Source organism: Thiocapsa imhoffii, from assembly GCF_016583985.1.
Lineage (GTDB): Bacteria > Pseudomonadota > Gammaproteobacteria > Chromatiales > Chromatiaceae > Thiocapsa > Thiocapsa imhoffii.
Genome location: NZ_NRSD01000001.1, coordinates 57,131 through 172,473 on the forward strand (window position 1 = coordinate 57,131; position 115,343 = coordinate 172,473).

Sequence of the window (115,343 nt, forward strand, 5' to 3'; positions counted from 1 at the left end):
GGGCCGCGGACTACTACTGTCAGCCGCTCGGCGAGGCCCTTTTCACCGCGCTGCCGGTGCGTCTGCGCCGGCCCCGTGCCCTCGACCTGGAGCAGGAGCGCGGCGTCGCGGCGACCGCGGCTGGACGGGTGCTCGATCTCGCCGAGCTCCGTCGGGCGCCCAAGCAGCGTGCACTCTTGACGGTGATTCGCGCCGCGGGATCGGGCATCGGCCGTGCCGAATTGACCCGCCAGTTGGGCTCCTGCCAGCCGGCCCTGCGCCACCTGCGTGCCCGCGGGCTCATCGAGGATTGCTCGATCGTGCCCGGGGTGCCGGCCGCGGCCACGGGTGTGCGGGCCGCGCCCGCGGACGCTGGACCTGACTTGAACCCGCATCAGGTCGAGGTCGTCAACCAGGTGACGCAGGCATTCGGTCAGTTTCGTTCCTTCTTGCTCGAAGGGGTCACCGGGAGTGGCAAGACCGAGGTCTATATCCGGCTCATTCAGGCCGCCGCGGCTCGCGGTGAACAGACCCTCTTGATCGTGCCCGAGATCGGTCTAACCCCGCAGTTGCGTCAGCAACTGGCAGCGCGTCTCCCGTTCGCCCCCGCCGTCCTGCATTCGGGCATCAGCGATGGGGAGCGCGAGCGTACCTGGCACCAGGTCGCGGCGGGCCGTTCCGAGATCCTGCTGGGGACCCGCTCGGCGATCTTTACGCCGCTGCCCCGACTCGGCTTGATCCTCGTCGATGAGGAGCATGACACCTCACTCAAACAACAAGATGGATTCCGTTACTCGGCGCGCGACGTGGCGGTGCGGCGTGCGCAGTTGGTGGGGTGCCCGGTCGTCCTCGGCTCCGCGACGCCGGCATTGGAAACCTTGCACAACGCACAGCTCGGGCGCTACGGCTGGTTGCGGCTGCCGGTGCGCGCCGGCGCGGCCGCGCCCCCTCGGATCGCCCTGCTGGACATTCGCAATCAACCCCTGCAAGCGGGACTGTCCGGGGTGCTGCGCGAGAGCATGCGCGGCGAAATCGCGTCCGGCAATCAGGTTCTGCTCTTCCTGAACCGGCGCGGCTATGCCCCGGTGCTGACCTGTCATGCCTGCGGCTGGGTGGGGGAATGCCTGCACTGCGATGCGCGTCTGACCCTCCATCTCGCGCGTCGGCGTCTCTGGTGTCATCACTGCGGGTGGTTCCAGCCACTGCCGCGCGCGTGCCCGAGCTGTGGGGATGCCGACCTGCGCATGTTGGGGCAGGGAACCGAACGACTGGATGATGAATTGCGCGCATTGTTTCCAGCGACCGCGATCGCGCGGCTCGATCGCGACACCACCCGCCGACAGGGTGAACTCGCGCGCCTGCTCGAAGCGGTGCGTCGGGGCGAGGTGCAGATCCTGCTCGGAACCCAGATGCTGGCGAAGGGACATGACTTTCCGCGGGTCACCCTCGTGGGTATTCTCGATCTCGATCAATCACTCTACGCGAGCGACTTTCGTGCCCCGGAACGCACCGCGCAACTGATCGTGCAGGTCACGGGTCGGGCCGGACGTGCCGAGCGACCCGGGCGGGTCGTCCTGCAGACGCGTCATCCCGAACACCCGTTGCTGCAGAGTCTGTTACGCGATGGCTATGCCGGATTCGCCGCCGCCGCGCTGGCCGAACGCCAAGAGGCCGAATTACCTCCCTTCAGCCATCTGGCTCTGCTGCGCGCGGAGGCGCCCATGCCGGAGGTGCCCATGGCCTTTCTGATGAGCGCTCGCACCCATGCCGAGGTGCTGCGGGAGCCCGACGTCCACCTCTGGGGTCCCATCCCCGCCCCGATGGAGCGGCGCGCTGCACGCTATCGCGCTCAACTCCTTGTGCAGTCCCCGCGACGCGGTCCATTGCGTCGGCTGCTGGCTGGTTGGACGCGTGCCTTGCATGCCCTGCCGCGCCCCCGAGGCTTGCGCTGGTCGCTCGATATCGATCCCCAGGATATGAGCTGAACGATCCGGGTTTTGGGGTCTGTTCAAGGGGCCCGCGTGCGCGCGGGCCATGATCAGGCCTCACGGATTGAGTTATCCTTGCCTGCGCGCTGTCATGCGATCGAGTGCGTCGCGCACCGCGCTCACGATCAGCGGGATCACCGTCACAGTGCCGTTCATGCCCCTCACTGGGCGGCCCGAACCCTGAAGCCAACGTCATGAAGCAAGCTATCATCGATCTGATCCGTGTCGCCCTGACCCGTCTCGACGAGGCCTCCGCCACGTCCTCGGCGGGCCACCCCGAGCCTCAGGTGGAGCGCACCCGGGATGCGACCCACGGCGATTTCGCGACCAATTTGGCGATGATCCTCGCCAAGACCCACAGGTCCAAGCCGCGTGAGGTTGCCGAACGCTTGGTTGCGGCCTTGCCCGCATCGCCGCTGATCGCGCGCGTCGAGATCGCCGGACCCGGCTTCATCAATTTTTTTCTCGCCGAGGATGCCTATCGCCAGGTGATCCCGGAGATTCTGCGCGCGGGGCCGGATTATGGTCGCAGTGATCAGGGGCAGGGGCGGCGCGTGCAGGTCGAGTTCGTCTCGGCGAATCCGACCGGACCACTACACGTTGGGCACGGTCGCGGCGCCGCCTATGGCGCGGTGGTGGCCGATCTGCTCGAGGCGGTGGGCTTCGATGTTCACCGCGAATACTATGTCAATGATGCCGGTCGGCAGATGGACATCCTGGCCGCTTCGATCTGGCTGCGCTATTTGGAGCTCTGTGGCGAGGAAGTGGCATTCCCAAGCAATGGCTATCGCGGTGATTATGTCTGGGACATCGCCGCGACCTTACACCGTGAGCACGGTGAGGCCTATCGCGCTGACGCCGCCGAGGTGTTCGCTGGACTTCCTCCCGATGCGGGTCCCGATGGCCAAGACGGCGGCGACAAGGAAGCCCATATCGATGGCTTGATCACCGCGGCGAAGCGTCTGTTGGGTGACAACCGCTATCGTTATGTCTTCGAACTCGGATTGAACACCATCCTGGACGACATCCGTGAGGATCTCGCGCAGTTCGGGGTGACCTATCAGGAATGGTATTCCGAGCGGACCTTGGCCGAGAGCGGCGCGGTGAACCGGGCGGTCGAACGCTTGCGCGAGGCCGGTCACCTCTACGAGCAGAGTGGGGCGCTCTGGTTCCGGTCCAGTGCCTTCGGTGATGCGAAGGACCGTGTCGTGGTCCGTGAGAATGGTCAAAGTACCTATTTCGCCTCGGACATCGCCTATCATCTGGACAAACTCGAGCGCGGTTTCGAGCGCGTCATCGACATCTGGGGCGCCGACCATCACGGCTATGTGCCACGCGTGAAGGCGGCCCTGAGCGCCATGGGCGAGGACGCCGGGCGGCTCGATGTCCTGCTGGTCCAGTTCGCGATCCTCTACCGAGGCGGTGAAAAGGCGCAGATGTCGACCCGCTCGGGCGAGTTCGTCACCTTGCGCCAATTGCGCAAGGAGGTCGGCCGGGACGCGGCACGCTTCTTCTATGTCATGCGTCGGTGCGAACAACATTTGGATTTTGATCTGGATCTGGCGAAATCCGAGTCCTCCGACAATCCGGTCTATTATGTCCAGTATGCCCATGCGCGTGTTTGCAGCGTGTTGCGCCAGGCCGCGGAGCGCGGAATCGCGGTCGATCCCTCGCCGGGCACGCGTCATCTCGAACGGCTGACGGAGACCCATGAGATGGCCTTGCAGCGGACCCTGGCGCGGTATCCGGAGGTGGTGGAGGCCGCGGCGCTCAAGGCCGAGCCACACCAGCTCACACAATACCTGCGTGAGCTGGCGAACGATCTGCACACCTATTACAACGCTCACCCATTCTTGGTCGAGGACATTGACCTGCGCGATGCGCGCATCAAGTTGATCCTGGCCGTGCGCGAGGTGCTGCGCAATGGGCTCGGGCTTTTGGGTGTTTCGGCACCGGAGTCGATGTGAGATGACTCGAGACTATCGGCGCGGCAGCGTGGGGCGCCCATCCGTGCCGCGACGCAAACAGGGCCAATCCTGTATCTGGTCCTTTCTCCTTGGCGGCATGCTGGGTGCCTTCATCGTGGGCTTCTTCTGGGTCCAGAACCCGGATGCGGTCAAACAGCCCGAACAATCCGCCGCGGAGCCGTCCGAACGTCCCACCCTGCCCCCGTCACCGAGCTTCGAGTTTCCGCACTTGTTTCGTGATACAGAGGTCGACATCGGCACGGGCGCGGTGCGACCGCCACCGCCACCCGCCCCACGTCCTGAACCGCAGGCCGTTGAGCCCGTCGCACCCGTGGCGCCGGCCGCGCCGGTGGCCGCGGCTGGCCGCGGTGTCCTGATTCAAGTGGCCTCCTTTGGGCGCGGTGCCGATGCCGAGCGACTCAAGGCCGAGCTCGCCTTGCTGGGCATTCCCAGTCGCGTGGAGGTCGCCACCGTGGCCAGTGGTCAGACCTACCACCGGGTTCGCACCGGCCCCTATGCCAGTCCGTCCGAGGTCGATCGGGTGCGTGCGTTGTTGCAACGCCACGGTCATGAGGCGATGACGATTCGCGTCCCTTGAAGCGGGGCCGTCTATAGATGAGTGATTGTTCCGTCCGAGCTCAATCGGCTTGATCAACCTAACTCGAGCATTTCACCCGAGGCCACATAGACGGTGCGCTCGGCGACATTGGTAGCCCGGTCCGCCACGCGCTCGTAGTTGTGCACGATCCAGAGCAGGTAGGTTCCCAGCGTGGCGAAGTCCGGGTCCGCGCGCATCATGGCAAGGACCTGTTCGATCACGGCGCGTTCGTTGTCGTCGACCTGCTCCTCACGCGCGATGCTGTCGCGCGCGTGCTGCTCGTCCTCGCTCGCGGTAAAGGCTGCGAGACTCTCCGTTAACATGGCGATGGCATCCGTGGCGACCGCAATGATTGCCTCGACGGGCTCGCGAGGAAACCGCGCCTCGCCAGCGCGCAGGATGATGCGTGCGATGTCGGCGGCATAATCACCGATGCGCTCGAGCTCCGAGGCCAGCTCCATGCAGGCGCCGATCGCTCGCAAATCCGCCCCCGCGGGCTTGTAGGCCGCCAGTGCAACCAGGCATTCCTGCTCGAGGACCCGCCGCTGCGCGTTGATCCGCAGGTCGTCGGAGATGATTCGGGCAGCGTTGCCAGTGTCCTGCTCGGCGAGGCATTGCACCGATGCGTGCAGGGCGTCGATGACCAACTGCCCCAAGTCTCCAACCGCCTCTTGCAACTGGGCACGGCGTCGCTGGACCAGATTGATGTGCTCGCTCATCTCCACTTTATCCTCATGATTGGCGGTCAGGGCCGCGCCGGTCGATCTCCGTGCGCTCCCGGTTGGATCAGGGGTTGTCGTGCTGTCGTGAAGGCGTCCTCGACCAGTGCTTGGATCGACTCAGCCTTCGCCTCGATATCCCGCACCAGGGCAAATTGCACGGCGGCCTTGCGCAGATTCTGATGCGGCTCCGTGATCTTGAAGTAGCGGTTGCCGTCGAGATGATCGGTCAGAAAGCGCAGTCCCAACTCGAACGGCATGAGCGCGAGCGCGTTTGGGATCAGGTTCCGCTCGGCATCAAGCAACCAATGGCGGGTTTGCTGAGCATAGGCCCGCAGGAGCGGCGCTGCCAAATCGAGATCGAAACAGACCCCCCCGCCAGCGGCCGTTTCGCCGCGGCGGTTGCAGCAGGAACGCAGACAGTCCCCGATATCGTGAAGAATCAAGCCCGGCTGAACCGTATCCAGGTCGATCAAGGCGCGGGCCCGACCATCGCTGGAGTCGAACAACATGTTATCGAGTTTCGGGTCACCGTGAATGATGCGCACCGGAATCCGCCCCGCGGCCTGCGCATCGGCGAGGCAACGGCTGAGTTCGCGATGCGTCTCCACGAACCCGAGACAGGCCGCGAGATCGTCGTCCTGTTCTCCCGGGTCGACGGTGGCGTGGCAGGCGTCGAGGCGGGCCAGATATCCGGGTGTCTCGTGGAAGCCCGGCAGCGTGATCCCCATGGCGTCGCTTGGCAGGGTTTGCAGCAGGCTGTGGAAGCGCCCCAGTAGGAGGCCGACTTCCCGGGCCTGTGCGGGTGAAGCGAGCGACGGGAGGCTGATCGTGTTCGTGATGAACTCCATCAGCCGCCAGATCCCACCGGTCGCATCCTGGAGCGCCGTGGCCCCGGCGTGTGTGGGAACGAGGCGCGGCAAGTGCAGATCGTCGGGTGGATGCCGGGTGGCATGGGCAGCGAGACGTTGCAGGTTGCGCATGATCTGGAGCGGGTCGGGAAAGACCCGCGGGTTGAGGCGCTGGAGCACATAGTCACACGGCCCGGCCTGCACCCGGAAGGTTTCGTTGATCAGGCCGCGTCCAAGGGGGGCGATCCGCTCGACGGGTCGCGGGATCGCAAAGCCACTCGCGATTTGCTCGATGAGCCCCAAGGACCCTTCGCCGGGGTCGGCCCCCCGGGTCTCAATCGGAGCGGCGCACATCGAGGACATCTGGAATCTGATCGAGTTTCGCCATGATCCGCGCGAGATGGTCCATATTGCGGACCTCCAGGGTGAAGCGCATCGCGGCCGTGTCGGTGGAACGCTCGGAGTGGGTGTTGACGCCCAGGACGTTGATGTCGTCATCGGACAGCACCGAGGAGACATCGCGCAGCAGACCCTTGCGATCGAGCGCGATCACGAGGACATCGACCGGGTAGCCCCCGTGCGCGGGTTGCGTGGCCCAGTGCACCTCGATCAGACGTTCGCTCTCCGCGGGCGGCAGATGACGGAGATTCCCGCAATCCTGGCGGTGGATCGTGACCCCGCGTCCGCGCGTCACGAAGCCGACGATGGGATCATTGGGCACGGGCTTACAGCATTGCGCCAGGTTGGTCATGAGATCATCGACGCCCTCCACCACGACATCAGTGGCCAAGGCGGTGCGGGTTTTGTGCGGCGCGCGCGTCTTGATCTCGACCTGCTTCACCTCCTCGGTCTTGCGTGGACCGACTTGGCGTGCCACCTGACCCACCGAGAGGTCGCCACGTCCGATCGCGGCGAGCACATCCTCGCCGCGTTTGAAGTTGAAGCGGCTCGCCAGGTCGTCCAGGTTCGGTTTTTCGTTGATCCCAAGCCGGCTCAGCTCTCGATCAAGGGCGCTGCGGCCACCTTGCAGGTGTTGGTCGTGATCCTGTTGCTTGAACCACTGGCGCACCCGATTGCGCGCGCGCGCCGTGGTCAGGTAGCCGTGGTGCGGGCTCAGCCAGTCGCGGCTGGGCATGGCATTCTTCTGGGTCAGGATCTCGACGGTCTCACCGCTGTGCAGTTCGTAATTGAGCGGGACGATGCGCCCATTAATGCGTGCGCCGCGGCAGCGATTGCCGACTTCCGAATGGATGGCATAGGCGAAATCAAGCGGCGTCGAGCCGCTGGGGAGTTCCACGACCTTCGATTGTGGAGTCAGGACATAGATGTGAACGGGTTCGAATTCAGCCTTGAAGCGTTCGAGGAAACTCCCGCCTTCGTCGGCTTCATTCTTGAGCTCGAGCCAATGACGCATCCAGGTCACCCGCCGTTGGAATTCAGCGTCGTGTCCTTTCGATTCCTTGTAGGCCCAATGCGCGGCGACCCCGAACTCGGCGTTACGGTGCATCTCGAAGGTCCGGATCTGCACCTCGAGCGGCTTTTCCTCGGGACCGATCACCGCCGTGTGCAAGGATTGATACATGTTGCCCTTCGGGGTGGCGATGTAGTCATCGAACTCGTTCGGGATGTGCTTCCAGAGCCCATGGACCAAGCCGAGCGCCGCGTAGCAGTCGCGGATCGTCTTCACTAGGATGCGCGCGGCACGCAGGTCGAAGATCTCAGCGATTTCAAGATCCTTACGCCGCATCTTGCGCCAGATACTATAGAGATGCTTGGGGCGCCCCGTGATCTCGGCGTCGATGCCAGCCTCATCGAATTTGTCGCGCAGCATTTGGATGACGGCCGCGATGTAATGCTCGCGCTCCTCGCGGCGTTCGGCGAGGAGCGCCGCGATCCGTTTGTACTCATCGGGCTGGAGATAGCGAAGACTCAAGTCCTCCAGTTCCCATTTGATCTGCCAAATCCCCAGCCGGTTGGCCAAGGGGGCATAGATACGCTGGGTATCCCGAGCGATCTTGGCCCGCCGTTCGGGCTCCAGATCCTTGATGACGCGCATCAGGTGGACCCGTTCGGCCAGAACGACCAGGACCACGCGCACGTCCTCGGCAATCCCGAGCAGCAACCGGCGGAGGTTCTCCTCGTGTTCGTCCTGGTCCTTCGCCGCGATGATGGCATCGACGTGAGCGATCTGGCCGATCCGTGAGAGGTCGCCCACCATGCGGGCGATGCCAGGGCCGAAACGGGCATCGAGTTCGGATTCCGTGAGATCGCTCTGATCGAGGCAGCCATTGAGGAGGGCGGCAATCAGGGTCTCGGAGTCCATGCGCAACTGCACCAGGATATCCGCCGTGGACAGGACGTGCCGAACATGGGTCTCGCCGGTCTCGATGCGCCGATCCCCCCGACAGTTGGTCAGGATCGCGCAGGCGCTCGCGATGCGAGTGCGCTCGTCATGCCCATAGTGGCTTTCCAACTCCGTAAGCCAGAGTTGAATGGTCGACTCGTCGTTATCCTGTGACGCTGGCAGGTTGGAGGTCGGCTTGACCATCAATCATCCTGGAACGAACGCTTGATCAGGTCGTGCCACTTTCGACCGCTCGCGTGAGGTCTGGTTCGCCATCTCACGACGGCACCAGCCGCAAGCGAGGCGAGCACCAGGTGCCGCGTGGAGGTCAATGGCGACCATCCACCGGGCAGCGCGGCTCCGCAGGGTTGCTCAAGGGTCTTGGCGTGGTGCATCGAAGAGGTGACTCACGAGCCCATCGGCCAACTTGGGCTCGAACCAGGTCGATTTCGGTGGCATCAGTTCGCCAGCATCGGCTACCGCCATGAGGGCGTCCATGGCGGTGGGAAAGAGTGAAAAGGCCACCGCCATCTCGCCCGTCTCGACCCGTTGGGCCAGCGCCTCGAGTCCGCGGACCCCTCCGACGAAATCGATCCGCTCATCCGATCGCGGATCCTGGATCCCCAGGATTGGACCGATGAGGTGGTCTTGCAGCAGGCTGACATCGAGGCGGCCCACCGGATCGTCGAACGGAATCCGCTCGGGCGGTAAGGTCAGGCGATACCAATGGCCCGCGAGATACATGCCGAACTCGCCAGCGCGAGTGGGCCGCACCGGGCCGGGCGCACCGACGATGTCGAAGATGACCGAGATCCGCCGGATGAAGGTTGCGACATCCAATCCATGCAGGTCACGCACGACCCGGTTGTAGTCGAGAATCCGCATCTGCTCATGCGAGAAGAGCACCGACAGGACGAAGTGATAGGGTTCCGCGCCGGTATCGGAGGGATTCGCCTGGCGTCGCTGCTGCGCGACGCGTGCCGCCGCGGCACAACGGTGGTGGCCGTCGGCGATGTAGAGTGCTGGAAGGGCCTCGAGTGCGTGTGTGAGTGTTGCCATCTGGTCGTGATCGAACACAGGCCAGAGCGCATGCGAGACGCCGTCCGCGGTGGTGACCTCGCTCTCAGGCACCGTGTCGGCGGCGAGGCGGGCGATCAGGTCGTCGAGCTCCGGCCGTGCGCGATAAGCGAGCAGGACCGGCCCGGTCTGCGCGGCGAGTGCCTCGATCTGGCGGACCCGGTCGTCTTCCTTGCGGGGACGCGTGAGTTCATGGCGCTTGATGCGGTGCGAGGCATAGGCCGCGAGCGAGGCCACGCCGACGAGGCCGGTTTGGCTGTGGTGACCGCTCGACATGCGATAGAGGTAGTAGCCAGCGACGGGGTCGGCTCGGAGGATGCCGGCGCGGCGCATCCGCTCCAGATTCTCACGCGACTTGGCATAGACGGCCGGTGCGTAGGGATCGCTGTCCGCGGGGAGATCGACCTCGGCGCGCGAGACATGCAGAAAGCTCCAGGGTCGGTCCACCACCATGCGACGCGCCTCCGCGGCACTGATCACATCGTAGGGTGGGGCGGCGACGTCACCGGCGTGCCCGGCTGTGGGTCGCAGCGCCGCGAAAGGTTTGATCAGGGGCATGGCAACACACCATCGATAACGACGCGAGACGCTTGCGTCAGTTCACTATGGTATCAGTTGATCCAGGGTCGCGGCCAAATCGAACGCGAGCCAGGTGTGGCGCGCGGCCGTGCCCGCCAGCCGAGCGGCAGCGACCCGCGCCAGGCGCCAAGGCAGCCGCTCGGGTCGGTCGAGATGGGATCAGTCGATGTTTTGCTTGTGACAAGCCGGCGTGGAATGACTATACTCAGCGGCTCACAAGGCTGAGTGGCAGAGTGGTTATGCAGCGGCCTGCAAAGCCGTGTACCTCGGTTCGATTCCGGGCTCAGCCTCCATCTCGACGCTCCTCGCGTCTCACGTGCGGATCATCCGACCACGTTCACCGCGGCGTCTCATCGCTTGGCGAAATGACTCATGCGCCTGGGTGGCGAAATTGGTAGACGCAAGGGACTTAAAATCCCTCGGCTTCGGCCATGCGGGTTCGAGTCCCGCCCCAGGCACCAATTGATGTCCAGCCCGAACCAACGCTCGGAACGTGGGTGCAAGCCTGATTCAGAACTCGCTGGACAGGTCGTGTTCGCGGTGCGTGGCGTGACCAAATCCTACGGGGTCGGCGAGGTTCTAATCCAGGCGCTGCGCGGCGTCGATCTGGATCTCCAAGCGGGTGAACTTCTTGTCCTGCTGGGCGCCTCGGGATCAGGCAAATCGACCTTGCTCAACATCTTGGGTGGTCTCGATCGCGCCACATCAGGCTCGGTGCGGTATCTCGGCCAGGATTTGAGCCGGGCGAACGATCAGGTTCTCACGGCCTTTCGGCGCCGTCATGTCGGTTTCGTCTTTCAGTTCTACAACCTCATTTCCAGTCTGACGGCGCGTGAGAATGTCGCCATCGTCACCGAGATCAGCGCGCATCCGATCGCACCGGAGGAGGCTCTCGATCTCGTGGGTCTTGGGGAGCGGCTCGACCATTTCCCCTCGCAACTCTCCGGTGGTGAGCAACAGCGTGTCGCCATTGCCCGCGCGGTTGCGAAACGACCGTCCCTGCTGCTATGTGATGAACCGACTGGTGCACTGGACTCCAAGACGGGGATCCGCGTGTTGCAGATGATTCGCCGCATCAACCGAGACTTGGGCACGACGACGGTGATCATCACCCACAATGCCGTCATCGCGGAGATGGCCGATCGCATCATCCGGCTCGCCGATGGTCGTGTTCAGCAGATTCAGCGCAACCACCACCCTCGTGATCCAGCCGAACTGGAATGGTGACCCCCGCGGGGGTCGCGTGCGCTACCAGGCGAGCAGGACCATCATGGCGAGCAGCAGCAGGGTTTCGGAGATCTCGACCAGGGCGCCGGCGGTGTCGCCGGTGAAGCCCCCGATGCGGCGGAGCATGAGACGGCGCAGGCTCAAAAAAAGCAAGCCGCTCAGGCCGACCAGTCCCAGCCCGATCCAGCCGCCGATCAGGACGCAGGCGATCCCGCTCAGGACCACCGCAATCCAGACGGGTCGTCGTGGCAGGTGGGCGAGCGCCGCGCTGGCCATGCCTTGGTCACGGGCATAGGGGGTGGTGAGCAGCAAGAGCGCAAGAAGGGCGCGCGCCAGCATCGGGATGAGGATCAGGAGGACGCTCGGGCCGCTGGCGATCAGGGCCTGGAGTCCAGACCATTTCCCGATCAGGACCAGCCCAATCGCGGTGATGGCGGCGGGGCCACTGCGCGGATCCTTCATGATCTCGAGGGTGCGTTCGCGGCTCATGAGGCCGCCAATCCAGGCGTCGGCGCTGTCGGCGAGGCCGTCCAGATGCAGGATGCCCGTCGACCAGACCCACAGAAGCAGGATCACGGCTGCCGCAACGCCGGCATCGACCGGTTCCAAGACGAAGAGGCCGAGGACGAGCGTCAGCCCCAAGAGAAGTCCAATCGCCGGATACCATGGCACGGCTTGTCCCGCGTGTTGTGCGGCGATCTCGGCGGGCTCGGGAAATGGCCAGCGGGTCAGAAAACGACCGGCGAGCCAGAAGGGTCGGACATCCATGCGCGGTCCCTCGCCTCAAGCGCAACCGTGGCGGATGAGGCTGGGACGTCCCGGTGAGGGTGGCACGCGCACACGGCTCAGACAGGCTGGTGGAACCTCGAGCAGGATCGTCGCCGCGGCGGGCATGCTCAAGACCTCGGCGAGGATCACGCGGATCACGCCGCCATGCGTGACGACCAAGGGATAGGCCGCCCCAGCGGTCCGCACCGCGTCCCAGGCGCCCAGGACCCGTTGGCGGAAGGACGCGAAGGGTTCCGCGCCCGGTGGGGTATAGTCGATCGGGTCCTCCCAGAAACGGATCAAGTCAGCGGCTGGGATCTGGTTCGCGGTCAGTCCTTCCCAGGCCCCGAAGTGCCGCTCGCTCAATTGGGGTAGGGTCATGATGGGCAGGTCATGTGCGGCTGCCAGCTGCTGAGCAAACGCATGGCAACGTCGGGCAGGGGAGGAGAAAACGGCGTTCCAGCCCGGGTTTTGGGCGGTTGCGCGTGTCATCTGCTCCATGCCCGCGGGACTCAAGGGGTCATCCTGTCCACCGCGAAAGCAGGCGCCGCCGGCGGCCTCGCCGTGACGTAAGAGTTCGACGAACTGATCCTGCATCAGTCGAGGGCGCCGTCCGCTTCACTCACTCCGGCCTCGGCAAAGGTCGCCATCTGCTGATGGAGCGCACAGGCCAACCGCAGGAGGGGAACGGCTACGGCGGCGCCACTGCCCTCGCCGAGACGCATCCCCAGATCGAGCAGGGGATCGCCCTCGAGTGCGGCGATGATCTGCTGATGGCCGGGCTCCGCGGACTGGTGGGAAAACAGGAGCCAGTGACGCAACTCGGGTTGGAGACGCGCCGCGACCAGGGCCGCCGCACTGACGATGAAGCCGTCGACCAGAATGGGCAGACCGCGCTGGGCGGCGGTGATCAAGGCCCCGACCATCGCCGCGATCTCAAAGCCGCCGAGTCGGGCGAGGAGTTCGGTCGGCGTGCTACCCTCCGAGGCATGCAGTGCCAGCGCGCGCGTGATGATGTCCGCTTTGTGCGCAACGCCCTCTGGGCTGAGTCCCGTGCCAGGGCCGACGATCACCTCGGCGGGCTGATCCAAGAGGGCGCAGGTCAGCGCGGTCGCTGGCGTGGTGTTGCCGATGCCCATCTCACCGCAGATCAGGAGCCGGGCTCCCCCGTCGAGTGCGCGTTCCGCCGCCGCGCGTCCCGTATTCATCGCCGCCGCGAGTTGAGCATCGGTCATCGCGGGGGCGCGGGCGAGATTGGCGGTGCCAGGACCAATCCGCTCGGGGCGCACGCCGGGAATGGGCCCCGGGTCGGTGGCCATGCCGACATCCAGGATCTCGAGCCGTGCGTCGAGGGCTTGCGCGAGGACCGCGATCGCCGCGCCTCCAGCCGCAATGTTGCGCACCATTTGCACGGTCACGGCTTGGGGGAATGCCGAGACCCCTTCCGCCGCGACCCCATGGTCGGCGGCGAAGAGCAGGATCTGAACGGGATCGGACGTGGGATTGGGGGTCCCCTGCAACCCCGCCAGGCGGATGGCGAGCTCCTCGAGACGTCCCAAGGATCCACGTGGTTTGGTCAGGTGGTCCTGGCGCCGGCGTGCCGCGTCCGCGGCCATGGCATCGATCGGCAGGCAGGGCTGTGTCAGCCAGCTGAGGCTTTCACTCATGCTTCGCACTCCTTGATCGTCAATGGGATCCCGGCGACCGTAAGGATGACCTGATCGCAACGCGCGGCCAGGTCTTGATGTAGGGTACCGGCGACGTCAACAAAGCGGCGCGACAATTCGCCGAGCGGGATGACGCCCAGATTGGTTTCGTTGCTGACCAGGATGAGGGTTCCAGCGGTCGTGGTCACGACCTCGAGGAGGGCGCGGATCTGCGCCGCGAGGGCATCGTCGTCCCCGCGCATCAGCCAGTTCGTCAGCCACAGGGTCACACAGTCGACCAGCACGCAGCGCTGCGCTCCCGCCTCGCGCGCAATCACCTCGGCCAAGGCGTATGGCTCTTCAATGAGGCGCCAGGTTGGGCTGCGGCGGGCGCGATGCGCGGCGATCCGCTGCGCCATCTCGGCATCCTTGGCCTGGGCGGTTGCCACATAGACGACTGGCTGGCCGCTGGCGTGAGCCAGCTGCTCGGCGAGCCGACTCTTGCCCGAACGGACGCCTCCGAGGATCAGGGTTCGCATCCGCTTACCGTTCCCGATCCTTGAGGAAACGGTCGGAGCTTGGCCGGCTCAGAGTTCGACCCCCTTCTGTGCCATGATCCCCGCGTCGAAGGCATGCTTGATCGGACGCATCTCGGTCACGGTATCCGCAATCTCGATCAGTTCCGCTGGCGCGGCGCGTCCGGTCACGATCGCATGCTGATGCGTCGGGCGGTTCTGCAAGGCGTCCAGCACCTGGTCGAGCGGAACGAGGCCGAGCTTCAGGGCGATGTTCAGTTCGTCCATGACGACCATGTCGATCGCGGGATCGGCTAAGAATCCCGCGGCCTTCTCCCAAGCGGCCAGCGCGGACTCCCGATCGCGCTCCGCATCCTGGGTCTCCCAGGTAAAGCCTTCACCCATGACATGGTATTCGAGTTCCGGGAAGCGACGGAAAAAGGCCTCTTCTCCAGTCGCGAAGCTGCCCTTGATGAATTGGACCACGGCAACTCGCAGGTCGTGGCCAAGGGCACGCGCCACCATGCCAAAGGCCGAGGAACTCTTGCCTTTGCCGTTCCCCGTGTTCACGACCAGGACGCCGCAGTTTTGATCGGCGCGCGCGATGCGCGCGTCGACGAGCTCCTTCTGACGCTGCATGCGTCGGCGATGGCGCTCCCGTGCTGCCTCGTCGGTCATTCTCCCGACGCCCCGGTCGCGCGTGTTGCCGGCCGGGCCCGCGTCAACCCGAAGTGGGCGACCATGGCGAGTCCGACATAGAGCGCCAGGTGCAAGAGCGTCGCCGGCAGATAGGTCACGAAGCGTCCGAGCAGCTCGGTGGCGGTCGGTTCACTGAAGTATCCGGAGAAGAGATAGAAGCCGCCGCTGGCGAAGACCTCGGCCCCAACGCCTGCGACCAGCAGGACCCCAAGGAGTGCCGGCGCCTGCGCACGCGTGAGTTCAAAGCGGCCAGCCGACCAACGGCCAAGACCCCAGACGACCCCATAGGCGGGGACCAGCATCCAGTACGCCGGGGTCATGCAATAGCTGCTGACTCCGCCCCAGCCGGTCGCGGTCAGGTCGATCAGGGTCGCCAAGCCGAAGAGGGCCGGGAACACCCAGAGCGAGCGCAGATAGAAGCCCGCGAGGAAGAAGACGGCCAGTGATGCATCCGGCAGATGATGGGCCAGTGGGGCGAATTGTTGGCCGCGCGTGGCCGCCATGAGTGCGGCCAAGCCAATGCCGATCAGGATACGGACTCTTGAGTCAGCGATAGGGGTCATAGCGTTGAGGTCTCCAAATGAGGTCGCCACGGCGACGAGTCGGTCGAGCATTGTATACCCAAGTGCGCGTGACCGGGCGGCCTGCGCGCGCCCGCACTCGGCGTGCGGGCGCGTGGCCTCTAAGGCTCGTAGCGTAGAGTCAGGTAGAAGGCGCGCCCGGGTTGGTTGTAAAGAAAGGCGGTTTGGTAGTCTGCATCGAGCGCGTTCTCCAAGCGGCCCTGGATGCGCACGGAGGGACTGATGGCATACTCGGCGCGCAGATCCAAGAGACTGTAGCCGCCGAGGCGGTTGCGATTGGCCAGGTCATCGAAGCTGCGACCGGCGATGTACAAGGTCGCCCCCGTGGTCCAGCGATCGAAGGCGCGATCGAGATCAATCTGGAACATCTGCTCAGGACGGCGCGGGAGCAGATTGCCGCGATTCGGCCCGTCGGAGCGATTTTCCGGTTGCAGCAGCGTGAGGTTCGCCGACAGGCTCCAGTCCATGAGGGCAAACAGTGCGGAGGCCTCGAATCCGCGAATGCGCGCCGAGGCAATATTGGCCGGCGCCATGGTGGTCGCGTCGAAGCTGATCAGATCGTCGATGTCGGTCTGATAGAGGCTCAGTTCCCAGCGCCCGATGGGCAGTTGGCCGAGGACCCCCAATTCGACGCTGGTGGACTCTTCGGGGGAGAGGTTCGGATTGCCGAAACCCGGATAGTAGAGGTCATTGAAGGTCGGCGCCTTGAAGGCCGTGCCATAGGAGAGCGAGACCCGCACCCCCTGCTCGAAGAGATAGCCCCAGGCCAGATTGCCGGTGGTTTGGCCGCTAAAGTCCGGGTAATCATCATAGCGGAGGCTGGCAGCGATCTCATTGGCGCCTAGGGTGCCCAGATACTGACCATAGACGCCCGTGTTGCGTCTGGAGTCTTGGGCATAGTCGATGGTTCCCGAGACTCGGTCGACCTGATAATCCACGCCCAGCGTGAAAATCTGCCCCGGGATCCAGGTGAAATCGTTCTGTAGACCGAGGGTGTCACGTTCGGTCTCAAAGAGACCAATGAACTGCTCAGGAACGAAGGTCTCGGCATAGAAGGCACGATAGCGATCGAGACTGCGTCCGGCCGAGAGGATCAGGGTCCAGGTGTCCACCGGGCGTAGGGTTCCCTCGACACCATAGACCTGTTGTTCGGAGTGCGAGCGATTGCCCGAAAAGATCGAGCCATCGAAATCGGTCCGGTTATCCGAGGACAGGAGCGTGAAACCGAGTTGTGCGCGATCACTGAAGGCGTAGCCAGCACGCGCACTGACACCGAGATTGCGATAGCCGTCCTTGTCGGGTTCATCCACCCCACAGCCCGCGAAGGGGAAGGGGCGGCCAGCACAGGCATCAATGCCTTGGGTTTGCTCGAAGTTCCCGCCGATGTCAAACCAGCCACGCTCGCCGCCGCCGGCGAGTCCGCCAGCGATGCTGGCCGTCTCGAAGGACCCAGCGCTGACACTGAGGCGAGGACGCAGTGGCCCACCGCCACGGCGCGTGAAGATCTGGATCACACCCCCGATCGCCTCGGAGCCATAGAGACTCGAGCGTGGTCCGCGCACCACCTCGATGCGTTCGATCTGATCGATGGGCAGATCTTGCAGAGGGACGTTACCCAGCGTTGCCGAGCCGACCTTGACACCGTCAACCAACACCAACACATGTCCCGAATTGGTGCCGCGCAAGAAGATCGAACTCGGCTGTCCGGCACCGCCGCTGCCCGAGACCGAGACGCCCGGCAGACCGCGTAAGGCATCCGGTACTGAGCGGAATTGACGGCGTTCGATCTCGTCGCGCTCAATCACGCTGACCGATGCCAGCGTCTGGTCCGCGCGCTCCGGTGTTCGTGTTGCCGTGACCAAGACTGGGTCGAGGGTCACCGCGGGGGGGCTCGTTTGCGCGACCAGCGCACACGGCATGAGCGGCAGCGCCAAGGCTGTCGCCATCAGGGGGATTCTCATCAACAGACTCCAAGGAAGGCCCGAGCGCACCCGCGAGGGCCAGCGGACGATTGCGGTCGGTGGAGCGTGTTGGCGAGAGCGGTGCCATGAAGGGTGACAGGGCAGGCGTCCCGGCCAGCCGCCCCACGCGACCCCGGTGTGAGGCTCGTCACGGCCAACTCAGCGCGCCTCGGGGCCATGCCCGGGAAGTGTCGCCGTCTTGCGTTGGATCGGGATCGACCTCGATCATCCGGCCGGTCTCCGGGCTCACGAGCGGAGTCGGGGACTCCGACACGGCGCCTTCCCATGATTGCTCACAGTGGCACTGAACCGTGTCTTGACTCGTCTACCGTTGCGGGGGCAGCGTCGGGTTGGTGGATCCGCACGAGATCCGCGCACCGAACTTCCCGTTTAACCCGCGGGGATGTGTCCCGAGGGCACCGAAAGATCAGCCGCGAAGCCTAGGGTTTTCCCGCGCGGAAAGTCAACGATGAAACGGTCAGCGCGAACCGAATCCCTGATACAGATCAGGTGGGAACGGATTCGGCGCGCACTGACCGAATGGCATCGACTGCAACCGACGGGCCGGGTGGAGCGTCGCTCAGACGGCGAAGGTCGTCCAGATCAGATAGCTGGTGTAGAGGACGAAACAGCCCAGGAGCAATGACCCTTCGAGACGATTGATCCGCCCTGGACCGCGCACGCCGTAACCGAGCACGAACAATGAGAGGGTCAAAAGGCCCATCACGGACATGTCGCGCGACAGCACCTCAGGCGGCACGGCAAAGGGGGCGATGATGCCAGCGATTCCCACAACGGCGAGCGTATTGAACAGATTCGACCCGATGATGTTGCCGATGGCGAGATCGTGCTCGCCCTTGCGCGCGGCAATCACCGAGGCGGCCAGTTCGGGCAGGGAGGTGCCGATCGCAACGATCGTCAGGCCGATGATGAGGTCGCTCACCCCGAGCGCCACCGCGATCTCCACCGCCCCCCAGACCAAGATGCGGGAGCTGATGATCAGCACCACAAGCCCCACGCCCAGCCAGCCCAGGGCGCGCGGAAGCGGCATGGCTTGTGCGTCCAGTTCTTGCGTGATTTCGCCGGCCAGGCTATCGCTGCGTTGCCGCAGCCCCTCGTAGATGGTCCAGGCCATAAGCAGCGCGAAGACACCGAGAAAGATCCAAGCGTCGCTGTCACTGACCTGACCGTCCCAAAGTAGGACAAAGGCGAGGCCGGTCACCCCGGCGAGGATCGGCAATTCTTTACGCAGGACCCCGGATTGGACCGCGATGGGGCTGATGATCGCCGTGACCCCCAAGATGAGCGCGATATTGGTGATGTTCGACCCATAGGCGTTGCCGAGGGCGAGCCCCGGGTTACCCTGCCAGGCCGCCAACGCCGAGACCACCATTTCCGGTGCTGAGGTTCCGAAACCGACGACGACCATGCCGATCAGTAAGGGCGGCATGCCGAGATGTCGTGCTGTCGCGGCCGCGCCCTCGACGAATCGATCCGCGCTCCACAGCAGCAAGACCAGGCCGAAGAAGATCGAAAAGGATGCAAGAACCATAACAGATCAATGCCTCGATGAAAGGGCGGGGAAACGGTGGACGGTTGCGGAGTCTATACCTGGCGGGGCAGGGGGTCAGCCACCGGTTGCGTCAGCGGCTCGCGACCTGCACCCGATGGGTTGCTGGTTGAAGGGCCTGCCGGCCCTGGCCGTCTCGCTGGCGCGAGCAGCGGAAGGTCGGTCCGAACCCGCGCTTGCGATGGTTCACTCCAACTCCAGCTCGATCGATGGTAAATGGAAGAGCCCACGTTTCACCTCATCGAAATAATCCGGGAGATAGCGGTTCCAGAGCCGAATCGGGAGTTGCTCAAGGTGGGCACGTGGAATGACTGGTAAGGTGAAGAGCAGTTCGAGCAGAAATTCAACATTCAGGGCCAATTGTCCGCTGTGATGTGGATGGTGGCGCTGGCGAATGATGCGGTCCTCGTGCATGCAGCGCCCAATCTCACCTTCGAGTGCTTGGGCATAGTCTGAACAGATGATTTCGACCTGCACCACGTCCTCGCCGCTGTGCACGAATGACTCGAACGCGCGGCGGACCGCTTCGGGTGGAATCCCCTGCTCACGAAAGAGCATGAGAACCTTCGAAGGCAGTGGCTGGGCGAGGATACGCCCCTTATCCGGGCGATGCTCAACAACCAGATTCAACGCGTTGTAGGCGCCGCTGTGGGGTTCACGCTCGCGCAGTACGCAACCCAATGCAGCCAGGACCTCAAGCAAACGGGTTTCCTCGTCTGGCTCGATGATGACCTTGAGTCCCGCCAGATCGTTGATCTCGATATCATCAGGCCACTGATCCTGTGGGGTGGTGCGCAGCCAGCATAGGAGCTCGGCCTCGATGTGCTCCAAGCACGCCGATGGCGGGTGCGCCGCGTTGGCGTCGCCCCTGGCGAGCGACTCTTCTTGCAAGGCGCGAGGCAGCGGGCTGGTGTCGTGGAGCCAAGCGACGACCTTGCGCGCGGATTTCTCAGCGAGGCGCCGGATCCGTTTGATCCGACTGGAGCCGACATAGGTGTCCTGGCCCTGCAGCATCGCGTAATAGAGGGTGCCGCGAAACGGGGTCTCGCGGAAGAAGCGGCCCGGCTGTGCACGATAGGCGTCGATCAAGGCCCGCGCCCGCACTGCCGCTGGCGTCGTGCCCCGCAGTTTGGCGGGGCGGTACGCGATCAGTCGATCCTTCAGATCACCCTTATCGAACGAGTAACCGCGGCTGGGGCAACAGGCATGCAGTTGACCAAGAAGTTCCTGGCCGAGCGTCGGAAGATAGCGGGCGACGTAGACGGAGTTGAAAAGCACCAGACGCATTAAGCTCAAGGTGTCCGTCGGCTCCAACCGATCGAGCATCCAACGCACGATCAGATCCCGCAGGATGCGACGATGCAGAAACGCATTGATCCGGATCATCGTGGATCACGCCACATCAGCGAGTCGCACGGGTTGGCACCGGCCCCCCCAGGTTCCTGGCCGCGCCTCGAAGAGTCCGGCGCAGGGGGTGGCGCAGTGGCTGCAGCAGCCCTCGGGGGTCAAGTTCCAGGTCGTGATCCGATACCCGTCACGACCGATGAGCGGGAGACCGCAGCCATGACAATGGGTGCGGCCTCCAGTGGTGTCTCGGACATTGCCGGTGTAGGCATAGCGAACGCCATTGTTGAGCGCGATGGCGCGCGCGCGCTGTAAAGTGGTCGAGGGTGTTCTGGGCCGGTCACGCATCTTGTGAAGCGGGTGGAAGGCGGTGAAGTGCATCGGAACCATGGGGCCAAGGTGCTCGACCACCCACTGGGTCATGCGCTCCAACTCCTCATCCGAGTCGTTCTCGCCCGGGATCAGCAAGGTCGTCAGCTCGAGCCAGACCTTCGTCTCCCGTGCCAGATACTCCAGGGTGTCGAGCACCGGCTGCAGGTGTCCGCCGCAGAGTCGATGATAGAAGCCCTCGGTGAAGCCCTTTAGGTCCACATTCGCCGCATCCATCGCGGCGAAGAACTCGGCACGGGGCTCGGGGCAGACGTAGCCCGCGGTGACCGCGATCGCGCGGATGCCAAGGGCACGGCACGCCGCGGCCACGGCAATGGCATACTCGTGCACGATCACGGGATCATTGTAGGTGAAAGCGACGCTGCGACAGCCGAGGACGGCGGCCGTGCGCGCGATGGTGGCGGGGTCGGCACGGTCGGTGAGGCGGTCCATCGCGCGTGCCGTGCTGATGCTCCAGTTCTGACAAAAGCGGCAGGTGAGGTTGCAACCCGCGGTGCCGAAAGAGAGCACTGGGGTCCCTGGCAGAACATGATGGAGCGGCTTCTTCTCGATCGGATCGATGCAAAAGCCCGATGAGCGGCCGTAGGTGGTCAGGACGACGCCCTCCTCATGCCCGGCACGCACGAAGCACAGACCGCGTTGACCGGGCTTGAGCTGGCAGTGCCGTGGGCAGAGATCACATTGGACGCGTCCATCCTTCAGCCGGTGCCAGTAGCGCGTCGGGACCACGCCAAGCCTCGCTTCGGCGTTCATCGCCACCTCCAGATCGTCGTCATGGCTTGCGTGGCCCGCTGCGTTCGGGTGCCGCCGCTGATTCGGTGCGGGGTGATCCGCCCCGACCAGTTGAATCCGACACTCGTCGTTGGGGTGCTTCTGGCATGAGTGTGGAAGAGTCTGTAGGGATTGCAACCCGCCGCCCGCCGAGTGCTCCCCGGTGATTCGCTGTCGATCGCCGCGCGCGCTTGCGCGCGCGCTTGGCGAGCACCAGACTCGCCGCACCGCCTGCGAGCGGTGCGGAGGGTCTATAATCGAACAGGACCTGATGCTTGAAGGACATGACTCATGCGTCTCGCTCGACATCCCGCGGTCGCTGGAACCTTCTATCCAGCCGACCCCCAGGCGCTCAAACAAGCGGTGGCGGCCTACCTGGCGGAGGTGACCGCCGCGGCGCCACCACCCAAGGCCCTGATCGTCCCCCATGCGGGATATCGCTACTCTGGACCCATCGCCGCGCGGGCCTACGCGACCTTGATTCCGGTCTGTAAACGGATCACCCGCGTCGTCCTGCTGGGCCCGGCACATCGGGTCGCCATCCAGGGCCTCGCGGCCAGCCGCGCCGGACAATTCGACACGCCACTCGGTCCGGTGTCGCTCGACCGCGCCGCCATCGACCTGGCGTTGACCCTCCCCCAGGTCGTGCTGAGCGATGAGGCCCATGCCCTCGAGCATAGCATCGAAGTCCAGTTGCCCTTTCTCCAAGCGACCCTCGATGGCTTCCATCTGGTGCCCCTCGTCGTCGGCGATGCCGCTCCTGGCGAGGTTGCGCGGGTCCTTGATGTGCTATGGGGTGGGCCGGAGACGCTGATCCTGATCAGCTCTGATCTCAGCCACTATCTCGATGACGCCACGGCGCGCCGCCGGGATGCGGCCACGACCTTGGCCATTGAGCAGTTGCGACCGCAGGACATCGGGCCGGATCAAGCGTGCGGGTGCATTCCGGTCAGGGCCCTGTTGGAGGTCGCGCAGCGTCGCGGTTTAGAGGTGCGAACGCTCGATCTGAGACACTCCGGCGACACCACGGGTCCGCGCGAGCGGGTGGTGGGGTATGGTGCCTATGCCTTCTACTGACCCGGTGCCCGGGGTCGGCGACCGCGAGTCGCAGCGCACCCGGCTCCTGGCGGTTGCCGCGCAGTCCATCATGCAGGGCCTGAGTTGGGCGCGGCCGCTCGTGCCCGACCTGGCCGATTATCCGCTGACCCTACAAGCGCAGCGCGCGACCTTTGTCACCCTGAAGCGGGCCGACATGCTGCGTGGCTGCATCGGCGTGCTCGAGCCCAAGCGATCCCTGGTCGATGACATCGCCCAGAATGCCTACCGCGCGGCCTTCGAGGATCCTCGCTTCGCACCGCTAGAGCGCCATGAACTGTGTGAGCTGACCATCGAGATCTCAGTCTTGAGTCTCCCCGAGCGCCTCCAGGCTGCCTCGGAGGCCGATCTGATCGCCCAGCTCCGCCCCGGTGTCGACGGCCTGATCCTTGAGGATCAGGGACAGCGCGCCACCTTCCTGCCCGCGGTTTGGTCGCAATTACCTGATCCGAAAATCTTTCTGTCGCAGTTACGGCGCAAGGCTCGACTGCCAGAAAACGCGTGGTCGCCGAGTCTGCGGGTGTCGCGCTACACCACCGAGACCTTCGGCGCCGCGTTCGCGGCGATCCCCGAACAGGCTGTCACCCGCGCCCTTGCGCAGCCGCTCGCTGCCGTTGATGTCCCCCGCCCCTGAGCGCTTGTCGCGAGCCCATCATGCCTGTTGCCCCGCTCAACCCCGCCGCACTCTACCGCCCCTGCGACCCGCGCGATCTGGAGTTTGAAACCACCGAGGATCTAGACATCGTTGACGGCATCATCCGTCAGGACCGGGTGATCGAAGCCGTCCACTTTGGCATCGGCATCCATCAAGAGGGCTATAACCTCTTTGCTCTCGGCCCCTCCGGGACGGGCAAGTTCGCCCTGATTCGTGGTGTGCTCGAGCAGCGTGCGCGTGCCGAGGCCGTACCGTCTGACTGGTGCTATGTGTTTAATTTCGAGGATGTCCATCGCCCGCGTGCCTTGTGTTTGCCGCCCGGGCAGGGCTTGGAGTTCATGCGTGACATGGAGCAGCTCGTCGCCGCGCTCCATCGCTCGCTGCCGAGCCTGTTCGAGAGCGATGAATACCGGATTCACGCGCAGGCGCTCGCGGAAGACCTCGAGCAGCTGCAGGAGCGCGCGATGACCGAGATCCGTGAGCAGGCCAAAGCGAAGGACGTCATCTTGCTGCAGACCCCGACGGGCTTCACCCTGGCTCCGGTCCGCGATGGCAAGCCTCTAGGTCCGAATGAGTTCCAGACCTTGCCAGAGCAGGATCGTCACCGCATCGAACAGGATATCCATACGCTTCAGGGCGAGCTGCGCAAGGTGATGCATCAGCTGCCTGTGTGGAAGAAGCGTGCGGACGAATTGCTCGAAACACTCCATCGGGAGATGGTCAGTGCCGCCATCGAGAGCCCATTCGATCACCTCAGCGCGAAGTACGCCAATCAAGCGGCGGTCGTCGACTATCTGTGCCAAGCCCAGCAGGACGTCGTCGAGCACTTTCGCCAGCTCCTGCCTGAGCGGGAGTCGCCGCCCTCGGATCCTTGGGTGCAGGCGTCTGACGACGGTCCGCCTTGGCATCACCGGTATTGCGTCAATGTCATCCTGAGCCATCCGGAGAATGGCGGAGCTCCGGTCGTCGTCGTGGATCTCCCGACACATCATCAATTGGTCGGACGCATCGAGCACCGCTCGCACCTGGGAGCGCTGGAAACGGACTTCACCATGATCCGTGCCGGCGCCTTGCACCAGGCCAATGGCGGCTACCTCATCGTCGATGCCGCCCAGCTGCTCATGCAGCCCTTTGCCTGGGATACGCTGAAACGGTTGCTGCGGGCCGGCGAGATCCGCATTGAATCACTGGCGCACATGACGAGCCTGATCAGCACCCTGTCGCTGGAGCCGGAACCGATTCCACTCGATGTCAAGGTCGTGCTGATTGGTGAGCGTCATGTGTATTATTGGATGTACGACTCGGATCCCGAATTCTGCGAACTCTTCAAGGTGGCGGTCGATTTCGACGATCGACTCGAATGGACACTCGACACGGTCCGGGGTTATGCCGAGTTCATCGCCTTGGAGGTTCAGCGCGCGGGGCTGCGTCATCTCGATCGCGCCGCGGTGGCACGCCTGGTCGAGCATGGCGCACGACTTGCCGAGGATAACGAACGCCTTTCAACGCATCTGCGCTCCATCGGAGACCTGGTGCGCGAGAGCGACTACTGGGCGCGCATCGCGGGTCGCGCAATCGTGGGATGCGGGGAGGTCCAGCGCGCGATCGATGCCCAGGTTGCCCGCGCGGATCGGATCAGCCGCCGTTTGATCGAGGAGATCACTCGAGGGAGCATCCTGCTTGAGACCAGGGGTGAGCGGGTCGGCCAGGTCAATGGCCTCGCGGTGATGCGTCTCGGCGGCTGTGCCTTTGGTCATCCGAGTCGCATCACCGCGCGGGTGCGTCTCGGCCAGGGTGAGGTCATCGACATTGAGCGGGTGGTCAAACTCGGTGGTCCGATCCATTCGAAGGGTGTGCTGATTCTGCAAGGCTTCATTGCCGGTCGTTACGCCTTGGACGACCCGCTCTCATTCTCGGCCAGCCTCGTCTTCGAGCAGTCCTATGGTGGGATCGATGGCGATAGCGCCTCGTCGGCCGAACTCTATGCCCTGCTCTCGGCGCTCGCCGCCGTGCCCATTCGCCAAGCGCTGGCCGTTACCGGCTCGGTCAATCAACTCGGCGAGGTGCAAGCCGTCGGCGGGGTGAACGACAAGATTGAAGGATTCTATGATGTCTGCGCCGCGCGTGGTCTGGTGCCCGGGCAGGGGGTGCTGATCCCCGCGGCCAATGTGACGCATTTGATGCTGCGTGCCGATGTGCGCGAGGCGGTCGCGCAGGGCCGCTTTGCCGTTTATCCGATCGCGACCATCGACGAGGGAATCGAAGTGCTCACGGGTCAGGTCGCGGGCGAGCGTGGACGCGACGGGGCCTTTCCTGTCGCGAGTCTCAACGCGCGCGTGGAGGCCCGCTTGATCGGCTTTTCGAAGCGACTGCAGCGTGCTGCCTCGTCGGGAGCGCTGTGATCGATCCCCTCGTGTGCGGAGCTCGTGATCCCTGGGGCTCGCGCCATCCCACTCTAGAGCCAACTCGCATCCCCTGGCGGTCTGACACTCTGATCGGGCGCTGAGGCCGTGCCGCCATCACGCACCACCCCCTGCGCTCAGGGGTTCAGGACGTCGGCATCGCGCTCGTGTGTGCTGCCTCGAGGACCTCGGCGATGCATGCGCGGGCGCGATCTCGCAGCGCTACCGCCGCGGCCCAATCCGATCCAGTGGGTTCCAATGGCGGGAGGATGATGACCTCGGCCGTGCCGGGTCGCGGCGCGAAACTGTCGCCTGGCATCAGGGCCCGAGTCCCGCGGATCACGATGGGGATCACCGGCACGCCGATCTGAGCGGCCGCGGCAAAGGCGCCCATCCGGAAGGGCAGGAGTCCCGGCTGCGCACGGAAGGTGCCTTCGGGAAACATCGCGAGGGTGGTCCCGTCGCCGACCTGTTGCGCGAGACGCGTGGATTCGAGACGGCCCGAATGTGGATCGAAGCGATCGACGAAGTGCGCGCCCATGCGTCGCAAGAAGGCACCGACGATCAGCCGGCTGGCCAATTCCTGCTTCACGACGAAACCGAGCGGACGGGCAACCGCCTCGCTCAAGATCAGACCGTCGAGATAGCTTTCATGGTTGGCGACCAGAATGACGGGGCTGCTGTCGGCGGGTAAGTGCGCGCGCCCGCTCACCGTCAGTCGCAGCCCCGTGAGACGCCGTAGCAGTCGAATACCGAAGCGGGCCAGCGCCCACCGCCGTGACCGGTTCGGGAGCAATCGGATGGCGATCCAAAACCAGGGGGCGAGCACCAGGAAGACGGACCAGGCATATCCGGCGTAAAGCTGGTGCGGGAAACGGCGCACCCGGGAGTGGAGGCCGGATAGCCCAACCCGCAGCAGTTGCCAGGCGGGGCGTCGCGCGGGTTCCTCGAGTCGCCCGGCGAGATAGCGTTCGCGCGTGGCCGCACGCCGCAACTTGCCACTCGAGGTCTTGAGCACCGCGCGCGGTGGAACGAGGAGCAGGATATCGGGGGGGATCCCCAGGACCTCCGTGGCACGCTCGCGCAAGCGCCGGGTCAAGTCGGCGCGGTGCTCGGGATCTCGTACCTTGGTCTCGGCCAGGATGACCAGCCGTTCGCTCCCCAGTTCGGGATCCTCCGCCGCGAAGGCCACCACGCATCCCTTGCGCACCCCGGCGATCTCGCCGAGCGCCTGCTCGACCTCGTAGGGGTAGAGGTTGCGGCCACCGCGGATGATCAGATCCTTGACGCGGCCGCTCAGATACACCTCGCCATCGGCCAGATAGGCCCGGTCACCGGTCGCATGCCAACCGTCGCGGATCAGCGCTCGGGTGGCCTCGGGATTGCGATAATAGCCCTGGGTTGCGGAGGGGCCACGAAACTCAAGCAGCCCCTCGTGCCGGTCTGGCCGTTCGTGACCGCCTGCGTCGACCACCCGCAGTTGGTAGCCGGGCAGGGCGCGTCCACAGGCGACGATCTGCAGTGCCTCCGGATCTGTGCAGGCGACCGGTAACGCATGGCTGGATTGCGCGAACCGATCGCGATCGATGCAGTCAACGCGCGGTCCACGACCAAGCGGTGGAAAGGCGAGCCCCACGGCCGCCTCGGCGAGCCCGTAGACCGGTGCTAAGGCGGTGGGGCGCAAGCCGCAGGGAGCGAAACGGGCGGCGAACCGTGCCAGGGTCGTCGGGCTCACCGGCTCGGCTCCGTTCAGTGCCCACCGCCAACGGCTGAGATCCAGTTCGCTGAGCTGGGCGTCCGTGATCCGGGTCAAGCAGAGTTCGTAGGCAAAGTTCGGTGCCGCCGAGAGGGTTCCCCCGTGCCGATGAATGGCCTCCAGCCACCGCACCGGTCGGGCGAGGAAGGACAGTGGCGACATGGCGATCAAGGGGACGGCGTAATAGAGGCTCCCCAGCCAGGCTCCGATCAGGCCCATGTCGTGATAGAGCGGGAGCCAACTGACGAAGACATCGTCGGGTGCGATCTCGACCACGGTCCCCATCGCGCGGATATTCGCGAGCAGATCGGCATGAGTGAGCACAACGCCCTTGGGATCACCGGTGCTGCCGGACGTGTATTGCAGGAAGGCGATGTCCCGTGCCGCCGCGCGCGGGCCGGCCTGGGTGATGTCGGCCGGAGCTGAAGGCGTGGTTGCGAGTTCTTCCAGGGTCAGGATCGCACGCAAGGATGGAACCTGAACCCGGAGCACGCGCGCGATGGTGCGCGCCTCCGGGACCGTGATCAGGAAGACCACACCGGCGTTATCGAGGATCCGACCGTGCCGGCGCAGATGCTCCTCGATGAGCTGCGGGCGCGCGGGCGGGTAGATGGGCACCGGGATGCCTCCCGCCATCAGAACGCCGAAGAAGGCATCGAAATAGCCCGGCCCGGTCGGCAGCATCAAGGCCACCGTGGCCCCTGGGCGCAGCCCTGCTTGTCGGAGGTGACCAGCGACCCGCGCAGCCCCTTCGGCCAAGGCCCGATAGCTGATCGAGACTGGCGGTGCGTCGGGTGCCTCGAAGCGGATATGGAGACGCTCAGGGTGGCGTTGCAGATGCCAGTCCAGGGCCTCAAGGAGCGTCTGCGCCGCATCAGGGTGGTCGGCGTCGGCGGCCTCGGGAACGGGGGAGGGCGCCACCCTGGTCATCGTCTCCGTCGCTCCAGGGGTGACACGAGAGCGATCTTGAACCAACGCGAGCAGGTCGCGCGCGGTGCCCGCGAGCATGGCTTGATCGGGTAAGGACACCGTCAGTTCGGTTTCGATGCGCGCGATCAGTTCGGAGCGACTGAGGCTGTCGAGTCCGAGATCGGTTTCCAGACGGGTATCGAGGTCGATCCCACCAGTGGGTTCGGGGAGGCGTGACTCGTGGGCGAAGCGTTCCAAGATCGCGAGGAGGCGGGTGGCATCTGAGTGGTCAGCGGATGGCGATGTCATCCTTGCGAATCCTCATTGAGGAATGGCGTCATTCGTGGTGAATGAAGACATGGACTGGCGAGCCCGCGAGTGGATCCGCTTGATGAATCCAGTTGTGAGCTCGAAACAGGCCGTCGGTCGCGACGGTGCGTTCGGTCAGGGTATCCGGTGCCGAGGGGGCGTCGCTCGCACACCATAGACCGTCCAGGAATACATGGTGCTGCTGAGATCACACGCTACCGCCTCTGTGTAGCGAAGGCAAATGCGCCGGGTTGAAATCGAACGCGCCTTGCCGGTGCCGCGGGACCCAGGATCGAGAATGGTGAATCAAAACAAAAAGCAGCTGGATGCCGCAGGGGAGCTGCTTGCGCTCTGGATCGACGCGCCGCCAATGGAGGTCTGTCACGAGCACGTTGCGACGCCCCCTGGCCTGTGTGACGCAGCGACCATTCAGGGTCTCGAGCAGCGGCTCTGGCAATTCAATGCCATCTTTGACGCGGCGACCGATGGCATGATGATTACGGATCCGCGGGGGCATATCCAGGACGTCAATCCTGCTTTTACGCGCATCACGGGATACACCGCGGCTGAGGTGCTCGGGCGTCAGCCGAATCTGCTCAATGCCGAGTGGCATACACGTGCCTTCTTCGCGCGGATGTGGCGTCAACTCCTTCGGGAGGGGGCCTGGGACGGACAGATCTGGATTCGCAATAAGGACGGCGTGGTCCATCTGCAAACCCTGCGGATCCGCCGTATCTGTGATGCTGATGGTGTTGCCGTGAATTATGTCGGCCTGTTTGCCGAGCGCTCCACCGGGCGCTTGGGCACGAGGCCAACCGAGTCACATGCTCACTATGATCCACTCACCAAGCTCCCCAACCGCCTCCTCTTCGAGGGCCGCTTGCGCCAAGTGCTCGACCCGAACCGCCCCCCTGCACGCGCGCAAGCGCTCTTCCTGTTGGGACTCGATCGGCTCACGTATTTCAATGCCAGTCTTGGGCATGCGTTGGGCGATGAATTGCTGCGTGCGCTCGCACTTCGCCTGCGCGAAGGCCTTCGCCCGAGTGATCCCGTTGCGCGGCTTGATGGCGATCAATTCGGCCTGTTACTGGAGGGGGTCAAGACGGCAGAGGAGGCCGCCGAGATTGCGAAACGGCTGTGCGTATCATTGCGTGAGCCATTCATGATTCGTGCTCATCAGGGCTTCGTCACGGCGAGTGTGGGGATTTGTCTAGACACGACGGCGGGGTATGACGCTGAGATTATGATGGCCCATGCCGAGGCGGCCTTACGTCAGGCAAAGCAAGGGGGGCGCAACGACTTTCGGATCTTTGCGCGAGCACTCACCAGTGCGCCGAGCGAGTACGAGCAGATGCGCAACGCGTTGCGCCTGGCTCTCGAGCGAGGTGAGTTTCGACTGTACCTCCAGCCACGCATCGATCTTGCCAGCGGTCGGTGGATGAGTGCCGAGGCGAGCATTCGTTGGCATCATCCCGAGTGGGGGATCCTGCCATCGGAGCGTGTTGAATCGCTCGCCGAATCATGCGGGATGCTGCTGGACATTGGGCACTGGTTGTTCGCCGAAGTCGGTGCCTGTCGGCGGCTCTGGAGCCGTCTCAATGTGCCAAACCAGGTGCTTGCGATCGCGCTGACGGAGGCGCAGTTGACACGTTTCGACCTCTTGCAGTCCGTCGAAGCACTCCTCGGTGACCAGGATCGGGAGCGTTTTCGCCTGTCGATCGAACTGCCTGCAACCTTGCTGTTCAAACACTCCGAACGGGCGCGCGACGTCCTGATCGCTCTCCACGAGAGGCATGTTGCGCTCACCCTGAGCGATGTCGGTCCGGGTTGGATCGCGCCCTTGCTGATGCGACGACTGCCGCTCCAGTGTCTCAAACTGGAGCGCGCCATGCTCAGCAGCATTCCCGACTCCGCGGACCACATGGCGGTGGTGCAGGCGCTGATCGCGATGGCGCAGGCGCTGGATCTCGAGATCATCGCCGATGGCGTGCATGATGAGCGTCAACGGATGTTCTTGCTCAACAGCGGCTGTCTCCTCGCCCAAGGCGAACTGTTCGCGCGCCCCATGCCGGCTACTCAGTTCGCGCGGCACCTGACCCAGTTTGCACCGGCGGCGTCAGCGGCCGGGACCACTCCGCCCGATCCACTCTAGCGTGCGTTGCGCATGACCGTGGACGGCTGAGGCCGGCAGGAGAGGATGGCCCGGAGGTCGGGGCGCCGTGCGGACTCGAGCCCGTGGAGAACCGAGGGGGATCCGCTGCGGGTCTTTTGAGGTGCACGCTGATGCCCACGCGGCGCCGATCGCACATACGCGACCTTGCGACGTTCGGGCATGACGTGTCTAATCATCCGTCAATGTTCGCACGATGAGAGTGGCCCATGTCTGTCCCCGATCTGGCAGCCATCCCGGGACAACCGGGTTTGGATGACGCCTACAGCCCGTTGCCCGGCTGCTATGACGAGATGCGGACGGCCGATGGCGAGGTCCGGCCGCATTGGCAATATGTTCTGGACGCTCTGCGTACGCTCGGCCCTGCTGGGATCGACGCGCGCTGGCGCGAAGCGGCGCGGATGGTTCGCGACAATGGCGTGACCTATAATCTCAACGCCGATGCCCAGGGGATGTCGCGTCCCTGGGAACTTGATCTGTTGCCGCTGCTGATTCGTAGCGAGGAGTGGGCGGAACTCGAACGCGGTCTGACTCAACGGGCAGACTTGCTCAATCACATCCTGCTCGATCTCTATGGGCCACGTCAGCTCATCCGCGATGGGTTCTTGCCGGCAGAGCTCATCGACGCCAGCAGCCACTATCTGCTGGCCTGTCACGGCATTGAACTGGCCGGAAATCGCCCCTTAATCCACTATGCCGCCGATCTGACACGGACCCTTGATGGCAGTTGGCGCATCATCGGCGACCGCACCCAGAGTCCGCTCGGCTTCGGCTATGCGTTGGAGAATCGCGTGGTGCTCTCGCGGGTGCTGCCAAGCATGTTCCGCGACTCGCATGTTCACCGACTGGCCGGTTTCTTTCGTTCGCTCCGCCGCACCTTGGCCCGGCTCGCGCCGCGCCGCTACGAACACGCCCGTATCGTGGTCCTGACCCCGGGGCCGGCCAATGAGGCCTATTTCGAGCATGCCTATCTGGCGAACTATTTGGGGTTTACGCTGGTGCGCGGCGGCGACCTGTCGGTGCGTGATGGTGCGCTCTGGTTGCGGACCCTGGGCCGGCTCGAGCGCATCGACGCGGTGTTGCGGCGGGTCGACGATAGTCGCTGCGATCCACTGGAGCTGCGCGAGGACTCGTTGCTCGGGGTGCCGGGTTTGGTCCAAGCGGTCCGGGCCGGCAATCTCGTGGTGGCCAACGCGCTCGGCAGTAGCATTCTCGAACACCCCGCGCTCCCGGCCTTCCTGCCGAAGGTGTGCCAGGAGCTGTTGGGCGAGGAGCTGCTGATCCCGGACATTCCAACCTGGTGGTGTGGTGACACCGCCTCGCTCGGACAGGTCCTCGAACGGTTCGATCAGGTGGTCATCAAGCCGCTGCACCGCGGTTCCGGTCCACGTTGCCTCGTTCCCGCGACCTTGGAGGCGCCCGAGCGGGCCGCATTGATCACGGCCATCAAGGCCAATCCAGCAGGCTATATCGCTCAGGAACACATTTGTCCCTCGACCGCCCCGGCCCTGATCGGTCGATGTTTGGAGCCCCGTTCCAGCGTCCTGCGGACTTTCCTCAGCGCCGAAGAGGACGGCTACACCGTGATGCCGGGTGGTCTCGGGCGGGTCACGCCAACCGCCAACGCGGCCTTGGACTCCAACCAACTCGGTGGCTTGGCCAAGGATGTTTGGATCGTCGCTTCCGAGCCGGAGCGCCAGGAGAGCCTCATGGTCTCGGCCGAGACCATGAGCCCCGCGGTGACTCAGGAGAGCGAGGTCTCCAGTCGGGTTGCCGACAACCTATTCTGGATCGGTCGCTATGCCGAGCGCGCGGAGGGATTGGTCAGGCTGCTGCGCATCGCCATCTTCAAGCTCTCCGAGCGCGGTGATTATCCGGAACCCATCGGTGATTCCTGTTGTTTGCGCTCGCTCTTGGAGGCCTTGACGAATCAGACGCAATCCTTCCCTGGTTTCGTCGGCGCCGGTGCCGATGAGCGACTGAACAATCCCGTGCCAGAGATGCTGTCGTTGATCGCGGATTCGAAGCGACTCGGTGGCTTGCCGCAGACGCTCGAGGCCCTGGGGCAGGCGGCCTATTCGGTGCGTGACCGATTGTCGGCCGATACCTGGCGCATCGTCAGTGATATTGAGGGCCATCTCGGTCGCCTGACGAAGGATCCCCCCAATCAGTTGTCGCTCGCGCTCGATGAACTCGACCCCTTGATCACCTCGTTGGTTGCTTTCTCGGCCTTGACGCAGGAGAACATGACGCATAACGAAGGTTGGCATTTTCTTGAGATCGGGCGGCGACTGGAGCGCGCATCGGCGACCGCCAGTCTCTTGCGCTCGACGCTTGTGCCCATCGCGGGCGAACCGGATGAGCACATGGTCATCGACGCGGTGCTCGGCGTCACCGACAGCCTGATCACCTATCGGCGACGCTATCGGGCGGGAACCCGGGTTGGTGCGCTCCTCGATCTGGTGTATCAAGACGAGGGTAATCCACGTGCGCTTGCCTATCAGTTGGTGCAGCTCGAGCGTCTGGTTTCGGAACTGCCCCGTGGTGATCTCTCCATGGGACGGACCACGGTCGAGAAACTGGTGCTCAAAGCACTCACGGGGATTCGCCTTGCCGAGATCGACACCCTGGTCCAGCCCGACAAGACCGGGAAGCGCCGCGCCGAGTTGGCCGCGATCCTAGCGGGCTTGGATCAACAGAGCGCGGCGATCTCGGATGCCATCACGGCTCAGTATTTCCGCCACGAAGAGCAGCCGCACAGCCTCTTGCGGCGATCAGCGGCAAGGTCGGACTCATGAGGTTCAAGATCAACCATGTCACGCGTTACGACTATTCCGAGCCGGTGTCGCTCTGTCACAGTATTGCCCACCTGAAGCCATCGGAGACCCCGCGCCAGCGTTGTCTCTTCAGTCAGATCCGGGTCGATCCCTGGCCCGCGGTGCATCGTGAGTACGAGGATTTCTTCGGCAATCGCGTCAGTTATTTCTCGATCCAGCAGGCCCATGACGCGCTCGAGGTGCGGGCCCAGAGCGAGGTTGAAGTGATGGCGCCCAACCTTCCGCAACCGGCTTCGACCCAACCCTGGGAGCGGATCGTCGATCGGTTGCTTGACCGCGATGATGCGCCCATGACCGATCTGCGGATCTTTACACTGCCCTCGCCGCTGGTGCCCGCCGACCCGGATGCCGTGGCCTTTGCGGCGGAGTCCTTTACCGCCGGGCGCCCGATCCTGGAGGCGACCATCGAACTCATGAGTCGCATCCACCGGGATTTTCGCTACGACCCAACCTCGACGACGATTGCGACTCCGCTCGCCGAGGTCATGGCGCAGCGCAACGGTGTGTGCCAGGATTTCGCGCACGTTGCCATCGCTGGTCTGCGTGGTCTGGGACTCGCCGTGCGCTATGTCAGTGGCTATCTGGAGACCTTGCCACCGCCGGGACAGGTCAAGCTCCAGGGTGCCGACGCCTCGCATGCCTGGTTCGCGGTGTTGATCCCGAACATCGGCTGGGTGGATTTCGATCCGACGAATGATCAGATTCCCGGTGAGCAGCACATCACGACCGCGGTCGGGCGCGATTTCCAGGACGTCACCCCGCTGCGCGGCATCTTCTATGGCGGCGGACATCACGATCTGACGGTTGCCGTGGACGTGAATCGGATCCCGCCCGTGCCTGCTGTTGATCCACCAGCGGTTGCTGATCCACCAGAGGAGCCGGCGGTGTCGCCGCCAGCCTCCTCCTGAACCGGATCATCCGCTGACGTCCTGCTCGGGAATGCGCGAGTGAGTTGCGCTGGCGCGGCAGGACGGCGCCCGCGGCCTGGTCCTGACCACCGGTCTGAACGGCACGACGGATCCCGCCCCGCCGACCGTCATGGGTGATCCCAAGTGGCGACTCACCCGATCGTTGGATCCGCCGCGCGATGTCGCGCCGCCAAGCGGACATAGTGCTCCGCGACATACTCCAGATACTCGAGTTCAGCGTTCTGCAGGGTGCGCACACGTCGCGCGGGCGCGCCGAGCCACAGCGACTCGCCGTCTAAAACCTGACCTGGGGTGACGAGAGACCCGGCGCCGAGCAGGGTGCGCGGCTTGAGGACAGCGCGGTCAAGCACGCGCGCGCCGATCCCAATCAGACAGTGCGAGCCGATCTCGCAGCCGTGCAGCACCGCTTGATGCCCAACGGTCACGCCTTCGTGAATCACCAGGGGTGCGCCACCTGGAAGAAAGCGACTGTCATGGGAAACGTGCAGAATGCTGCCGTCCTGCAGATTGGTCCGGGCGCCGATCTCGATGTGATGGAGATCACCCCGCACCACGCAGCCCGGCCAGACCGAGGCGTCCGGCCCGATCACGACATCGCCGATGACCACGGCGGTGTCATCGATCCAGGCGGATGGGTCGATGCGGGGTGCCAAACCCTCGAACGAACGGATGCGGGGTGTGGTCATCAGGGTCTCGATCGGATCGCAGGTCCCAAGGCGCTTATGCGCCCGCTCGTGATTGATGATAGCAGGCCTGGGCAGCCACCTCGTAGGTGGCCAATCCGGTTCGAACAATGCGCTCCCAAGCCTGGGTCCAGGTCGGTGATGGGAAGGCTCTCGCGGGCCGAGGTGGGCACGTGGCCGCCTGCTGGTGAGCCGGGACTGCCGGCGTCGTGGTTACCTCCCGCAAGGGGCACTCGTAGGAGAGCGTCCCATCATCGAGCCACCGGGCGCGGCCGCCAAGACGCTTGGCCAATGCCCGCATGGCATCATTCTCGGCGAGAACCTCACAGTGAAACCGATCGATCCCTTGTGCTTGAGCCGCCCTGCGCAAGTGCTCGAGCAGGATGCCACCGAGTCCTTGACCTTGCGCTCGATCGATGACGGCCATCGCCAACTCCGCGGTTTGCGCTCCCGGGGCGACGCGCACGCATCGTGCGATGCCAAGCACCTCGCTGACCTGGCCCTGTGCGTCGTGACGGACCGCTGCGAAGGCGAGATGATCACGCCCGTCGGTGTTGGTGAGTGTGGCGAGATCCGCGTCGGTCAGGGCCTGCTTCGCGCCAAAGAACCGCAACCGGCGTGACGCCGCGGACAGTCCAGCGAAGCAGGTTCGCAAGACGGACTCGTCACCTGGGCCGATGGCGTGGATCCAGCAGGTCGCGCCGGTTCTCAGCACCACCGGTTGTGCTTCTGAAGAGACGGTCAGCACGAACGGCTGAGGGTCACGGTCACTGTGGTTCAGGTCATGCTCGATCATGGTGGCATTCTCCAGCGGTTCACGACGGGTCTTGATCCGAGGGTTCCGAAACGAATGGTCGAGATCCAGTGGCGTATCATCGGATGTGGTCTGCAACGTATTTTGTGCACTGCAGCATAAGATGATGGCGGACGGAAAAGGTTCAAAGGCGATCGCAACGGCACTCCGTGCCCGGCATGCGATCACGTGCCTGTGGCGCTGGCCTCGCGATGCGGCCATCCGCGTGCAGGCGTGCCCGAAAGCGATGATCTAGGCCCTGAATTCCCGCACAATAGGGCTCAGCGCAACGCAGTCATGAGAGTTATCGTGGAGAAAACCTTTCCCCTGACGTGGGTCGCAGCGGGTCTCGGCCTGATCCTTGCGTTTATTTTGATCGTTGGCGGAGCGACTGGGCCCTCTGACGGCCCTCGGTTGCCCCTGCTCACACTCTTGTTCATCAGTGAGTTTGGTTTCCTGGTCACGGCTGGCGGGGTCTTTTGGGCCTTCCGGACGCGGAACCGAGCGGATCGTGAGAAGGGCCGTCTGATCGCTGCTGTCGCTTGCGTGGCGCTGGCGCTCGGCTTCCTGCTGGTTGGGATCAGCCTCTGGACCGGGATGGTGGGTGGGTTGCCAAACGTCGCCGGGCACTCGGGCAGCATGGCGCTGGGTTGAGCGACCCGCGGGTGTTGAGCCGTCGCCTCGGCGCGGATCAGCACTCCCTGGTCCTGCTGCCTGGTGCGATTTCGGACCGAGTGGTGTTGGGTTCACCCGAGGATGCGGTCACAATGAAACCGCCGCGCGTGGGTCCGGGCTCGCCCGGTGCCAGTCTCCCTTCAGACGAGGTTCGCGTTCGTGATAACGTTCAGCTTGATCCTGCATACCCTGATCCTGACCCTGTTCGTGGTTCGTGTCCTGTTGCGACGCAATCGCCAACCGGCATCGCGCATCGCCTGGATCCTGGTCATCATCGCGTTTCCCATCATCGGGGTGCTCGCCTACATCCTGTTCGGCGAGGTCAATCTTGGCCGTCGTCGCGCCGAGCGCATGCGCCGCATCGTCGCGCAGATCCCGGAACTCGCCTATGACTCCGACCGCTTGCTGATTCCTCCCGAGATCCCCGAAATCCATCGTCATCTCTTCCGGATCGGGAAATCAATCAACGGTTTCGACCCGGTCGCGGGGAATCGCGCAACCCTGATGGCTGACTCCAACGCGGCGATCGATGCCATGGTCGCCGACATCGATGCCGCGCGGCATTCAGTGCATCTGGTCTTCTACATCTGGCTTCCCGACAACAACGGCTTGCAGATGGCCGCGGCCCTGGAGCGGGCCGCGGCGCGTGGTGTGATCTGTCGGGCCATGGCGGATGATCTGGGCTCCCGCCGCATGATTCACTCGAGTCATTGGCGCCGCATGCAAGCCGCGGGCGTCCGCTTGGTGCGGGCCCTGCCGATTGGGAATCCGCTGTTGCGTCCCCTGCGAGGCCGCATCGATCTGCGCAACCACCGCAAGATCCTCGTCATCGATGATCGCATCACCTACAGCGGCAGTCAGAACTGCGCTGATCCGGAGTTTCGGATCAAGGCCAAGTATGCCCCCTGGGTCGACATCATGATGCGGTTCGAGGGTCCGATCGTGCGACAGAACCAGCTCCTGTTCGCCTCCGACTGGCTCGCTCACGTGGACGATGGGCTCGATGCCGAGTTACGACGCCCCGTGCTTGCGACCGAGTCGGCGGATGGCTTCCCCGCCCAGGTGATCGGGACCGGTCCCATGGTCCGTGCTTCGGCCATGCCAGAGGTGTTCGAGTCGCTGATCCACAGCGCCCGCGATGAACTGACCATCACGACCCCTTACTATGTTCCGGATGAGGCGATGCAGAGTGCCCTGTGCGCGGCGGGATATCGTGGGGTGCGCACCACGATCGTCTTTCCGGCACGCAATGATTCATTCGTCGTCGGGGCGGCGAGCCGCAGCTATTATGCGGATCTCATCGCCGCGGGAGTGCGGATCTTCGAATTCGAAGGTGGCTTGTTGCACGCGAAGTCGCTCACCCTTGATGGAGCCATCACCCTGATCGGGTCGGCGAACATGGATCGACGGAGCTTCGAGATCAACTTCGAGAACAATATTCTGCTGTACGATCCCGAACTGACCAAGACCATGCGCCAGCGTCAAGAGCACTACATCGCCCACTCCAGACCGGTCACCGCGGATATGGTGGATGCCTGGGGGCCAGGTCGGCGCCTTCTGAACAACAGCATTGCCATGATTGGGCCGATCCTGTGATGGGACCGAAGGCCTGCCCCGAGTCGCTGGATGTTGGATGAGGCCATTGCTTCGCCTCGGGTGGTCGCATCCAGCGACCCGGCTGGGACCAGCCTCAGCTTGGGCCGAAGAGGAACCACAGAATCAGACCGAGGACCGGCAACAGTAGGACGATCACAATCCAGATCACCTTCGATCCGGTGCCGGACGGGCTTCCGATGATTTTCACAATGGCATAAACGATCAAGATCAAATGAATCAGGCCGAGTAAACCTGTGACTTCAAGCGACATCACGTCCCTCCAAAAAGACCGCGAGATGGATTTCAACCACTCGATGCAAGACAGTTCCGATCGGATCAATCACGATGCAAGCGGTGCATGATGGCACACCTTGTTCGTGGTTCGCATGCCGCACGGAGTGTGGGGAAGGGATCTTGAAAAGCGCTTGCGTGATCTCGGAACAATCTGATCGCGGGGGTGGTGGCGTGATCGAGATGCCCTACCGACAGGGCGACTGGGTCGAGGTGAAGGGCAACTATGGTGAGGTGGTGAAGGTCAGCATGCGCACCCTGGAACTGGTCACGCCTGACGATACCCGTGTCTCCATTCCACATCTGCAGTTGTGGAACGAAGCGATTTTCAATGCCAACAATGGCGGGCCGGAACTGCAATGTGTCGCCGATTTCTACCTCCACCCACAGCATCGTGCGGACCAGGTGCGGCAGGCCCTGCACGATGTCGCCATCACCAGCCCCTATCTGCAGCTCAATCAACCGCTCGCCGTGGTCGTGCGTGAGCAACCCTGGGGAACCCATTATCGATTACGGGCCTACCCCGTCGATCCGCGCCAGCAGTTTCGTTTCGTGTCCGATCTGACCGCGCGGGGTAGAGTCGCCCTTCAGGCTCTTGGTGCCCAACCGGCCGCGGTCCCTGCGACTGTCACTCCTGCTGCGTGAGCCGCGAGCGCGTATGAACCAACACAGCGGACACCAAGCGCAGGCCTGGTCGCAGGCTGCCGCCATCTTGATGATCCTGGCCTTGATCGCGCTGATCGTGGCGATTGGTCTGGTGTGGCCCAGGCTGGAGCCGCGTTTGAGCGAGTTGAGCGTGCTGCAACTCGGTTTTCTCGCGAGTCTCGTGGCGGGTCTCTTGACCGGGGTGGGGGCATTGCCGATCTTCTTCGTGCGCCAACTCTCGAGTCAGGTTGAGGACTCGCTGATGGGCTTCGGTGCCGGTGTCATGCTCGCCGCGACGGCATTTGAGTTGGTGCTCCCGGCCGTTGCGGGCGCCGAGGCTCTGTTCGGGGATGACTGGATCACCATCGGGATCCTGGCCGTGGGGATCGGCGCGGGAGGTGCGGTGTTGCTCGCATTGCATCATCTGGTGCCGCATGAGCATTTCATCACGGGCCCGGAAAGTGGCGCTGATCCCGCGAAGATCCGGCGTGTTTGGCTCTTTATCCTCGCCATTGCCTTGCATAACTTGCCAGAGGGCTTGGCGGTTGGGGTCGGCTTCGGTGGCGAGCATCTCTCCGATGGTGTGGCTCTCGCCATCGGGATCGGGCTGCAGAATATTCCGGAAGGGTTGGTGGTCGCGATCGCGCTCTTGTCCCTGGGGTATGGCCGCTGGACCGCCTTCGGCGTGACCCTCTTGACCGGTTTGGTCCAACCATTAGGCGGCCTGATTGGGGCCACCGCAGTGAGCCTCTTCAGTCTCTTCCTGCCGCTGGCGCTCGCGTTCGCGGCCGGGGCGATGCTGTTCGTCATCAGTCACGAGATCATTCCCGAATCCCATCGTCAGGGGCACAAGGGTAAGGCCACGTTCGGCGTGCTCCTGGGCTTTGTTGTCATGGTGGCGATCGATATCGCGCTCGACTGAATCATGAGAGCACCATGCCATCCCTTGACCTTCTGACCGCAATCGTCTCGACCTTCGGTCTCATTTTCCTGGCCGAGATCGGTGATAAGAGCCAACTCGTGTGCATTGCCCTGGCCGCGCGGCACCGTCATGTCCCGGTGATGTTGGGTGCGGCCGTGGCCTTCGCCATCCTCAATACTCTGGCGGTCGTCTTTGGGGCCGCCTTGGCGCAATGGATCCCCGAGCGACTCCTGGCCGCGGCCGTCGCGATTCTCTTCGGGGTTTTTGGTCTGAAGGCCCTGATGAACCGCGATGAGGATGACGATCCGGATTGCACGACCTCGAGCAAGACGGGTCATGGGATCTTTGTCACGACCCTGCTGATGCTCCTGCTTGCCGAGATGGGCGATAAGACGCAACTGGCGGTGGCCGCGCTGACCGTGACCTTCCCGCCGCTCGCGGTCTGGCTCGGTGCCACCCTGGCATTGATCACGACCTCCGCGCTGGGTGTCTGGTTGGGGGTCCGATTCCTTCGCCGCATCCCGATGCGACAGGTGCATCGCGTTAGCGGCATCTTCTTCTTGGCACTCGCGCTCTTCGCGGCCGTGCGGGTGTTCTGAGCCTGGGTTGGGGCTGCGCGCCCTGACTTTGTCGGTTCTCCCGGATCTCAGCGGGTCATGTGATCATATCAATCAGTCACTTGATGGCGGTGCTCCGCAAAATGCCATTCGAGCGCTTTTTATGTTGTCTTTCGATCAGGATACGATTCAGGCTCTTTTAAATCTTCCTGACCTTGCGATTGACCGGGTCGTTTTAAATAATTCGAGCCTGGCCCCTTGTCCCTTATCCTCCCAGTGCAGGTTTTCAGTCATGCGATAATCCGATTTTTGGTTTGCGCCTAACGTAAGGATCAGCCACCGTCCGAAGTGCTTCGAGAGAAGCGAGCGGCGCTTTGGGCGGTCGGCTGGAGGCTTTTGTTGGGCGTCTTTGCATGCCAAACGGGACGTCCAGACGCGGACTGGCGAGCGGCGGCATCTGCCGCAATAGCTGCTGTATTGCCGTGGAACTTATCTGATATGGCTCTGCGGGTCTCATGTATTTCGTCAATCACGATGTCAGTCATCTTGTATATCCTCGCCTAAGAGGCTGTATAGAAAGTTCCGCTCAACAGAGCGGAGATTAAATGATGCAACGGAAGCAAATAAACTTTTAGTAAGCAATTTGATTGTGACAGATTTGACGAAGGAGTAAACGCGACGATGCGAGATCAACTTGCGACTCACTCGAACGAGGTTCTCTCTCATCATCCTGACTCAGTCGGCGTGACCGACTCAGCCAAGCAAATGTCCGCTCGACGACCCATCGATGAGGCAGCACATGAAAGCCTTGATGTCCTTTCTGCCTCTTCACAATCTCAAGATAACAATTCAATTGAGTGAAAACCCAATCAAACAGTTCACGACCAGAGTACCCACGATCAGCCCAAATGATCTTGACGCTTTGGAGCAGCACAAACAGTTTCAGTTTCATCAGGACCTGTCGAGCGGCTTTCCCACCGTAGATGTTAGCGGCATGTGCACACACGACGAGCAGCTAACCCATTGTATCGAATAAAATATATCGTTTCCTCCCCTTCGCAAGCTTGCCGCCATCAAACCCAGAGTCGATTGATGACTCCGGAGTTCCTTTGACACTTTGGCTATCGATCACGGCACCACTTGGGTCGGGATTTCGGCCTGAACGCTGACGCAAACGTGACCGTAGCGCCGCATTGATATGTTCTAGGAGTCCGCTGTGTGTCCATTGATGATAATAGTCATTGACAAAATCGTACGAGAGGAAATCTTTTGGTCAATATCGCCATGGACAGCCTGTCTTATTCAAATAGAACATCGCGTTTAACATCTCGCGAAGATCCACTTTACGAGGTCGCCTGTCTTGTATGGCTCAAGCTCGTTCAAAATGGCCTCAATGATCGCCCACTCTTCGTCCGAAAGGTCGCTTGGGTAGCGGATAGGCGTATGAGCATTCTCTTTGGTCATGTTCACTTCTCCGAAGTCAAAAGCGGCATTCGCATTATGATTGCCCATGCCTTCGGAGTTTTATGACATTAAATCAATAATTTAGTTCCTATACAGCCTCTTACTCCTAAATTTCAATTCCTTATACTACAATCCGGACACCTCGCATAGTCATTGACCCGCTCTAAGCAATCAGTGCATCATCTCGCAGCATCATTTTTTAGATGCAAGAAGTAGAGAGTCCGCGAGCTTCTTTGCATTAGTCAATGCGTAATCGGCAGATACCGAACCATTCTCGATGCCTTTAAATACTGACTGAACTTTATCAGATTCGATTACATCCAACTTGAGCAGCGTCGCATAGATTCCTGCAAGCTTAGCAAGCTGGGCTGCTGGGTTTCCTGCTACAGATGGGACAGTATCATAGGCGGCAACCTTTTTTCTTAGTTCAGCAATATACTTTTCTCGTTTAAAATCGTTATTCCAGCCACTTTTTACAAGCGTAATAATTCCTTTGGAAAGAAAAACCCCTAAGGCTGCTGCGCCGATGACAGGTAGTAATGGAGCAGCTACCACAGCAGTGCTAGTTGTCGTCACCGTTGCACCGAGCAAGCCGCCTAAAAATGTTGATCCCAAGACAGGGGCTGTCGCTGTCGATGCAGTCGTGACAACAGTTGTCAAAGCTGTTGACGTTACGGCAGCAGTGCCGGCGCCGGTGAGCCCCATAATGCCTATCTCGCCGACCCTTCCACCCAAATCACCAGAGCTTTTCTCGGCAGTCTCTAATGCTCGAATAAGATCTTCCTTCGAAAGCTTATCCATTTTCTTAGGGCCTCACTGGCTCAATAACAATCACGTTCAGGATGTCCCAGAGAAGACTCCAGAATTGCTTTGTAATCGTAATGAGATCTTCAATGATGCTATCGCCCACGTATTCGCCTCGTAGCACCTTGTCCAAACGATGCCCCCTGAGGGCTGTCATTGCTGTCAGTAGAAATGTCATAATCGGAGCAATGATTGGTCCGATGTAGGGGACAGCATTGGTTAACATGCCGAGCGCTAACCCTATTGCAAAACCTATAGCCATATTAGGATTTGCTCGAACAAACTGCACTAGTTTCAAGAGTATGATTTTACCAATATTTAAAATGACTTCTCCAACTTTGACAGTTTGATCCCAGAGGGAGTCCATACGAGTGACGACCTCCAGAGGTAAGCCTTGGTTGGAAAAATAAGCCATCGTTTCGACTCGATCTAAGCCAGAGGCTTCCGCTTGCAATGCCATAGCCTCAAATAGCGCCTTGTTTTTATCCATCTCCTTTCGCCTCTATTTGGTTGAAAAACTCACGCGTCTTGGTGGGTGTTCAAGTATTAAAGCTCTTTGCCTTTGATAATACGCTTGTTCTTTTGCATCCAGTTCTAGTTACCCGTTTCGCAGTCTTTGCTTTCCATAGCCTTCCTTACAGCCTCTTTCTCGCCGCGTACGTTTGCAAGTTCAGAGGCTTCAATGCCGTCCCCTTGGCCATAGCCCAGCCAGAAAGCCTGTACATTGCTTAGAGTTGTACCTTGTGCCTAAAGCCCTATCGCATATATCATAGAGTTTAGTGAGATCTGCTATTAAAGGCCTTAAACGATGACAGTCTTCGATCAATTTACCGAACTCAAACGCGATCGAACCATCAAAGCAACGATCGGCATGAGCCGAGAGAAATTTGACGACCTCGTTCCGGCCTTCGCTGATGCTTATGATCAAATGTTGCAGGAAAAACTCCGTAACAAGAAAATCAAATGCCTACCGAAAGGAGGTCCCTCGGGTGTTCTCGATACCCACGAAAAGCGCCTTTTTTTCGTCCTTTACTACCTTAAAACCTATCCCACTTTCGATGTTCTTGGATTTCATTTTAAACTCAGCGCAGGCCATGCACACGATTTCGTTGTGTTGTACTCCGAAGTGCTCAACCGCGCTCTTGAGTCCTTGAACGTCGCACCGAAGCGAACGGTTCAGTCACGCGACGAATTCAAGAATGTTGTTGAAAAATATAGCAATATTATCGTTGATGGAACAGAAGTTGCCTGCGTCCGACCATCGGATGATGACCATCAAAAGAAACGATACAGCGGTAAAAAAAAGACATACCGTCAAAGTTCTAACGCTCACCAATCATGACCTGAAAATACTTTATATGAGTCCAGTTTTTGGTGGCTCAGTACATGACTATATGATCATGAAAAAATGCCTGCCTCCACACATTTCTTGGTTTGAAGGCATGACCCTAAGAGCCGACCTTGGCTTTCTTGGCGCAGCAACTGATTATGGACGTGGAGCCGACATTCGTTTACCTCATAAAAAGCCAAAGCGATCAAAAGTGAATCCACATCCGCGCTTAACCAAAATTCAACAAAGAGCGAATCGTCATCACTCCAGTATCCGTGTCCTTGTCGAGCATGCGATCGCTAGAATCAAATCGTTTCATTGCCTCACGCACCGGATTCGGAACCAGTCATCCGCGCTCATAGATCAATTTTTTGGCCTTGCCGGTGGTCTTTGGAACTACAAAATATCATAAATTTCAACATCTAGACGTTCGTAACAACTCTCTTGTTTTGATACGTTGCTCTTGGGCCAGAGCGAGCTGATTTTCGCGACGAGTCAGCGAGAGAAGTTCTTTCCCCAATGCGGTGCAAGAATGCTCTGCGTAGGCCAAACCTGATGTATAGGCGCTGGCTATCTGTGATGGAGGAGTCGGCATGTTGAAACAGCCCGACAGATAGGTTGAGGAAATTGCTGCTACAATCACTACTTGCTGCCCTGCTCTCACAGTTGTTCTCCTGACTCAAGGTGATCTTTTAATAATGTTACGTAGACGCTAGTCTTTATCAATCTGCCCAACATTCCCTTGGCTACTACATTGGTGGCCGTGGTCATTTTGATTATCTTCATGATGCCAAAAACAGAAAAGCCAAACCCCTCGATTTAACCAGGCAGTTCGGCTTGGTCCGTCGTCATGACATACGATTCTCGGGTTTCTCTGCTAATTTCTTGATAATACCCTCGACTATTTTTGCTTCGTTTTCTGTGAATTGCACCTCTTCGTCTTTCGGTGTATCGGCTAATTTTCGGTTTAACATAAAAATCCGATATGCGCCGTAAACTATACCGAGTACCGCACCTACTACTGCTAGAACTATTCCAACAGGACCTGTCAAAAAGCCGAGCACGCCTGTCGCAGCTGACGGTACGGTTGTCGCCGTTGTGGTCGCCACTACCGGAGCAGCCGTTCTCGCTAAAGTAGCGCCCATAAGTCCTTTCATAGAGGTGAGTGCCAACGCTATTCCCGCCCCGACAGTTGCTGTTGCACCTGTAAGAAGCCCAGTTATAGCAGAAGTACTCAAATATGTTCCTGCGACATAACCAGCAGTAGAGGTGACAATCATGCCACCTGCCGCATGCGGTACTAATGTTCCGCCGGTTGCAAGAGCAGTTATTATGGGAATTAATGGTAAAGGCATTCTAGTTCTCTTCTCACTATGTATTCAGATTGAACGCATCTTTACCTGTACTAGACCGCATGCGATTTAGTTCACAGATAGCCCCAACCGCAGATTCTCAGCCGACGCTTGAACGGCACAGCTCACACACTCAAAAACCAAACACAAAAAAGCCGAACCCCTCGATTTAACCAGGCAGTTCGGCTTGTCATGACGGTCGCTCTCCTCCGTGACGTGTGCGGAAAATATAGCACAGGATTCCGGGGCGGTCGTCACATCATGTCTACGCACAGTGGACCCTAGGTATCGGCCGGCGTCATCACCCACTCCCGTCCCACGTCCCTGTCGCAACCCCGACATTCTCAGACCGTGCTGATGCCGACCTCGAACACGCCGCCGATGACCACGAATTCATCCTCCCCCTTCAACATCCCCGGCAGCAATCGGTTGAAAAAGAAAATCTTCGGTAGAGGCACCTCCGCGATCAGGATGTAGTCCCCGAACTCGTCGGCGCGCTCGCGGCTGCTGGTGAAGCTGTTGAGGTTGTTGAAGAGCACCCGGTAGCGCTTGGGGCCGAGCTGTTCGAGGATCTCGTGCTCGTCGATGCGATTGATCCCGCGATACAGCGTGAGGTGCGTCTCTTCCGGATGGGCCAGCAGGAGCTCGTACTGACAATAGGTGTAGAGGAGGTCGAGCTGGGCCTCTAACGCATTGGTGGCATAGAGGCCGCGTGTCCCCTCGGCGACATAGTGTTGATAAACCTCGCTGTGTCGTCCTTGCAGGGGGCCGGCATGGTGACGAGCGAGCAGACCGAAGCGACTTTCGACCCAGTGCTTGAGGATGGCCCCTTCCCGCCCATCCGAGTCGAAGGACCAGCCGCGTGCCATGCGTAAATAATTGGCGTTAATCCGTTTTTTCTTGGTTTTCCCGGGAACAAGTCCAGCCTCGTCAAGGTGGTCGAGCAAAAAATGCGCGCTCATGTAGTCCTGGAAGGCTTGGGCGCGTGCGCGGTGCTGCGCGATGGGCGCGAGGGTCCGGAAGAGATCGGCATGAAAGTGGCGAACACCATCAAGTTCCAAGGGAACCGGATGCTTCTGGTAGGTCACGCTGCCGAGAATCACCGCGGGGAGATTGCAGTGGTTGAGTGGTAAGCGCGCATTCGCGGGCAGGGTGGCGGCGCAGGGCCGGTGGATGTGTGAGTTTTGTCGGTTGTTGTCCATACATGCCATGCGGCTTTGTCGGGGATGCCACCAGCCTCCTGACGCTTGAACGATTCAGATCATGATTACGATAACAATGACTTAGCCTAGAAAATCGTCATTGGCACATGCTTTGCTGCATGGTGGGTGAACACGAAATCTTGTCAACGCCCGCTGAGCGGGCCCTCACGGAGATCCACCTCATGGCAATGCGGCAATGCGCCATTTATGGCAAAGGCGGTATCGGTAAATCCACCACCACCCAGAATCTGGTCGCCGGTCTGGCTGAACTCGGCAAGAAGGTCATGATCGTCGGCTGCGACCCCAAGGCCGATTCCACCCGTCTGATCCTCCATGCCAAGGCACAGAATACCATCATGCAGATGGCGGCTGATGCCGGTTCGGTTGAAGACCTCGAGTTGGAAGACGTGCTCAAGGTCGGTTACGGCAACATCAAATGCGTGGAATCGGGTGGCCCGGAGCCGGGCGTCGGCTGTGCCGGTCGCGGCGTCATCACCGCCATCAACTTCCTCGAAGAGGAAGGCGCCTATGAAGACGACCTCGATTTCGTCTTCTACGACGTGCTCGGCGACGTGGTCTGTGGTGGGTTCGCCATGCCGATCCGCGAGAACAAGGCGCAGGAGATCTACATCGTCTGCTCCGGCGAGATGATGGCCATGTTCGCGGCCAACAACATCGCTAAGGGCATCGTGAAGTACGCCAGCTCTGGCTCGGTGCGTCTGGCCGGCCTCATCTGTAACAGTCGGAACACCGCCCGCGAAGACGAGCTGATCATGGAGCTGGCCCGTCAGCTCGGCACCCAGATGATCCACTTCGTGCCGCGCGACAACGTCGTGCAGCGCGCCGAGATCCGCCGCATGACGGTCATCGAGTACGACCCCAAGTCCAAGCAGGCGCAGGAGTATCGCGACCTGGCCAACAAGATCATCGAAAACAAGAAGTTCGTGATCCCCACGCCGATCAGCATGGATGCGCTCGAAGATCTGCTGATGGACTTCGGCCTGATGGATGGCGAGGACGAGAGCATCGTTGGCAAGACGGCGGAAGAAGAGGCCGTTGCAGCCTGAACCCGCGTCGCTCGGCAGCCGTATTGAATGGACGCGGCGGTACGACACCGCCGTTCTTTGGTCATTCATTTCTCAACGCGTGACCGTCGGCAGATTGGCCGCGGCACCGAATCGAGGAAAGCCAGTATGTCAGCATTGACTCGCGAAGAAGCCCAGGCCCTCATTCAAGAGGTCCTCGAGGTCTATCCTGAGAAGGCGAAGAAGGATCGCGCCAAGCATTTGGCGGTCAACGACCAATCGGTCGAGCAGTCGAAGAAATGCATCATCTCCAATCGGAAATCCCTGCCCGGCGTCATGACGGTCCGGGGCTGCGCCTACGCCGGATCGAAGGGTGTGGTTTGGGGACCGATCAAGGACATGGTCCATATCTCGCACGGCCCCGTTGGTTGTGGTGCCTACTCACGCGCCGGTCGTCGCAACTATTACGTGGGTCACACGGGCGTGAACACCTTCGGAACCATGAACTTCACCTCGGACTTCCAGGAGAAGGACATCGTCTTCGGCGGGGACAAGAAGCTCGACAAACTCATCAGCGAGATCGAGACCCTGTTTCCCTTGAGCAAGGGCATCAGCGTTCAGTCCGAGTGTCCGATCGGTCTGATTGGCGACGATATCGAGGCGGTTTCGAAAAAGAAGAGCAAGGAGCTCAACAAGCCGGTCGTCCCGGTGCGTTGTGAAGGCTTCCGTGGGGTCTCGCAGTCCTTGGGGCACCATATCGCCAATGACGCGATTCGCGACTGGGTCATTGGCAATCGCGATGGCGATGAGTCCTTCCAAACGGGTCCCTATGATGTCGCGGTGATCGGTGACTACAACATCGGTGGTGATGCTTGGTCCTCGCGCATCCTTCTCGAAGAGATGGGCCTGCGCGTGGTGGCTCAGTGGTCGGGCGATGGGACGCTGTCCGAGATGGAGCTGACCTCTAAGGTCAAGCTGAACCTCATCCATTGCTATCGCTCCATGAATTACATCTCCCGTCACATGGAAGAGAAGTACGGGATCCCTTGGATGGAGTACAACTTCTTCGGTCCAACCAAGATCGCCGAGTCGTTGCGCAAGATTGCCGCCTTCTTCGACGAGACCATCCAGGCCAATGCCGAACAGGTCATTGCCAAGTATCAGGCCGAATACGATGCGGTGATCGCCAAGTATCGTCCGCGCCTTGAGGGCAAGAAGGTCATGCTCTATGTGGGCGGACTGCGTCCGCGCCACGTCATCGGCGCCTACGAAGACCTCGGCATGGAGGTGGTCGGGACCGGCTACGAGTTCGCGCACAATGACGATTATGACCGCACCATCAAAGAGATGGGTAACGCGACCCTGCTCTACGACGATATCACCGGCTACGAGTTCGAAGAGTTCGTCAAGAAGGTCAAGCCCGACCTGATCGGCTCCGGCATCAAGGAGAAGTACATCTTCCAGAAGATGGGCATCCCCTTCCGTCAGATGCACTCCTGGGATTACTCCGGTCCTTACCACGGCTACGACGGCTTCGCCATCTTCGCCCGTGACATGGATATGACGATCAACAACCCCTGCTGGAAAAAGCTGCAGGCGCCTTGGCTGCAGAGCTCTGAGCAAGACGCCACGCCACAAGCGGCCAGCGCTTAAGGGTAGCGGGTTCGCGCGGTAAAGCCCTGGACCTCTGTGGGGTGGGATTGGACGAGTATCCGCCCACCCCGCAGCGGACCTGAACGAGTGACCGAACTCAGATTCAAGCATGTCGTTGTCCGCGGATGAGCGGCGCGGCAGGAGTAGACCCATGAGCCAGACCATCGACAACATCAAGCCCAGCTATCCCTTGTTCACGGAAGCCGAATATGTGGACAACCTGGCCAAGAAGCAGGGCGGCGTCGAAGAGCGCCACAGTGACGAGAAGATCGAAGAGGTCTTCCAGTGGACGACGACGCAGGAATACCAGGAGCTCAACTTCAAGCGTGAGGCCCTGACCGTTAACCCGGCCAAGGCCTGTCAGCCCCTCGGCGCCGTCCTCTGCGCGCTCGGGTTCGAGAAGACGCTCCCGTACGTGCATGGCTCGCAGGGCTGCGTGGCCTATTTCCGGACCTACTTCAACCGTCATTTCAAAGAGCCGATCGCCTGCGTGTCCGACTCCATGACGGAAGACGCGGCTGTCTTCGGCGGCCAGAAAAACATGATGGACGGCCTGGAGAACGCCCGTGCGCTCTACAAGCCCGAGATGATCGCCGTCTCCACGACCTGCATGGCCGAGGTCATCGGTGACGACCTCAATGCCTTTATCGGCAACGCCAAGAAAGAAGGGTACGTCCCGGAGGAATTCCCGACCCCGTTTGCGCACACCCCGAGCTTTGTGGGCAGCCACACGACCGGCTGGGACAACATGTTCGAAGGGATCATGCGCTACTTCACGATCAATGCCATGGAGGACAAGGTCGTCGGCTCCAATGGCAAGATCAACCTGGTTCCGGGCTTCGAGACCTATCTCGGCAACTATCGTGTCATGCACCGCATGATGAAGGAGATGGGCGTCGACTATAGCTTGCTGTGCGACCCGACCGAAGTGCTCGACACCCCAGCCGATGGCGAGTACCGCATGTACGACGGCGGCACGAGCATCGCCGAGGTGAAGGACGCGCCGAATGCGATCGACACCCTGTTGCTGCAGCCTTGGCAGTTGCCGAAGACGCGCAAGTTCGCCGAGATCACCTGGAAGCAGCCGGTCAACCACATCAAGATCCCGATGGGGCTGGAGTGGACCGACGAGTTCCTGATGAAGGTCTCCGAGTTGACCGGCAAGCCGATCCCCGAGTCGTTGGCTAAGGAACGCGGTCGTCTGGTCGACATGATGACCGACAGCCACACCTGGCTGCACGGCAAGAAGTTCGCGCTCTACGGGGATGCTGACTTCGTGCTGGGGATGGTCAAGTTCCTGCTCGAGTTGGGTGCCGAGCCGACGCACATCCTCTGCAACCACGCTAACAAGCGTTGGAAGAAGGAAGTCGAAGGCGTCCTAGCTTCGTCGCCCTACGGCAAGGAAGGCAAGGTCTACACCAGCTCGGATCTCTGGCACTTCCGCTCGCTGTGCTTCACCGACAAGCCGGATTTCATGATCGGCAACAGCTACGGCAAGTTCATCCAGCGCGACACCCTGCACAAGGGCAAGGAGCATGAGGTCCCTCTGATCCGGATCGGCTTCCCGATCTTTGACCGCCACCACCTGCATCGTATGACCACCATGGGTTACGAAGGAGCCATGTACATCCTCACGACCCTGGTCAACGCGGTCCTTGAACGGCTCGATGAAGACACCCGCGAGATGGGTGTGACCGACTTCAACTACGACTTGGTCAGGTAGACCCGTGCGCGGTGCCCTCGGCCCTCACGCCGAGATGCTGGGGGTGCCGCGCGAACGAGACGAGGCAAACCGCTGATGCCGAACGTGATGATTCGTAAGAATGACGCGGGAGACCTGCTCTTCTACGTCGCGAAGAAAGATATGGAGGAGACGATTTCCTCCGTGGAATTGGACGATAGTGAACAATGGGGTGGGGCCGTTGAGCTGACCGATGGGTCACGTTGGTACATCGATCCGATCAGCCCACCGCCGACCTTTCCGACCACGTTGCGCTTCAAGCGAGGCGATGACTGAGTGACCGCTCCCACGGGCGCGGTGTCGTGCGTTCGGGACTGACCGGTCGCGACGACGACGATGACGCCGGTCAACGTCGAAAGATGCTGTCTGAAATCGAATCCGATCAGGAGTAATGACATGGCCCTACAGATTATTCGTGAACTGTGCACGGCTTGCGGCGACTGTGAGCCACTGTGCCCAACGCAATCCATCTCGGCATGGAAAGGTGTGTACCGGATCGACGCCGGAACCTGCAGTGAATGCGAGGGCGACGGCGAGCCGGGTTTGCCGCAATGTCTCGATGTCTGCATGGAAGAAGACTGTATCGTCCCGGCTTGAGGGTTCGGTCCAGATCAGATCCAACGTGCCTCGCGGCACGCGCACCGGGAGTTGCAACAGATGCCTCATGACACCCTCTCCGACGAGATCGCTCTGCGGATCGGTCTCGCGGCACGCCATCTTCCCGATCGGGATCCGGCGCGTTTGCTTCGCGTGCTCGCCGATTGCACGGGTTTGCCGCCGAGCGCCGCGGCCCTCGAACGTCTGCGTATCAAGGATCTCAAACAGGCTGCCGACGGCGAACTGGCGGATCTCGATCCTGATCTGCTCAAGAGTCTGCTGGCCTACCTCAAAGGTGAGGCGGGGCATGACCTGGCTCCGGCCCCACCGATCGAGCCGTATCGCGAGGGCGAGATGCCGGGCTCGATCCGGGTGGCCTGTGCCTCCAATGGAGGCGATGACCTCGATGGGCATTTCGGCGCCGCGCGTCGCTTTTTGATTTATCAGGTGTCGGCACGGGAGGCGCGCCTCATCGCGGTCCGCGAGACGGACGAGGCCGACACGAGTGAGGATAAGAACGCGGCGCGCACTGCCTTGATTCGCGACTGCCAGGTGCTGTACGTTGCCTCGATTGGTGGACCGGCAGCCGCAAAGGTGGTCAAGGCGGACATTCACCCCATTAAGGATGCGCAAGGGGGCAGCGTGCAGACGCGTCTACAGGCGTTGCAGCGGGTCTTGAGCGAGAAGACGCCACCCTGGCTCGCCAAGGTGATGGGGCAGGACGCCGAGGCACGGGTGCGCTTCGCCCGCTCGGTGGATGCGGCATGATCTCGCAGGATCGTCTCGATCAGATCATGGCGGTGGTCCAGCGGGCCGGGTTGAGTCAGGAGATCGTGCAAGCCCTGCGTGAGGCCTTCACCGATCTTCACCTGACCTACTGCAGTGACGATGACATCATGGGTGCAACGCCCGTGCGCAGCGCGGCGAATTGCCACCTCTACCTAGTCGATGGCCGTGGACACTGTTTGAGCCTGACCACCGATCTCGAGGTGGCAACCGGTGTCGTGCTGGCCGAGATCGATCCCTCCGCGTGATCTGACCAACGCCCTGAGCGGTCGCCTGTCGTGGCGACCGCTCGGGAGCACCCTCTCCGTGAACCGCGCCCGCTCCAATCACGACGGTCGTTGCGCGGTCGTATGCGGTGCTCGTCTCCTCGACGGCCTCCCGTTGGGCGGCGTGTAGGGCGACGCCCCCGATCCGCTCAGTCCGCTCAGTCCGTCGGATCAGATCTCTCAGATCAGGCTGTAGGACACGGTCACACCGGCCACGACGATCGCCATGATGCTCATGAGCTTGACGAGGATATTGAGGCTTGGGCCCGAGGTGTCCTTAAAGGGGTCGCCGACGGTATCGCCGATGACGGAGGCGCGGTGCGCACGGGAACTCTTGCCGCCGTGATAACCGGATTCGATGTATTTCTTGGCGTTGTCCCAAGCGCCGCCGGCGTTTGAGAGGAACACCGCGAGCACGAACCCACTGGCGAGCCCGCCCATCAGCAAACCGATGACACCAGCGACACCCAGCACGAGTCCGACGACCACTGGAGTGGTGACGGCGAGCAATGCCGGCAGGATCATCTCCCGTTGTGCACCCATGGTCGAAATCGCCACGCAGCGCTCATAGTTGGGTTGTGAGGTGCCCTGCAGGATGCCAGGATCCTCGCGAAACTGACGTCGGACCTCTTCGACCATCAGGATGGCGGCGCGACCAACGGCCTGCACCGTCATGCCGCTGAAGACAAAAGCCACCATGGCACCCAACAAGAGTCCTACCAAGACAGCCGGATTCAGCAAGGTGACATTGAAGAAGATCATGAAGTCAGTCAGGGTCGCCTGTGCCGTTTCGACCGTCATGCCGTGACCGAGGGTCAGCATCGTTTGCCCAGACTTGACCAGCTCGATGCGGATGACTTCGATGTAGGAGGCGATCAAGGCTAGCGCGGTCAAGGCCGCCGAACCGATCGCGAAACCCTTGCCCGTGGCGGCCGTCGTGTTGCCTAATGAATCCAATGCATCGGTCCGTGCCCGCACCTCCGCGCCCAAACCACTCATTTCCGCATTGCCGCCGGCGTTGTCCGCGATCGGCCCGTAGGCATCGCTCGCGAGCGTGATCCCCAAGGTCGAGAGCATGCCGACTGCCGCAATGGCGACACCATAGAGCCCCAGGTTCATCTGGGTGAGATCGAAGCCCGAAGCGAACCAGTAGGCGAGGATGATGCCGGTGCCGACCGCGAGGACCGGCAGGGCGGTGGAGAGCATGCCTACGCCTACGCCAGCGATGATCAGGGTCGCGGGTCCCCCTTCGCCTTGGCTGGCGATGTGTCGGGTCGGTCGATAGCTTGCCGAGGTGGCGTACTCGGTCGAGCGTCCCACGATGATGCCCGTGACCAGACCCGTGACCACGGCCGCCCAGATCCCCCACACATTCGGGATGCCAAGCAGGAGCAGCAGCACGGCCGCCCCCGCAATAATCATCAGGGCGCTGGCATTGATACCACGCGACAGGGAGGCCAGGAGATCCTTTTGGGTGGCGTCTTCTTTCGTCCTCACCAAAAAGACCCCGATGATGGAGAGCAGGATGCCGATCGCAGCGATGGCAATGGGGGCGACCACCGCTTTCATCTGCAGGGTCGGATCCGTGACATAGGCGGCGGCGCCCAGCGCGCAAGCCGCCAGGATGGAGCCGCAATAGGACTCGAAGAGATCCGCGCCCATACCCGCGACGTCACCGACGTTATCCCCCACGTTGTCGGCGATCACGGCTGGATTGCGCGGGTCGTCCTCCGGAATGCCGGATTCAACCTTGCCCACGAGATCGGCACCCACGTCCGCGGCCTTGGTGAAGATGCCGCCACCGACCCGGGCAAACATGGCTTGCAATGAGGCTCCGACCCCGAAGGTCAGGATCGTGGTCGTGATCAAGACCATCCGGACCCCTTCACCCGCCGTTCCCTCGGGGACCAGCAGATTGGCCAGCAGGAACCAGACAACGATATTTCCCAGCCCCAAGCCGACCACGACCAGGCCCATGACGGCACCGCTGCGAAAGGCGATCCGCAAGGCATCCGGAAGGGATGTGCGCGCCGCGGCGGCCGTTCGGGTCGACGCGAGGGTGGCGGTTTGCATCCCAAAATAGCCGGCGAGGGCAGAGAAGAAGCCACCGAAGACGAAGGTGAAGGGGAGCCAGGGATTCTGCAACTCGAACTGATAGGCGAGGACGCCGAAGACGATGGCGAGGAGCGTGAAGACCAACAGCATGATCTTGTACTGCTGGCGCAGATAGGCCATGGATCCCTGTCGGACATGCTCGCCGATCTCGCGCATCCGCGCCGTTCCAGCATCGTGACTGAGCATGGCCTTGAAGAACGTCCGAGCGTAGATCAATGCCAGCACCGCGGCAATCGGAGCAATCCAAAATACGGGCTCGTTCATGGAGGTTCCCACTGCATGAGGACATCAAAAGGAAAACTGTGCAGATCATGTGACCCGCACCGTCGCGTCTGCCCGCAGGTCGAGCGACAGACGCGGTTATTCCAGCCCCGTCACCTGGGCCGAACGCCACCAATTTCGATACCGTCCCTCAAGCTCTTCGAGATTGGGGAGCCGGTAGTACGCAAACGCCTGCTGGTCACCAACGTAGAAGCCGCCCTGAACCATCCGGTAGAGCACGCCCTCCTTGACTTGCTTCAAGACCAACTTGCTCGGTTTGGTGTCGTTGTATTTCAGCTCGGTCAGGACATCACGCAGATGGACGAGGTTGGGATAGGGTAGGTCATGAGCCGAGCCCTTCTCGGGATCGAATGCAAGCTCACCGATCCGCAACTCGGAGAAGACGATACGCGGGACATGGACGGGATGCGCGGGATTGGTGATGGCATCGGAGAAATCGTGCGGCTCGGAGCGACTCGCGACCAGTGGGGTGATCGGACAAAACTCCTGGTAGAGGTGGAGCCGTCCGGTCGGTTCCGGGAGATAGGCCGCGCGCTCGAGTTCCAGTGTCTTGCCGTCATTCGTGACGAGATAGAGATTGCCGAGCGCGGAGATGGGAATCCGCGAGAGGACGCGGTAGGTGGAGAGATAGACCGAACGCTTGGGTGACCCGTCCGGCTGTGTCACACAGCGTTCGTCGAGGAGACGAAAAGGGAAGTCATCCGAGCGAAAGCTGGGATCGACCTCGAAGAAGATCGCCTCGCCTTTCACATGCGCCTTGGAGCCAATCGCATAGTAACTGCCGAACGCATCCGGTTCGAGCATCGAGCCAATCAGCGCTTGCGGGATCAGGGAGAGGTACAGGTGTTTCTCTGGCATGCCAAGCCTCGCATGGATGACCACGGATGTCCGAGTGGACCCGATGTGCCTCAATTATCATCATGACGCGGATTTTTGTGGAGCAGAGATCGGAGGGGGTCGTGCGTGGAGCCTCTAGGTTCGTCCGGTCGGACTTTGGGTTCGTGCGACTGGTGTGATCAAAAGAACGTCTTCACTGGCCTAGCGTGACCGCACCGGCCCGCCAACGTGGCCCCAAAGCTCGGGAGCCAGGTGACGTGCCGGATGCGGGACTTCAGCTCAAATTACTGAGCAGGCATGGCCGCTGGCGGGGCCATTGGCGCTTGGGGCATGGCACCATAGGGCGGTGCGCCGTAGCCGTAGGGGGCGCCTTGACCATAAGGGGCCCCGTAGCCATAGGGCGCGCCGTAGCCGTAGGGTGCGCCATAGCCTTGACCGTAACCCTGGCCGTAGCCCTGCCCGTAGCCACGTCCACGTCCGTAGGAGCGACCACCGCCACTCATGTTCATGTTGAAATCGCCAGTGCCGTCACCGAACATGTCGCCGAAGTTGTCCATCATGCCACTGCCATAGCCAGGACCACCGTAACCAGGACCGCCATAGCCCGGGCCACCCCACCAGGCGCTGGCGGAGAAGGACGCGCCTGCCAGGGCAACAACAGCGGCAAGACCAGCGGTTTTGATCATCTTATTCATTGTCTTCCTTCCTTATCATGGTCACGAAACAGTGAGCGCGAGCGAACCCGCGATGTGGTCCTTCGCAGGGTCGGATCGACTCCGATACCTGCTCGGGAACGAGCGCGAAGCCAGTGGTGGCTCCCAGTGCGTGGGTGCCGGACTGGGCTTCGGAATGAACCGTATGAAGGCGCAAGCAGCCGAACGGCACGATTTGCCGAGTTTCGCAAATCAAGGCAGAAGGGAGATTGCGGGCTTGACGGCCCCTGTCGACGAGATGGTGATCAGCGCGGTCGCTCAGACCAAACATCACCCGTCCAACGTATTCCGAGTATAGGCGTCAACATGGTGACGGCGCAACGACTAAACGAAAATGTTGCTCCGGGGACAGCGCCAACAGCGCGGGAACAGGCCGTGGCCTGTTCCCCTCGCGAGGTTGCCAAACGCGGTCCTCGGGCGCGGCCCCGGCGAGGCTGATCAGGGCGTCCGTGGAAGGTCGAGTTCCTGCCACAGGCGCAGCGTTGGGGCGGATTGATTCATGGTGTAGACGTGCAGGCCCGGCGCACCGCCGTCAAGCAGGCGACGGCAGAGTGTGAGAACGACCTCGTGCCCGAATGCGCGCAGGCTCTCGACATCATCCCCGAAGGCCTCGAGTCGGCGCCGGATCCAGCGTGGGATCTCGGCACCACAGGCATCGGAGAAGCGCGCCAATTGCGTGAAATTGGTGATGGGCATGATGCCAGGGATGATGGGGATCCTGATGCCCACCCCCGCGCAGCGCTCAACGAAGGCAAAATAAGCATCCGGATTATAGAAATACTGCGTGATGGCGGCGTCCGCGCCGGCCTCGACCTTGCGTTTGAAGTTGGCGAGGTCGCGCTCGGGCGAACCGGATTGCGGGTGATACTCGGGATAGGCGGCGACCTCGATCTTGAACTGATCCCCGCAGGTGTCGCGGATGAAGGTCACGAGTTCATTGGCATAACGAAAATCTCCGCCGGTGCCGCCCCCCATGCCGGATGGGAGATCGCCACGCAGGGCCACTAGGCGCTGGACCCCTTGTTCCCGATAGCGTGCCAAGATCTGGCTGATCTCGGCTCTTGTTGAGCCCACGCAGGCCATGTGCGGAGCGGTTTCGATGCGTTGCGCGCGCAACCAGTCGACGGTCTCGAAGGTCCGTTCACGAGTCGAGCCTCCGGCCCCATAGGTCACGGAGAAATAGTCAGGCGCGAGCTCGTTGAGTCGCGCGATCTCCTGTTTGAGTTTCTCCAATCCCTCTGGTGTCTTGGGAGGAAAGAGTTCGACACTGAAAATGGGTGTCGGATGTGATGACAGTGGCATGACGTTCGATCCTCCAAGCACCGCTCATGCGGCACGCACGACGCTGGGTCCGCTTAGCCGCCGAGACGGCCTAAGCGGACCCCGGCTGCCGATCAGTAACGATAGCTTTCGGCCTTGTAGGGTCCGTCGACCGGGACGCCGATGTAGTCAGCCTGTGCGCGAGTTAGGACGGTCAGCTTGACGCCGATCTTGTCGAGGTGCAGCCGAGCGACGTCCTCATCGAGATGCTTTGGCAGCACATAGACCCCGATCGGGTACTGCTCGGGTTTGGTGTAGATCTCGATCTGCGCCAAAACCTGGTTGGTGAAGCTGTTGGACATCACAAAGCTCGGGTGTCCGGTCGCGCAGCCCAGGTTCACGAGCCGCCCCTCGGCCAACAAGGTGATGCGATGACCATCGGGGAAGATGATTTGGTCAACCTGGGGCTTGATGTTGATCCACTCGTACTGCTTGAGTGAAGAAACCTGAATCTCGTTGTCGAAGTGGCCGATGTTGCAGACGATGGCCTGGTCCTTCATTGCGGCCATGTGGTCATGGGTGATGATGTCGGTGTTGCCGGTGGCGGTCACGAAGATGTCGATCATGCCAATCACGTCTTCGATGGTCACGACACGATACCCTTCCATCGCAGCCTGCAGCGCACAGATGGGATCCACCTCGGTGACCCATACGGTCGCGCCTAGGCCACGCAGCGAGGCGGCGGAGCCCTTGCCGACATCACCGAAGCCGCAGACCAAGGCGATCTTGCCGGCAATCATGACGTCGGTGGCACGCTTGATGGCATCGACGAGCGATTCCCGACAACCGTAGAGGTTGTCGAATTTCGACTTGGTAACCGAGTCGTTGACATTCATGGCCGGAAAGAGCAATTGCCCATCGCGGTACATCTGATAGAGCCGATGCACACCCGTGGTCGTCTCCTCGGTCACGCCCCGAATGCCCTCGGCAATGCCATGCCAGTGCTTGGGATCACGCGCGAAGGTGCGCGCGAGCAAACCGAGAATGGACTGCCATTCCTCGCTGTCATCGGGCTTTGCCGCGGGGATCGCGCCGGCTTGTTCGTACTCGACACCCTTATGGACGATCAGGGTGGCGTCGCCCCCGTCATCAAGGATCATGTTGGGGCCGCCGCCGTCGGGCCAGTTCAAGACCTGCTCGGTGCACCACCAGTACTCATCGAGGGTCTCCCCCTTCCAGGCGAACACGGGAATGCCCGCGGCGGCGATCGCGGCGGCGGCGTGATCCTGGGTCGAGAAGATGTTGCAGGAACACCAGCGTACCTCGGCACCGAGCGCAACCAAGGTCTCGATCAGCACCGCGGTCTGGATCGTCATGTGCAAACTTCCGCTGATGCGCGCGCCCGCTAGCGGCTTGGTTTGACCATACCGCTCGCGCAGTGCGATCAGACCAGGCATCTCGGTCTCGGCGATGTCCATCTCCTTGCGCCCGAAATCGGCCAGGGCAATGTCGGCAACCTTGTAATCGGTGAACTCACTCATGGTTATCATCTCTTGATCAAACGTGAGTGAGCGCCGTTGTCGTGTCGACCACACCCTCGAGCCTGGCCCGAGCCGCGGGGCTCGGGTCGCAACGCTCCTCGAGGGGGCGGTGTTCGTTCAAACAAACTAACAGTGTGTGGGCATCGGCTCCGTTCATCCAGTTTGCAGCGCCTGCGCGCGGGGGCAGGATCGCGGTTGGCGCGCTCCGAGGATGAGGGCGGGCTGCTTGCGTTCGCCCCCGCGCCGAACTCTGGCCTCAGATTCCAGCCGCATCCCGTAACAGATCGGCCTTGTCGGTGCGCTCCCAGGTGAAACCAGGCTCGGAGCGTCCGAAGTGACCGTAGGCGGCCGTCTCGCGAAACTGGATCAGGTCGCGGTTGGTGAGTTCCAGCATCCGCATGATGCCGTATGGGCGCAGATCGAAGTGCGCGCGAATCAACTCGATGATGCGGTGTTCGCTGATGTTGGCGGTGCCAAAGGTCTCGATCGAGAGCGACGTGGGCTCCGCCACGCCGATCGCGTAGGACACCTGCACCTCACACTTGTCGGCGAGACCGGCCGCGACGATGTTCTTGGCCACGTAACGACCGGCGTAGGCGGCGGACCGATCAACCTTGGACGGGTCCTTGCCCGAGAAGGCGCCCCCGCCATGCCGGGCCATCCCGCCGTAGGTATCGACGATGATCTTCCGTCCGGTCAAGCCACAGTCACCGACCGGGCCGCCGATGATGAACTGCCCCGTGGGGTTGATGTGGTAGCGGGTCTCGCGGGTCAGCCAGCCGGTCTCGCCCAGCACGGGCTTGATGATCTCTTCCATCACCGCCTCGCGCAGCACGCTTTGGCTGACGTCAGGGCTGTGTTGGGTCGAGAGCACCACGGCCTCGAGCCCCGCCGGCTTCCCGTCCACATAGCGGAAGGTGACCTGGGACTTGGCATCGGGACGCAGCCAGGACAGGGTGCCATTCTTGCGCACCTCGGCCTGACGTTTGACGAGGCGGTGGGCGTAGTCGATGGCGGCGGGCATCAGTTGATCGGTTTCGTTCGTCGCGTAACCGAACATCATGCCCTGATCGCCGGCGCCCTGGGACTCCTCCGTCTCGCGGTCCACGCCCTGGCCGATATCCCTCGATTGCTCGCCGAGCGCGACCAAGACGCCACAGGTGTGGCCATCGAAGCCGACCTCGGAACCGTCGTAGCCGATGTCCGTGACCACCTTGCGCACGACGCCTTCGTAGTCGATCTTGAGGTTCTCGTCGGTGAGTGTGATCTCGCCCGCCAGCACGACAAACCCTGTTTTTACCAGGGTTTCGCAGGCGACCCGAGCCTTGGCATGATTGGGATCGCGACGATAGATCTCATCGAGGACCGCGTCGGAGATCTGGTCCGCCATCTTGTCCGGATGGCCTTCGGAAACGGACTCGGAGGTGAAGATATAATCCTTGGTCATCATAAGTTGTCATGGCCTGCGTGGTGGCGCCAGGGGCGTGGTTGACGGACGCGCTATGATAGCGATTTCGATTGATCGCGCAAAATCACCCGACGTGGTGATGCGCTAGGTCGCCTAGGAGCAGAGACTGCCGCGCTCGGCAAGGCGGGCGCTTGGCGCGCCGGTTGCCGCGCCCGGGTCTTGGGCTGATGGTCGGAGGATGGCGTCCGGGAGGTTGAGTGATTTCGCAATCACCCGTGTTCCGGTACCATCAAGTCACCGAATTGTATTGAGACAACCATCCGATGGCCTCTCTCGAAACCCCGATATGTGACTTCGGGCGGGCGGCGCCCGACTTTTCCCTGCCCGGCGTGGACGGTGAGATCTGGACTCGTGACCGCTGCCGTGGCGAACGGGGCCTCTTGGTGATGTTCATCTGCAATCACTGCCCCTACGTCAAGGCCGTGCGGGAACGCATCGTCCGCGATACCCGTGCGTTGATGGATCTGGGTCTTGGGTGCGTGGCGATCATGTCGAACGATCCGCGGGACTATCCCGAGGACTCCTTCGAGAACATGCGGCAGGTCGCCGCGGAGTTCTCCTTTCCATTTCCCTATCTGCTCGACGAGACGCAAGCGGTCGCGCGCCTCTATGGTGCGGTCTGCACCCCGGATTTCTTCGGCTTCAATGCGGGACTGGAATTGCAATACCGCGGTCGTCTCGATGCCAGTCGCAAGGAGACGGCCCCGCAGACGGTACGACGCGATCTCTACGAGGCGATGAAGCAGGTCGCTGAGACCGGCCAGGGCCCGCATGAGCAGATCCCGAGTATCGGTTGCTCGATTAAGTGGCGAGCGTGACCCCGCGTTCGTTTTAAATTAAAGAGTGCGCGCGGCCAGGTCGTAGGGGAGTGGATGAGGCTCGCAAAGCCGGGTCATTCTATGGCACAATCCATAGTATTAGGAAGTTATTAACTCCTTATCTGACCTCATAAGTGTGTTTTGATTCTCTGACCGGGTCGATTCATTCAGAATATCGCACTCCGAGAGCAGGAATCCGCCCGCTTGTTCCGGTTGCGCATTCGAGGTCTCGTCGAGCAGGCGTGACGCATCGCTTGCCCCGCATACCGCATTTTCGCTTCGTGCCGCGAGGTGAAGCGGCTGCCGAAGCCGAGGCAGCGCGTCGCGCCGCTGGTACCGCTGACCGATTGTTCAATGCTTCCGATACCACAGGAGGGACTGATGTCCTCACGTCAAGAACTTGCCAACGCCATCCGAGCGCTTGCAATGGATGCGGTACAAAAGGCGAACTCCGGTCATCCCGGCGCGCCGATGGGGATGGCCGACATCGCCGAAGTGCTCTGGAACGATTTCATGATTCACAATCCAGGCAACCCGCACTGGCCGAATCGAGATCGCTTCGTACTCTCCAACGGCCACGGCTCGATGTTGATCTATGCGTTGCTCCATCTCACTGGATATGAGCTCGGCATCGAGGACCTCAAGCAGTTCCGCCAACTGCATTCCAGGACGCCGGGCCATCCCGAGTATGGTTACGCGCCAGGGATCGAGACCACCACCGGCCCGCTCGGTCAAGGGATCTCGAACGCCGTTGGCATGGCCTTGGCGGAGAGGGCACTGGCGGCCCAGTTCAATCGGCCGGACCACGCGATCATCGACCATCACACCTACGTCTTTCTGGGCGACGGCTGCATGATGGAAGGCATCTCGCACGAGTCGTGCTCGCTGGCGGGAGCGCTGGGTCTCGGGAAGCTCATCGCGATCTACGACGACAACAACATCTCGATCGATGGCGAGGTGCGTGGGCACGGGGAAACCCCGGGCTGGTTCCTCGACGATACGCCAAAGCGCTTCGAAGCCTACGGCTGGCATGTGATCCCGAAGGTGGACGGACACGATCCAGCCGCCGTCAAGGCGGCGATCGAGGCGGCGCGCGCCATCACCGATCGCCCGAGCCTGATCTGTTGCCAGACCATCATCGGCTTCGGTTCCCCGAACAAGCAGGGCAAGGAGGAGTGCCATGGCGCCGCGCTGGGTGAGGAAGAGGTCGCCCTCACGCGCCAGGCACTGGGTTGGACGTCCCCTCCCTTCGTGATTCCGGAGTCCGTCTATCAAGGCTGGAGCGCGAAGGAACGTGGCGCCGCCGCGGAGTCCGCCTGGAATGATCGATTCGCGGCCTATGCCGAGGCGTACCCGGCGGAGGCCGCGGAGTTGCAGCGGCGCCTCGCCGGCGAGTTGCCCGAGGATTGGTCGGCGCAAGCCGACGCCTTCATTGCCAGCGTGGTCGAAAAGGCCGAGACGATTGCCTCGCGCAAGGCCTCCCAAAACACGCTCAACGGGTTTGGGCCGCATCTGCCCGAGCTGCTCGGTGGTTCAGCCGACCTCGCCGGCTCCAATCTGACCTTGTGGAAAGGGGCGAAGGGTATCGGCCGGGGCGAGCAGGCGGGCAATTACGTCTACTATGGCGTGCGTGAGTTCGGGATGTCCGCCATGATGAATGGCATCGCGTTGCACGGGGGCTTCATCCCCTACGGCGCGACCTTCCTGATGTTCTCCGAGTATGCGCGCAACGCCTTGCGGATGGCGGCGCTGATGAAGATCCAGACGATCTTCGTCTACACCCACGACTCCATCGGCCTAGGTGAGGACGGACCGACGCATCAGCCCGTCGAGCAGATCCCGACCCTCCGCATGATCCCCCACATGAATGTGTGGCGCCCCTGTGACGCGGTGGAGTCAGCGGTCTCCTGGAAGTGCGCGATCGAGCGGCGTGATGGCCCGACCTGTCTCATCTTCTCGCGGCAGAATCTCGCCCACATGGACCGCACCCCGGAGCAGCTCGCCGCGATCGCCCAGGGGGGTTACGTCTTGCGCGACTGCGCCGGCACCCCGGATGCCATCATCATCGCCACCGGTTCGGAGGTCGAACTCGCCGTGAAGGCGGCCGAGGCGATGTCGGACAAGGCGATTCGCGTGGTCTCGATGCCCTGTACGGAGGTGTTCGATGCGCAGGATGCGGCCTATCGCGAGTCGGTGCTGCCCAGCGCGGTCACCGCGCGCGTGGCCGTCGAGGCCGCGGTGACCGATGGTTGGTGGAAGTACGTCGGCCAGCAGGGTGACGTGCTGGGCGTCAATCGGTTTGGCGAGTCGGCGCCTGCCGGGCCTTTGTTCAAGGAGTTCGGCTTCACGGTCGAGAATCTGGTCGCGAAGGTTCGAGGCGTGCTCTGAGTTCCGCGCGTGCACCTGCGCCGAGCGCGGTGCACGCACACCATCATCGAACAAGCCTGATCGAGGCCGACGCTGCACGCAGGGAACGACCGACTCGGCACCAGCCGTGCGACCGCCCTGGTCATCAGGTCGCGTGGATTCGTCCTAATCTGTCCAGTCCTTTTAGAGGAGTTACTGAATGACACTGAAAGTCGGTATCAATGGTTTTGGCCGCATCGGTCGGATGGCCTTCCGTGCGATTGCAAAGGATTTTCCGGGCATCGAGGTCGTGGCGATCAACGACCTGCTCGACCCGGATTATCTGGCCTACATGTTGAAATACGATTCGGTGCACGGCAATTTCAAAGGCGACATCGCCGTTGATGGCAACACCATGATCGTCAATGGAAACCGGATTCGTCTGACGGCCGAACGTGATCCTGCCAATCTCAAGTGGAATGAGGTCGGGGCGGAATTGGTCATCGAATGTACCGGTTTCTTCCTCGACGATGCCTCCTGCCGGAAACATCTCGAGGCTGGTGCCAAGAAGGTGGTGCAGAGCGCGCCGTCCAAGGATGCCACCCCGATGTTCGTCTATGGCGTCAACCACAAGACCTATGCCGGGCAAGAGATCATCTCCGCCGCCTCCTGCACCACCAATTGCTTGGCGCCAGTGGCCAAGGTGCTGCACGACAACTGGGGCATCAAGCGCGGTCTCATGACCACGGTGCATGCGGCCACCGCCACGCAGAAGACGGTCGACGGCCCCTCCATGAAGGACTGGCGTGGTGGTCGCGGCATCCTGGAGAACATCATCCCCTCCTCGACCGGTGCGGCGAAGGCCGTCGGGAAGGTCCTCCCGGAATTGAATGGCAAGCTGACGGGCATGGCCTTCCGTGTGCCGACTTCCGACGTCTCGGTGGTCGACCTGACTGTCGAGCTGAGCAAGGAGGCCACCTACGCCGAAATCTGCGCGGCCATGAAGCAGGCGTCCACATCGGGCGATTTGATGGGCGTGTTGGGTTACACCGATGAGAAGGTCGTCTCGACTGATTTCCGTGGTTGCCCGACGCCGTCCGTGTTCGATTCCGAGGCCGGCATTGCACTGGATCCGACCTTCGTGAAGGTCGTGGCCTGGTACGATAACGAGTATGGCTACACCTGCAACATGTTGCGGATGGTGGAGCACGTCGCGAAGTAATCGCGGTCACGCGTCTTCATGGCGCCCTGATCCGTGACGCTCGGGCAGCCCTGCCTGCGTCGCGGATCCAGTGCGTCATGAAGGCCGTGGGGTGAGGCCGCGCCGCTCTCCGTTTTCGATTTTCGTCTGGTCGTGACCCCCTAAGCCCTCGAGCGCCTTCAGGCAAGGCCAACCTTGGACCTGAATCCGTTCCAGTTCATCACCGTTTCATAGAGGCTTTGCGATGTCATTCATCAAGCTGACCGATCTCGATCTTGCTGGCAAGCGGGTGTTGATCCGTTCCGATCTCAATGTGCCTGTCAAGGATGGTCAGGTGACGTCTGATGCGCGCATCACCGCGTCCATGCCGACCTTCGAGCACTGCATCGCGGCGGGAGCGAAGGTCATGGTCATGTCGCATCTCGGGCGCCCACGGGAGGGTGTTTTCTCCGAGGCCGATTCGCTGGCGCCGGTCGCCGCGAACCTGGGCGCGAAGCTCGGGCGTGAGATCCGGTTGGTGCGCGATTATCTCGAGCAGCCTCCCGTGGTCGCTGATGGCGAATTGGTGCTGCTTGAGAACGTCCGCTTCAATGTGGGTGAGGGTAAGGACCAGGCGGAACTTGCCAAACAGTATGCCGCCCTCTGTGATGTCTTCGTCATGGACGCCTTCGGCACCGCCCATCGCGCCCAGGCCTCGACCCATGGCGTGGGCCAACAGGCGCCGGTTGCCTGCGCCGGCTTGCTCCTGGCCGAGGAACTCGACGCCCTGCAACAGGCCTTGGCCGCGCCCGCGCGCCCGATGGTCGCGATCGTCGGCGGTTCCAAGGTTTCGACCAAGCTGACCGTGTTGGAAGCCTTGTCGGAGAAGGTCGATCAGCTCGTGGTCGGGGGCGGCATTGCCAATACCTTCCTCGCCGCGGCCGGCTTCCCGGTCGGTCAGTCGCTGTGCGAGCATGATCTGATTCCGACCGCTCAGGCGCTGATGGAGAAGATGTCGGCGCGCGGAGCAAGCATTCCGATCGCGGTCGATGTGGTCTGTGGCAAACGGTTCGACGAGAACGAACCGGCCGTGACCAAGGCGGTTGCGGACGTGGCCGAGGACGACATGATCTTCGATATCGGCCCCGCCTCGGCGCAGGTGCTCGCCGACGTCATTGCCAAGGCGGGAACCATCGTCTGGAACGGCCCGGTCGGGGTATTCGAGTTCGACCAGTTCGGTGGCGGGACCAAGACCGTCTCCATGGCGATCGCCGAGGCCCCGGGCTTCAGTCTGGCGGGTGGTGGCGACACCATCGCCGCGATCCAGAAATACGACATCTACGACCGGGTCTCTTACATCTCCACGGCCGGTGGCGCCTTCCTCGAGTATCTCGAGGGTAAGACGCTGCCCGCGGTCGCGATGCTCGAAGCGCGCGCGCGGGATTGACCCCAATCCACTCGGCCACCGACCCCAGCGATGGCCGGGGCGTTGGCGATCAGAGGCTCACGAGCATGACCATGTCTAGACGTACCAAGATCGTCGCCACACTCGGTCCCGCAACCGATCCGCTCGACGTGATGGATGAGATGATCAGGGCCGGCGTGGATGTTGTCCGACTCAACCTATCGCATGACACCCACCAGCGGCATCGTGAGCGGGCTGAACGGATTCGTGAACGCGCCGCGCACGCTGGGCGCGAGATCGCTCTGCTGCTGGACCTGCAGGGTCCGAAGATTCGCGTCGGGAAGTTCCGCGACGGACCGATCCAGCTCACACGGGGCGAGACCTTTGTCATCGATGCCACCTGTCCGCTCGACGCGGGGGATCGGAGCCGGGTTGGGACCACCTATCCGGAACTGGTCGATGACGTTACCCATGGCGATACGCTCTTGCTCGACGATGGGGCGATCGAACTCGAGGTCGAGTCGGTCAGGGATGGGCGGATCGCGTGCAAGGTGGTCGTCGGTGGCCAGTTGTCCGATCACAAGGGGATCAACAAAAAAGGAGGGGGACTCTCCGCCCCGGCGCTGACGGAGAAGGATCAGGAGGATATCCGGTTCGCCGCCGATCTCGACGCTGACTACCTGGCGGTCTCCTTCGTACGCAATGGCGATGATGTACGCCTCGCGCGTGAACTCTTCCACGAGGCCGGCGGGCGTGGCGGCATCGTGGCGAAGATCGAGCGCGCCGAGGCGATGCGCGCCATCGACGACATCATCAACGCCGCCGATGTCATCATGGTGGCCCGTGGCGACCTGGGGGTGGAGATCGGTGACGCGGAACTCCCCGCCGCGCAGAAGACCCTGATCAGCCGGGCGCGCGAACTCAATAGTGTTGTCATCACGGCAACCCAAATGATGCAGTCGATGATCGAGAATCCGATTCCGACTCGCGCCGAGGTCTTCGATGTCGCCAACGCGGTCCTCGACGGGACCGATGCGGTCATGCTCTCGGCGGAGAGTTCGATCGGCAAATATCCTCCCAAGGTCGTCGAGGCGTTAGACCGCATCTGTCTGGAGGCTGAGAAGCATGTCACCCGCTCGGGTCATCGGCTGGATTCGGTTTTCGGCCGCGTCGACGAGGCGATCGCGATGGCCGCGATGTACACCGCGAATCATCTCGGCGTGAAGGCGATCGCCGCGCTGACCGAAACCGGATCGACCGTGAAATGGATGTCACGGATTCGTTCGGGCATTCCGATCCACGCAATCACGCGCTCGGCTCAAACCCGTCGAAAAGTCAGGCTGTTTCGCGGCGTCTATCCGGTAAGCTTCGATGTCTCGAGTACGGATATCCACGAAGTGAATCGCGAGGTGATCGAAGAGCTTTTGCGTCGCGGAACGGTGCGTGATGGCGATCTCGTGATCATCACCAAAGGTGATCGCTCCGGGGTGGAAGGGCAGACGAATATCCTGAAGATCATGCGGGTCGGTGAGCACACCCTCCTGCGGGAGGACTGAGCCCACAACCCCACCGCACCGCCCAAACTCTGTTTTCAATCGTCAACTCGATCCGAGGAGAACACACATGGCACTGATTTCACTCCGCCAATTGCTTGATCATGCCGCCGAGCATGGCTATGGCGTCCCAGCGTATAACGTCAACAATCTCGAGCAGATGCGCGCCATCATGGAGGCCGCTGACGAGACCGATTCACCGGTGATCGTTCAGGCCTCGGCCGGCGCGCGCAAATACGCGGGCGCCCCTTTCTTGCGTCATCTCATCCTCGCGGCCATCGAGGAGTGGCCTCACATCCCGGTGTGCATGCATCAGGATCACGGGACTTCGCCCGCCGTGTGTCAGCGCTCGATCCAACTCGGCTTCTCCTCGGTGATGATGGATGGATCGCTGAAGGAGGATGGTAAGACCCCGGCGTCCTACGACTACAACGTCGATGTCACGCGTCGTGTCGTGGAGATGGCGCATGCCTGCGGTGTGTCGGTCGAGGGTGAACTCGGCTGCCTCGGTTCGCTCGAGACCGGGCAGGCCGGCGAGGAGGATGGGATTGGTGCCGAGGGGACACTCGATCACAGCCAACTCCTGACCGACCCCGAGGAAGCCGCTGATTTCGTGAAGAAAACTGGCGTCGATGCCCTGGCCATTGCCATTGGTACCTCGCATGGCGCCTACAAGTTCACCCGCCCACCGACGGGCGATATCCTGGCCATCGAGCGTGTGAAAGAGATCCACCAGCGGATCCCCAACACCCATCTGGTGATGCACGGCTCCTCCTCGGTGCCGCAGGAATGGCTCGCCATCATCAATCAATTCGGCGGCGATATGGGTGAGACCTATGGCGTGCCGGTCGAAGAGATTGTCGAGGGAATCAAGCACGGGGTACGCAAGGTCAACATCGATACCGATCTGCGGATGGCCTCGACGGGTGCCATTCGCAAGCACCTGCACGACCATCCCTCCAATTTTGACCCGCGCAAGTACTTCGAAGCGGCAACCAAGGCCATGAAGGGGATCTGCAAGGCGCGCTATGAGGCCTTCGGGTCGGCCGGCAATGCGAGCAAGATCACTCCGATCTCCTTGGAGGCCATGGCGGACCGCTATACCAAGGGTGAGCTTGAGCCGAAGGTGAACTGAGTTTCGGTTCGTATTCGGTCTGAAGAGGTGCGGACATCCGCACCATAAAAGGGGCGTCCGCGCCCCTTTTTCGTGCGCCCGCCTGCATCGATGTCGATCCTTGATTCGGCGACAACTCAACCAGCTGGAGTCCACTGGTGTTCGACGATCAAAAATTTCCGTGCCCCTGCTGCGGCTACTGCGTTCACGAGCATGAACCCGGTTTTCATCAAGTCTGCCCGATTTGCGGTTGGGAGGACGATCTCAGTCAATTGCGCTTCGTTGCCATGCCGGGTAGCAGCAATACCGTGAGTCTGGTCGAGGCACAGCAGAACTATCAGCGATATGGCGCCTCCGAACGGCGTCGCATCGGTGAGACTCGGGCGCCCGTCGATGGTGAGACGCGCGACGCCGGCTGGCGTCCGGTTGATCCGACGTTGGACAATATTGAACATCCCGTGCGCGGTGTTCCCTACGGTGACTCCTATCCCTGGCCGGACACCACGGTCCTGTATTATTGGCGGCGGACTTACTGGCGACGCTTGGTTGGTTGAGTCCGCTGGATGCGGCATGGAGTGCCTGGTGCGCGCGGTCGGGCGGCTCTCGGTGGGGATGTTGAGGCCGCGAAACGTGCTCATCAGGCGCCGGTGCTCGACCTCTAGTCATCCTGGATTGCAACGCAGCGGATTCGCGATCAGGATATTCAGTTCGAGCGGTGCCATTGATGAGTAGGTGAGAGCATGCATGAGCGTCCCCCCAGCGAGCGACTCCAGCGTCAGGCGCTCGCGCAGATTGCCGAGAGCAAACGCATGGTGCTGGCGGTTCGGCATGCCTTGGCGCAGCGCCAACCGGCGACCGTCCTGATCACCAGTGCCGCGCCCCATGAAGGCAAGAGCTTGCTGGGCGCCTCCTTGGCCTCCGCGGCCGTGAGCATGGGTGAGGAGCGTATTCTGGTGATGGACCTCAACTGGTACCGGCCTGCGCTGCATCAGTTCTTCGGTCGCGACTTGCTCCATACGAGCGATGAGATCGCGACACGGCCCCTCGCGGACGTGATCGACAGCGGTGGGGAGGGGGAGCCCGATCGCCTATTGGCGCCGACCGATCACGATCAGGTCGCCGGCAGCGCGCTGAATGGTCCGGCCGTGGCGCGACGTCTGATCACCAGTGCCCGGGAGCTCTACGACACCATCTTCATCGACACGGCATCCGTCTTCCCAACCAACCGGATGATGATGGATCCGGTGATGCTTGCGAGTATGGTGGATGGTGTCATGATGGTGATCCAGAGTCGCAGCACCGCGCGTCAGCAGGCGAAACGGGCCTACAAGACGATTGAGCTCTCGGGCGCGAACATCATCGGCGCGGTCCTCAATCATAGCGAATCGCTCGGCCGCGCCTGAGCTGCCCGGAAGGGCCCTTGACTCCCTACAGCGAGCGGAACGACGCATGGGATACTATCTGAATCGTTATTGGCGGGCCCTGCGGCAGCACGGCTGGTGGCTAAGCTTATCTATCCTCCCCGTCGTACTCTACTTGGTTGCGGCCGCGCTGCACCATGACACCTTTATCGTGACGCAGGATTACCTCTATCACGGGGAGGTCCCGGTTGCGGCCACTGACCATCCAGTCCGCACCCAGCCGTTAACCATGTTGGTTGATGCCCCGGATCAGTTGTTCATGGATGGGTTTGCCTTGAATCAACTGTTACGTCGCCTCCACCTTGAGACGGCCTGGGCAGACATCACGGAAGCCGAGCTCCCGCGCATGGTGAACGCCTCCATGCATCTTGAGCGTCCCAGTGAGGACAGGATCAGTCTCTATTATCGAGGCATGGATGGCGAACTCGGACATCGTTTCGTGGACTATTTCAACCAGCGTCTCCTGACACGCGTCGCCGATGGTGTGTCGCGCGCACGCTCCGCCGGGAACTTGGATCCAGACTGGCGTTTTGAGAAAGCGGGGCCGGTGAGCCTCGAGGCCTTTGGGACGCCTTGGAACCCCCAACGACTGCTGCCCGCAACCCTGATCCTGCTTGCTGGTTTGCTCCTCATCGCGGTCGCGATCGCGGTCCATGAGTTTGCCGACAGCTCCTTCCGATCGGCACGCCAGGTGGCCCGCTATCTCGAGACACAGGTCCTGGGTGAGATCCCCGATTTAAAGGTTTTGACCCGAAATTTGCACCTCGATGGGTGACAACGTTGGGCGATGTCGGTCTAAGTGGAGTGATTTTGGGTGTCATGTCGGGACGGTTGACGCGGACCCATGTGTCACTCCCCACGTTGCGGCAGGTTCGGGTCGAATAGTGCGGTGGGTTTGCAACAGCTCACGCTGTCCTGGCGCATCCCGACCACTGCCCGGAGCGGATGGAGCGCTCGAATCCTGTTTGGGCGGCACGATCGTCGCGGTGCCTCCTCGCGCCATGAGGGACTGAGATGTCCCGCGGAGTCATTAGATGATTCACCTTGTTGTCCGCTGGCTGTCGGTCAGCTTGCTCTTCGGCTGGTTTCTGAGTGTGGGGTTGCTGCAGGCGCAGACCGGCGATCTGGGCTACACCTTGCGCTGGGCCGAGGTCGATGATCCACGGGTTGCCGGCTATCGCGTCTACTATGGCGTCGAGCCCGGCCATTACCTCGAGATGATCGATGTCGGATTGGAGACGACCCATCGCGTCACGGGTTTGGAACCGGATACGGTCTACTACTTTACGGTCAGTGCCTACGATGCGGAGGGATTCGAGTCGAGCTACACCCCCGAAGTGACCTCGGGGGCGTTTCGCTATCTCTTTGGCATGGGCGGGCCCTTCCCGAGTGACGGCGGCTGGGTCGAAGTGGCCAATGCCAGTCTGTTGCAGGAGCAGCGCATCAAGGCCGCGGCGCCGGAATATGGCGGCGGCAGCGGTGAGGTCCGGGTCGCGACCGGTGATCTCAATGGGAACGGGCGCGACGAGGTGGTGCTGGGCTTCGGCCCGGCGCCCTTCGGTCAATCTGGCGGCTGGTTCCGTCTGCTCGACAGCAACCTGGCCCACCTGGCGTGGGGGCGTGTCGACTGGGACGACTACAATGCCACGAACGGTGAAACCTATCCCGCGGTCGGCGATCTCGACGGCGATGGCAAGGCCGAAATCGTGATTGGCTTGGGCTCGGGTGGCGGCGGCATGATGCAGGTCTTCGGCTATGATGCGGGCGGGCTGGTGCCACTCGGTTGGACCGCGCTCGACTGGCCCGAATACAACGCACTGAGCGGCGCGACACGCCCAGCCCTCGGCGACGTCGATGGCAATGGCCGTGCTGATTTGCTGGTCGGACTGGCGGCGGTTGAGGATCGTGCCCGCCCGGCTGGTGGAGACCCCGCTGCCTTCTCCGAGACCGGGTCGACGCCCATTCCCGGGGGTTTTTTCTTCCTAAAACGCGGGATCGATCTTGCGGGCAGCGAGGATGAAACGATGCGTGATGCGCTGGCCAACCGGCTGCTGCTCGAGCGCGAGATCACGACCGGATCCGTGTCCTGGGGTGAATACGCCCGTCAGCTTGGTGAGACCTGGCCCGCGCTCGGCGACCTGAGCGGGGACGGTCGCTACGAGATCGTCGTTGGCCTGGGACGCGGCGGCGAGGGGCTCTTCGAGGTCTTCCAGTACGATGCGGAGGCGATCGTGTCACTCGGCTTGGGCGCATTGAACTGGCCGGAGTATCTCGCGCGCAACGGCGAGATGCGTCCCACGGTCCACTCGCGCCGGGGCGCTCCAGGCCAGATCCTGTTCGGGCTCGGCGCGGGTGGGGAAGGGCGGGTCGAGGTGTTCGAGCTGCGCTACGGCGACTGGGAGAATGTCGACAGCTTCGAACTCTGGCCACGCCAGTATCGCATGGCTGAAGGTGCGACCTGGCCGGCCGTCAAACTGGAGTCGCGCTGAGCCTGGTGGCCGCTCGGTCGTGCGCGGCGAGCCTGTCCCGCTTTGCAGCCTGCGGCCCTCAGCCTGTCCGGGAGATAAGGCCCCTGTCCAGCGAGCCACCTGCTCCGCGCCCCCCGCGTGGGGCCGGGTTCGCATGACGGCCTCGCCTCCATCCCCTGATCCACGTTCGATCGAGTAGGTGTCATGGACCAAGCCGTACGTCGCTGCAACCAGATCTACGCCATCGATCGCTGGGGCGAAGGCTATTTTGGGATCAATGCGTCTGGTCATCTCTACGCCCGCCCGGATCCGGCCAGCGCGATCGAGATCGATCTCGTGCGCTTGAGCGAACAGATCGACGCCGAAGGCTTGTCCCTGCCCATCCTGGTACGGTTCAACGATATCCTGCGCCATCGTGTGCGGGCCTTGCATCAAGCCTTCGAGGAGGCTAGCGAGGCCTGTGGGTATGCGGGTCGCTACCAGCCCGTTTATCCCATCAAGGTGAATCAGCAGGCGGGCGTGGTCCGCGAGATCTTGCGCGCTGGGCATGCGGGATTGGAGGCTGGCAGTAAACCTGAGCTGATGGCCGTGCTGGCACTGTCGCCCGCGAACGGCCTGGTCGTGTGCAATGGATACAAAGACCGGGACTACATCCGTCTGGCACTGATCGGTCGGCGTCTGGGACTGCGTGTGCAGATCGTGATCGAGAAGCCCTCCGAGATTGACCTCGTCCTGGAGGAGGCCGAGCGTTTGGGCGTCGCCCCCTTGCTTGGGGTGCGGGTTCGGTTGGCGGCAGCGGCGGCTGGTAACTGGCAGAGCAGCGGTGGTGAATCCGCGAAATTCGGCCTCTCCGCCAAACAGATCCTTGATCTCGTCGAACGGTTGCGGGACGCGGAGCGTCTCGATTGGCTGAACCTGTTGCACTGCCATTTGGGATCGCAAATCCCAAACCTGCAAGACATCCGGGTGGGGATCGCCGAACTCGTGCGCTTCTACGCCGAACTGCGTCGCCTGGGTGCACCGATCACCATTCTCGACGTGGGCGGTGGTTTGGGCGTCGACTACGAAGGCACCGGGACGCGACACTACTGTTCGGTGAATTACACCTTCTCGAGCTATGCCGCGGCGATCGTCGGGGCCGTCGCGGCGGAGTGCAAGCGTCGTGACTTGCCCGAACCCGATCTGCTGAGTGAGTCCGGCCGGGCATTGACGGCGCACCATGCGGTCCTGATCACCAATGTGATCGATCGCGAAGAGGCGGGCGGCAGTGCGGTCGAGCCGCGTCGGGACGAAGGGGATCCGCTGCTCGATGGACTGTCCAGTCTGCTCGGCGAGGTGGATACCGCGCCCCCCCACGAGTCGTTCACGCAGGCACGCGAACTGCTCGAGGCCGCGCGCCGACGCTTCGTCGAGGATGACCTGGACTTGGTGGGGCGCGCACGCTCCGAGGAACTCTTCTTCGCCATCTGCCGGCGGCTCGCCGGGCGACTCGACCCGGCGATCCGTCGGCATCGAGAACTGGCCGACGAAGTCAATGCCCTGCTGGCCGATAAACTCTTCTGCAACTTCTCGCTGTTCCAGTCGATGCCGGACGTCTGGGCGCTCGATCAGATCTTCCCGGTCGTGCCCATCCAGCGGCTCGACGAGATCCCGCGCGCGCGCGCCACGGTGCATGATTTAACCTGCGATTCGGATGGCTGCATCGATCAATATGTCGACGAAGGAGGGATCGAGGCGAGCCTGCCAGTCCATCAGGGGGCGGGTCTCGGGGCACCCTACCTGCTCGGCTTCTTCATGGTGGGCGCCTATCAGGAGATCCTCGGCGATATCCACAACCTATTCGGCGACACGGATGCGGTCAATGTCGAACTCGACCCCAATGCACCCGATGGCTATCGGTTGCTGGACGCCGAGCGCGGTGATTCCACGGATGAGCTCTTAAGCTATGTCCACTTCGAACCGCGCACCCTGCTTGCACACTACCGGCGCAAGCTCGAGGCGGCCGAACTCGACCGTGCCACTCGAGAACAGTTCTACGTCGAACTCAAGGCCGGTCTCTACGGTTATACCTACCTCGGCGGCTGATCCGTGCACGAACTCTCCATCTGTCAAGCATTGATCGAGCAGGTGACACGGATTGCTGCTGAACATGGCGCGACAGGGGTCGAGCGCATTGGTCTCAGGATCGGCCCGCTCGCGGGCGTCGAGGCCCCCTTGCTCCGGCATGCCTTTCCCTTAGCCGCGACGGGCACCCTAGCCGAAACAGCGGAGTTGGTCATCGAGACGGCCGCAATCCGGGTCGTTTGTACCGACTGCGGTGCTGAGTCGCAGGCGCTGGTGAACCGGCTCCTGTGCGCCGCGTGTGGCAGCTATAAGACTCGCTTGATCAGCGGGGATGAATTGCTCCTGGCGAACCTCGAATTGACGCTTCCGGATCCTTGAGTCTGGAAACGGAACGATGCTGGAGGTGGCGCGGGCCTGACCCCCTGGATGGACTGGCGTAAACTCCAGGTTGGTGATGGTGCCGCAAGCGTGCGGGCAGACCATCGGCACCGAATCCGTTGGCATCCGGTCTCGTCTCGGGTCAAGATGCCGATGCAATGGCCCGACGGGCAGAGTCTAGGGAGTCATCCTCATGTGTGAGACCTGTGGTTGCAACATTACCCCCGGCAACGAGCATCTGGTGCGCGCTGGCGGTCAACACGCGACGACCGCTGACGGCCGCGCCGCGGTGAGCGTGCTTCAATCGCTGCTGTCGGAGAATGATCGGGCCGCGATGCACAACCGTGAGCATTTCGATCGCCACGATGTTCTGGCGATTAATGTGATGTCCTCGCCTGGTGCCGGGAAAACCAGTCTGCTTGAGCAGACGATCGAAGCGCTCCAGGGACAGGTTCGCATCGCCGTCATCGAAGGTGATCTCGAAACCGAGAACGACGCCGAGCGCATTCGCGCCAAGGGTGTTCCGGCGGTGCAGATCACCACGGGTAGCGCGTGCCATTTGGACGCTCACATGGTGCACGACGCGTTGCATCGCCTGGATCTCGACGAGATCGACGTGCTCTTTATCGAGAACGTGGGAAACCTGGTCTGCCCCGCGAGCTTTGACCTTGGACAGCATCGCAACGTCACGTTGCTGTCAGTCCCTGAAGGCGACGACAAGCCGGCGAAATATCCGGTGATGTTCCGAGTCGCTGATCTTGTTTTGTGTACGAAATCGGATCTGCTGAGCGTGCTGCCCGAATTCTCGGTCACTCGCGCCGAGACCTATTTGCGCAACCTGGCCAGCACGGTGCCCTTCGAGTGTGTCTCGGCTCGTGGCGATGGGGCGATCCAGGCCTGGCTGAATTGGGTGTGCGACGAACTCGCCGCGCAGCGGTCACGGCTCGAACTCGGGCGGACCACGCGTCCATCCGGTTCCACGGATACCACCGCGCGATTCCGTGCTGACGAGGATGGGGTGCACCACCACCACCATCATCATCATCACGACTCGGATCACAAGGTTTAGAGGGTGCCCGGCGTGCCTGAGACAGCGGATGCGAGCCGGCGCGGCGCACACCCGAGACGCAGAACCGGGCCGCGTTGCTCGACGATTCCTGATCGTTGATGCGGCAAGCCATGCCCCGCACCGGGGCTGTAGAAGACGCTTGCGACCTTTCTCCGTTCGGTGTAGTAGTTAGGAGACGCGGTTCTCGAGACCGCTCGTCGATTCGCGCACAATGAGATTTCCGGATGTCCGTCACGAGAGAAATCACACAACCCTTGGAGGAATGCCCGTGTTGAAGTCACCCGCTCAGAAGGCCCTGCCCCGCGTCGGGTTTATGCTGTTGGCATCGGTCCTAATCTATGCGCCGGTCAGCCATGCATTCAATTTTGGAAACATGATGAACCCCAACCGTTGGATGGGCAGCGGTGGCGATCGGGATCGCTACGACGACGGATATCCAGGTGGCCCTTATGGACCGCCTGGATATGGCTATCCCTACGGCGGTTACGCCCCTGGTCCAGGTTATGCGGCGCCGGGTTATGCGGCGCCGGGATATGGTGCTCCCATGCAGGGCTATGGGATGCCGGCCTATCCAGCCGCTCCCACTGCCGTACCCGTCGCGCCGGCGACGGGAAGCGGCACGGCCGATAGCGCCGAAGTGCAGGCACTCAAGCGCCGCGTCGAAGAGCTCGAAGCGGCGGCGCGCCAGCAGTCGCAACCCGTCGCGCCACCGCCGCCACCGGCTGGCGAGTGGCCATCAGCCCCGGCCTTCCGCCCGATGAATCAATACTGATCTCGGCGCGGGACGCACGTTCGATGCCGCCTGGCCGGTGCGCGGTGGGGGTCGCTCAACGCTGCTGTTGGTGTCCTTTGCTCGCGTCATCGGCGGCGATCCCACCGCCCTGCCCGCTGGCGGGGCCTCGATCTGACTGACGTCAGCCCTTGGTCCATCCTGGGTTGCCCTTGTGAGAGAACATCAACATGTCACAGCTGAAGAGACCTGTGCTCGGGTTCTTGCTGCTCGTCGGACTCTGCACGCAGGCCGTCGCCGACCACTATGCCGTCTACGTCAGCGAGTCCGGCTTCGCGGATGCGATGGAAGGACTGAAGATGGCGATCCAGGAGCGCGGCATGTACATCAACAATGTCATGAACATGGGTGAGATGCTGGAGCGCACCGGGAAGGATCTGGGCATGGAGACGCCCCTCTACGATCAGGCCGAATCGATCGAGTTCTGTAGCGCGGTCCTCTCGCGGGAGATGAGCAGCGAGAATCCGGTCCAGGTCGTGAACTGTCCCTTCATCATCGCTCTCTACACCTTGCCGGGCGAGCCGGACCGGACCTATCTCGTGCATCGTCAGATCGCCGCGGAGGAGATCGCGTCCAGTCCGGCCATGGCCAAGGTCGCCGCCATGCTCAGTGGGGTGGCGGAGGCCGCGATCGCCTGGTGATCTGTGCGCGGCGATCGTGCTGAGCGTCCCCGTCGCCCGGCGCTCGGGCGCGCAATCAACCGGGCTCGGTGATCCGCTCGGGCATGACCTGGTCGAACAGTCGCGCGACCGCTCGGTCGGTCAGGGCCTCTTGGCTGAGGACACGGGCGGTCCCATTGCGCAGATGCGTGGCCAGGCTGGTGGTGGCTAGGGTCAGGGCATTTTCCCCCTGGCGGTTCGTGAAGAGATAGACACCACGGTATTTGCTGACCCATCCAAGGCGTAAGGTCTTGCGGGTTCCGCGAAAGCTCTTGAACTCAACCCAATCGCCGACCTCGAGCGAACGGGCGAGCGACCGATAGCGTTCCGTGGTGGCCGCATCGGCGTCGGTCTCGGCCTCTGCCGCGCCCGGTTCCTGGCCAGCGATCCGGTCTGAATCCGGTGGGGCCATGGCGGTGCCGAACAGCTCGAGTCCACTCTCGTCCGTATCCGGTTCGGGGGGGACCTCCTTGTGCAGCGCGGCCATGTGCAGCCGGATCAGGCGATCGAAGAAGGGATCCCAAGCGTCCTCGAGCCGGACCCGTTCGAGTCCCCGGCGCAATCGCTTCAGCAGATCGGGCAGTGCCGACAACAGCCGACTGCGCTCTTCGGCGGTTTCTTTTGGTTGCACGCTCCAAATCAGATCGTCCATCGCCGAGACGGCCTCTTGCCAAGGCTCGCCGGCCTCGCCAGCGCGCACAAAGACGTCGCTCAAGACGCGCGACCAGAGGCGAACGAGGAACTCATTGACGAGGACAGGAAGTTTCGTGTCGCTGGTCCGTCTAGTGAGTTCCTCGCCTACGCGCGTGGCCGCGATCTCCTGACGGTCCCGTTGCTCGAGCTGATCGAGGACGCGCACCGCCTTGCTGCGCGCGAGTTCTTCCTCTTCACGCAGGAACTCCTCGAGTTGATACGTCTGAACGGCGAACACGTTCAGGTTCGATTCGAAGCCGTCCACCACCGCATCAACGACCTCGTGGATCTTCTCAACAAGATGCGGCTCATCCTTCTCGTTGCGACCGATCCCAGAACTCGCGACGACATCGAGCAGACGGCGTGCCGGGTGCTTGCGGTCGGAGAAAAAGGTTTTATCGACGAGCGCGACCTTCAGCACCGGAATCTGCAGCTTGGCGAGTTCAGCCCGCACGGTCGCGGAGAGTTCCGGATCATTGAAGATGGCGTCGAACAGCATCGCCACGATGTCGATCGTCATGGCGTCCAAGGGGCGTGACCAGGTTCGCATCGGGGTCGCCCGGATCTGCTGCAGGACATTGCCCTGTCGCGGGTCGATCCGAACGGATCGCAGACTGGGGATTCGACGCAGATCGCTCGTGCCGCGCTGCAATCCATTGAGGGCTTGAATGAGCTGTGCCAAGCCGAGCACCGGGGTGTCACTGCCGGTGACTCCCGCTGACACGGCGTCGCCGGGGGCCGCGAGCGGCGGGTCGGGTGCGCCATTGGCCAGGTTTGCGCCGGAGGATTGCAGCGGATGCCCGCGGCTGGCGATTTGGATCGCGCGGGCGAGTTGCCCGAAGACGTCTTCGTTGCCGGGAGGTTGGGCCAGGCGCTCGGCGACCGCTCCGTGCTTGGCCTGGATCTGCTGTTGCGCAAGACCGCGCCCCTCGTGCTCGGCGAGGGAAGGGTCCTCGGAGGGTTCGAAACCCACCCAGCCGGACAACCCGCCGACACTCGTCTCGCCATGCGTCGGGAGGGTGCTGCGTGGCGGGATGATGGGGCCCGCGAGCGGAATGGTCGGCAAGACGCCCGATTGAACGAGAAAACGGTTGAGGTCCGCATAGACCGCGGGAAGTTCGACCGAGGTCTGACGCTCGAAGGCATTCAAGAGGACCAGGGCGAGCTGCTCGTCGGCATCCATGTCGCTCAAGGCCTGCAGCATGGCGCCGAAGAGGGTGCGTGGATACAGTGGATTGTCATCCTGGCTGATCCGTGGCACACGCAGGAGCGCGGCGAGCCGTCGATCCAGTGCGGTGAGCTGTTGCGAACAGTTACAGGCTGCGCGTGCCGAGAGCTTGCCGATCGCGAGATCTCGCTCGAAGTCATCGGTGTCGACCAAGCGCAATTCGTCGTCCTCACCCATCACCATCGCCTTAGCCGGCTCGGTGCCTCCAGTGAGACTCTTCACCCGATCATCGAAAGCCGTGGTGTAGGCGTTGCGGAAATGCTGCAAGACGTCCTGGGCGCGCTGCGTGAGGAACTCCATCGCCGAGAAATACAGCCGCTGCTGCTCCATGCTGGTCGCCCGGTCCGCCATCCCAAGGAAGTCGTCGTTGGCGTTGTCGATGTGCTTGGCAAAGGCGGTGGCGAGGCCGAGCGCGAGGCGGTCTCGACAACTGTTGACCAGAGACAAGGCCTCATCACGTGACAGGCTGGTCGTCGTGAGTGGCGGTTCTGGCGCGGTGTCGGACGCGGAGCGGGTGGGCTGATCGGGCATGGATGCGTGTCTTTTAGGGCTAACTTGGCGCGGCCTGGGGCGCTTCGACCATCGCAAGCGCAGGTGACCTCGATCCATGTCGCAACGACTCGTGCAGCACGAGCCCATGCGTTGCCCCTCGCGCAGGTTGGTGACCTGGCCGCGAATCTGTCTGTCAGATCAAAGCTTATCATGCGCGACGCCCCGCGACCTGCTGGTGCCCGATCACGTCGCCATTGCGCCGGCGTCAGGGCGGGTCCCGCGCCCTCGGCGTGCTCGGCTCCAGGCACAACGACCGTGCGCTGGTGACGGGTCTAGGGAGAGATCATGCGCGGCGCGGTTCATCCTCTGCCGCAAGGCCTTCCGGGTCGACGGGAAAGCGGGTTTCGTTGATGGCCATCTTCTCTTCAACCGCGGCGATCAGGTCGACCCCGAGACGTTGCGACAGGCGGATCAGATAGATCAGGATGTCGGCCATCTCGAGGGCGACCAGGCGTGTTTGTTCGGGCGAGAGGGCCGCGCTCTGCTGTTCGCTCAGCCATTGAAAGTGCTCGAGGAGCTCGCCGGCTTCCCCGGCAAGCGCCATGGCAAGGTTCTTGGGTGAGTGGAATCGCTCCCAATCGCGCGCTTGGGCGAAGGCGAGCAGGCGGGCATCGAGTTGATCGAGACTGTCTGGCATCGGTGGTGCGATCAGGTCGGGAGGACGGGATTCACTGGTGGGCGCGACGCGGTGCCTGCTCAGCGGTTGGCGCGCCGGTGCCGCGCGCGTGCGATGGCCGCGCGCACCTGGGCCGGGGCGGTGCCGCCGATGTGATCGCGTGCGGCGACCGAACCCTCGAGCGTGAGGATGGCAAAGACATCCGCCTCGATCGCCGTGCTGAAGGCGCGCAGCTCATCGAGCGTGAGTTCGGCGAGATCACGGCCTTCGCGGAGACCGAGCGCGACAGCCTTGCCGACGATCTCGTGGGCGTCACGAAAGGCGATCCCCTTGCGCACCAGATAATCGGCGAGATCGGTCGCGGTGCTGAAGCCTTGCGCCGCGGCCGCGCGCATCCGCGCCCGGTTGCAGGTGACCTCGCCCATCATCTCGGCATAGACCTTGAGTGAACCCTTGAGATTGTCGACGGTGTCAAACAGCGGCTCTTTGTCCTCTTGATTGTCCTTGTTGTAGGCGAGGGGCTGTCCCTTCATGAGCGTCAACAGCCCCATGAGATGACCGAAGATGCGCCCGCTCTTCCCCCGCACCAGCTCGGGAACATCCGGATTCTTCTTCTGCGGCATGATCGAGGAGCCGGTGCAGAATCCGTCCGAGAGTTCGATGAAGCCGAATTGCGCGGAGGACCAGAGGATGAGTTCCTCGGAGAACCGCGACAGATGCATCATGAGGATCGCGGCGTCGGCGGTGAATTCGAGCGCGAAATCACGATCGGAGACGGCATCGAGTGAGTTCTCGGCGGGTCGCTCGAAGCCCAGCAGCGTCGCCGTGTATTGTCGGTCGATCGGGTAGGTGGTACCCGCGAGGGCGGCCGCGCCGAGCGGCATCACATTGAGGCGGCGACGGCAATCGGCGAGCCGCTCGCAATCACGCTCCAGCATCTCGAACCACGCCATCATGTGATGGCCGAACGTGACCGGCTGGGCAACTTGTAAATGGGTGAAGCCCGGCATCAGGGTCTCGGCCTCACGCTCGGCCAGCTCCAGCAAGGTGGCTTGCAGCCGCTCGATGCCCTCACGAATCAGTTCGATCTCATCGCGCAGCCAGAGCCGCACGTCGGTGGCGATCTGATCGTTTCGGGAGCGTCCCGTATGGAGCTTCTTCCCGGCCTCGCCGATCAAGGCGGTCAGGGCCGACTCGATGTTCATGTGCACATCTTCCAACGGAATCGACCACTGGAAATCCCCATCGTCGATGCGGGTCCGAACGGTTTCGAGTCCGGATACGATGGCCTCGCACTCATCCTGTGTCAGGATGCCCTGGCGGGCCAGCATGGTGGCATGGGCGATCGAGCCTTGGATGTCATATCGATAGAGGCGACGGTCGAAGTCGACCGACGCCGTGAAGGCTTCGACGAAGGCATCGGTGGGGGCGTTGAAGCGCCCAGCCCAAGGTTTGGTGGTGGTGTTCACGTGTGGTATCAGCCCATCCGGCAGTGTTGCGATGGTGTGATTCTACTCCCTTGACAGGCCAGCATCGCGCATCGATCGCGCCAGTGCAGGCCGTCGCGTCGATCGGGTGTTCCTCGGTTCGGTGGCGCTGCGACAGGCGCGGTTTCATCGACCCTACTCCCTGGCGTGGGGTATCATCGGCACACCGCGCGGCGTGCACGCAGAGTGACGCTTCGGCATGCAAGCCGCTGTTCGATGAAACAGGCCAGCCGAGGAGGGGAGTGCGCGATGCGGTTTCTACATGCCGCCGATTGCCATCTGGATAGCCCACTACGAGGGCTCGAGCGGTACGAGGGCGCACCGGTGGAACAGATCCGCTCCGCCACGCGGCGTGCCTTCGAGAATCTGGTCGCCCTGGCGATCGAGGAGTCGGTCGATTTCGTCCTCCTCGCGGGCGATCTCTACGACGGTGACTGGAAGGACTATAACACCGGACTCTTCTTCATCGGGCAGATGGGACGTCTGCACGAGGCCGGCATCCCGGTCTATCTCATCGCCGGGAATCACGACGCGGCGAGCCAGATCACCCGTGCCTTGCGTCCGCCGCCGAACCTCCATGTCTTCGCCACCACGGCCCCCGAGACCCACCGGATCGAGGATCTCGGCGTCGCCATCCATGGTCAGGGGTTCGCCACGCGCGCGGTCACGCAGGACCTGACCCAGGGCTATCCGCAAGGCGATCCCGCGTTCTTCAATATTGGCTTACTCCATACCTCGCTCGACGGCCGCCCCGGTCATGAACCCTATGCGCCCTGTCGTCTCGATGGGCTCAGATCCAAGGGCTATCAGTACTGGGCGCTCGGGCACGTGCACCAGCGCGAGCTGATTGCGTCCGATCCCGTCGTGCTCTTTCCGGGCAACATCCAGGGCCGCCACATCCGCGAAACCGGCCCCAAGGGCTGCACCCTCGTCCGGGTCGAAGGCGCTCAGGTGATCGCGTTGGAAGAGCGTGCATTGGATGTGGTGCGCTGGGTCGATTGCCCGGTCGAGGTGACGCCTGCGCGCACCCTCGATCAGCTCGATCCCCTGCTCGAGACGGCGCTGGTCCGCGCGAGCGAGACCAGCGATGGTCGGATCCTGGCCCTCCGGCTGCGTCTGGTCGGTCGCAGTCCGCTGCATGCGCGGTTGCATGCGGAGCGCGAACGCGTCCTCAATGAGTGCCGGGCGCTGGTATCCGGGCGTGGATTGGGTGAGATCTGGATCGAGAAGCTGCTGGTCGAGACCCATGCGGATCAACAACCGGACGCCTTGACCCGCGAGGATGCGCTGGGTGGACTGCTGCGCGCGATCCAGGAGCTCGAGCTCGAGGATGCCGGCGCCGCAAGCCTGGCCGAGGAGGTCGCGGGACTGACGGCGAAATTGCCCCCGGCGTTGCGGGGGGGCGAAGAAGCCTTCGATCCGACGCGACCCGAGCATCTGAGGTCCGCCCTGGAGGACGTGAAGGCGCTGCTGCTCGAGCGGCTGCTCGATCCAACCGGCCCGTCGGAGGCACGCTCATGAAGGTGCTGGAACTGGAGCTGCGCGCCTTTGGTCCCTTCTCTGGGTGTCAGCTCGACTTGAGCCCTGGCGCGCATGGACTGCATCTCGTCTACGGGCCGAACGAGGCCGGCAAGAGTTCGGCGCTCCGGGCCTTGCGTGCGCTCCTGTTCGGGATCCCGGAACGGACTCGGGACGCCTTTCGCCATGTTCCGCAGGATCTGCGGCTGGCTGGGCGGTTGCGCAATCGTCTTGGCGATGAACTGACCATCGTTCGGCGGAAAGGGCGCAAGAACACCCTGCTCTCGGCGCAGGGCGACGCTCTTGAGATGGATGCGCTCACGCCGTTCCTCGGCGCGGTCGACGAGCGACAGTTCGAACGGCTGTTCGGTATCGATCACGAGACCTTGGTGAGCGGCGGCCAGCTCTTGCTCGAGGAGCGGGGCCGGGAGGCCGAGGCCTTGTTCGGCAGCGCCCTAGGGCAGGTCGCCGTCCATCAGGTTCTCGAACGGCTCGACCAGGAGGCCCGGGATCTCTTTGCGCCACGCGCCTCCAAGCCGCGTATCAATCTGTTGCTCAACCAATTCGCCGAGGCGGAGCGCCGTTTGCGCGACGCCAGTCTCTTGGTGCGCGAATGGACGCAGGCGCAGGAGCAGCGCGATCGGATCCGCGCCGAGCTGGATGAGTTGGAGCAACAGATTCATGATCAGACCCGTGAGCGCCATCGTCTGGAGCGGATCAGACGCACGCTCCCCGAGTTGGAGCGGCGGCGGCGTCTCGCCAGTCGGCTGAGTGAGATTGGGGTCCTGCCCCTGCTCGACGACGGGTTCGGCACGCGGCGCGAGCAGGCAATGTCGAAGCAGGCCCTGGCCGTTGAGGCGCGCGCCAACGCGCAGGCTCGACTCGACGCGGCGCGGGCCACGATCGCGCACTTGCAAGGGCAGTTCTCTGCCGCGCTGCTGCGTGAGGCGGCGGGTATCGACGATCTGCGGGAGCGGCTCGGCAGTTATCGCAAGGCCGCCCGCGATCGCGCGACGCTCCTCTCCGAGCAGCAACGCTGCCAGGACCAGGCGCTGGTGTTGTTGCGCCAAGCGCGACCGGATCTCGCCGCGGACATCGCCGCCGTGGTGCCCGATCAACTACGCCCCTTATTAGCACTACGTCGCCGTGCGGCGGATCTCGGCGCGCGGCGGGATGCGGTGGTCGAGGCGGTTGCCAGAACACGCGGCGAGCTTGCCGACACTGTGGACCAACTCGCGCGCAAACAGGCCGCATTCGACGCCCTGCCGGCGTCCGTACCCACGACCGAGCTCGACCAGGTGGTGTCCGCGGCGCGGCGTGCCGGCGATCTCGATCAGGACATCCTCGAGATGACGGGCGAATTGGCCACTGCGGCGGCGACCTGCACGCGCGATCTCGCGTCACTCGCCCTCTGGACCGGACCACTCGAGGCCTTGCCCGCGGCACCCCTACCGGACAACGCGGCCCTGGAGCGATTCGCCGAGGAATCACGGATCTTGGCGGAACGTCGGGCGCTCGTCGCGGCGGCCGTGGGTGATCTGCGTGATGAACTGGGACGCTGCGACGAATCGCTTGACCTCCTCGAGGCCGGCGGCAGGGTGCCTTCAGAAGCGGATCTCGCGCAGGCCCGCGCCCATCGTGACGCAGGCTGGCAACTCGTGCGCGCAGCCTGGTTGGAGGGCGTTGATGTCACGCAGCGCACGGCGCAGTTCGATGCTGGCCGCCCCCTCGATCAGGCGTTCGAAGGGGCGATCACCGACGCCGACGCGATCGCCGACAGGCTGCGTCGCGAGGCGCAGGGGGTGGCGGAGAAGGCGTCCAACCGCGCCCGTCGCGCCGGCTTCGCGCGACGGCTTGAGGAGGCCGAGCGCGAACTGGCCGAGCTCGCGCAGCAACAGCTGGTGTGGCAGGCCGACTGGACGGCGCTCTGGGCCCCGGTCGGGATCAGCCCGCGTACGCCGGCGGAGATGCAGACCTGGCTGCAGCGAGCGCGGCGGTTGATCGAACTGATCGGACAGAGCGAGTCCCTGCGCGCGCGGCGCGCGGCACGGCAGCATCTCAGGACGCTGCATCGGGATGCGCTCCAGCAGGTCCTCGGCGCCGCGGCCGCGGGGCGGGACATCGACGACCCTGAGCAACCCGAACCGCCGCTGGCAGTGCTGATCGCCCGGGCAGAGGCCCGCTTGAAGACGCTGGAGGCGGAGGCCCAGACCCGCCGTGAACTCGTGCGTGAGATCGCGGAGCGACAAACGCGTCGGGATCGGCTCGCGCATGAGGGAACCGCGGCCCAGGTCGCACTCGATCACTGGACGGGTGAATGGACGGCGCTCATGGATGAGCTCGGTCTGGCCGCGGACACCCAGCCCGGCGAGGTGTCGGATGCGCTGCAGGCGATCGCCGATGCACTCAAGCAGATGGAGAGCGCGCTCAGCGTCGCGACACGCATCCAGGGGATCGACCGGGATGCCCAGATCTTCGCGCAGGATGCCCACGCGCACTGCCAGCGTCTCGCACCTGATCTCATTGATCGACCTATCGAGGAGGCCGTCAACCAACTCTCCGAGCGGTTGGCCGAGCAACGTGCGTGCAAGACCCGGCTCGACGCGGCCCAGGCCCAGGCCGCCGCGGCCGAGGGCGAGGTCCGCGCCGCGGACATTTCCGCCACCGCCGCCGCGCAGGCCCTTGCTGAGCTGTGCCGCCAGGCGGGCTGCGCGTTGCCCGAGCAACTGCCCGAGATCGAGGAGCGGGTGCGCGAGCGGCGCCGCCTCGCCGAGCAGTTGGCCGAGGTGGAGACCGGCTTGATCCAAGCCGGCGATGGTCTCGGGATCGAGGCCTTGGCGGCGGCGGCCGCTGGCGTCGATCTGGACACGGCCATTGCCCAGTTGCAGGGACTGGAGACCCGTCTGGAAGAGGCGCTGCGTCCGCGCCACCGTGCCTTGATCGAGGAGCAAACCGCGGCGGAGCGCGTGCTCACGGCCATGGGCGGTGGCGACTCGGCCGCCACGATCGCGGATGAAGCGCAGCAACTGCTTGCCGAGATCCGCGGCGGAGCAGAGCAGTATGTCCGCGTGCGGTTGGCCGCGCGCATCCTGCGCGATGCGATCGAGCGTTTTCGACGTGACCATAGCGATCCGATCCTGCAGCGGACCAGCAGTTATCTCAGCCGTCTCACCTGTGGCGCATTCCGCGCGGTGGAGACTGACTTCAACGATGAGGATCAGCCCGTGCTGGTCGGAGTGCGCCACACCGGCGAGCGTCTGCGCGTCGAGGCGATGAGCACGGGCACCCGTGATCAGCTCTATCTCGCGCTGCGTCTCGCGACCCTCGAACCCGTGCTGGAGCACGCCGAGCCCATGCCCTTCGTGGTCGACGATATCCTGGTGCAGTTCGACGACGCGCGCGCCATGGCGACACTCGGGGTGCTGGCCGAGTTCTCAGCCAAGACGCAGGTGATCCTCTTCAGCCACCATGGTCGTGATGTCGAACAGGCGCGTCAGCACGACCCGGAGCAGGAGCGGATCTGGGTGCATCGTTTGGGTTGAAGCCCCGGTGCGCGTCGCCGATGCACGGGGATCAGGGCGGAGAGCCGGGCGCGGCTCTGGGCGCGGGTTGCGACCACCACAACCAGTAGAGTGCCGTGATGATGCCGATCCAGAGCACGGCAAGCCAACCGATGATGCCGTCGTAGGTGCCGACCAGGAACCCCAAGGGCGACTCGGGGTTGGCATCCGTCATGCGCCGTGTCACCTGAATGACGAAGACCCAGCCCGCATGCAAGCCGATCCCCCAACCGATGTGGCCGGTCCGCTCGCGCACCAGTGCCAACAACACGCCGACCATGAAGAGCGCGACCATCGAGTCGAGCTGTCGCCACTGAACGGCGTCGACGAAGACCGCGCCGAACATCCAGGCCGCGCCGCTCCAATCGAAGGCCATGCCGGCGGGCAGGGCGCTCGGCTTCATGAAATGGACTAGCATGTAGAGAAATGAAGTCCCCAGCACGGCCGTGACGAGGCTGCCCTGCCGGCGGATGGCCGAGAAGAGCGCTCCGCGGAAGAAGGTCTCCTCCAGCACGCCAATCAGCAGACCCCCGAGCAATGCCTGGAGCGCCTTCTTGGCCAGGTATGGCCACAGCTCCAGGTCGGCATCCGGGGTGCGAATCCCTAGAAGAATCAGGGCGATGCTCAAGACCAGCAGCATCGCCACACCCCGCAGCCAGCCGCTGCCGATGCTTCCCCGCAACACGGGCCAGGGGACGCTATAGCCAAGGGCGGCGCGATCCGCGAGGTGCAGTCGTTTCAGGAACGGCCAGAGCCCGAGCAGGATAAAGATCTGCGCCAAGCGGCCCATCACCCGTTGGGGGTCATGATCGATCCAGCCGGTCGCCATGACAGGATAGGTTAGGAGCGCCGCGAGGAGCAGGCAGACGAAGAGATATCCGAAAAAGAGGGCGGTGAGACGCATGGCATCCGGTCGAGTCGCAAATGAGATCGAGATCATCGCATGCGCGCACCAGTCCGCCCACGCCCACGCCCACGCAAGTGTCTTGTCAGCTTCAGTCGGTCGGTCGACAATGCCGGCGGTGAACGCACCACATGACATCACCGCTTGCCGGATTGCCTGTTTCTTCTCGACCTCGGGACACAGCGGCGTGGATCGCGCGGCGCAACATTTGATCCCGGCGTTGGCGAGACGGGGCTACCAGGTGGATCTGCTCAAGGTGCGGGGCCATGGGCCGCATCTGGATGCACCGCCAGTGGGTGTCTCGGTGGTCGACCTGGGTGCGCGGCACACCTATTCCGCCCTCCCGGCCCTCGTGCGCTACCTGCGGCGTGAGCGCCCCGCTGTGTTGCTGGCGGATAAGGATCGCGTCAATCGCACGGCGCTCTTGGCGCGCTGGCTCGCCGGGGTGCCCACCCGGCTGGTGTTGAGTTCGGGGACCACCATCTCGCTCGACCTGGCGAACCGTGGCATCCTGGAGCGCGCGCTGCAGCGGTTTTCGATGGGGCGACTCTATCCACTGGCCGATCAGGTGATCGTCACCAGCCAGGGTGTGGCCGAGGATATGGCGGCCTATACCGGCCTGGCCCGCGATCGCATCAGGGTGGTGCCTTCGCCGGTGGTGCCCGCGGCGCTGTTCGAGGAGACCCCGCCCCGCCCGGATCATCCCTGGCTCGGCGATCCCGGGTGGCCGCTGATCCTGGGTGTGGGGGAGCTGTCCAATCGTAAGGATTTCGAGACCCTGATTCGCGCCTTCGCGCTGGTGCGGGCGCAGCGCCCCTGCCGCTTGCTGATCCTGGGGCAGGGGGCGACGCGGGCGCGTCTGCTCGCGCTGGCGGCATCCCTGGGCGTGGCGGAGGATGTGGCGCTCCCTGGTTTCGAGCCGAATCCGCATGCCTACATGGCGCACGCCGATTTGTTCGCCTTCAGCTCACGTTGGGAGGGGTTGGGGTTCGTGCTGATCGAGGCTCTGGCGGTTGGGACGCCCGTGGTTGCGACGGACTGTCCGAGCGGCCCCGCCGAAATCTTGCAGGGTGGGGTGTACGGGATGCTGGTGCCGATCGGTGATGCGTCTGCGATGGCGGAGGCGATCCACGCCACGCTCGCTCGGCATCCGCCCCCTAAGACCCTGCAAGAGGCTGCCCGCCCCTACGAGATCGAGGCCGCGACCGATGCCTACCTGGCGGCGATGGGATTGCCGCGCCTGGCCATGGATCTGACTCAGGATCGGAGGGTAGGCGGCTGATGCGTGGTCACGGGTCCGAACAACGAGGTCTCTTCATGACGTCAATCGCCCGGGTCTGGCCAGGCCGTCGACAGCTCGAGTCTGGACTGCTGATTCTCTTCGCCTTCGCGGCTTGGAACATGACGGGGCTCGCTCATCTCGCCCTCTTTGGATTGCTGCTGCTGTTGCTTGCCGACCTCCCGCGGGCGTGGCCGCGGTTGCGAGTCGATCCGCTCCTGTGGGTCGCCCTGGGCGCGCTGGGTGTCATCGTCCTGCTCGCACTGCGCGCCGCGCTGCTGCTGCCACAGACCGCCGCGGAACAATGGAGTGCCGTTTGGGGCTGGTGGGCGCCCTTTCTGTTCCTGGTGGTGGCCTGGGCGCTGCGCGCCGATGTGCGCCTGATCCATGGGGTCCTGATCGCGGCGGTGGTGGGCCTGATCGTTGGGGTCCTGAGGAAATCGGACTGGTCACTGCTTGAGGAGATCCTCGGTGGCATGCGCTATTACTTCGGCCAGTCGGTGCTGGGTATCGGGTTCGTGACCTCGGTCGTGTTGATCGGGCTGCTGATCTACCATCCAGCCCTGGCCGGGCCACGACGGCTGTGGTGTCAACCGCGTCGGCTCTTGAGCTGGGGACTCTGGACCTTCGCGGTCCTTTTTGTCATCGGGATGTTGGTGATCTTGCAGGCCCGTGGCGCGGTCTTGGTCTTGGCTGCCGCTGGTGGCCTGATGGTCCTCAATCGCCTGCTGCGTGCGCGCCGAACGGAGCAGGACCGTGGGACGCGCCTGGTCGCGCTCGTGGCTGTCTTGTTCTTCGCATTCCTGGCGGCGTTGGTGCTCTGGGTGAGTTGGGAGCGGGTGATGATCGATATCGTGGCGCTCACCACCGCCGCGCCGACCGACGAGGCGGCCTGGACCGCCTCTGCCGCCATTCGTTTGAATCTTTGGCGCCTTGGCTTGGACCTCTTCGAGGCCCGGCCCTGGCTGGGTTGGGGGCCGGGAACGCGCAGTACCGATTTCTTGGTGCCGGCGCAGATGATCCCCTTTGCGGCGACGACCCTGGAGCACGCGCCGGTGATGTCGCATCTCCATAGCGTGATCGCGGAGATGCTGGTGCGGTTCGGCCTTGCGGGGGTCTTGATCGCCCTGGCTTGGCTGGTTGCCTTGGGATGGGGTGCGCGCGCCGTCTGGGTCCGGATCGGCGAGCAGGATCCCCGGCTGCGGGAACTGCTGTGGCTCAGCGCCCTGATGACGGCGGTCTTTTTCTTTTATGATTTTCGCATCATGAACCCGGATCTGCGCTTCTTCCTGATTCTCCAGCTCGGTCTCTTTCATACCTTCTGGTTGCATGCAACCGGGCCGCGTGGATCAACGCCAACATGAATGACCGATCGCGCCTGGCCATCTTTGCCGGTCCACTCGATGGCAACAGCACGGCGAAGATCGCGGTGCGTCTGGCCAATGGGTTCGTTGCCCGGGGGACGCCGACCGACCTGCTGGTCTCGCGCGCGCGCCAGCCGGTCGCCGAGCCACTCGACCCGGCGGTCACCGTGGTAGAGCTCGGGCGCATGGGACCTGTGACGCGAGTTGCGCGCATGGCGCTCTATCTGCGCCGGCGACGACCGGCGGCGATCCTGACCCACCGCATTCGTGAAAATGTCCTGACGCTTAAGGCCGCGCGCCTGAGTGCGGTCGCGACCCCAGTGTTCGTGACCGTGCATGGTCCCATGTCGGTGAAATTGAACCATCTCAAGGGCCGGCGCGGTCGTGCCCGCTGGTCTCAGGTGAAACGCTGGTATCCCCGCAATGAGATGATCGTTGCCATTTCAGAGGAGACCGCGGCGGATCTGTACGACATCTTCGGTCCGCGTGCTCGGATCACCACCATTCCCAACCCCATCGTGGCTCCCGAGGTCTGGTCGTGGTCCGCGCAGCCGTTGACGCATCCCTGGTTGGTCTCGAAGGACACGCCGGTGATTGTCGCGGCCGGGCGTCTCGAGTACGAGAAGGACTTCTCGACCCTGCTGCAAGCGATGGCGTTATTACGCGCGCGTCAGGAGGTGCGGCTCATCATTATCGGGGAGGGCCGCCTGCGCGCGGATTTGGAGTCCGAGCGCGCCGCGCTCGGACTCGAATCGGTCGTGGATCTGCCCGGCTGGGCGGATAATCCCTATCCCTTCCTGAAGGCCGCTGATCTCGTGGTGCTGTCCTCCTTTTGGGACGCGCTGCCGACGGTGCTGATTGAGTCATTGGCGCTGGGGACCCCGGTGGTCAGCACGCATTGCGGTCAGGGGCCGGCCGAGATCCTCCAAGGCGGTGAGCTCGGTCGGTTGGTGCCGCCACGCGATCCGGGGGCGCTCGCCGCGGCCCTGGCCGCGACCCTGGCCGAGCCCCTGCCTGCGGCGACCTTGCGGGCGGGCGGCGAACGCTATGAGGCACAGCGCAACGCGGATCGTTATCGGGCCTTGATGCGGGGCGAAGGACTGCCGGGCGCGGACGCGACGCAGTCACTGGGACCGGCGCATGACGGCGCCGACCGGGTCTGAACCGATGCGGCTTGCCCTCATGATCGGCGACTTCGCCGATGGCGGTGTCGAGCGGACCCTGACCAACCTGGCCGCCGGGTTAGCGGGTCTTGGCATGCCGGTCGACCTCCTGACGGGGACCACCGAACATGCCTATCTGCGCGAGCTTGGGACTGGGGTGCGAATCCTGCCCTTGTCAGGCGCGCGCGCGCAGGCGCTCGCGGCCTATTGCCAGGCGGCCCAGCCCGATCTCTTGATGACGGGAAAATTGGCCGATGATCGTCTGGCCCTGGCGGTGCGCGATCAACTCACTGGCGTCGCGGCACCCGGGCGTCGGGAACGCCTTCGTCTCGTCACCACCGTGGGCACGCCGCTCTCGGCGCGCAATGCCTCGTTTCGTTGGAATCCATTCAAACGCCGTCGCGAGCAGCGCCGGATCCATGCCGACTATTCCCGCCTCGACGGGATCAGTGCCGTCTCGCGCGCGGTCGCGGAGGATCTGCGAACGCGCTTTGGCCTCACCGAAGTGCCGCTGCGCGTGCTTTGTAACCCGGTTGTCCCGGACGATGCCCTGGTGCGTGCCCAGGCGCCCTGTCCACATCCTTGGCTCGACGCTGCTGGGCAACCACCGGTGATCCTCGCGGTGGGGGGCTTGCGTCAGGTGAAGGACTTCCCGACCCTCTTGCGCGCCCTCTCACGCCTGCCTGCACACACACCCGCCCGCCTGTTGATCCTCGGCGCGGGGAAGGAACAGCGACGCTTGAGCGAGTTGGTCGCGCGCCTGGGGCTGACCGTGCGGGTCGATTTCCCCGGTTTCGTGCCGGATCCTTACCCCTATCTGGCGCGTGCCGACCTGCTCGCGCTCTCCTCGCGCCGCGAAGGGCTGGGGAACGTCCTGGTCGAGGCCATGGCGGTCGGCACGCCAGTGGTGGCGACCGACTGTCCGGGGGGAGTGCGCGCCTTGCTGGAGGACGGCCGGTTGGGTCCCCTCGTCCCGGTCGGCGACGATCGCGCCCTGGCGCAGGCCATCCTGGGGGTGCTGAACGCACGTCCGGAGCCGGCGCGTCTGCAAGCCGCGGCCGAACCCTATCGGGTGCCGATCGCCGCACGCGCCTATTTGGACTTCTTCTCCGAACTCACGGGAGCCGCGCCAGCATGCATCACGGCCTGAGTCGATCCAGCGGCGGCGCGTCGCCGCCGCAACGCATCCTGATCGTGCGGCTCTCGGCGATCGGCGATATCGTCTTTGCCTCGCCCTTGATCCGGGTGCTGCGGCGCGCTTACCCGAACGCCCATCTGGCCTGGTTGGTGCAGCCTGAGTATCGCGCGCTCCTCGATCAGCATCCGGACCTGGACGAGGTGATCGTGTGTCCGCTTGGTCAGTGGCGCCGCTGGTGGGTTGAGCGACGCTTCGGCGCACTCTGGCAGGGCATTGCGGCGCTGCGTGCGACTCTGCGGGCCCGCCGCTTCGACCTCGCGCTCGATCTGCAGGGGTTGCTCAAGAGCGGCATCCTCACCTGGCTCTCGGGCGCGCGCACGCGGATCGGTCTGGGCGGGCGCGAGGGCAGCCGTTGGCTGATGTCCCGGACCATCGAACGGGGTGGCGAGCGGCTGCGGATCGGTTCGGAATATCGATATCTGGCCGAACAGATGGGCTGGATCGACCCTGCCCGGCCCGCCGAACAGCTCGGGATGGATCTCTACTACAGCCCGCTCGACGCGGACTTCGCGGCTCGCACCATGGCCGAGCAAGGATTGGAGGAAGGCTATGTGGTGCTCTGCCCCTTCACCACACGCCCGCAGAAACACTGGATCGAACCGCGTTGGGCGGTGCTCGCCGGGCGCTTGCGCGAAGAGTTCGGTCTGGTTCCGGTCCTGCTCGGTGGCCCGGGCGATCAGGAGGCCGCGGCACGGATCAGCGCGGCGACGGATCTCGAGGTCGGCATGCTCAATCTGGCGGGCCGTACCGGACTCATGGAGGCGGCGGCCGTGATCGATCGCGCGACACTGTTGATCGGGGTCGACACGGGTTTGGGCCACATGGGCATCGCCTTCGGTACCCCGAGCCTGCTCCTGTTCGGTGCGACCTGCCCCTACCTGGAGACGTCCCGCGCGAATGCGCGCGTGCTCTATCATCGACTCGCGTGCTCACCCTGCAAGCGGCGACCGACCTGCGACGGGGATTTCACCTGCATGCGGCGGATCGACGTCGAGGAGATCATCGCGGCGGCGCGCGCCTTGATCGGACGCGCGCCATGAGGATCCTCCACGTCGAAGGAGGACGCCATCTCTACGGTGGTGCCTTCCAGGTGCTGCACCTCCTGCGCGGACTGGCGGCACGCGGTCACCAGAGCACGCTGGCATGTCCGCGTGGTTGCGCCTTGGCCAAGGCCGCGGCACCCGTGGCGGAGGTGCATGAATTGACCATGCGCGGCGATCTCGACCTGGCGATGGTGGCCCGGCTCAGTCGCCTGATCCGCGCCGTTCAGCCGGATCTGGTCCATCTGCACAGTCGCATCGGTGCCGATGTCATGGGTGGGCTTGCGGCGTGGCGGTGCGGCGTCCCGGTCGTACACACGCGCCGGGTCGACAATCCCGAGCGGCCCTGGGTGGTGGCGCTCAAGTACCGTCTCTACGATCGGGTCGTGGCCATCTCCGAGGGCATCGGCAAGGTGTTGTTGGAGGAAGGGGTGCCGGTGGCGAAGCTGCGGGTGGTGCGCAGCGCGGTGGATCTGGAGACCTACCAGCAGCCCTGCGCCGACAGGCTGCTGCGCGCCGTGCTCGCCGCGCCGCGCCTGGGGTCACCCGAGCCCCTGCTGATCGGGGTGGTCGCCCAACTGATCGAGCGGAAAGGGCATGCGGACCTGATCACCGCGCTCCCTCCCTTGGTGGCGCGCTATCGAGGGCTGCGGGTGCTCTGTTTTGGGCAAGGCCCACTCGCGGCGAGACTCCAGGAACAGATCGATCAGGCGAACTTGACGGGGCGGGTGCGGCTCGTTGGGTTTCGCGACGACCTGGCGCAATTGCTGCCTTGTCTGGATCTGCTCGTGCATCCCGCTCGCATGGAAGGGCTGGGCGTAGCCTTGCTCCAAGCCGCCGCCGCCGGGGTGCCGATCGTTGCCACGCGGGTCGGTGGCATCCCGGAGGCGGTGCGCGATGGCGAGAATGGGTACCTGGTTCCGGCGGGCGCGGTCGGGGCGCTGCGCGAGGCGATCGATCGCCTCTTGAGCGACCCGGCCCGCCGCCGCGCCTTTGGTGCAGCGGGACAGGCCCTGATGGCGCGTGAGTTCTCGATCGATGCCATGGTCGAGGGGAATCTCGCGGTCTACCGCGAACTGCTCGACCCCGCGCGCCGTCCGGGCTAATCCTGATCGCGCCGTTCGATCGTCTCTGGATCGGCCGTGATGGGGCGGTAGATCTCCACCCGGTCACCATCGCTGAGGGGGGTCTCGAGCTTCACCAGACGTCCGAAGATGCCGATGCGGTTCGTCTGCAGATCGATTTCGGGAAATTGCTTCAGCAGGCCCGAGCGCTCGATCGCCTCGCCGGCGGTGCTGCCCTGTGGGACGTCGAGCTTCAGCCAGGTCTGCTTGAATTTGTCCGCGTAGGCCACGCCGACATGCATGGTCGCGTTTCTCTCGGCCCTGGCGCTGGCCGGTTTAGGTTCGGGTTGATTCACGATCTGCTCTCGTCACGTTCAGGAAGGTTCGGGTTGGGATCGTCAACCGGTTGCCACGGCCGGCTGCGTGGCGGGTCGGGGCGCACGCAGCCGTCGATCGATCAAGCGCTTGGCCGCGAGCATGAAGCCGAGCGCGAGGAAGCCGCCCGGAGGCAGCACCGCGAGCAGGAAGCCGCGGTACTCGGGGATCAGCGTGAGTTCCAGGCCAGCAAAGCCCTCGCCGAGCAAGAGCGCGGCATTCGCGAAGAGGGTGCCGCTGCCGATGATCTCGCGGATGGCCCCAAGCGTGACCAGCACCAAGGTGAAGCCGACGCCCATCATGAGTCCATCGAAGGCGGCCGGCATCACCCGATTGCGCGAGGCGAAGGACTCAGCACGACCGAGGATGGCGCAGTTGGTCACGATCAAGGGGATGAACAGACCCAAGACCTTATGCAGATCGTGCAGCCAGGCATTGAGCCCGAGATCCACCAGGGTCACCAGCACGGCGATGATGAGCACGAAAACGGGGATCCGCACCTCCGGCGTGATCAGGCCACGCAGCAGTGAGATGAGGAGTCCCGAGGCGACCATGACGGCCATGCTCGCAAGCCCCATGCCGAGGCCATTGGTCGCGGTGCCGGTGACGGCGAGCAAGGGGCAGAGGGCGAGCGACTGGGCGAAGACGACATTGTTGTTCCAGATCCCGTCGGTGGCGATGCGACCCCATGCGGTCGGCGCTGGCGCGTCTATGGATGTGTTCATGGTGATGTGGTTTCCGTCGTCTGGTGCGAACCAGGTTGGTCGCGGCGGGCAATCAGGGTCTTAGCGCGCCGCGGATGACTCGGTGCTCTCCGAGACCTCCGAGACCTCCGAGGCGGCTGCCTCCAGAACCTCTGCATCCGGGATCTCGACCTGAATGACGGCCGAGGCGGTCAGGGTGTCGCGGTGCTTGGCGAAGAACACTAAGCCCTCGCGGAGCGCGCTCAGAATGGCTCGGGGGGTGATGGTCGCCCCGGTGAACTGATCGAAATCGCCGCCGTCCTTGCGCACGGCCCAGCGCTCAAGCGGCGGATGATCCAGACTCAAACCCTCGAACACCAGGATCCAATCACTCTTGGAGCGCTCCATCTTGTCGCCGAGCCCGGGGGTCTCGGAGTGCGAGAGCACGCGGGTCCCGAGGATCTGGCCGGAGGCATCGAGACCGAGCAGCAGGTCGATCGGCCCCGCGTAACCACGCCCACGCACACGAAAGGCCAGACCCGTGATCTCGGTGCCCCGGCGTGCGCGGTAGATTGCCAGGGGGGCTCCGTCTGGACCCTCCAGGGTGATGGGATCGGCGAGCAGGTCGTTGTCATGCAACGCCAGTGGGATGACCTCGGACAGCGAGGCCTGCAGGTCCTCGGCCTCGCGCAGGGCAATGGTGTCACGCGTGGCGATGTCGCCGATGACCAGGAGCGCCGCTGCGATCAGGGTGAAACCACCGAGCAGGCCGGCTTGATAGCCGATCCGTTTGCGATAGGAGGGAACAGTCACCGTACTCATGGGCGAATCTCGGTGGGGTCGCGGTATTCGAGCGGGCTCCCGCGCCGCGTCCGTCCATAGACGCGGGGGCGAATGTAGTGATCGATCATGGGGGTGCAGGCATTCATGAGCAGGATGGCGAAGGCAACGCCCTCGGGGTAGCCGGCCCAGGTGCGGATCATATAGACCAGGAGGCCACAGCCGGCCCCGAACAGGAGCTGACCCCACTTCGAGACCGGCGAGGTGACCGGGTCGGTGGCGATGAAGAAGGCCACCAACAGGGTGGCGCCCGAGACGATGTGATAGAGGGCGCCGGCATAGCGTTCTGGATCATAGAGGTTCATGCCGGTCGCGATCAGGGCGAGGGTGCCGATCATCGCCGCTGGGATATGCCAGGTGATGACGCGCTTGGCCAGCAGAAAGAAGCCACCGACCAGGATCAAGAGTGCCGAGGTTTCACCCATGCTACCGGCGATGGTTCCCACCGCCCCCGACAGCACATAGGTCATGCCGGGAATGATCTGCGAGAGGGTCGCCCCCTGACTGAGTTCGGTGCGCACATGGCTGAGCAAGGTCGCACCCGAGACCGCATCGAGACTCTCCCGACCGAGACTGATCGCGAGACTCTCGAGCAATCCTGGCGCCGCGGGAGAGAAGAGCGGCATCGGCTGGACATAGCTCGTCATTTCCAACGGGAAGGAGACGAGCAGGGCAACGCGTGCCACCATGGCTGGATTGAAGAGATTCTGACCGACCCCGCCGAACACCTGCTTGGCGATCACGATAGCGATGAGGGCGCCGATCGCCCCAATCCACCAGGGTGCCCAGGGCGGTAGACTGAGGGCCAAGAGCCAACCCGCCAGCAGCGCCGAGCCATCGCTGAGGTAGGGTACTTGGGGCTTGCCGGCGAGTCGCAGACAGACGGATTCGGCCACCACGGCGGTGCCTAAGGTCACCACGAACAGGAAGATGGCCGGCCAGCCGAATTGCCAGAAACCAAAGAGGGTCGCGGGCAGGAGTGCGAGCATCACCAGACCCATGGTGCGCGAGATGCTCGTGGGCGCATGCGCATAGGGTCCAGCGAGCGCGGCCGGGGTTTCGATCTGCATCCTAAACCTCCACCTGCCCTGCTGCGCGACGGGGATCCTGGGCCGCCGGCGGCGGATCACCCGCGCCACTGGTGGCACGCTCTGCTGGGGTCGCCGGGGTGGTTGGCGCGGGTGCCGACGCCGCCGTCGCTGGTGTCTCGCTCGTGCGTTTGCGTTTGGCCATGGCCGCGCGCTTGGCCTGCTTGATCGCCTCCATGCGCGCAAGGCGTTGGGCGGCGAGGCGTTTGGTCTCGACGTGTTTCTGCTTGGCCCGTCCGCGCGCGGCCATCTCGCCCTTGGCATAGTTGAAGAGCTGCACCAGTGGCAAGTGTGCCGGACAGACATAGGCACAGGAGCCGCAGCCGATGCAGTCCATGAGCCCGAGTCGCACCGCGCCCTCAAGATCTCCCGCCCGCGTGTGGGCCGCCATCTCGAGTGGTAACAGCCCGCACGGGCAGGCCTGGACGCAACTGGCGCAGCGAATGCAGGGCATGGGATCGCGCCGGGCAACCTCCGCCGTGGTCAGGGCCAGCACCCCATTGCTACCCTTGACCATGGGTACGCGGGTGCTCGGTAATGGTTGGCCCATCATGGGACCACCGCTGATCAGTTGCGCTGGCTCGCTGCTGAAGCCGCCACAATGATCGAGCAGATCCCGCACCCGCGCGCCGAGCGGCACGCGGAGATTACGGGGGCGTGCAACGGCGGCGCCACTGACGGTCACGACGCGCGAGATCAGTGGTCGCCCCTGGCGCAGCGCCTCGTGGACCGCGAAGGCCGTGGCAGCGTTGTGCACCACCACGCCGATGTCCGCCGTTAAACCACGCGCCGGCGTTTCACGCCCGGTCAGGGCCTGCACCAAATGGCGTTCCGATCCCATGGGGTAACGGGTCGGGAGGCGGGCGATCCGAATGTTTGGATCCGCCGCCGCGGCCTGGCTCATCTGGGTCTGGGCCGCCGGCTTGTTGTTCTCGATCGCGATGATGATGCGCGTGACGCCGAGTGCATGCGCCATGATGCGCACGCCATCGACGACGCCCTGTGCCTGCTCACGCATCAGGCGATCATCACAGGTGAGGTAGGGCTCGCATTCGGCCCCGTTGATGACCAGGGTATGGAGTGGATAGCGGTTGCGCAGATTGAGCTTTACCGCGGCGGGAAAGGTCGCGCCCCCCATGCCGACGATGCCGGCCGCCGCGACCCGTTCGGCGATCGCCTCCGGTGGCAGCGCAAAGGGATCCGCGACGCCGCCGATGGTCTCGTCCCAGCGCTCCTCTCCGTCCGGCTGGAGGGTGATGGTGCGTACCGAGAGTCCGGAGGCATGATGCGCGGGGTAGCTTCCGATACCCATGATGCGACCCGAGGTCGACGCATGCACCGGCGCCGAGATGATGCCCTGGCTCTGTGCTAACAGCTCGCCCTTGGCGACGATCTGGCCCCGCCGGACGACCGGTGTCGCAGGCGCGCCGATATGTTGCTGGAGCGGGATGTGCAGCAATGCCGGGAGGGGGAGGTGTTCGATGGGTTGCTCGGCGGCGAGATGCTTCTGATCGTGTGGATGCACGCCGCCGCGGATCTTGAAGAGTCTCATACGAGTTCGCCTGATGCGTGGGGTCGCGAGTGCGCGAGGGTCATGCCGCGACGGCCATGGGTTTGGGCCAAAACCAGTTCTGTAGGGTCGGGGTGAGTGGGCGCATCTCGATGCACTCGGTCGGGCAGACCGAAAAACAGAGCTCACAGCCGGTGCAGGCGTCGGCAAAGACGCTGTGGATCATGTTGTTCGCCCCCATGATCGCGTCGGTCGGGCAGCGCTTGAAGCACTTGGTGCAGCCCACGCAACGCTGTTCGTGAATGTGCGCGATCAACGGCACGGCCTCGGCGAGGCCCGTGGACTCGATGCGGACGCCGAGCAGGTCCGCCAATGCCTCGGCTAGCGCACGACCGCCCGGCGGGCAGATGGTGACCGCTGCCGTGCCAGCGGCAATGGCCTCGGCCGCGGGGGTGCAGCCGGGATACCCGCATTGTCCGCACTGTGAGCCAGGCAGCAGGTCCGCAACCTGCTCGGTGAGCGGATTCCCTTCGACCCTCAGATAGCGTGCGGCAAGCCCGAGCAGCCAGCCTAGGAGCAGCCCGAGGGTCGTGAGACTGAGGATGGCAGCGATCATGGTGTCGTCATCTCCGCATCGATTCGGTTACGCGTTCGGGCGCGCGGCCCACAGGTCGTCTTCGGCCCTGACCAGCCACCGCCACAAGGGGGGTTGGAGCCCGCGTGTCAGGCGAGTCCGGCAAAGCCCATGAAGGCGAGCGACAGCAGCCCCGCCGCGATGAAGGCGATGGGCGCGCCAGCAAAGGTCGCCGGAACTTGCGCCACGGCGAGTCGTTCACGCATCCCCGCAAACAAGATCATCACCAAGGTGAATCCAAGCGCCGAGCCAAACCCGTACAGCACGCTCTGCAGAAACCCGTTCTCCTCCTGCACATTCAGAAGCGCGACGCCGAGCACGGCGCAGTTGGTCGTGATCAAGGGCAGGAAGATGCCCAGCACCTGATAGAGTGCGGGCGAGAGCTTGCGCACCGCCATTTCGGTGAACTGCACCACCGCGGCGATCACCAGGATGAAGGTCAGGATCCGCAGGAAGCCGATATCCAACGGGGTGAGCACAAAACGCTCCAGCAGCCAACTCGCCACCGCTGCCAGCGTCAGCACGAAGGTCGTCGCCAAGCCCATGCCCAGTGCCGAGTCAAGTTTGTTCGAGACCCCCATGAAGGGGCAGAGCCCGAGAAACTTCACCAGCACCACGTTGTTGACCAGCGCGGTTCCAAGGATCAAGAGGATGTATTCGCCCATTAGCGATCAGACCAGAGGTCGTTGTGCCGCGGCCGACGTGACCGCGATCGTCTGATCGGTGTCGATGCAAAGGCAATGCCAGCCTCCGCAAGCCGACCGAGGTGCGTCCTGGTGAGGCGCGCCGCCCCAAGTGCCCAAGCTCTCCCCATCGCGCCGCCCATTGGTCCTGTTCCTCGCGCCAGTGGGCGGGCGGGCTGGCGCAACCGCCCCACGCAGTCCGGGTTGCCACTCAGGGCCTGTCGCACTGGCAACAGCTCTCCCCCAGTTGATTGGCGTGGAGTGTCGGAAACCTGACAAAATGAGCGTGCCCGCACTGCGCGCTGTCCTCCCCAACGTGGGCAGCCTGCGGATTCCGGCTCAATTCACTCGGCGCATCGGATGCGACTCCTCATCCCGCGGCTGCGGGATTCAGCGGGCTGGTAACGTGCGGAGGTCTCCAGGACCGGCGTGCGGCAGCGGTTCGGGCATTCGTTTTGCTAGACTGTCGGGAAGCCCACCCCGGTTTCAGGAGAATCGCGTGCCGGTCCGAGACGCCCCAGACGTCGTCCAGCAGATCGTCGTGAATGCACTGAGCGAGTTCCTCTCCTCGCCCCCCGATGGCACCCCCATCGAGGTTGTCGAGGCGTTGATCTTGATGGGGGGGAATTCCAACGACCCGCTGCCGCCCCGACTGTTCTTCGAGGCCGTCGAGCAGTCGCCCGTGGCGATCTCGATCACCGACCCGGCGGCGAAGATCCTCTATGCCAACTCCGCCTTCGAAACCCTGACCGGCTATACCCGGGAGGAAGTGCAGGGGCGTAACGAGGCGATCCTCTCCAGCAATGCCACGCCGGCCAGTGTCTATGCGCAACTGTGGGAGACCATTCAGCGCAAGGAGACCTGGACGGGAACCCTGGTGAATCGCACCAAACAGGGTGTCGACTATGTCGCCGAGCTCATCATCTCGCCCGTGTTGGACCGGGATGGGGAGCTGCAGTATTTCCTGGGGATGCACCGTGATGTGACCAAGGTGCACGAACTCGAAGGGGCGCTCCGTCAGCAGAAACAGCGCATCGAAACGGTTCTGGACGCGGCGCCCGTGATCGTTGCCCTGCTCGACAGCGGCGGGCGGATCATTCTCGATAACCAGGAATACAAAAAACTGCTCGGCGATCTGCGCGGCCAGGAGCCGGCGGAGGTCTTGCATGTGGCGCTTAGCGAGCAATTGGGAACGGACGCCTTTCGGCTGTGTCTGGACGGTCGCGATCTGAAGGACGTCGAGGTTGCAATCGAGATTCCCGGCTCCCTCGGGCCCCGTTGGTTCGCCTGCTCGGTGACCGCGGTCGAGGAGTGTGACGCGAGCGCGCGCACCTATTTCGGTCGGCCGGCGCCGAGCAATCATCGTCTGCTCCTGCTGGCCAATGAGATCACGTCCAAACGGCGCGAGATCGGGCGCGCCCATCTGGAGAATCTGCGTGCGCGCCTCGCCGAGCAGCAGTTGTTGCATGGGATGCGCGAGGCCTTGACCGCGGCCATCTATCAGATTCAGGTGCCGTTGAATGTCATCCATGCCGCTGCCGCCATGTTGCGCAGCGGCGCGGCGAATGTTGATACCCTTGCCGCCATGCTGGACCAGATCAGTACCTCCGGGGCCAAGGCGCTCACTACCCTGAACTCGGCGCTGCCGGAGGAACGGCGCGAGGCCGGGATGATGGTCAACGTCAACGAGTTGCTCAGACAGGTGCTCGAACTCGAAACCGACCGACTGTTGGCCACTGGCATCGTCGTCGATTGGCGCCCGGCTGCCGTGCTGCCGGAATTTCCGGGACACAAGAACCAACTGCGCTCACTGTTCAAACATGTCATCGACAACGCGATTCAGGCACTCGCCGAGTCCCATCGTCCACAACGTGAGCTACGTCTGATCACCCGCCGGGTCGATGGTGCCGTGGAGGTCGAGATCGAGGACAATGGTCGCGGCGTCGCGCACGAGGATCGGTATCGCGTCTTCGAGCCCTTTCATATCGGTTGGCGCAATCGGCGCGGCCGCGCTGGTATGGGACTTGCGCTGAGCCAAGAGATCGTCAATGCGCATGGGGGCAGTATCGAGGTCGATCCGACGATGGTTGATGGCTGCCGTATCCGCCTCCTGCTCCAGGCTGTTGCCAGCGACGAGTGACCTTGCCCGCACACCTCATGAATACCAAGACCCCGGTGACCGGCGCAGTCGGAGAGGCGCGCCGCCTCGATTTGCTCGAATCCCAACTCGCCGCGCTGTTCGAGGTGAGCAGTGTGCTCAGCCGCTCGCTGGTGTTGCGCCAGACCCTGCAACAACTTCTGAGCGTGCTGCACGAACGCGGGCGCCTGCGTCACGGAATGGTCAGCCTCGTGAGCGAGGAGACCGGCGAACTGCTGATCAGTGCCTTGCATGCCGAGGAGGCTGATCCCAACGCGGTGGCCTATCAGCCGGGTGAGGGCGTTGTCGGCAATATCCTGACGCGCAATCAGCCGTGCGTCCTGCCGCGTCTGGGCGATGAGCCCAGATTCCTCGATCGGCTCAATCTCTACGATCCTGATCTGCCCTTCATCGGTGTTCCGATCCGACTCGGCGAGGATGGTGCGATCGGTGTCTTCGCCGCGCAGCCCCCGGTCGCTGATGACCTGCTCGACGAGCATGCCCGCTTCCTCGAAATGGTGGCCAATCTGATCGGCCAAGCGGTGCGCTTGGCACGCACCGTCGCCGCCGAGCAGCAGGCGTTGCGCGAGGAACGCGACAAACTCCGTCGCGAGGTCAAGGGCACGCACGGATTCGACAGCATCATCGGGCACACCGAGGCCATGCGCTTGGTCTTCGATCAGGTGCGTCAGGTCGCGAAATGGAACACGACGGTCTTGATCCGGGGTGAGTCTGGAACCGGCAAGGAGTTGATCGCCAACGCAATCCATTACAACTCGCCCCGCGCCCGGGCCGCCTTCGTGAAGCTCAACTGCGCGGCGCTGCCCGACAACCTGCTGGAGTCCGAACTCTTCGGACACGAGAAAGGCGCCTTCACCGGTGCGATCAGCCAACGCAAGGGCCGTTTCGAACAGGCCGATGGTGGCACCCTCTTTCTCGACGAGATCGGTGAAATCACCCCGGCCTTTCAGGTCAAACTGCTGAGGATCCTGCAAGAAGGAGAGTTCGAACGCGTCGGTGGTGGACGGACCCTGAAGGTCGATGTCCGGGTGATCGCCGCGACCAATCGTGATTTGGAGTCGGAAGTCCGTGCGGGTCACTTTCGCGAGGATCTTTACTATCGTCTGAACGTGATGCCGATTCGCATGCCCGCCCTGCGTGAGCGGATCGAGGACATCCCGGATCTGGCGCGGTTTTTGATGAACAAGGTGGCACGCATGCAGGGTCGGCAACTGTCCATTACCGACAGCGCCTTGCGGGTCCTGATGCGCTATACCTGGCCGGGTAATGTCCGCGAACTCGAGAACTGCATGGAGCGTGCGGCCGTGATGAGTGAGCGTGGCATCATCGATCGGGATGTGATCGAGTCGACCGGACTCGATTTGGTCTTTGGCCCTGGGGAGAACACGTCACTTGGCACGCTGCTCCAGGGCAGCGCTCGAGAACCATCCGATCCGGTTCCCGATCGGACCCTTGGGGCCGATTTTAATGATCCCGAGATCGATGAGCGCGAGCGGGTCATCGCCGCGCTCGAAAAGGCCGGTTGGGTGCAGGCGAAGGCGGCGCGTCTGCTCAACATGACCCCGCGCCAGATCGCCTATCGCATCCAGACGCTGAACATCAAGCTCCGGCAGTTCTGAGGCCCGCGGCCTGAACCTCCCCGGGCATCTCGTCCTCGCCTGGGAGGCGCCCATGCGTGCGCCTGGTCCCGCGTCCCGCTGCAGTGGCTGCGATGGATCAGTCCCGTCCCCGAGCGCATGTCAAGCCCTCGTCGCTTGCGCATCGTCAATCCGCCGACTATGCTCTTTTACCCACCTTTGCCATGGTTTTCAGGCTGGAAATTGGGTTGGCACGATACCGAAGACCCACCAGATTGATTCACTCAGGCATGAGATGATGAACGTCCCCTGACCACAACCACCCGCTCTCGGGTTCACGCAAGCCAACCTTCGTATAGGATGGGAACGGTATGTTGAACGTGTTCAAAAACTGGATCGAGAAGACGCTTTCGAGTTCGCGAGCCTTGCCGCGGAAAAGTCTGGCCATCTCCTTCAAGCGTTTTGGATGGGCTGGGTTTTGGATCCAGATCGTGGTCGGCGCGATCCCCATCTTTCTCATGGGCTACACCCTGCTCTTCGCCCAATCCTCCGCATCCGGTACGCGCGCCGGTCTTCCGATCGTTGAATACCTGACGATCGGGGGGCTCCTGATTCTCGTGTTCACTACCTTCTGGTTCTGGCACTACACCCGGATCGCCGAGCGGATTGCTGGTCCCGATACGTCCCCCTCGGAGATCGACCTTGCCGGAACCGTCTGGATCGGCTTGCTTGCCAGCAGCATCGCGGTCCTGTTCACCATCACGGTGATGTTCTTCGAGGTCGCACATCTGTTGTTCTATTTCCTTTCGGCGCCCCAAGGTGGCGTTCCCGTGTTTCAGACGACCGGAGTCGGTCCCTCGAGCTGGGTGTCGGCCGTTGATATGTTGAGCCTCATGTCCCTGGTCCTGACGCTCATGGCCGAATTGGTGGTCCTCGTTTTCAGCCTCTGGTTGCTGTTCCGGGTCACGGAGGGTTCAGCCGAGTATGGCGGTGGCAAGGTCGTCGTCTAGCCGTCACACGGCACTGCCGAGCCGCTCGCTCGCGGGGCGGCCTCGGTCTGTCTGCCTCGCGCGCCATCGTTGAACCGGGGCTGGCGCACCTTCAGCGTTCCATTCGCCATCAGCCGTGCGCGTGAGATGTCCGGTCGCTCGGATGCCGGCGTGTGGGTTGCGCGCTGTCCGAACGGCGAGGATGATGGCCTTCAGTCCTGACTGCGGGTGGTGCGGGACCCCTGTGTGCGGGTCATGAGGCCGGTCTCATGGTTCGCACGCCTGCGCGATCTCTGGCCACCGATGCCCTGGTTCGCTCTGGCTGTCCTCTGCCTGCTCTGGCTCGTTGCGACCGAGTCGGGTCTGCGCACCCTGGTCGCGCTCGGAACTGACGTCTTGTCCGAGCAGATCAGGGTCGACAGGGTCGAGGGACGGTTGCTCAGTGGCGTGCGCCTGACCGGGTTACAGGTGACCACGGCCAGTGTGGTGATCCAGGCCGCGGGTGTTGAGTGGCGCTGGTCACCCTGGCAGGCCATCGGTGGCCGTCTTCTGATCCGGTCACTCGTGATCGAGGACCTCGATCTCCTGCTCCTCGCTCACGATGATCAGTCACGCGGCTCCCAGGCTTGGCCTCATCTCAATGGGTTGCCCCCGTTCGATCTCGAGCATCTGGAGGTCTCATCCTTCCGTCTCTTCCGCGCCGGGGCCGCCGAGTCGCGGGCGCTGATCGCGCGTCTGGAGCTTGCCGGGCGGGTCGCGGCCCATTCGCCTCGGCTCACCGCCCTATCCGTGGCGGGTATGGACCCGTTGCACGAGCCTGCGCTGACGGTGGTTGCATCGGACTGTGGGCGGGATGGGCGGCCTGGCTGGGGACTCGAATGGGCATTGCGTCTGAGTGCGACCGACCTGAACCCGGCCGAACTGCTCGCGCTCCTCGGCACCGGGATCGATGCCTCGCACTGGGCCGGACGACTCGCCCTGGATGCCTCGAGCATGGGTTGCATGACCGGATCAGGATCGGTGTTTGAACCCACTGTCGATCCTGTTTTTGAACTGGATCTCCTCAGTCTGCGGGGTGAGCTCAGAGGTGACGCCGTCGCTGGGGCGGGGCGTTTCAGACAGGATCAGAATGGACTCGCGGTGGAGGCCTTGCGGCTCGTCTCCGGTGCGAACGAACTCCTGATCAATGGGGTGTTGCAGCAGCGTCTTGACCTGCACGGCCAGCTCAAGGTGTCGGACGTGATGGCGCTCCATCCAGGCGCGGCGGGCCGGTTGCGGGCCGAGGCCTGGCTCACCGGCACGGCTGATGCGCCCCACCTGCGGATTGATCTCGATGCCGCCAACATCAGCCTAGGTCCGTACGGCGTCGGCAGCCTGTCGGCGGAGGCGGATTTGGATCCCTCACCGGACGGTTCCTTGGCCGCTAGGCTGACGGCAGAAGGTCTGATGATCGCCGGGCATGAATTGGGACAGTGGCATGCGCGGATGCATGGCACCGCGGCCGCGCACGAACTGGTGCTGTCCCTGACGACAGCGGATGTTTCCGCCAAGTTCGAGGTTGGCGGCGCCCTGATCGGGTCGGGTGGCTATCAAGGGCGACTCGAGCAACTGAATCTCGTGCTGGCGCCAGTGCCCGGGCCGCCCTGGACGCTGCAACAATCCGCGCCCATTGTGGTCGACTGGCCGGCGATCGACATCGGGCCAATCTGTCTCGGCGATGTCACGGGGGACCTTGGCTGCCTGGAGCTCGGGCGGGGTGACCAGGGGCGCTGGCGGGTTGTTGCGCAACTCGCGGAGTTCGCGCGATTCGGGGATCTGGTCCCACAGGTGTCCCAGCTCAATGGGCGCTTCAGCGCCGATCTCGACCTCGCGGAGACCTTCGCTGAACCAGATGTGCGCGGGCGCGTCGAGATTCGCGATGGGCGCTTCAGCATCCCCTTGTTGGGATTGGAGGTCACGGATCTCGAGCTCGCGGCGATTCTGAACGGGCCAGATCCGGCACGCCTCATCGGGGCCGCGGAGGTCGGTGGCGGGCGTTTGACCCTCGACGGCACAGCCAGTCTGGACCCATTTGATCTGTCCATTGTGGCGCGGGTGACGGGCACGGATCTGGATGCGGTGAGAACGAGCGAGTACCAGCTTCGTGTGTCCCCACGGCTGGATCTTGAGGCACGCAAAGAGGGCGCGTCGGTGCGTGGCGATCTCCTCGTCGCTACCGGCCTGATCGCGCCGCGAGACTTCCCCGAGGGCGTCACGAGACCCTCGCAGGACATTTTCATCAAAGGCCAGGATCAGGCCGCGCGCTATCCAGTCGACCTTGCGGTCGATCTGCGTGCGGGCGATGCGGTTCGATTCGAAGGCTTTGGTCTCAGTGGCCAGGTCACCGGGACGCTCGGTCTGTCACAACGCCCGGGTCACAACCTCTTAGGCGATGGGCAACTGGAGATCATCGATGGGCAGTATCGCGTTCCCATCGGCCTCGAACGCTTGCGTGAACTCGATCTGGGTTTCGGACTCGGCACGGGCTTGGGTTTGGGCTTGGATCTCGGGTTCGGCTTGGGTCTCACCAACGACTTGATCCCACCGCTGCGGATCGTCCGCGGGCAACTGGTCTGGGTGCGTTCGCCGATCGGCAATCCTGGTTTGCACGTGCTGGGCGAACGTCGCACGGGTCGCACCGTCGCGAACGTGCGCATCATCGGCACCCTGACGGACCCAAAATTCACCTTCTTCTCGGACTCCGACCCGGCGATGAGCGAGTCCGAGGCGATGACCTTTCTTCTCACGGGCATGATGCCGCAGGGGTCGGATCAGGCCGCGGGGGGCGGATTGGCCTTTCGCCGGAGCCTCGGCCCAGGGATGACACTTGACCTCGAGACTGGCGGGGGGCGGAACCAGAATCGCTTCAGACTGCAGCGCGATCTCGGCGAACGACTGCAACTCGAAGCACAAGGAGGCAGCAATCGCAGTCTTGACCTCTTCTGGACCTTTGAACGCGCCTCAAGGGGACGGGCGGGTGACCCAGACGCGCGCTCAGGGCAGCGGGAGCCGAACTGAGCGCGCGCAGGCTAACACCTGACTTGAGTTTGCGAGAGCGTGGGGGCGGCACCACCCCCGCCGCATCCTCGGTCCGGGCTGGAATCCCAGGCGGGCCGAGGGTATTGGACGCCGCGCCGGGCGTCAGTTCAGGACGTCGATTCGAGGAAGGCCTTCAGGCTTTCCTCCTGATCCTTCTCGAGCGAGGTTTGCAGGACCTTGCCCTTGCCCTTGAAGGCGGAGAGTCCATCGAGCACCTTGTCCGCGGTGACCTTGCGCACCAGAATGAACACAGCCGAGCAGCCCGGCTGGAAGTTTTCGGCCAAGCCGCGCATGAAATCATCGTTGATGCCGATATCGGTGAACCGACCCGAAATGGCCCCCGCCCCCGCCCCGACCGCGGCACCAAGCAGGGGGTTGAGGAAGATCAAGCCGATCAGCATTCCCCAAAAGCCACCGCCGACCGCGCCGACGGCCGACAGATTCACGGCTTGATGAAGCTTCGCCTTGCCTTTCTCGTCCTTGGTGACCACCACCACGTCTTCCATGTCGATGAGATAGGCCTTTTGCATCTTCGCCAGTTCGGCGCGCAGTTCGAATGCTAGATGTTCTTCAGGAAAGGAGACAACGATCAGGTCACTCATGGGGTTTTCTCATCAGTTGTGAACAGGGTCGGTGGTGAAACGTCAGATTTTTGGACTCGGACGCAATGCCAGGCGCTCTCGTCCTCCCAGGCGTTGGTCACGAACTCGATGTCACCATGGACCGGCACGAGGCGTGCGGAACCGCACTCGCCGTCGTCACGGCCGGTTGGGGAGTCCGCTCGCTCGGGCTTCCGGTCAGCCTGATCTTAAGGGGCTGACCGGGTCGCGGCCTGGCTTAGAGATTTCCGCGCTGATGCTCATCGACCAGGTAGCCACCGAGCGCGCCAACACCGGCGCCGAGGAGTGCGCCCGCGCCGGCCTCGGCGCTGAAGGAGCCGATGATGGCACCGGTTGCGAGGCCCATGGCCGCGCCCGTTCCGACGCGGGCGCCCGTGGTGTTGCCGCAGCCGGCGAGTGACGCGGCCGCAATCAGAATCAAGGGTAGGCTCAGATTCTTCACAGGGATCCTCTCCTGAAGTCGGGTTCGAAATGGGACCGCGATCAGCCCGGCTCGGTTGCCTCGCGTGTCGGGTCGGTCAGGGTCCACGCCGAGATGACATGATCAACGGAACGATTGGCGTCCGCTGGTCGGGATGCTGTGAGCTTCCTCAGTGACCTTGGGGCGTGCTTGCCCGTCTCACGGGATTGGCGTATCGTCCCAAAGCGAGGTTGATTTCCAGCGATCGCATCATAGCGCAGATTCGATCGTGCCCGACGCCGCGTTGCGGGCGAGGTGCGACCACGCGAGGGTCAGTCGATGTCAACCAAGGCGAATGCCAGGTGCGATCGCCACGCCTCCGCTGTGATGCGCTCATCGCCACCCATCGTGGATGCGCCCAAGCCGGCCTGAACCATGTCTTCGAGCTTTGCCGCGGCTTCCGCCCATGGCGCCGCCTGATCCGATTCGCAACCTGCTCCTTGGTCTCGACCCGGTTGAGTCAGCGCTCCTCATGCGCCTGGTCGCGGCACCCTCTCCCACACCGAAGTCCCTTCGACCGGATCGATTTCAGCGGAGTTCCCGACCGTGCCACGGTTTGCGCGCTCACTCGGTCCCGCGCCCTGATCCGCTCGCGAACTGAATCGAGGATTTGAAGATGCTCACCCGGACCAAGGATCTCCTGAAGTTGCTCGCGCAGATCATCGTCATCAGTGCCCTGACCTTTCTTGCAGTCCGGGCCTTCGATGCCCATCGCAGCGATCCCCTTGCCCTGTGGCACACCGTCGTCCCCGAGGAGATGGAGGCGGATGAGCTGGACCGTTCCGACTGGGCGGACTATCTCAGGCACGAGCAACGCTTGTTCGATCAGGTCCGCAGCGACGTGACCGACCGCCTTGAGCAGGCAGAGCGGATTCCGTCGAATCGCTACTATGACGGCAGCCCGCTCTATCCTGGCCGGTTCGCGCGCGATTGGAATCGCTCCTATATCCTGGAGCCCGACGGGGAGGCGCGCGGCGCGGTCGTCCTCTTGCATGGTCTGACGGACTCGCCCTACAGCCTGCGACACATTGGTGCCCACTATCAGGAGTCGGGCTATGTCGTGATCGCGATCCGTCTGCCCGGTCATGGTACGGTGCCAGGCGGGCTCACTCAGGTGACCTGGCAGGATTGGTCCGCGGCGACGCGACTGGCCGTGCGCGAAGCGGTTCGGCGCGTGGGTCCCGCGGCGCCGGTGCAATTGGTGGGCTTCTCCAACGGGGGCGCGCTAGCCATGCTCTATGCCCTCGATGTCATCGAGGATGAGCGGTTGCCTCCTGTCGATCGTCTCATCTTGCTCACACCCATGATCGGCATCACGGAGATGGCCCGTTTCGCTGGATTCGCCGGGCTCCCCGCGATCTTCCCGGCCTTCGCGAGTGCCGCCTGGTTGGGCATCCTTCCGGAGTTCAATCCGTTCAAATACAACTCGTTCCCGGTCAACGGGGCACGTCAATCCTCGCTGCTGACACGCACGCTCCAGCCACGGATCGCGCGTTATCGGCGTGACGGGCGACTCGATGGTTTGCCACCCGTCATCACCTTCCAGTCGGTCGTGGACTTCACCGTGAGCACGCGCGCCATCATCACCGCGCTACATGCCCAACTGCCCAACAACGGCAGCGAACTCGTCTTGTTCGATATCAACCGCAACACGAAATTCGGTCCGCTGCTCCGCCCCGACACCGAGACGACCCTGACCCGCCTGTTGCCGGTGGCACCGCGCGACTTCAAGACGACTGTCATCACCAATGCCGCCGCCGACACCAGTGTGATGGTCGAGCGGATCACCGAGCCTGGCGAGACCACCGAGCAGGTCAGACCACTCAACTTGGCTTATCCGACCGATGTCTTCTCGCTCTCGCATGTCGCCTTGCCGTTCCCCATCACGGATTCACTCTATGGCGCGAATCCCGACCCCGAGGAGCACTATGGCGCGAACCTGGGGGCGCTGGCGATTCGGGGGGAGCGTGGTGTCCTCATCATGAGCCTGGACGCACTGGTGCGACTGTCCTGGAACCCTTTCTGGCCGTACCTGCTGGAGCGGATCGACGAGGGGATCGTCGCAGCGGAACGCCCGCGGCCCTGATGCGGAGATCCACCTAACCGCTCCTGTCGCAATCCCTGTCTGGAGTCCTCTCATGACCATCAATGCGCGTTTGCCGCATGTCAACTGGCTCCGGGTCGGTCTGATCTGGATGCCAATTTGGGCGCTGATGACCAGCGTCGCCTGGTCCGAGGAGCCTGTCGTTGGCCCCGACATCAACCGCTACTATCACGGCGCCGATGCCGAGCGCTGGCAAGACATCTTCGAAAGCGAGGGGCGCGAGGTCTACGATCGACGCTTCGATATCCTGAGTGTCCTGCGGCTTGCCCCCGGCCAGCGCGTCGCCGATGTGGGCGCGGGCAGCGGACTCTTCAGCATGCTGTTCGCCGAGGCGGTCGGGCCGACGGGGCGGGTCTATGCGGTGGACATTTCCGAGAGCTTCATCAGGGCGATCGAGTCCCGCGCCGCCGCCGCCGGGCTGACGAACGTGATCCCGATCCTGAGCGAACAGACCAGCACCGAACTCCCGGCGGCGAGCGTCGATCTGGTCTTCGTAGCCGACACTTATCACCACTTCGAGTATCCCCAATCGATGCTGGCCTCGATCCACGAGGCCTTGGTTCCGGGCGGCCAACTGGCCATCATCGACTTCAGACGCGAGCCGGGAATCAGCAGCCGTTGGATCCTCGGTCATGTACGGGCGGGGCGTGAACAGGTGATCGCGGAGGTCGAGCAAGCCGGATTCACCATGCTCGACGAGCCCTTGCGGCTGCGGATGAATTATTTCGTGCGCTTCGAAAAGACGGGGCCCTAAGCGGGCCGTCACCACCCGCGGCGCCCAAGACCTCTGGCCACGGCTCACCGCGCCGAGCCCCCGATCCTGATGGACCACAGGCGAGATCTTCCAACGCGATGAGAGCCGGCAAGGGCAAGTGATCCGGGTGTGGGGGATGTAGGCCTCCTGCCGGCTCGAGGCTCAACCCTCCCGGTGCAGCCTTGGCGCACAATAACGTGCCGCCGCGGCCTGCAAGCGTTCGGCGACCAGCCGGCGTAACTCGGGCGGTGCCGCGACCTCGACGTCGTTGCCGTATTTGAGGATATCCATCAGCAATTCGCGGGGGTCTGAGTAGGGGATCTGCAACTCGTAGCCATCCAGCAGCCACTGACCGATCTGGTCGGGATGCCAGGACTCGTCGGCGACCCAGCGGGCGGCCTCGGCGCTAAAGCGCAGGACCGCCCAGGCCTTGGCGTTGCCAGAGAAGATGCCAAAGCTCGCGCCAAGAAAACGATCGAGGACCGTTGCGTCACACTGCAACGCCTGTTCCTGATGGGTCTTGACCCGCTGGATACGATCCAACGAGAAGATGCGCAGCTCCTTGGCCTGATCACAATGGGCCGCGAGATACCAATTATCGCGATAGCGCAGCAGTCGTTGGGGATGGACGGTCCGCGTGCTGACACGATTGCGTTGTCGACCGTGGTATTGGATGTCAATACGATGGCCTTCGAGCAAGGCGCTGGCCACCGCGCCGAAACGTTCGGCATTGGTCGTGCGCGTGGCGAAGGGCTGCAACAGGATGCGCTCATTGACCGCGCTCGCGCGGTGGCCGCTTTGCGCGAGGAGACCGCGGATACGCGCCCGCAGCGGACCCAGATAAGGCGTGAGCAGGCCAGGCTGGACCATCTCGAACAGCCGCGCGCTCGCCAGCAAGGCGAAGAGTTCGGTTTCGTTCAGCCAAAATCCCGGCAGTTCGAATTTCGGGGATGTGCTCTGATAGCGATAGCCGTTGGTGGGGCGATCGTACTCGATGGGTGCCCCCATGAAATCCTTCATGTAGGTCAGATCGCGCACCACGGTGGCCCGTGAGACCTCCAGGTGCTGCTGCATTTGCAGCAATGAACGCGGCTTTTCCTTCAGCAAGGCATGCAGGCGGTAGATGCGTTCAGCGCGATTCATCAGTCCAGCCTCGACCGGGTTGCCGCCGATGTCCTAGGTCACGCCAACCGGTGTTCCAGGTCCTGCGCTTTCCGGTGTCCCCGCGCCGTCACCCATGCGGGTGCGATCCGTTCCGCAACAGCCTCTTCGATATCATGGCGACCGTGAACTCCAGCGGACGCCCACCAGCCGGGCTCTTGTCAGCGCCGCTTACAGCGGCGTCCTGGCAAGAGTAGCCCAGTCACACCATCCACCGGAAGCTGCCGGACCAAAACCGGCATAGGGCTCAGGTCCTCGCCTTGTTCACCACCAGCCAATAGGTCACTCCCAAAGCCAGCACGGTTACGCCCGTGGCATACACATAGGCCGGCTCCACCGTGGCATAGTCCAGCACGATCACTTTTCGGGAAATCGCCATTAAGGCCGTGGCGACCACCAGTTTCACATGGATCACATCATCGCGCAGATAGAGTGTGATATTGACAAAAATCTCAATGGCAATC

At 63.1% G+C, this 115,343-nt stretch carries 98 protein-coding genes, 2 tRNA genes and 2 riboswitches (2 of these 102 running past the window's edge); of the genes, 56 read left to right on the top strand and 44 right to left on the bottom strand.

The window, feature by feature from the left end:
- The 3 genes from CKO25_RS00255 to CKO25_RS00265 form a co-directional block, all read left to right on the top strand.
- Window positions 1-1,964: the 3' portion of a primosomal protein N' gene (locus CKO25_RS00255; protein WP_338115032.1), read on the top strand. 310 nt of this gene lie to the left of the window's left edge; 1,964 of the gene's 2,274 nt are visible here — the last part of the coding sequence; the start codon falls outside the window, past its left edge; its stop codon occupies window positions 1,962-1,964.
- Window positions 1,965-2,161: 197 nt separating this feature from the next.
- Window positions 2,162-3,934 carry an arginine--tRNA ligase gene (gene argS / locus CKO25_RS00260; protein WP_200385910.1) on the top strand — a complete coding sequence of 591 codons (1,773 nt, stop codon included), beginning with the start codon at window positions 2,162-2,164 and terminating at the stop codon, window positions 3,932-3,934.
- Window position 3,935: 1 nt separating this feature from the next.
- Window positions 3,936-4,532 (top strand): SPOR domain-containing protein, encoded by a 597-nt coding sequence (locus CKO25_RS00265; protein WP_200385911.1) that lies wholly within the window; start codon window positions 3,936-3,938, stop codon window positions 4,530-4,532.
- 53 nt (window positions 4,533-4,585) lie between these two features.
- Here the strand turns inward: CKO25_RS00265 and phoU are convergent, their stop codons facing one another.
- The 4 genes from phoU to CKO25_RS00285 all read right to left on the bottom strand — a co-directional run bounded on the left by phoU (window position 4,586) and on the right by CKO25_RS00285 (window position 10,081).
- Window positions 4,586-5,251, bottom strand: a complete 666-nt coding sequence (gene phoU / locus CKO25_RS00270; protein WP_200385912.1) for a phosphate signaling complex protein PhoU — start codon at window positions 5,249-5,251, stop codon at window positions 4,586-4,588.
- Between the two features lie 26 nt (window positions 5,252-5,277).
- Window positions 5,278-6,465, bottom strand: a complete 1,188-nt coding sequence (locus CKO25_RS00275) for a phosphotransferase enzyme family protein (protein WP_242467235.1) — start codon at window positions 6,463-6,465, stop codon at window positions 5,278-5,280.
- Window positions 6,437-8,650, bottom strand: coding sequence for a RelA/SpoT family protein (locus CKO25_RS00280; RefSeq protein WP_200385913.1), 2,214 nt, complete (start codon window positions 8,648-8,650; stop codon window positions 6,437-6,439). Before CKO25_RS00280 ends, CKO25_RS00275 begins: the two co-directional genes overlap by 29 nt.
- 168 nt (window positions 8,651-8,818) lie before the next feature.
- Entirely contained in the window at window positions 8,819-10,081 is a 1,263-nt protein-coding gene (locus CKO25_RS00285) for a DUF1015 domain-containing protein (RefSeq protein WP_200385914.1), read from the bottom strand.
- Between the two features lie 240 nt (window positions 10,082-10,321).
- Between CKO25_RS00285 and CKO25_RS00290 the strand changes: the two genes are divergently transcribed.
- The 3 genes from CKO25_RS00290 to CKO25_RS00300 all read left to right on the top strand — a co-directional run bounded on the left by CKO25_RS00290 (window position 10,322) and on the right by CKO25_RS00300 (window position 11,329).
- Window positions 10,322-10,395 (top strand) — tRNA-Cys (locus tag CKO25_RS00290).
- 83 nt (window positions 10,396-10,478) lie between these two features.
- Window positions 10,479-10,563: transfer RNA gene (locus CKO25_RS00295), tRNA-Leu, on the top strand.
- A 4-nt stretch (window positions 10,564-10,567) separates the two neighbouring features.
- Window positions 10,568-11,329 carry an ABC transporter ATP-binding protein gene (locus CKO25_RS00300; protein ID WP_200385915.1) on the top strand — a complete coding sequence of 254 codons (762 nt, stop codon included), beginning with the start codon at window positions 10,568-10,570 and terminating at the stop codon, window positions 11,327-11,329.
- A gap of 21 nt (window positions 11,330-11,350) precedes the next feature.
- Here the strand turns inward: CKO25_RS00300 and CKO25_RS00305 are convergent, their stop codons facing one another.
- From CKO25_RS00305 to amrS, 10 genes are all read right to left on the bottom strand, one after another.
- Window positions 11,351-12,097 carry an adenosylcobinamide-GDP ribazoletransferase gene (locus CKO25_RS00305; RefSeq protein ID WP_200385916.1) on the bottom strand — a complete coding sequence of 249 codons (747 nt, stop codon included), beginning with the start codon at window positions 12,095-12,097 and terminating at the stop codon, window positions 11,351-11,353.
- A gap of 15 nt (window positions 12,098-12,112) precedes the next feature.
- Complete coding sequence (locus CKO25_RS00310; protein ID WP_200385917.1) at window positions 12,113-12,694, bottom strand: histidine phosphatase family protein; 582 nt, start codon at window positions 12,692-12,694, stop codon at window positions 12,113-12,115.
- Entirely contained in the window at window positions 12,694-13,764 is a 1,071-nt protein-coding gene (gene cobT / locus CKO25_RS00315) for a nicotinate-nucleotide--dimethylbenzimidazole phosphoribosyltransferase (protein WP_200385918.1), read from the bottom strand. Before cobT ends, CKO25_RS00310 begins: the two co-directional genes overlap by 1 nt.
- The gene (gene cobU, locus CKO25_RS00320; protein WP_200385919.1) at window positions 13,761-14,282 is read right to left on the bottom strand and encodes a bifunctional adenosylcobinamide kinase/adenosylcobinamide-phosphate guanylyltransferase; all 522 of its coding nucleotides are present in this window, start codon (window positions 14,280-14,282) and stop codon (window positions 13,761-13,763) included. The genes cobT and cobU overlap by 4 nt, the downstream gene beginning before the upstream one ends.
- A 48-nt stretch (window positions 14,283-14,330) precedes the next feature.
- On the bottom strand, window positions 14,331-14,936 hold the full coding sequence (cobO, locus tag CKO25_RS00325) for a cob(I)yrinic acid a,c-diamide adenosyltransferase (protein ID WP_200385920.1): 606 nt from the start codon (window positions 14,934-14,936) through the stop codon (window positions 14,331-14,333).
- Window positions 14,933-15,520 carry a hypothetical protein gene (locus CKO25_RS00330; RefSeq protein ID WP_200385921.1) on the bottom strand — a complete coding sequence of 196 codons (588 nt, stop codon included), beginning with the start codon at window positions 15,518-15,520 and terminating at the stop codon, window positions 14,933-14,935. The genes cobO and CKO25_RS00330 overlap by 4 nt, the downstream gene beginning before the upstream one ends.
- A gap of 119 nt (window positions 15,521-15,639) precedes the next feature.
- On the bottom strand, window positions 15,640-17,499 hold the full coding sequence (btuB, locus tag CKO25_RS00335; protein ID WP_200385922.1) for a TonB-dependent vitamin B12 receptor: 1,860 nt from the start codon (window positions 17,497-17,499) through the stop codon (window positions 15,640-15,642).
- Between the two features lie 214 nt (window positions 17,500-17,713).
- Window positions 17,714-17,938: riboswitch (cobalamin riboswitch) on the bottom strand.
- 141 nt (window positions 17,939-18,079) lie between these two features.
- Window positions 18,080-19,051 carry a calcium/sodium antiporter gene (locus tag CKO25_RS00340; RefSeq protein WP_200385923.1) on the bottom strand — a complete coding sequence of 324 codons (972 nt, stop codon included), beginning with the start codon at window positions 19,049-19,051 and terminating at the stop codon, window positions 18,080-18,082.
- A 204-nt stretch (window positions 19,052-19,255) separates the two neighbouring features.
- Window positions 19,256-20,455: a hypothetical protein gene (locus CKO25_RS00345; protein WP_200385924.1), complete on the bottom strand. Its 1,200-nt coding sequence runs from the start codon at window positions 20,453-20,455 to the stop codon at window positions 19,256-19,258.
- A gap of 6 nt (window positions 20,456-20,461) precedes the next feature.
- Entirely contained in the window at window positions 20,462-21,556 is a 1,095-nt protein-coding gene (gene amrS, locus CKO25_RS00350; protein WP_200385925.1) for an AmmeMemoRadiSam system radical SAM enzyme, read from the bottom strand.
- Between the two features lie 309 nt (window positions 21,557-21,865).
- Here amrS and amrB point away from each other — a divergent pair, with 309 nt between their 5' ends.
- Genes amrB through CKO25_RS00365 form a run of 3 tightly spaced genes read left to right on the top strand, consistent with a single transcriptional unit; the run spans window position 21,866 to window position 25,726 of the window.
- On the top strand, window positions 21,866-22,651 hold the full coding sequence (gene amrB / locus CKO25_RS00355) for an AmmeMemoRadiSam system protein B (RefSeq protein ID WP_200385926.1): 786 nt from the start codon (window positions 21,866-21,868) through the stop codon (window positions 22,649-22,651).
- Entirely contained in the window at window positions 22,638-23,303 is a 666-nt protein-coding gene (gene amrA, locus CKO25_RS00360; RefSeq protein WP_242467237.1) for an AmmeMemoRadiSam system protein A, read from the top strand. The genes amrB and amrA overlap by 14 nt, the downstream gene beginning before the upstream one ends.
- 20 nt (window positions 23,304-23,323) lie before the next feature.
- Window positions 23,324-25,726, top strand: coding sequence for a Lon protease family protein (locus CKO25_RS00365; protein ID WP_200385928.1), 2,403 nt, complete (start codon window positions 23,324-23,326; stop codon window positions 25,724-25,726).
- 145 nt (window positions 25,727-25,871) lie between these two features.
- On the opposite strand, the gene CKO25_RS00370 is transcribed toward CKO25_RS00365, so the two are convergent.
- On the bottom strand, window positions 25,872-28,700 hold the full coding sequence (locus tag CKO25_RS00370; RefSeq protein ID WP_200385929.1) for an AMP-binding protein: 2,829 nt from the start codon (window positions 28,698-28,700) through the stop codon (window positions 25,872-25,874).
- A gap of 298 nt (window positions 28,701-28,998) precedes the next feature.
- Between CKO25_RS00370 and CKO25_RS00375 the strand changes: the two genes are divergently transcribed.
- From CKO25_RS00375 to CKO25_RS00385, 3 genes are all read left to right on the top strand, one after another.
- The gene (locus tag CKO25_RS00375) at window positions 28,999-30,852 is read left to right on the top strand and encodes a putative bifunctional diguanylate cyclase/phosphodiesterase (RefSeq protein ID WP_200385930.1); all 1,854 of its coding nucleotides are present in this window, start codon (window positions 28,999-29,001) and stop codon (window positions 30,850-30,852) included.
- A 227-nt stretch (window positions 30,853-31,079) separates the two neighbouring features.
- Window positions 31,080-33,668, top strand: a complete 2,589-nt coding sequence (locus CKO25_RS00380; protein WP_200385931.1) for a circularly permuted type 2 ATP-grasp protein — start codon at window positions 31,080-31,082, stop codon at window positions 33,666-33,668.
- A complete protein-coding gene (locus CKO25_RS00385; protein ID WP_200385932.1) occupies window positions 33,665-34,615 on the top strand; it encodes a transglutaminase family protein in 951 nt (316 codons plus the stop codon). The genes CKO25_RS00380 and CKO25_RS00385 overlap by 4 nt, the downstream gene beginning before the upstream one ends.
- Before the next feature lie 152 nt (window positions 34,616-34,767).
- On the opposite strand, the gene CKO25_RS00390 is transcribed toward CKO25_RS00385, so the two are convergent.
- Complete coding sequence (locus CKO25_RS00390; RefSeq protein ID WP_200385933.1) at window positions 34,768-35,322, bottom strand: gamma carbonic anhydrase family protein; 555 nt, start codon at window positions 35,320-35,322, stop codon at window positions 34,768-34,770.
- Between the two features lie 34 nt (window positions 35,323-35,356).
- The gene (locus CKO25_RS00395; protein ID WP_200385934.1) at window positions 35,357-36,115 is read right to left on the bottom strand and encodes a GNAT family N-acetyltransferase; all 759 of its coding nucleotides are present in this window, start codon (window positions 36,113-36,115) and stop codon (window positions 35,357-35,359) included.
- 306 nt (window positions 36,116-36,421) lie between these two features.
- Between CKO25_RS00395 and CKO25_RS00400 the strand changes: the two genes are divergently transcribed.
- Together CKO25_RS00400 and cls are read left to right on the top strand one after the other, a co-directional pair.
- A complete protein-coding gene (locus CKO25_RS00400) occupies window positions 36,422-36,766 on the top strand; it encodes a hypothetical protein (protein WP_200385935.1) in 345 nt (114 codons plus the stop codon).
- A 180-nt stretch (window positions 36,767-36,946) separates the two neighbouring features.
- The gene (cls, locus tag CKO25_RS00405; protein WP_200385936.1) at window positions 36,947-38,383 is read left to right on the top strand and encodes a cardiolipin synthase; all 1,437 of its coding nucleotides are present in this window, start codon (window positions 36,947-36,949) and stop codon (window positions 38,381-38,383) included.
- A 94-nt stretch (window positions 38,384-38,477) separates the two neighbouring features.
- Here cls and CKO25_RS00410 read toward each other — a convergent pair whose 3' ends face one another.
- The gene (locus CKO25_RS00410) at window positions 38,478-38,654 is read right to left on the bottom strand and encodes a PLDc N-terminal domain-containing protein (RefSeq protein ID WP_200385937.1); all 177 of its coding nucleotides are present in this window, start codon (window positions 38,652-38,654) and stop codon (window positions 38,478-38,480) included.
- 158 nt (window positions 38,655-38,812) lie between these two features.
- Between CKO25_RS00410 and CKO25_RS00415 the strand changes: the two genes are divergently transcribed.
- From CKO25_RS00415 to CKO25_RS00425, 3 genes are all read left to right on the top strand, one after another.
- Window positions 38,813-39,319, top strand: a complete 507-nt coding sequence (locus CKO25_RS00415; RefSeq protein WP_200385938.1) for a mechanosensitive ion channel domain-containing protein — start codon at window positions 38,813-38,815, stop codon at window positions 39,317-39,319.
- A 70-nt stretch (window positions 39,320-39,389) separates the two neighbouring features.
- On the top strand, window positions 39,390-40,241 hold the full coding sequence (locus CKO25_RS00420) for a ZIP family metal transporter (RefSeq protein ID WP_371829690.1): 852 nt from the start codon (window positions 39,390-39,392) through the stop codon (window positions 40,239-40,241).
- A gap of 14 nt (window positions 40,242-40,255) precedes the next feature.
- Complete coding sequence (locus CKO25_RS00425; protein WP_200385940.1) at window positions 40,256-40,840, top strand: TMEM165/GDT1 family protein; 585 nt, start codon at window positions 40,256-40,258, stop codon at window positions 40,838-40,840.
- A 589-nt stretch (window positions 40,841-41,429) separates the two neighbouring features.
- On the opposite strand, the gene CKO25_RS20945 is transcribed toward CKO25_RS00425, so the two are convergent.
- A complete protein-coding gene (locus CKO25_RS20945; RefSeq protein ID WP_242467239.1) occupies window positions 41,430-41,750 on the bottom strand; it encodes a transposase in 321 nt (106 codons plus the stop codon).
- 317 nt (window positions 41,751-42,067) lie between these two features.
- Here CKO25_RS20945 and CKO25_RS22110 point away from each other — a divergent pair, with 317 nt between their 5' ends.
- Window positions 42,068-42,328 carry a hypothetical protein gene (locus CKO25_RS22110; protein WP_443080667.1) on the top strand — a complete coding sequence of 87 codons (261 nt, stop codon included), beginning with the start codon at window positions 42,068-42,070 and terminating at the stop codon, window positions 42,326-42,328.
- 126 nt (window positions 42,329-42,454) lie between these two features.
- Here CKO25_RS22110 and CKO25_RS00435 read toward each other — a convergent pair whose 3' ends face one another.
- Entirely contained in the window at window positions 42,455-43,063 is a 609-nt protein-coding gene (locus CKO25_RS00435; RefSeq protein WP_200385941.1) for a hypothetical protein, read from the bottom strand.
- A 4-nt stretch (window positions 43,064-43,067) separates the two neighbouring features.
- The gene (locus tag CKO25_RS00440; protein WP_200385942.1) at window positions 43,068-43,556 is read right to left on the bottom strand and encodes a hypothetical protein; all 489 of its coding nucleotides are present in this window, start codon (window positions 43,554-43,556) and stop codon (window positions 43,068-43,070) included.
- 318 nt (window positions 43,557-43,874) lie between these two features.
- On the opposite strand from CKO25_RS00440, the gene CKO25_RS00445 reads away from it, so the two are divergent.
- Together CKO25_RS00445 and CKO25_RS00450 are read left to right on the top strand one after the other, a co-directional pair.
- Window positions 43,875-44,408: a transposase family protein gene (locus tag CKO25_RS00445; protein ID WP_200385943.1), complete on the top strand. Its 534-nt coding sequence runs from the start codon at window positions 43,875-43,877 to the stop codon at window positions 44,406-44,408.
- A complete protein-coding gene (locus tag CKO25_RS00450) occupies window positions 44,335-44,808 on the top strand; it encodes a transposase family protein (RefSeq protein WP_242467298.1) in 474 nt (157 codons plus the stop codon). The genes CKO25_RS00445 and CKO25_RS00450 overlap by 74 nt, the downstream gene beginning before the upstream one ends.
- A gap of 436 nt (window positions 44,809-45,244) precedes the next feature.
- Here CKO25_RS00450 and CKO25_RS00455 read toward each other — a convergent pair whose 3' ends face one another.
- Window positions 45,245-45,751 carry a hypothetical protein gene (locus CKO25_RS00455; protein ID WP_200385945.1) on the bottom strand — a complete coding sequence of 169 codons (507 nt, stop codon included), beginning with the start codon at window positions 45,749-45,751 and terminating at the stop codon, window positions 45,245-45,247.
- Window positions 45,752-46,092: 341 nt separating this feature from the next.
- Window positions 46,093-46,950, bottom strand: coding sequence for an NAD(+)--dinitrogen-reductase ADP-D-ribosyltransferase (locus tag CKO25_RS00460; protein WP_200386303.1), 858 nt, complete (start codon window positions 46,948-46,950; stop codon window positions 46,093-46,095).
- Window positions 46,951-47,132: 182 nt separating this feature from the next.
- On the opposite strand from CKO25_RS00460, the gene nifH reads away from it, so the two are divergent.
- From nifH to CKO25_RS00495, 7 genes are all read left to right on the top strand, one after another.
- Complete coding sequence (nifH, locus tag CKO25_RS00465; RefSeq protein WP_200385946.1) at window positions 47,133-48,017, top strand: nitrogenase iron protein; 885 nt, start codon at window positions 47,133-47,135, stop codon at window positions 48,015-48,017.
- 126 nt (window positions 48,018-48,143) lie between these two features.
- On the top strand, window positions 48,144-49,628 hold the full coding sequence (gene nifD, locus CKO25_RS00470; protein ID WP_200385947.1) for a nitrogenase molybdenum-iron protein alpha chain: 1,485 nt from the start codon (window positions 48,144-48,146) through the stop codon (window positions 49,626-49,628).
- Window positions 49,629-49,779: 151 nt separating this feature from the next.
- Complete coding sequence (nifK, locus tag CKO25_RS00475; RefSeq protein ID WP_200385948.1) at window positions 49,780-51,351, top strand: nitrogenase molybdenum-iron protein subunit beta; 1,572 nt, start codon at window positions 49,780-49,782, stop codon at window positions 51,349-51,351.
- Between the two features lie 75 nt (window positions 51,352-51,426).
- Window positions 51,427-51,645 carry a putative nitrogen fixation protein NifT gene (gene nifT / locus CKO25_RS00480; RefSeq protein WP_200385949.1) on the top strand — a complete coding sequence of 73 codons (219 nt, stop codon included), beginning with the start codon at window positions 51,427-51,429 and terminating at the stop codon, window positions 51,643-51,645.
- A gap of 120 nt (window positions 51,646-51,765) precedes the next feature.
- Complete coding sequence (locus CKO25_RS00485) at window positions 51,766-51,966, top strand: 4Fe-4S binding protein (protein WP_200385950.1); 201 nt, start codon at window positions 51,766-51,768, stop codon at window positions 51,964-51,966.
- A gap of 60 nt (window positions 51,967-52,026) precedes the next feature.
- Complete coding sequence (nifX, locus tag CKO25_RS00490; RefSeq protein WP_200385951.1) at window positions 52,027-52,734, top strand: nitrogen fixation protein NifX; 708 nt, start codon at window positions 52,027-52,029, stop codon at window positions 52,732-52,734.
- Window positions 52,731-53,000 (top strand): DUF6129 family protein, encoded by a 270-nt coding sequence (locus tag CKO25_RS00495; protein WP_200385952.1) that lies wholly within the window; start codon window positions 52,731-52,733, stop codon window positions 52,998-53,000. Before nifX ends, CKO25_RS00495 begins: the two co-directional genes overlap by 4 nt.
- 198 nt (window positions 53,001-53,198) lie before the next feature.
- Here the strand turns inward: CKO25_RS00495 and CKO25_RS00500 are convergent, their stop codons facing one another.
- From CKO25_RS00500 to metK, 6 genes are all read right to left on the bottom strand, one after another.
- Window positions 53,199-55,397 carry a sodium-translocating pyrophosphatase gene (locus CKO25_RS00500; RefSeq protein ID WP_200385953.1) on the bottom strand — a complete coding sequence of 733 codons (2,199 nt, stop codon included), beginning with the start codon at window positions 55,395-55,397 and terminating at the stop codon, window positions 53,199-53,201.
- A 96-nt stretch (window positions 55,398-55,493) separates the two neighbouring features.
- Entirely contained in the window at window positions 55,494-56,273 is a 780-nt protein-coding gene (locus tag CKO25_RS00505; protein ID WP_200385954.1) for a hypothetical protein, read from the bottom strand.
- Between the two features lie 263 nt (window positions 56,274-56,536).
- Entirely contained in the window at window positions 56,537-56,947 is a 411-nt protein-coding gene (locus CKO25_RS00510; protein WP_276568992.1) for a sulfur globule family protein, read from the bottom strand.
- A 456-nt stretch (window positions 56,948-57,403) separates the two neighbouring features.
- The gene (gene metF, locus CKO25_RS00515; RefSeq protein WP_200385955.1) at window positions 57,404-58,267 is read right to left on the bottom strand and encodes a methylenetetrahydrofolate reductase [NAD(P)H]; all 864 of its coding nucleotides are present in this window, start codon (window positions 58,265-58,267) and stop codon (window positions 57,404-57,406) included.
- 92 nt (window positions 58,268-58,359) lie between these two features.
- On the bottom strand, window positions 58,360-59,766 hold the full coding sequence (ahcY, locus tag CKO25_RS00520; protein ID WP_200385956.1) for an adenosylhomocysteinase: 1,407 nt from the start codon (window positions 59,764-59,766) through the stop codon (window positions 58,360-58,362).
- Between the two features lie 21 nt (window positions 59,767-59,787).
- A riboswitch (S-adenosyl-L-homocysteine riboswitch) is annotated at window positions 59,788-59,872 on the bottom strand.
- A 150-nt stretch (window positions 59,873-60,022) separates the two neighbouring features.
- Window positions 60,023-61,213 (bottom strand): methionine adenosyltransferase, encoded by a 1,191-nt coding sequence (gene metK, locus CKO25_RS00525; RefSeq protein WP_242467300.1) that lies wholly within the window; start codon window positions 61,211-61,213, stop codon window positions 60,023-60,025.
- Between the two features lie 284 nt (window positions 61,214-61,497).
- Here metK and CKO25_RS00530 point away from each other — a divergent pair, with 284 nt between their 5' ends.
- The 15 genes from CKO25_RS00530 to CKO25_RS00600 all read left to right on the top strand — a co-directional run bounded on the left by CKO25_RS00530 (window position 61,498) and on the right by CKO25_RS00600 (window position 78,481).
- Entirely contained in the window at window positions 61,498-62,052 is a 555-nt protein-coding gene (locus CKO25_RS00530) for a thioredoxin family protein (RefSeq protein ID WP_200385958.1), read from the top strand.
- A 381-nt stretch (window positions 62,053-62,433) separates the two neighbouring features.
- Window positions 62,434-64,440 carry a transketolase gene (gene tkt, locus CKO25_RS00535; protein ID WP_200385959.1) on the top strand — a complete coding sequence of 669 codons (2,007 nt, stop codon included), beginning with the start codon at window positions 62,434-62,436 and terminating at the stop codon, window positions 64,438-64,440.
- A gap of 178 nt (window positions 64,441-64,618) precedes the next feature.
- Complete coding sequence (gene gap / locus CKO25_RS00540; RefSeq protein WP_200385960.1) at window positions 64,619-65,620, top strand: type I glyceraldehyde-3-phosphate dehydrogenase; 1,002 nt, start codon at window positions 64,619-64,621, stop codon at window positions 65,618-65,620.
- Between the two features lie 223 nt (window positions 65,621-65,843).
- Window positions 65,844-67,025: a phosphoglycerate kinase gene (locus CKO25_RS00545; RefSeq protein ID WP_200385961.1), complete on the top strand. Its 1,182-nt coding sequence runs from the start codon at window positions 65,844-65,846 to the stop codon at window positions 67,023-67,025.
- A gap of 71 nt (window positions 67,026-67,096) precedes the next feature.
- Window positions 67,097-68,539 carry a pyruvate kinase gene (pyk, locus tag CKO25_RS00550; protein WP_200385962.1) on the top strand — a complete coding sequence of 481 codons (1,443 nt, stop codon included), beginning with the start codon at window positions 67,097-67,099 and terminating at the stop codon, window positions 68,537-68,539.
- A gap of 67 nt (window positions 68,540-68,606) precedes the next feature.
- Window positions 68,607-69,671, top strand: coding sequence for a class II fructose-bisphosphate aldolase (gene fba / locus CKO25_RS00555; protein ID WP_200385963.1), 1,065 nt, complete (start codon window positions 68,607-68,609; stop codon window positions 69,669-69,671).
- Between the two features lie 137 nt (window positions 69,672-69,808).
- Window positions 69,809-70,204 carry a CPCC family cysteine-rich protein gene (locus tag CKO25_RS00560; RefSeq protein WP_200385964.1) on the top strand — a complete coding sequence of 132 codons (396 nt, stop codon included), beginning with the start codon at window positions 69,809-69,811 and terminating at the stop codon, window positions 70,202-70,204.
- A gap of 186 nt (window positions 70,205-70,390) precedes the next feature.
- Window positions 70,391-71,053 carry a CpsD/CapB family tyrosine-protein kinase gene (locus CKO25_RS00565; RefSeq protein WP_200385965.1) on the top strand — a complete coding sequence of 221 codons (663 nt, stop codon included), beginning with the start codon at window positions 70,391-70,393 and terminating at the stop codon, window positions 71,051-71,053.
- 46 nt (window positions 71,054-71,099) lie between these two features.
- Window positions 71,100-71,846 (top strand): hypothetical protein, encoded by a 747-nt coding sequence (locus CKO25_RS00570; RefSeq protein WP_200385966.1) that lies wholly within the window; start codon window positions 71,100-71,102, stop codon window positions 71,844-71,846.
- 259 nt (window positions 71,847-72,105) lie between these two features.
- The gene (locus CKO25_RS00575) at window positions 72,106-73,560 is read left to right on the top strand and encodes an FG-GAP-like repeat-containing protein (RefSeq protein WP_200385967.1); all 1,455 of its coding nucleotides are present in this window, start codon (window positions 72,106-72,108) and stop codon (window positions 73,558-73,560) included.
- Window positions 73,561-73,743: 183 nt separating this feature from the next.
- Window positions 73,744-75,624, top strand: a complete 1,881-nt coding sequence (speA, locus tag CKO25_RS00580; protein ID WP_200385968.1) for a biosynthetic arginine decarboxylase — start codon at window positions 73,744-73,746, stop codon at window positions 75,622-75,624.
- 3 nt (window positions 75,625-75,627) lie between these two features.
- Window positions 75,628-75,981: a hydrogenase/urease maturation nickel metallochaperone HypA gene (locus tag CKO25_RS00585; protein ID WP_200385969.1), complete on the top strand. Its 354-nt coding sequence runs from the start codon at window positions 75,628-75,630 to the stop codon at window positions 75,979-75,981.
- 193 nt (window positions 75,982-76,174) lie between these two features.
- Complete coding sequence (gene hypB / locus CKO25_RS00590) at window positions 76,175-77,050, top strand: hydrogenase nickel incorporation protein HypB (protein ID WP_200385970.1); 876 nt, start codon at window positions 76,175-76,177, stop codon at window positions 77,048-77,050.
- Between the two features lie 262 nt (window positions 77,051-77,312).
- On the top strand, window positions 77,313-77,822 hold the full coding sequence (locus CKO25_RS00595) for a hypothetical protein (protein WP_371829685.1): 510 nt from the start codon (window positions 77,313-77,315) through the stop codon (window positions 77,820-77,822).
- 188 nt (window positions 77,823-78,010) lie between these two features.
- Window positions 78,011-78,481 (top strand): DUF302 domain-containing protein, encoded by a 471-nt coding sequence (locus CKO25_RS00600; RefSeq protein ID WP_200385971.1) that lies wholly within the window; start codon window positions 78,011-78,013, stop codon window positions 78,479-78,481.
- Between the two features lie 55 nt (window positions 78,482-78,536).
- Here CKO25_RS00600 and CKO25_RS00605 read toward each other — a convergent pair whose 3' ends face one another.
- The 3 genes from CKO25_RS00605 to argH form a co-directional block, all read right to left on the bottom strand.
- Window positions 78,537-80,951, bottom strand: coding sequence for a DUF1631 domain-containing protein (locus tag CKO25_RS00605; protein WP_200385972.1), 2,415 nt, complete (start codon window positions 80,949-80,951; stop codon window positions 78,537-78,539).
- 304 nt (window positions 80,952-81,255) lie between these two features.
- Window positions 81,256-81,609, bottom strand: a complete 354-nt coding sequence (locus CKO25_RS00610) for a nucleotide pyrophosphohydrolase (RefSeq protein ID WP_200385973.1) — start codon at window positions 81,607-81,609, stop codon at window positions 81,256-81,258.
- Window positions 81,610-81,668: 59 nt separating this feature from the next.
- Window positions 81,669-83,057, bottom strand: a complete 1,389-nt coding sequence (argH, locus tag CKO25_RS00615) for an argininosuccinate lyase (protein ID WP_371829686.1) — start codon at window positions 83,055-83,057, stop codon at window positions 81,669-81,671.
- Window positions 83,058-83,324: 267 nt separating this feature from the next.
- Here argH and CKO25_RS00620 point away from each other — a divergent pair, with 267 nt between their 5' ends.
- A complete protein-coding gene (locus CKO25_RS00620; RefSeq protein ID WP_200385974.1) occupies window positions 83,325-84,596 on the top strand; it encodes a metallophosphoesterase family protein in 1,272 nt (423 codons plus the stop codon).
- Window positions 84,593-88,135, top strand: a complete 3,543-nt coding sequence (locus CKO25_RS00625; protein ID WP_200385975.1) for a YhaN family protein — start codon at window positions 84,593-84,595, stop codon at window positions 88,133-88,135. Before CKO25_RS00620 ends, CKO25_RS00625 begins: the two co-directional genes overlap by 4 nt.
- Before the next feature lie 31 nt (window positions 88,136-88,166).
- Here CKO25_RS00625 and CKO25_RS00630 read toward each other — a convergent pair whose 3' ends face one another.
- Window positions 88,167-89,093 carry a CPBP family intramembrane glutamic endopeptidase gene (locus CKO25_RS00630; protein ID WP_338115034.1) on the bottom strand — a complete coding sequence of 309 codons (927 nt, stop codon included), beginning with the start codon at window positions 89,091-89,093 and terminating at the stop codon, window positions 88,167-88,169.
- A gap of 82 nt (window positions 89,094-89,175) precedes the next feature.
- Here CKO25_RS00630 and CKO25_RS00635 point away from each other — a divergent pair, with 82 nt between their 5' ends.
- The 6 genes from CKO25_RS00635 to CKO25_RS00660 are packed head-to-tail and all read left to right on the top strand — an operon-like array spanning window position 89,176 to window position 96,207.
- The gene (locus CKO25_RS00635; RefSeq protein ID WP_338115035.1) at window positions 89,176-90,339 is read left to right on the top strand and encodes a glycosyltransferase; all 1,164 of its coding nucleotides are present in this window, start codon (window positions 89,176-89,178) and stop codon (window positions 90,337-90,339) included.
- Between the two features lie 35 nt (window positions 90,340-90,374).
- The gene (locus CKO25_RS00640) at window positions 90,375-91,700 is read left to right on the top strand and encodes an O-antigen ligase family protein (RefSeq protein WP_200385977.1); all 1,326 of its coding nucleotides are present in this window, start codon (window positions 90,375-90,377) and stop codon (window positions 91,698-91,700) included.
- A complete protein-coding gene (locus tag CKO25_RS00645; protein ID WP_200385978.1) occupies window positions 91,697-92,863 on the top strand; it encodes a glycosyltransferase in 1,167 nt (388 codons plus the stop codon). Before CKO25_RS00640 ends, CKO25_RS00645 begins: the two co-directional genes overlap by 4 nt.
- Window positions 92,841-94,013: a glycosyltransferase gene (locus CKO25_RS00650; RefSeq protein WP_200385979.1), complete on the top strand. Its 1,173-nt coding sequence runs from the start codon at window positions 92,841-92,843 to the stop codon at window positions 94,011-94,013. The genes CKO25_RS00645 and CKO25_RS00650 overlap by 23 nt, the downstream gene beginning before the upstream one ends.
- Window positions 93,998-95,101 carry a glycosyltransferase family 9 protein gene (locus CKO25_RS00655; protein ID WP_200385980.1) on the top strand — a complete coding sequence of 368 codons (1,104 nt, stop codon included), beginning with the start codon at window positions 93,998-94,000 and terminating at the stop codon, window positions 95,099-95,101. Before CKO25_RS00650 ends, CKO25_RS00655 begins: the two co-directional genes overlap by 16 nt.
- Window positions 95,098-96,207, top strand: a complete 1,110-nt coding sequence (locus tag CKO25_RS00660) for a glycosyltransferase (RefSeq protein WP_200385981.1) — start codon at window positions 95,098-95,100, stop codon at window positions 96,205-96,207. Before CKO25_RS00655 ends, CKO25_RS00660 begins: the two co-directional genes overlap by 4 nt.
- On the opposite strand, the gene CKO25_RS00665 is transcribed toward CKO25_RS00660, so the two are convergent.
- The 7 genes from CKO25_RS00665 to rsxA form a co-directional block, all read right to left on the bottom strand.
- The gene (locus tag CKO25_RS00665) at window positions 96,204-96,467 is read right to left on the bottom strand and encodes an RnfH family protein (protein ID WP_200386308.1); all 264 of its coding nucleotides are present in this window, start codon (window positions 96,465-96,467) and stop codon (window positions 96,204-96,206) included. The two genes, CKO25_RS00660 and CKO25_RS00665, sit on opposite strands and share 4 nt — an antisense overlap.
- A gap of 96 nt (window positions 96,468-96,563) precedes the next feature.
- The gene (locus tag CKO25_RS00670; protein ID WP_200385982.1) at window positions 96,564-97,265 is read right to left on the bottom strand and encodes an electron transport complex subunit E; all 702 of its coding nucleotides are present in this window, start codon (window positions 97,263-97,265) and stop codon (window positions 96,564-96,566) included.
- A gap of 60 nt (window positions 97,266-97,325) precedes the next feature.
- Complete coding sequence (locus tag CKO25_RS00675) at window positions 97,326-98,045, bottom strand: RnfABCDGE type electron transport complex subunit G (RefSeq protein WP_200385983.1); 720 nt, start codon at window positions 98,043-98,045, stop codon at window positions 97,326-97,328.
- A complete protein-coding gene (locus tag CKO25_RS00680) occupies window positions 98,042-99,133 on the bottom strand; it encodes an RnfABCDGE type electron transport complex subunit D (protein WP_200385984.1) in 1,092 nt (363 codons plus the stop codon). Before CKO25_RS00680 ends, CKO25_RS00675 begins: the two co-directional genes overlap by 4 nt.
- 1 nt (window position 99,134) lies before the next feature.
- A complete protein-coding gene (gene rsxC / locus CKO25_RS00685) occupies window positions 99,135-100,703 on the bottom strand; it encodes an electron transport complex subunit RsxC (protein WP_200385985.1) in 1,569 nt (522 codons plus the stop codon).
- Between the two features lie 40 nt (window positions 100,704-100,743).
- Window positions 100,744-101,277: an electron transport complex subunit RsxB gene (gene rsxB / locus CKO25_RS00690; RefSeq protein ID WP_200385986.1), complete on the bottom strand. Its 534-nt coding sequence runs from the start codon at window positions 101,275-101,277 to the stop codon at window positions 100,744-100,746.
- 107 nt (window positions 101,278-101,384) lie between these two features.
- Entirely contained in the window at window positions 101,385-101,960 is a 576-nt protein-coding gene (gene rsxA, locus CKO25_RS00695) for an electron transport complex subunit RsxA (protein WP_200385987.1), read from the bottom strand.
- Window positions 101,961-102,477: 517 nt separating this feature from the next.
- Here rsxA and nifL point away from each other — a divergent pair.
- The 4 genes from nifL to CKO25_RS00715 all read left to right on the top strand — a co-directional run bounded on the left by nifL (window position 102,478) and on the right by CKO25_RS00715 (window position 109,759).
- The gene (gene nifL / locus CKO25_RS00700) at window positions 102,478-104,118 is read left to right on the top strand and encodes a nitrogen fixation negative regulator NifL (protein ID WP_200385988.1); all 1,641 of its coding nucleotides are present in this window, start codon (window positions 102,478-102,480) and stop codon (window positions 104,116-104,118) included.
- A 17-nt stretch (window positions 104,119-104,135) separates the two neighbouring features.
- Window positions 104,136-105,755: a nif-specific transcriptional activator NifA gene (gene nifA / locus CKO25_RS00705; protein ID WP_200386309.1), complete on the top strand. Its 1,620-nt coding sequence runs from the start codon at window positions 104,136-104,138 to the stop codon at window positions 105,753-105,755.
- 329 nt (window positions 105,756-106,084) lie between these two features.
- The gene (locus CKO25_RS00710; RefSeq protein WP_200385989.1) at window positions 106,085-106,723 is read left to right on the top strand and encodes a DUF3611 family protein; all 639 of its coding nucleotides are present in this window, start codon (window positions 106,085-106,087) and stop codon (window positions 106,721-106,723) included.
- Between the two features lie 234 nt (window positions 106,724-106,957).
- Window positions 106,958-109,759 (top strand): translocation/assembly module TamB domain-containing protein, encoded by a 2,802-nt coding sequence (locus CKO25_RS00715; protein ID WP_200385990.1) that lies wholly within the window; start codon window positions 106,958-106,960, stop codon window positions 109,757-109,759.
- Window positions 109,760-109,887: 128 nt separating this feature from the next.
- Here the strand turns inward: CKO25_RS00715 and CKO25_RS00720 are convergent, their stop codons facing one another.
- Both CKO25_RS00720 and CKO25_RS00725 read right to left on the bottom strand, forming a co-directional pair.
- A complete protein-coding gene (locus CKO25_RS00720) occupies window positions 109,888-110,382 on the bottom strand; it encodes a DUF1269 domain-containing protein (protein WP_200385991.1) in 495 nt (164 codons plus the stop codon).
- A gap of 235 nt (window positions 110,383-110,617) precedes the next feature.
- Window positions 110,618-110,842 carry a YMGG-like glycine zipper-containing protein gene (locus tag CKO25_RS00725; RefSeq protein WP_200385992.1) on the bottom strand — a complete coding sequence of 75 codons (225 nt, stop codon included), beginning with the start codon at window positions 110,840-110,842 and terminating at the stop codon, window positions 110,618-110,620.
- Window positions 110,843-111,476: 634 nt separating this feature from the next.
- Here CKO25_RS00725 and CKO25_RS00730 point away from each other — a divergent pair.
- Entirely contained in the window at window positions 111,477-112,946 is a 1,470-nt protein-coding gene (locus tag CKO25_RS00730) for an alpha/beta hydrolase (protein WP_200385993.1), read from the top strand.
- Between the two features lie 52 nt (window positions 112,947-112,998).
- Window positions 112,999-113,718, top strand: coding sequence for a class I SAM-dependent methyltransferase (locus tag CKO25_RS00735; protein ID WP_242467241.1), 720 nt, complete (start codon window positions 112,999-113,001; stop codon window positions 113,716-113,718).
- Between the two features lie 162 nt (window positions 113,719-113,880).
- Here the strand turns inward: CKO25_RS00735 and CKO25_RS00740 are convergent, their stop codons facing one another.
- Both CKO25_RS00740 and CKO25_RS00745 read right to left on the bottom strand, forming a co-directional pair.
- Entirely contained in the window at window positions 113,881-114,861 is a 981-nt protein-coding gene (locus tag CKO25_RS00740) for a helix-turn-helix transcriptional regulator (protein WP_200385994.1), read from the bottom strand.
- Between the two features lie 265 nt (window positions 114,862-115,126).
- Window positions 115,127-115,343, bottom strand: the 3' portion of a protein-coding gene (locus CKO25_RS00745; protein WP_242467243.1) for a phosphate-starvation-inducible PsiE family protein. It continues 248 nt past the right edge of the window; the window shows 217 of its 465 coding nt (coding positions 249-465); its start codon lies off the right edge, out of view; its stop codon occupies window positions 115,127-115,129.

Bases quoted from the DNA above. Each gene is read 5' to 3' on its own strand.
- argS (WP_200385910.1), top strand. From the start codon at position 2,162: ATGAAGCAAGCTATCATCGATCTGATCCGTGTCGCCCTGACCCGTCTC.
- CKO25_RS00265 (WP_200385911.1), top strand. From the start codon at position 3,936: ATGACTCGAGACTATCGGCGCGGCAGCGTGGGGCGCCCATCCGTGCCG.
- phoU (WP_200385912.1), bottom strand. From the start codon at position 5,251: ATGAGCGAGCACATCAATCTGGTCCAGCGACGCCGTGCCCAGTTGCAA.
- CKO25_RS00275 (WP_242467235.1), bottom strand. From the start codon at position 6,465: ATGTCCTCGATGTGCGCCGCTCCGATTGAGACCCGGGGGGCCGACCCC.
- CKO25_RS00280 (WP_200385913.1), bottom strand. From the start codon at position 8,650: ATGGTCAAGCCGACCTCCAACCTGCCAGCGTCACAGGATAACGACGAG.
- CKO25_RS00285 (WP_200385914.1), bottom strand. From the start codon at position 10,081: ATGCCCCTGATCAAACCTTTCGCGGCGCTGCGACCCACAGCCGGGCAC.
- CKO25_RS00300 (WP_200385915.1), top strand. From the start codon at position 10,568: ATGTCCAGCCCGAACCAACGCTCGGAACGTGGGTGCAAGCCTGATTCA.
- CKO25_RS00305 (WP_200385916.1), bottom strand. From the start codon at position 12,097: ATGGATGTCCGACCCTTCTGGCTCGCCGGTCGTTTTCTGACCCGCTGG.
- CKO25_RS00310 (WP_200385917.1), bottom strand. From the start codon at position 12,694: ATGCAGGATCAGTTCGTCGAACTCTTACGTCACGGCGAGGCCGCCGGC.
- cobT (WP_200385918.1), bottom strand. From the start codon at position 13,764: ATGAGTGAAAGCCTCAGCTGGCTGACACAGCCCTGCCTGCCGATCGAT.
- cobU (WP_200385919.1), bottom strand. From the start codon at position 14,282: ATGCGAACCCTGATCCTCGGAGGCGTCCGTTCGGGCAAGAGTCGGCTC.
- cobO (WP_200385920.1), bottom strand. From the start codon at position 14,936: ATGACCGACGAGGCAGCACGGGAGCGCCATCGCCGACGCATGCAGCGT.
- CKO25_RS00330 (WP_200385921.1), bottom strand. From the start codon at position 15,520: ATGACCCCTATCGCTGACTCAAGAGTCCGTATCCTGATCGGCATTGGC.
- btuB (WP_200385922.1), bottom strand. From the start codon at position 17,499: ATGAGAATCCCCCTGATGGCGACAGCCTTGGCGCTGCCGCTCATGCCG.
- CKO25_RS00340 (WP_200385923.1), bottom strand. From the start codon at position 19,051: ATGGTTCTTGCATCCTTTTCGATCTTCTTCGGCCTGGTCTTGCTGCTG.
- CKO25_RS00345 (WP_200385924.1), bottom strand. From the start codon at position 20,455: ATGATCCGGATCAATGCGTTTCTGCATCGTCGCATCCTGCGGGATCTG.
- amrS (WP_200385925.1), bottom strand. From the start codon at position 21,556: ATGAACGCCGAAGCGAGGCTTGGCGTGGTCCCGACGCGCTACTGGCAC.
- amrB (WP_200385926.1), top strand. From the start codon at position 21,866: ATGCGTCTCGCTCGACATCCCGCGGTCGCTGGAACCTTCTATCCAGCC.
- amrA (WP_242467237.1), top strand. From the start codon at position 22,638: ATGCCTTCTACTGACCCGGTGCCCGGGGTCGGCGACCGCGAGTCGCAG.
- CKO25_RS00365 (WP_200385928.1), top strand. From the start codon at position 23,324: ATGCCTGTTGCCCCGCTCAACCCCGCCGCACTCTACCGCCCCTGCGAC.
- CKO25_RS00370 (WP_200385929.1), bottom strand. From the start codon at position 28,700: ATGACATCGCCATCCGCTGACCACTCAGATGCCACCCGCCTCCTCGCG.
- CKO25_RS00375 (WP_200385930.1), top strand. From the start codon at position 28,999: ATGGTGAATCAAAACAAAAAGCAGCTGGATGCCGCAGGGGAGCTGCTT.
- CKO25_RS00380 (WP_200385931.1), top strand. From the start codon at position 31,080: ATGTCTGTCCCCGATCTGGCAGCCATCCCGGGACAACCGGGTTTGGAT.
- CKO25_RS00385 (WP_200385932.1), top strand. From the start codon at position 33,665: ATGAGGTTCAAGATCAACCATGTCACGCGTTACGACTATTCCGAGCCG.
- CKO25_RS00390 (WP_200385933.1), bottom strand. From the start codon at position 35,322: ATGACCACACCCCGCATCCGTTCGTTCGAGGGTTTGGCACCCCGCATC.
- CKO25_RS00395 (WP_200385934.1), bottom strand. From the start codon at position 36,115: ATGATCGAGCATGACCTGAACCACAGTGACCGTGACCCTCAGCCGTTC.
- CKO25_RS00410 (WP_200385937.1), bottom strand. From the start codon at position 38,654: ATGTCGCTTGAAGTCACAGGTTTACTCGGCCTGATTCATTTGATCTTG.
- CKO25_RS00420 (WP_371829690.1), top strand. From the start codon at position 39,390: ATGATCCTGGCCTTGATCGCGCTGATCGTGGCGATTGGTCTGGTGTGG.
- CKO25_RS00425 (WP_200385940.1), top strand. From the start codon at position 40,256: ATGCCATCCCTTGACCTTCTGACCGCAATCGTCTCGACCTTCGGTCTC.
- CKO25_RS20945 (WP_242467239.1), bottom strand. From the start codon at position 41,750: ATGAAACTGAAACTGTTTGTGCTGCTCCAAAGCGTCAAGATCATTTGG.
- CKO25_RS00435 (WP_200385941.1), bottom strand. From the start codon at position 43,063: ATGGATAAGCTTTCGAAGGAAGATCTTATTCGAGCATTAGAGACTGCC.
- CKO25_RS00440 (WP_200385942.1), bottom strand. From the start codon at position 43,556: ATGGATAAAAACAAGGCGCTATTTGAGGCTATGGCATTGCAAGCGGAA.
- CKO25_RS00445 (WP_200385943.1), top strand. From the start codon at position 43,875: ATGACAGTCTTCGATCAATTTACCGAACTCAAACGCGATCGAACCATC.
- CKO25_RS00450 (WP_242467298.1), top strand. From the start codon at position 44,335: ATGACCATCAAAAGAAACGATACAGCGGTAAAAAAAAGACATACCGTC.
- CKO25_RS00455 (WP_200385945.1), bottom strand. From the start codon at position 45,751: ATGCCTTTACCATTAATTCCCATAATAACTGCTCTTGCAACCGGCGGA.
- CKO25_RS00460 (WP_200386303.1), bottom strand. From the start codon at position 46,950: ATGGACAACAACCGACAAAACTCACACATCCACCGGCCCTGCGCCGCC.
- nifH (WP_200385946.1), top strand. From the start codon at position 47,133: ATGGCAATGCGGCAATGCGCCATTTATGGCAAAGGCGGTATCGGTAAA.
- nifD (WP_200385947.1), top strand. From the start codon at position 48,144: ATGTCAGCATTGACTCGCGAAGAAGCCCAGGCCCTCATTCAAGAGGTC.
- nifK (WP_200385948.1), top strand. From the start codon at position 49,780: ATGAGCCAGACCATCGACAACATCAAGCCCAGCTATCCCTTGTTCACG.
- nifT (WP_200385949.1), top strand. From the start codon at position 51,427: ATGCCGAACGTGATGATTCGTAAGAATGACGCGGGAGACCTGCTCTTC.
- CKO25_RS00485 (WP_200385950.1), top strand. From the start codon at position 51,766: ATGGCCCTACAGATTATTCGTGAACTGTGCACGGCTTGCGGCGACTGT.
- nifX (WP_200385951.1), top strand. From the start codon at position 52,027: ATGCCTCATGACACCCTCTCCGACGAGATCGCTCTGCGGATCGGTCTC.
- CKO25_RS00495 (WP_200385952.1), top strand. From the start codon at position 52,731: ATGATCTCGCAGGATCGTCTCGATCAGATCATGGCGGTGGTCCAGCGG.
- CKO25_RS00500 (WP_200385953.1), bottom strand. From the start codon at position 55,397: ATGAACGAGCCCGTATTTTGGATTGCTCCGATTGCCGCGGTGCTGGCA.
- CKO25_RS00505 (WP_200385954.1), bottom strand. From the start codon at position 56,273: ATGCCAGAGAAACACCTGTACCTCTCCCTGATCCCGCAAGCGCTGATT.
- CKO25_RS00510 (WP_276568992.1), bottom strand. From the start codon at position 56,947: ATGAATAAGATGATCAAAACCGCTGGTCTTGCCGCTGTTGTTGCCCTG.
- metF (WP_200385955.1), bottom strand. From the start codon at position 58,267: ATGCCACTGTCATCACATCCGACACCCATTTTCAGTGTCGAACTCTTT.
- ahcY (WP_200385956.1), bottom strand. From the start codon at position 59,766: ATGAGTGAGTTCACCGATTACAAGGTTGCCGACATTGCCCTGGCCGAT.
- metK (WP_242467300.1), bottom strand. From the start codon at position 61,213: ATGACCAAGGATTATATCTTCACCTCCGAGTCCGTTTCCGAAGGCCAT.
- CKO25_RS00530 (WP_200385958.1), top strand. From the start codon at position 61,498: ATGGCCTCTCTCGAAACCCCGATATGTGACTTCGGGCGGGCGGCGCCC.
- tkt (WP_200385959.1), top strand. From the start codon at position 62,434: ATGTCCTCACGTCAAGAACTTGCCAACGCCATCCGAGCGCTTGCAATG.
- gap (WP_200385960.1), top strand. From the start codon at position 64,619: ATGACACTGAAAGTCGGTATCAATGGTTTTGGCCGCATCGGTCGGATG.
- CKO25_RS00545 (WP_200385961.1), top strand. From the start codon at position 65,844: ATGTCATTCATCAAGCTGACCGATCTCGATCTTGCTGGCAAGCGGGTG.
- pyk (WP_200385962.1), top strand. From the start codon at position 67,097: ATGTCTAGACGTACCAAGATCGTCGCCACACTCGGTCCCGCAACCGAT.
- fba (WP_200385963.1), top strand. From the start codon at position 68,607: ATGGCACTGATTTCACTCCGCCAATTGCTTGATCATGCCGCCGAGCAT.
- CKO25_RS00565 (WP_200385965.1), top strand. From the start codon at position 70,391: ATGCATGAGCGTCCCCCCAGCGAGCGACTCCAGCGTCAGGCGCTCGCG.
- CKO25_RS00570 (WP_200385966.1), top strand. From the start codon at position 71,100: ATGGGATACTATCTGAATCGTTATTGGCGGGCCCTGCGGCAGCACGGC.
- CKO25_RS00575 (WP_200385967.1), top strand. From the start codon at position 72,106: ATGATTCACCTTGTTGTCCGCTGGCTGTCGGTCAGCTTGCTCTTCGGC.
- speA (WP_200385968.1), top strand. From the start codon at position 73,744: ATGGACCAAGCCGTACGTCGCTGCAACCAGATCTACGCCATCGATCGC.
- hypB (WP_200385970.1), top strand. From the start codon at position 76,175: ATGTGTGAGACCTGTGGTTGCAACATTACCCCCGGCAACGAGCATCTG.
- CKO25_RS00595 (WP_371829685.1), top strand. From the start codon at position 77,313: ATGCCCGTGTTGAAGTCACCCGCTCAGAAGGCCCTGCCCCGCGTCGGG.
- CKO25_RS00600 (WP_200385971.1), top strand. From the start codon at position 78,011: ATGTCACAGCTGAAGAGACCTGTGCTCGGGTTCTTGCTGCTCGTCGGA.
- CKO25_RS00605 (WP_200385972.1), bottom strand. From the start codon at position 80,951: ATGCCCGATCAGCCCACCCGCTCCGCGTCCGACACCGCGCCAGAACCG.
- CKO25_RS00610 (WP_200385973.1), bottom strand. From the start codon at position 81,609: ATGCCAGACAGTCTCGATCAACTCGATGCCCGCCTGCTCGCCTTCGCC.
- CKO25_RS00620 (WP_200385974.1), top strand. From the start codon at position 83,325: ATGCGGTTTCTACATGCCGCCGATTGCCATCTGGATAGCCCACTACGA.
- CKO25_RS00625 (WP_200385975.1), top strand. From the start codon at position 84,593: ATGAAGGTGCTGGAACTGGAGCTGCGCGCCTTTGGTCCCTTCTCTGGG.
- CKO25_RS00630 (WP_338115034.1), bottom strand. From the start codon at position 89,093: ATGATCTCGATCTCATTTGCGACTCGACCGGATGCCATGCGTCTCACC.
- CKO25_RS00640 (WP_200385977.1), top strand. From the start codon at position 90,375: ATGACGTCAATCGCCCGGGTCTGGCCAGGCCGTCGACAGCTCGAGTCT.
- CKO25_RS00645 (WP_200385978.1), top strand. From the start codon at position 91,697: ATGAATGACCGATCGCGCCTGGCCATCTTTGCCGGTCCACTCGATGGC.
- CKO25_RS00650 (WP_200385979.1), top strand. From the start codon at position 92,841: ATGACGGCGCCGACCGGGTCTGAACCGATGCGGCTTGCCCTCATGATC.
- CKO25_RS00655 (WP_200385980.1), top strand. From the start codon at position 93,998: ATGCATCACGGCCTGAGTCGATCCAGCGGCGGCGCGTCGCCGCCGCAA.
- CKO25_RS00660 (WP_200385981.1), top strand. From the start codon at position 95,098: ATGAGGATCCTCCACGTCGAAGGAGGACGCCATCTCTACGGTGGTGCC.
- CKO25_RS00665 (WP_200386308.1), bottom strand. From the start codon at position 96,467: ATGCATGTCGGCGTGGCCTACGCGGACAAATTCAAGCAGACCTGGCTG.
- CKO25_RS00670 (WP_200385982.1), bottom strand. From the start codon at position 97,265: ATGAACACATCCATAGACGCGCCAGCGCCGACCGCATGGGGTCGCATC.
- CKO25_RS00675 (WP_200385983.1), bottom strand. From the start codon at position 98,045: ATGAGTACGGTGACTGTTCCCTCCTATCGCAAACGGATCGGCTATCAA.
- CKO25_RS00680 (WP_200385984.1), bottom strand. From the start codon at position 99,133: ATGCAGATCGAAACCCCGGCCGCGCTCGCTGGACCCTATGCGCATGCG.
- rsxC (WP_200385985.1), bottom strand. From the start codon at position 100,703: ATGAGACTCTTCAAGATCCGCGGCGGCGTGCATCCACACGATCAGAAG.
- rsxB (WP_200385986.1), bottom strand. From the start codon at position 101,277: ATGATCGCTGCCATCCTCAGTCTCACGACCCTCGGGCTGCTCCTAGGC.
- rsxA (WP_200385987.1), bottom strand. From the start codon at position 101,960: ATGGGCGAATACATCCTCTTGATCCTTGGAACCGCGCTGGTCAACAAC.
- nifA (WP_200386309.1), top strand. From the start codon at position 104,136: ATGAATACCAAGACCCCGGTGACCGGCGCAGTCGGAGAGGCGCGCCGC.
- CKO25_RS00710 (WP_200385989.1), top strand. From the start codon at position 106,085: ATGTTGAACGTGTTCAAAAACTGGATCGAGAAGACGCTTTCGAGTTCG.
- CKO25_RS00715 (WP_200385990.1), top strand. From the start codon at position 106,958: ATGAGGCCGGTCTCATGGTTCGCACGCCTGCGCGATCTCTGGCCACCG.
- CKO25_RS00720 (WP_200385991.1), bottom strand. From the start codon at position 110,382: ATGAGTGACCTGATCGTTGTCTCCTTTCCTGAAGAACATCTAGCATTC.
- CKO25_RS00730 (WP_200385993.1), top strand. From the start codon at position 111,477: ATGCTCACCCGGACCAAGGATCTCCTGAAGTTGCTCGCGCAGATCATC.
- CKO25_RS00735 (WP_242467241.1), top strand. From the start codon at position 112,999: ATGACCATCAATGCGCGTTTGCCGCATGTCAACTGGCTCCGGGTCGGT.
- CKO25_RS00740 (WP_200385994.1), bottom strand. From the start codon at position 114,861: ATGAATCGCGCTGAACGCATCTACCGCCTGCATGCCTTGCTGAAGGAA.